137 protein-coding genes, 2 tRNA genes, 4 pseudogenes and 2 riboswitches (1 of these 145 only partly in view) are annotated in these 111,367 nt (G+C 42.3%); of the genes and pseudogenes, 9 read left to right on the forward strand and 134 right to left on the reverse strand.

Going from position 1 to position 111,367, the window contains the following annotated elements; genetic code table 11:
* Positions 1–7: 7 nt before the first annotated feature.
* From tseB to MHH79_RS11185, 13 genes are all read right to left on the reverse strand, one after another.
* Positions 8–493 carry a cell wall elongation/penicillin-binding protein regulator TseB gene (gene tseB, locus MHH79_RS11125; protein ID WP_340034394.1) on the reverse strand — a complete coding sequence of 162 codons (486 nt, stop codon included), beginning with the start codon at positions 491–493 and terminating at the stop codon, positions 8–10.
* Positions 494–501: 8 nt separating this feature from the next.
* A complete protein-coding gene (locus tag MHH79_RS11130; RefSeq protein ID WP_003225588.1) occupies positions 502–672 on the reverse strand; it encodes a YpmA family protein in 171 nt (56 codons plus the stop codon).
* 142 nt (positions 673–814) lie between these two features.
* Positions 815–3,610 (reverse strand): ATP-dependent DNA helicase DinG, encoded by a 2,796-nt coding sequence (gene dinG / locus MHH79_RS11135; protein WP_340034395.1) that lies wholly within the window; start codon positions 3,608–3,610, stop codon positions 815–817.
* A 125-nt stretch (positions 3,611–3,735) separates the two neighbouring features.
* A complete protein-coding gene (gene panD, locus MHH79_RS11140; protein ID WP_003225586.1) occupies positions 3,736–4,119 on the reverse strand; it encodes an aspartate 1-decarboxylase in 384 nt (127 codons plus the stop codon).
* 1 nt (position 4,120) lies between these two features.
* Positions 4,121–4,981: a pantoate--beta-alanine ligase gene (gene panC, locus MHH79_RS11145; protein WP_340034396.1), complete on the reverse strand. Its 861-nt coding sequence runs from the start codon at positions 4,979–4,981 to the stop codon at positions 4,121–4,123.
* A 1-nt stretch (position 4,982) separates the two neighbouring features.
* On the reverse strand, positions 4,983–5,816 hold the full coding sequence (gene panB / locus MHH79_RS11150) for a 3-methyl-2-oxobutanoate hydroxymethyltransferase (RefSeq protein WP_340034397.1): 834 nt from the start codon (positions 5,814–5,816) through the stop codon (positions 4,983–4,985).
* Between the two features lie 245 nt (positions 5,817–6,061).
* The gene (locus tag MHH79_RS11155) at positions 6,062–7,039 is read right to left on the reverse strand and encodes a bifunctional biotin--[acetyl-CoA-carboxylase] synthetase/biotin operon repressor (protein WP_003230650.1); all 978 of its coding nucleotides are present in this window, start codon (positions 7,037–7,039) and stop codon (positions 6,062–6,064) included.
* The gene (locus tag MHH79_RS11160; protein ID WP_268547984.1) at positions 7,024–8,217 is read right to left on the reverse strand and encodes a CCA tRNA nucleotidyltransferase; all 1,194 of its coding nucleotides are present in this window, start codon (positions 8,215–8,217) and stop codon (positions 7,024–7,026) included. Before MHH79_RS11160 ends, MHH79_RS11155 begins: the two co-directional genes overlap by 16 nt.
* A gap of 4 nt (positions 8,218–8,221) precedes the next feature.
* Positions 8,222–9,355: an N-acetyl-alpha-D-glucosaminyl L-malate synthase BshA gene (gene bshA, locus MHH79_RS11165; RefSeq protein WP_123373155.1), complete on the reverse strand. Its 1,134-nt coding sequence runs from the start codon at positions 9,353–9,355 to the stop codon at positions 8,222–8,224.
* Complete coding sequence (gene bshB1, locus MHH79_RS11170; RefSeq protein WP_123373154.1) at positions 9,352–10,062, reverse strand: bacillithiol biosynthesis deacetylase BshB1; 711 nt, start codon at positions 10,060–10,062, stop codon at positions 9,352–9,354. Before bshB1 ends, bshA begins: the two co-directional genes overlap by 4 nt.
* Complete coding sequence (gene mgsA / locus MHH79_RS11175) at positions 10,055–10,468, reverse strand: methylglyoxal synthase (protein ID WP_014477171.1); 414 nt, start codon at positions 10,466–10,468, stop codon at positions 10,055–10,057. The genes bshB1 and mgsA overlap by 8 nt, the downstream gene beginning before the upstream one ends.
* 15 nt (positions 10,469–10,483) lie before the next feature.
* Entirely contained in the window at positions 10,484–11,287 is an 804-nt protein-coding gene (dapB, locus tag MHH79_RS11180) for a 4-hydroxy-tetrahydrodipicolinate reductase (RefSeq protein WP_003230638.1), read from the reverse strand.
* 11 nt (positions 11,288–11,298) lie between these two features.
* On the reverse strand, positions 11,299–11,634 hold the full coding sequence (locus MHH79_RS11185; RefSeq protein ID WP_004398044.1) for a nucleotide pyrophosphohydrolase: 336 nt from the start codon (positions 11,632–11,634) through the stop codon (positions 11,299–11,301).
* A gap of 139 nt (positions 11,635–11,773) precedes the next feature.
* Between MHH79_RS11185 and MHH79_RS11190 the strand changes: the two genes are divergently transcribed.
* Positions 11,774–12,646 (forward strand): YitT family protein, encoded by an 873-nt coding sequence (locus tag MHH79_RS11190; protein ID WP_003230635.1) that lies wholly within the window; start codon positions 11,774–11,776, stop codon positions 12,644–12,646.
* Positions 12,647–12,687: 41 nt separating this feature from the next.
* Here MHH79_RS11190 and ypjB read toward each other — a convergent pair whose 3' ends face one another.
* From ypjB to MHH79_RS11370, 36 genes are all read right to left on the reverse strand, one after another.
* On the reverse strand, positions 12,688–13,482 hold the full coding sequence (gene ypjB / locus MHH79_RS11195) for a sporulation protein YpjB (protein WP_003230633.1): 795 nt from the start codon (positions 13,480–13,482) through the stop codon (positions 12,688–12,690).
* A gap of 68 nt (positions 13,483–13,550) precedes the next feature.
* Positions 13,551–14,144 (reverse strand): DUF1405 domain-containing protein, encoded by a 594-nt coding sequence (locus tag MHH79_RS11200; RefSeq protein ID WP_014480114.1) that lies wholly within the window; start codon positions 14,142–14,144, stop codon positions 13,551–13,553.
* Positions 14,145–14,254: 110 nt separating this feature from the next.
* Positions 14,255–15,022 carry a menaquinol-cytochrome c reductase cytochrome b/c subunit gene (locus MHH79_RS11205; RefSeq protein WP_004398051.1) on the reverse strand — a complete coding sequence of 256 codons (768 nt, stop codon included), beginning with the start codon at positions 15,020–15,022 and terminating at the stop codon, positions 14,255–14,257.
* A 34-nt stretch (positions 15,023–15,056) separates the two neighbouring features.
* Entirely contained in the window at positions 15,057–15,731 is a 675-nt protein-coding gene (gene qcrB, locus MHH79_RS11210; protein ID WP_003225560.1) for a menaquinol-cytochrome c reductase cytochrome b subunit, read from the reverse strand.
* A gap of 1 nt (position 15,732) precedes the next feature.
* Complete coding sequence (locus tag MHH79_RS11215) at positions 15,733–16,236, reverse strand: ubiquinol-cytochrome c reductase iron-sulfur subunit (RefSeq protein WP_003230627.1); 504 nt, start codon at positions 16,234–16,236, stop codon at positions 15,733–15,735.
* Positions 16,237–16,378: 142 nt separating this feature from the next.
* A complete protein-coding gene (locus MHH79_RS11220) occupies positions 16,379–16,825 on the reverse strand; it encodes a YpiF family protein (RefSeq protein ID WP_014480115.1) in 447 nt (148 codons plus the stop codon).
* Between the two features lie 54 nt (positions 16,826–16,879).
* Positions 16,880–17,419, reverse strand: coding sequence for a ReoY family proteolytic degradation factor (locus MHH79_RS11225; protein WP_014477176.1), 540 nt, complete (start codon positions 17,417–17,419; stop codon positions 16,880–16,882).
* 71 nt (positions 17,420–17,490) lie between these two features.
* Complete coding sequence (locus MHH79_RS11230; protein WP_021481536.1) at positions 17,491–18,762, reverse strand: tetratricopeptide repeat protein; 1,272 nt, start codon at positions 18,760–18,762, stop codon at positions 17,491–17,493.
* A 334-nt stretch (positions 18,763–19,096) separates the two neighbouring features.
* A complete protein-coding gene (gene aroA, locus MHH79_RS11235; RefSeq protein WP_031315588.1) occupies positions 19,097–20,383 on the reverse strand; it encodes a 3-phosphoshikimate 1-carboxyvinyltransferase in 1,287 nt (428 codons plus the stop codon).
* 10 nt (positions 20,384–20,393) lie between these two features.
* The gene (locus tag MHH79_RS11240; protein ID WP_014480118.1) at positions 20,394–21,509 is read right to left on the reverse strand and encodes a prephenate dehydrogenase; all 1,116 of its coding nucleotides are present in this window, start codon (positions 21,507–21,509) and stop codon (positions 20,394–20,396) included.
* Positions 21,510–21,557: 48 nt separating this feature from the next.
* A complete protein-coding gene (gene hisC / locus MHH79_RS11245; protein WP_021481538.1) occupies positions 21,558–22,640 on the reverse strand; it encodes a histidinol-phosphate transaminase in 1,083 nt (360 codons plus the stop codon).
* A gap of 10 nt (positions 22,641–22,650) precedes the next feature.
* Positions 22,651–23,454 (reverse strand): tryptophan synthase subunit alpha, encoded by an 804-nt coding sequence (gene trpA, locus MHH79_RS11250; protein WP_340034401.1) that lies wholly within the window; start codon positions 23,452–23,454, stop codon positions 22,651–22,653.
* Positions 23,447–24,649: a tryptophan synthase subunit beta gene (trpB, locus tag MHH79_RS11255; protein ID WP_015383968.1), complete on the reverse strand. Its 1,203-nt coding sequence runs from the start codon at positions 24,647–24,649 to the stop codon at positions 23,447–23,449. The genes trpA and trpB overlap by 8 nt, the downstream gene beginning before the upstream one ends.
* The gene (locus tag MHH79_RS11260) at positions 24,630–25,277 is read right to left on the reverse strand and encodes a phosphoribosylanthranilate isomerase (RefSeq protein ID WP_100506342.1); all 648 of its coding nucleotides are present in this window, start codon (positions 25,275–25,277) and stop codon (positions 24,630–24,632) included. The genes trpB and MHH79_RS11260 overlap by 20 nt, the downstream gene beginning before the upstream one ends.
* 4 nt (positions 25,278–25,281) lie before the next feature.
* A complete protein-coding gene (gene trpC, locus MHH79_RS11265) occupies positions 25,282–26,034 on the reverse strand; it encodes an indole-3-glycerol phosphate synthase TrpC (protein ID WP_100506341.1) in 753 nt (250 codons plus the stop codon).
* Positions 26,027–27,043: an anthranilate phosphoribosyltransferase gene (gene trpD / locus MHH79_RS11270; RefSeq protein ID WP_100506340.1), complete on the reverse strand. Its 1,017-nt coding sequence runs from the start codon at positions 27,041–27,043 to the stop codon at positions 26,027–26,029. Before trpD ends, trpC begins: the two co-directional genes overlap by 8 nt.
* On the reverse strand, positions 27,015–28,562 hold the full coding sequence (trpE, locus tag MHH79_RS11275) for an anthranilate synthase component I (RefSeq protein ID WP_181219677.1): 1,548 nt from the start codon (positions 28,560–28,562) through the stop codon (positions 27,015–27,017). The genes trpD and trpE overlap by 29 nt, the downstream gene beginning before the upstream one ends.
* Before the next feature lie 216 nt (positions 28,563–28,778).
* Positions 28,779–29,162 (reverse strand): chorismate mutase, encoded by a 384-nt coding sequence (gene aroH, locus MHH79_RS11280; protein WP_004398675.1) that lies wholly within the window; start codon positions 29,160–29,162, stop codon positions 28,779–28,781.
* Positions 29,159–30,247, reverse strand: coding sequence for a 3-dehydroquinate synthase (aroB, locus tag MHH79_RS11285; protein WP_047182809.1), 1,089 nt, complete (start codon positions 30,245–30,247; stop codon positions 29,159–29,161). Before aroB ends, aroH begins: the two co-directional genes overlap by 4 nt.
* On the reverse strand, positions 30,247–31,419 hold the full coding sequence (gene aroC / locus MHH79_RS11290) for a chorismate synthase (RefSeq protein WP_015483382.1): 1,173 nt from the start codon (positions 31,417–31,419) through the stop codon (positions 30,247–30,249). The genes aroB and aroC overlap by 1 nt, the downstream gene beginning before the upstream one ends.
* Positions 31,420–31,493: 74 nt before the next feature.
* Complete coding sequence (cheR, locus tag MHH79_RS11295) at positions 31,494–32,264, reverse strand: protein-glutamate O-methyltransferase CheR (RefSeq protein ID WP_014477188.1); 771 nt, start codon at positions 32,262–32,264, stop codon at positions 31,494–31,496.
* Between the two features lie 236 nt (positions 32,265–32,500).
* Complete coding sequence (gene ndk / locus MHH79_RS11300; RefSeq protein ID WP_010886554.1) at positions 32,501–32,950, reverse strand: nucleoside-diphosphate kinase; 450 nt, start codon at positions 32,948–32,950, stop codon at positions 32,501–32,503.
* Between the two features lie 115 nt (positions 32,951–33,065).
* Positions 33,066–34,028 (reverse strand): heptaprenyl diphosphate synthase component II, encoded by a 963-nt coding sequence (gene hepT, locus MHH79_RS11305; protein WP_003246013.1) that lies wholly within the window; start codon positions 34,026–34,028, stop codon positions 33,066–33,068.
* 25 nt (positions 34,029–34,053) lie between these two features.
* Positions 34,054–34,755, reverse strand: coding sequence for a demethylmenaquinone methyltransferase (menG, locus tag MHH79_RS11310; protein WP_003230580.1), 702 nt, complete (start codon positions 34,753–34,755; stop codon positions 34,054–34,056).
* 6 nt (positions 34,756–34,761) lie between these two features.
* Positions 34,762–35,517, reverse strand: a complete 756-nt coding sequence (hepS, locus tag MHH79_RS11315) for a heptaprenyl diphosphate synthase component 1 (RefSeq protein ID WP_015483384.1) — start codon at positions 35,515–35,517, stop codon at positions 34,762–34,764.
* Between the two features lie 163 nt (positions 35,518–35,680).
* Positions 35,681–35,908 (reverse strand): trp RNA-binding attenuation protein MtrB, encoded by a 228-nt coding sequence (gene mtrB / locus MHH79_RS11320; RefSeq protein ID WP_003230576.1) that lies wholly within the window; start codon positions 35,906–35,908, stop codon positions 35,681–35,683.
* 21 nt (positions 35,909–35,929) lie between these two features.
* Complete coding sequence (gene folE, locus MHH79_RS11325) at positions 35,930–36,502, reverse strand: GTP cyclohydrolase I FolE (protein ID WP_003225516.1); 573 nt, start codon at positions 36,500–36,502, stop codon at positions 35,930–35,932.
* A 187-nt stretch (positions 36,503–36,689) separates the two neighbouring features.
* Positions 36,690–36,968, reverse strand: a complete 279-nt coding sequence (gene hbs, locus MHH79_RS11330; RefSeq protein ID WP_003153447.1) for a non-specific DNA-binding protein Hbs — start codon at positions 36,966–36,968, stop codon at positions 36,690–36,692.
* A 373-nt stretch (positions 36,969–37,341) separates the two neighbouring features.
* Positions 37,342–38,820, reverse strand: a complete 1,479-nt coding sequence (gene spoIVA, locus MHH79_RS11335; RefSeq protein ID WP_014480131.1) for a stage IV sporulation protein A — start codon at positions 38,818–38,820, stop codon at positions 37,342–37,344.
* A gap of 182 nt (positions 38,821–39,002) precedes the next feature.
* Complete coding sequence (locus tag MHH79_RS11340) at positions 39,003–39,737, reverse strand: hypothetical protein (RefSeq protein WP_063335237.1); 735 nt, start codon at positions 39,735–39,737, stop codon at positions 39,003–39,005.
* A gap of 21 nt (positions 39,738–39,758) precedes the next feature.
* Positions 39,759–39,962, reverse strand: coding sequence for a DUF2768 domain-containing protein (locus MHH79_RS11345; RefSeq protein ID WP_004399143.1), 204 nt, complete (start codon positions 39,960–39,962; stop codon positions 39,759–39,761).
* A gap of 336 nt (positions 39,963–40,298) precedes the next feature.
* Positions 40,299–41,336: an NAD(P)H-dependent glycerol-3-phosphate dehydrogenase gene (locus MHH79_RS11350; RefSeq protein ID WP_047182812.1), complete on the reverse strand. Its 1,038-nt coding sequence runs from the start codon at positions 41,334–41,336 to the stop codon at positions 40,299–40,301.
* 17 nt (positions 41,337–41,353) lie between these two features.
* Positions 41,354–42,664, reverse strand: a complete 1,311-nt coding sequence (gene engA / locus MHH79_RS11355) for a ribosome-associated GTPase EngA (protein ID WP_014480134.1) — start codon at positions 42,662–42,664, stop codon at positions 41,354–41,356.
* Positions 42,665–42,817: 153 nt separating this feature from the next.
* Positions 42,818–43,012, reverse strand: a complete 195-nt coding sequence (locus tag MHH79_RS11360; protein ID WP_003230563.1) for a hypothetical protein — start codon at positions 43,010–43,012, stop codon at positions 42,818–42,820.
* Positions 43,009–43,902, reverse strand: a complete 894-nt coding sequence (locus tag MHH79_RS11365; RefSeq protein ID WP_003230562.1) for a YIEGIA family protein — start codon at positions 43,900–43,902, stop codon at positions 43,009–43,011. Before MHH79_RS11365 ends, MHH79_RS11360 begins: the two co-directional genes overlap by 4 nt.
* Positions 43,899–44,498: a hypothetical protein gene (locus MHH79_RS11370; protein WP_063335238.1), complete on the reverse strand. Its 600-nt coding sequence runs from the start codon at positions 44,496–44,498 to the stop codon at positions 43,899–43,901. The genes MHH79_RS11365 and MHH79_RS11370 overlap by 4 nt, the downstream gene beginning before the upstream one ends.
* 77 nt (positions 44,499–44,575) lie before the next feature.
* Here MHH79_RS11370 and MHH79_RS11375 point away from each other — a divergent pair, with 77 nt between their 5' ends.
* On the forward strand, positions 44,576–44,707 hold the full coding sequence (locus MHH79_RS11375; RefSeq protein ID WP_003225499.1) for a YpzI family protein: 132 nt from the start codon (positions 44,576–44,578) through the stop codon (positions 44,705–44,707).
* A 42-nt stretch (positions 44,708–44,749) separates the two neighbouring features.
* Here the strand turns inward: MHH79_RS11375 and fni are convergent, their stop codons facing one another.
* From fni to MHH79_RS11460, 17 genes are all read right to left on the reverse strand, one after another.
* Positions 44,750–45,799, reverse strand: a complete 1,050-nt coding sequence (fni, locus tag MHH79_RS11380; protein WP_340034411.1) for a type 2 isopentenyl-diphosphate Delta-isomerase — start codon at positions 45,797–45,799, stop codon at positions 44,750–44,752.
* Positions 45,800–45,811: 12 nt separating this feature from the next.
* Positions 45,812–46,960, reverse strand: coding sequence for a 30S ribosomal protein S1 (gene rpsA / locus MHH79_RS11385; RefSeq protein ID WP_014477197.1), 1,149 nt, complete (start codon positions 46,958–46,960; stop codon positions 45,812–45,814).
* 232 nt (positions 46,961–47,192) lie between these two features.
* Complete coding sequence (gene cmk / locus MHH79_RS11390) at positions 47,193–47,867, reverse strand: (d)CMP kinase (protein WP_015383984.1); 675 nt, start codon at positions 47,865–47,867, stop codon at positions 47,193–47,195.
* 78 nt (positions 47,868–47,945) lie between these two features.
* A complete protein-coding gene (locus tag MHH79_RS11395; RefSeq protein WP_003230553.1) occupies positions 47,946–48,122 on the reverse strand; it encodes a YpfB family protein in 177 nt (58 codons plus the stop codon).
* Between the two features lie 44 nt (positions 48,123–48,166).
* Complete coding sequence (dgrA, locus tag MHH79_RS11400) at positions 48,167–48,820, reverse strand: cyclic di-GMP receptor DgrA (RefSeq protein ID WP_063335239.1); 654 nt, start codon at positions 48,818–48,820, stop codon at positions 48,167–48,169.
* A gap of 93 nt (positions 48,821–48,913) precedes the next feature.
* On the reverse strand, positions 48,914–50,266 hold the full coding sequence (gene ypeB / locus MHH79_RS11405) for a germination protein YpeB (RefSeq protein ID WP_063335240.1): 1,353 nt from the start codon (positions 50,264–50,266) through the stop codon (positions 48,914–48,916).
* Between the two features lie 34 nt (positions 50,267–50,300).
* A complete protein-coding gene (sleB, locus tag MHH79_RS11410) occupies positions 50,301–51,218 on the reverse strand; it encodes a spore cortex-lytic enzyme (protein ID WP_015714181.1) in 918 nt (305 codons plus the stop codon).
* 152 nt (positions 51,219–51,370) lie between these two features.
* A complete protein-coding gene (gene prsW, locus MHH79_RS11415; RefSeq protein ID WP_014480144.1) occupies positions 51,371–52,027 on the reverse strand; it encodes a glutamic-type intramembrane protease PrsW in 657 nt (218 codons plus the stop codon).
* Positions 52,028–52,146: 119 nt separating this feature from the next.
* Positions 52,147–53,121, reverse strand: coding sequence for a YpdA family putative bacillithiol disulfide reductase (locus MHH79_RS11420; protein WP_100506338.1), 975 nt, complete (start codon positions 53,119–53,121; stop codon positions 52,147–52,149).
* Positions 53,122–53,230: 109 nt separating this feature from the next.
* Complete coding sequence (gene gudB, locus MHH79_RS11425; RefSeq protein ID WP_003230536.1) at positions 53,231–54,505, reverse strand: NAD-specific glutamate dehydrogenase; 1,275 nt, start codon at positions 54,503–54,505, stop codon at positions 53,231–53,233.
* 155 nt (positions 54,506–54,660) lie between these two features.
* Positions 54,661–55,245, reverse strand: a complete 585-nt coding sequence (locus MHH79_RS11430) for a genetic competence negative regulator (protein ID WP_003230533.1) — start codon at positions 55,243–55,245, stop codon at positions 54,661–54,663.
* Positions 55,246–55,403: 158 nt separating this feature from the next.
* Positions 55,404–56,183 (reverse strand): metallophosphoesterase, encoded by a 780-nt coding sequence (locus MHH79_RS11435; RefSeq protein WP_047182815.1) that lies wholly within the window; start codon positions 56,181–56,183, stop codon positions 55,404–55,406.
* Between the two features lie 85 nt (positions 56,184–56,268).
* On the reverse strand, positions 56,269–56,712 hold the full coding sequence (locus MHH79_RS11440; protein ID WP_003230531.1) for a YpbF family protein: 444 nt from the start codon (positions 56,710–56,712) through the stop codon (positions 56,269–56,271).
* A 62-nt stretch (positions 56,713–56,774) separates the two neighbouring features.
* The gene (locus tag MHH79_RS11445) at positions 56,775–57,512 is read right to left on the reverse strand and encodes a LysM peptidoglycan-binding domain-containing protein (RefSeq protein WP_100506337.1); all 738 of its coding nucleotides are present in this window, start codon (positions 57,510–57,512) and stop codon (positions 56,775–56,777) included.
* Positions 57,463–58,065 carry a CPBP family intramembrane glutamic endopeptidase gene (locus MHH79_RS11450; protein WP_015483389.1) on the reverse strand — a complete coding sequence of 201 codons (603 nt, stop codon included), beginning with the start codon at positions 58,063–58,065 and terminating at the stop codon, positions 57,463–57,465. The genes MHH79_RS11445 and MHH79_RS11450 overlap by 50 nt, the downstream gene beginning before the upstream one ends.
* Before the next feature lie 26 nt (positions 58,066–58,091).
* On the reverse strand, positions 58,092–59,582 hold the full coding sequence (locus MHH79_RS11455) for an ATP-dependent DNA helicase RecQ (RefSeq protein ID WP_309530256.1): 1,491 nt from the start codon (positions 59,580–59,582) through the stop codon (positions 58,092–58,094).
* Positions 59,575–60,633 carry a helix-turn-helix domain-containing protein gene (locus tag MHH79_RS11460; RefSeq protein WP_100506335.1) on the reverse strand — a complete coding sequence of 353 codons (1,059 nt, stop codon included), beginning with the start codon at positions 60,631–60,633 and terminating at the stop codon, positions 59,575–59,577. Before MHH79_RS11460 ends, MHH79_RS11455 begins: the two co-directional genes overlap by 8 nt.
* A 265-nt stretch (positions 60,634–60,898) precedes the next feature.
* Here MHH79_RS11460 and MHH79_RS11465 point away from each other — a divergent pair, with 265 nt between their 5' ends.
* Positions 60,899–61,147, forward strand: a complete 249-nt coding sequence (locus tag MHH79_RS11465) for a ferredoxin (protein ID WP_003225461.1) — start codon at positions 60,899–60,901, stop codon at positions 61,145–61,147.
* A 39-nt stretch (positions 61,148–61,186) separates the two neighbouring features.
* Here MHH79_RS11465 and fmnP read toward each other — a convergent pair whose 3' ends face one another.
* Positions 61,187–61,759, reverse strand: coding sequence for a riboflavin transporter FmnP (fmnP, locus tag MHH79_RS11470; protein ID WP_004399159.1), 573 nt, complete (start codon positions 61,757–61,759; stop codon positions 61,187–61,189).
* A gap of 153 nt (positions 61,760–61,912) precedes the next feature.
* A riboswitch (FMN riboswitch) is annotated at positions 61,913–62,047 on the reverse strand.
* 208 nt (positions 62,048–62,255) lie between these two features.
* On the opposite strand from fmnP, the gene serA reads away from it, so the two are divergent.
* The gene (gene serA, locus MHH79_RS11475) at positions 62,256–63,833 is read left to right on the forward strand and encodes a phosphoglycerate dehydrogenase (protein ID WP_133953222.1); all 1,578 of its coding nucleotides are present in this window, start codon (positions 62,256–62,258) and stop codon (positions 63,831–63,833) included.
* A gap of 42 nt (positions 63,834–63,875) precedes the next feature.
* Here serA and aroD read toward each other — a convergent pair whose 3' ends face one another.
* From aroD to scpA, 15 genes are all read right to left on the reverse strand, one after another.
* Positions 63,876–64,643, reverse strand: coding sequence for a type I 3-dehydroquinate dehydratase (gene aroD / locus MHH79_RS11480; RefSeq protein WP_063335245.1), 768 nt, complete (start codon positions 64,641–64,643; stop codon positions 63,876–63,878).
* 111 nt (positions 64,644–64,754) lie between these two features.
* Positions 64,755–65,861, reverse strand: coding sequence for an anti-sigma-X factor RsiX (rsiX, locus tag MHH79_RS11485; RefSeq protein WP_309530255.1), 1,107 nt, complete (start codon positions 65,859–65,861; stop codon positions 64,755–64,757).
* Positions 65,797–66,381, reverse strand: a complete 585-nt coding sequence (gene sigX / locus MHH79_RS11490) for an RNA polymerase sigma factor SigX (RefSeq protein WP_003230521.1) — start codon at positions 66,379–66,381, stop codon at positions 65,797–65,799. The genes rsiX and sigX overlap by 65 nt, the downstream gene beginning before the upstream one ends.
* Positions 66,382–66,584: 203 nt before the next feature.
* A complete protein-coding gene (gene resE / locus MHH79_RS11495; protein ID WP_063335247.1) occupies positions 66,585–68,354 on the reverse strand; it encodes a sensor histidine kinase ResE in 1,770 nt (589 codons plus the stop codon).
* Positions 68,351–69,073: a DNA-binding response regulator ResD gene (resD, locus tag MHH79_RS11500; protein ID WP_032726061.1), complete on the reverse strand. Its 723-nt coding sequence runs from the start codon at positions 69,071–69,073 to the stop codon at positions 68,351–68,353. The genes resE and resD overlap by 4 nt, the downstream gene beginning before the upstream one ends.
* Positions 69,074–69,153: 80 nt before the next feature.
* Positions 69,154–70,329 carry a cytochrome c biogenesis protein ResC gene (gene resC, locus MHH79_RS11505; RefSeq protein WP_047182822.1) on the reverse strand — a complete coding sequence of 392 codons (1,176 nt, stop codon included), beginning with the start codon at positions 70,327–70,329 and terminating at the stop codon, positions 69,154–69,156.
* A 19-nt stretch (positions 70,330–70,348) separates the two neighbouring features.
* Complete coding sequence (gene resB, locus MHH79_RS11510; RefSeq protein WP_063335248.1) at positions 70,349–71,977, reverse strand: cytochrome c biogenesis protein ResB; 1,629 nt, start codon at positions 71,975–71,977, stop codon at positions 70,349–70,351.
* Positions 71,974–72,513, reverse strand: a complete 540-nt coding sequence (gene resA, locus MHH79_RS11515; RefSeq protein ID WP_003230513.1) for a thiol-disulfide oxidoreductase ResA — start codon at positions 72,511–72,513, stop codon at positions 71,974–71,976. The genes resB and resA overlap by 4 nt, the downstream gene beginning before the upstream one ends.
* Positions 72,514–72,607: 94 nt before the next feature.
* Complete coding sequence (gene rluB / locus MHH79_RS11520) at positions 72,608–73,342, reverse strand: 23S rRNA pseudouridine(2605) synthase RluB (protein ID WP_004398815.1); 735 nt, start codon at positions 73,340–73,342, stop codon at positions 72,608–72,610.
* 91 nt (positions 73,343–73,433) lie between these two features.
* Positions 73,434–73,970 carry a spore maturation protein SpmB gene (spmB, locus tag MHH79_RS11525; protein WP_003223896.1) on the reverse strand — a complete coding sequence of 179 codons (537 nt, stop codon included), beginning with the start codon at positions 73,968–73,970 and terminating at the stop codon, positions 73,434–73,436.
* 4 nt (positions 73,971–73,974) lie between these two features.
* On the reverse strand, positions 73,975–74,565 hold the full coding sequence (gene spmA, locus MHH79_RS11530; RefSeq protein ID WP_004398980.1) for a spore maturation protein SpmA: 591 nt from the start codon (positions 74,563–74,565) through the stop codon (positions 73,975–73,977).
* Complete coding sequence (gene dacB / locus MHH79_RS11535) at positions 74,553–75,701, reverse strand: D-alanyl-D-alanine carboxypeptidase DacB (RefSeq protein WP_015384002.1); 1,149 nt, start codon at positions 75,699–75,701, stop codon at positions 74,553–74,555. The genes spmA and dacB overlap by 13 nt, the downstream gene beginning before the upstream one ends.
* Positions 75,702–75,822: 121 nt before the next feature.
* A complete protein-coding gene (locus MHH79_RS11540; RefSeq protein WP_014477219.1) occupies positions 75,823–76,362 on the reverse strand; it encodes a YpuI family protein in 540 nt (179 codons plus the stop codon).
* A 54-nt stretch (positions 76,363–76,416) separates the two neighbouring features.
* Positions 76,417–77,010, reverse strand: a complete 594-nt coding sequence (scpB, locus tag MHH79_RS11545; RefSeq protein ID WP_003223904.1) for an SMC-Scp complex subunit ScpB — start codon at positions 77,008–77,010, stop codon at positions 76,417–76,419.
* Complete coding sequence (gene scpA, locus MHH79_RS11550) at positions 77,000–77,755, reverse strand: segregation/condensation protein A (protein ID WP_003246108.1); 756 nt, start codon at positions 77,753–77,755, stop codon at positions 77,000–77,002. The genes scpB and scpA overlap by 11 nt, the downstream gene beginning before the upstream one ends.
* Before the next feature lie 280 nt (positions 77,756–78,035).
* Here scpA and MHH79_RS11555 point away from each other — a divergent pair, with 280 nt between their 5' ends.
* Entirely contained in the window at positions 78,036–78,560 is a 525-nt protein-coding gene (locus tag MHH79_RS11555) for a DUF309 domain-containing protein (protein WP_047182824.1), read from the forward strand.
* Between the two features lie 13 nt (positions 78,561–78,573).
* Here MHH79_RS11555 and ribT read toward each other — a convergent pair whose 3' ends face one another.
* From ribT to lepB, 7 genes are all read right to left on the reverse strand, one after another.
* The gene (gene ribT / locus MHH79_RS11560; protein ID WP_003223910.1) at positions 78,574–78,948 is read right to left on the reverse strand and encodes a GNAT family N-acetyltransferase RibT; all 375 of its coding nucleotides are present in this window, start codon (positions 78,946–78,948) and stop codon (positions 78,574–78,576) included.
* Positions 78,949–79,060: 112 nt separating this feature from the next.
* Positions 79,061–79,525 carry a 6,7-dimethyl-8-ribityllumazine synthase gene (gene ribH / locus MHH79_RS11565; RefSeq protein WP_003223915.1) on the reverse strand — a complete coding sequence of 155 codons (465 nt, stop codon included), beginning with the start codon at positions 79,523–79,525 and terminating at the stop codon, positions 79,061–79,063.
* 32 nt (positions 79,526–79,557) lie between these two features.
* Positions 79,558–80,754 carry a bifunctional 3,4-dihydroxy-2-butanone-4-phosphate synthase/GTP cyclohydrolase II gene (locus tag MHH79_RS11570; RefSeq protein ID WP_003230496.1) on the reverse strand — a complete coding sequence of 399 codons (1,197 nt, stop codon included), beginning with the start codon at positions 80,752–80,754 and terminating at the stop codon, positions 79,558–79,560.
* Positions 80,755–80,768: 14 nt separating this feature from the next.
* On the reverse strand, positions 80,769–81,416 hold the full coding sequence (gene ribE / locus MHH79_RS11575) for a riboflavin synthase subunit alpha (protein ID WP_015483397.1): 648 nt from the start codon (positions 81,414–81,416) through the stop codon (positions 80,769–80,771).
* Between the two features lie 10 nt (positions 81,417–81,426).
* On the reverse strand, positions 81,427–82,512 hold the full coding sequence (gene ribD / locus MHH79_RS11580) for a bifunctional diaminohydroxyphosphoribosylaminopyrimidine deaminase/5-amino-6-(5-phosphoribosylamino)uracil reductase RibD (RefSeq protein ID WP_015384006.1): 1,086 nt from the start codon (positions 82,510–82,512) through the stop codon (positions 81,427–81,429).
* Positions 82,513–82,641: 129 nt separating this feature from the next.
* Positions 82,642–82,786, reverse strand: a riboswitch (FMN riboswitch).
* A gap of 120 nt (positions 82,787–82,906) precedes the next feature.
* The gene (locus MHH79_RS11585; RefSeq protein ID WP_014477225.1) at positions 82,907–83,251 is read right to left on the reverse strand and encodes a hypothetical protein; all 345 of its coding nucleotides are present in this window, start codon (positions 83,249–83,251) and stop codon (positions 82,907–82,909) included.
* A 234-nt stretch (positions 83,252–83,485) separates the two neighbouring features.
* Complete coding sequence (lepB, locus tag MHH79_RS11590) at positions 83,486–84,040, reverse strand: signal peptidase I (RefSeq protein ID WP_063335249.1); 555 nt, start codon at positions 84,038–84,040, stop codon at positions 83,486–83,488.
* A gap of 250 nt (positions 84,041–84,290) precedes the next feature.
* On the opposite strand from lepB, the pseudogene MHH79_RS11595 reads away from it, so the two are divergent.
* Positions 84,291–84,531: pseudogene (locus MHH79_RS11595) on the forward strand (hypothetical protein).
* On the opposite strand, the gene MHH79_RS11600 reads toward MHH79_RS11595, so the two are convergent.
* The 4 genes and pseudogenes from MHH79_RS11600 to MHH79_RS11615 all read right to left on the reverse strand — a co-directional run bounded on the left by MHH79_RS11600 (position 84,474) and on the right by MHH79_RS11615 (position 85,529).
* Complete coding sequence (locus MHH79_RS11600; RefSeq protein ID WP_003230483.1) at positions 84,474–84,680, reverse strand: zinc ribbon domain-containing protein; 207 nt, start codon at positions 84,678–84,680, stop codon at positions 84,474–84,476. The pseudogene MHH79_RS11595 and the gene MHH79_RS11600 overlap by 58 nt on opposite strands.
* Before the next feature lie 119 nt (positions 84,681–84,799).
* Positions 84,800–84,940 (reverse strand): lipid A 1-phosphatase, encoded by a 141-nt coding sequence (locus tag MHH79_RS11605; protein WP_251217748.1) that lies wholly within the window; start codon positions 84,938–84,940, stop codon positions 84,800–84,802.
* A 5-nt stretch (positions 84,941–84,945) separates the two neighbouring features.
* Positions 84,946–85,335: a hypothetical protein gene (locus MHH79_RS11610; protein WP_063335251.1), complete on the reverse strand. Its 390-nt coding sequence runs from the start codon at positions 85,333–85,335 to the stop codon at positions 84,946–84,948.
* Positions 85,313–85,529 (reverse strand): annotated as a pseudogene (locus MHH79_RS11615) (hypothetical protein). Before MHH79_RS11615 ends, MHH79_RS11610 begins: the two are co-directional and overlap by 23 nt.
* 372 nt (positions 85,530–85,901) lie before the next feature.
* On the opposite strand from MHH79_RS11615, the gene MHH79_RS11620 reads away from it, so the two are divergent.
* Both MHH79_RS11620 and MHH79_RS11625 read left to right on the forward strand, forming a co-directional pair.
* The gene (locus MHH79_RS11620) at positions 85,902–86,048 is read left to right on the forward strand and encodes a DUF1259 domain-containing protein (protein WP_100506331.1); all 147 of its coding nucleotides are present in this window, start codon (positions 85,902–85,904) and stop codon (positions 86,046–86,048) included.
* A gap of 161 nt (positions 86,049–86,209) precedes the next feature.
* The gene (locus MHH79_RS11625) at positions 86,210–86,422 is read left to right on the forward strand and encodes a spore germination protein (RefSeq protein WP_003230479.1); all 213 of its coding nucleotides are present in this window, start codon (positions 86,210–86,212) and stop codon (positions 86,420–86,422) included.
* Positions 86,423–86,563: 141 nt separating this feature from the next.
* Here MHH79_RS11625 and MHH79_RS11630 read toward each other — a convergent pair.
* The 16 genes and pseudogenes from MHH79_RS11630 to MHH79_RS11705 all read right to left on the reverse strand — a co-directional run.
* A pseudogene (locus MHH79_RS11630) lies at positions 86,564–86,815 on the reverse strand (peptidyl-prolyl cis-trans isomerase); the annotation flags it as partial.
* Positions 86,816–87,343: 528 nt separating this feature from the next.
* A pseudogene (locus tag MHH79_RS11635) lies at positions 87,344–88,519 on the reverse strand (recombinase family protein); the annotation flags it as partial.
* A 136-nt stretch (positions 88,520–88,655) separates the two neighbouring features.
* On the reverse strand, positions 88,656–88,862 hold the full coding sequence (locus tag MHH79_RS11640; protein ID WP_224067154.1) for a hypothetical protein: 207 nt from the start codon (positions 88,860–88,862) through the stop codon (positions 88,656–88,658).
* 105 nt (positions 88,863–88,967) lie between these two features.
* Complete coding sequence (locus MHH79_RS11645) at positions 88,968–89,408, reverse strand: peptidylprolyl isomerase (RefSeq protein ID WP_069487289.1); 441 nt, start codon at positions 89,406–89,408, stop codon at positions 88,968–88,970.
* A 34-nt stretch (positions 89,409–89,442) separates the two neighbouring features.
* Positions 89,443–89,658 carry a DUF3961 domain-containing protein gene (locus tag MHH79_RS11650; protein WP_340034429.1) on the reverse strand — a complete coding sequence of 72 codons (216 nt, stop codon included), beginning with the start codon at positions 89,656–89,658 and terminating at the stop codon, positions 89,443–89,445.
* A gap of 244 nt (positions 89,659–89,902) precedes the next feature.
* Complete coding sequence (locus MHH79_RS11655; protein WP_340034431.1) at positions 89,903–90,349, reverse strand: hypothetical protein; 447 nt, start codon at positions 90,347–90,349, stop codon at positions 89,903–89,905.
* Positions 90,350–90,469: 120 nt separating this feature from the next.
* Positions 90,470–90,685, reverse strand: a complete 216-nt coding sequence (locus tag MHH79_RS11660) for a hypothetical protein (protein ID WP_340034433.1) — start codon at positions 90,683–90,685, stop codon at positions 90,470–90,472.
* Complete coding sequence (locus MHH79_RS11665) at positions 90,685–91,218, reverse strand: nucleoside 2-deoxyribosyltransferase (RefSeq protein WP_340034435.1); 534 nt, start codon at positions 91,216–91,218, stop codon at positions 90,685–90,687. Before MHH79_RS11665 ends, MHH79_RS11660 begins: the two co-directional genes overlap by 1 nt.
* A complete protein-coding gene (locus MHH79_RS11670) occupies positions 91,218–91,550 on the reverse strand; it encodes a hypothetical protein (protein WP_340034437.1) in 333 nt (110 codons plus the stop codon). Before MHH79_RS11670 ends, MHH79_RS11665 begins: the two co-directional genes overlap by 1 nt.
* Positions 91,551–91,672: 122 nt before the next feature.
* Positions 91,673–92,119 carry a PH domain-containing protein gene (locus MHH79_RS11675; RefSeq protein WP_340034439.1) on the reverse strand — a complete coding sequence of 149 codons (447 nt, stop codon included), beginning with the start codon at positions 92,117–92,119 and terminating at the stop codon, positions 91,673–91,675.
* Between the two features lie 71 nt (positions 92,120–92,190).
* Positions 92,191–92,496: a hypothetical protein gene (locus MHH79_RS11680; RefSeq protein WP_340034441.1), complete on the reverse strand. Its 306-nt coding sequence runs from the start codon at positions 92,494–92,496 to the stop codon at positions 92,191–92,193.
* Entirely contained in the window at positions 92,496–92,867 is a 372-nt protein-coding gene (locus MHH79_RS11685; protein ID WP_340034443.1) for a nucleotide excision repair endonuclease, read from the reverse strand. Before MHH79_RS11685 ends, MHH79_RS11680 begins: the two co-directional genes overlap by 1 nt.
* A gap of 76 nt (positions 92,868–92,943) precedes the next feature.
* A complete protein-coding gene (locus tag MHH79_RS11690; protein WP_340034445.1) occupies positions 92,944–93,594 on the reverse strand; it encodes a 3D domain-containing protein in 651 nt (216 codons plus the stop codon).
* Positions 93,595–93,653: 59 nt separating this feature from the next.
* Positions 93,654–94,052, reverse strand: a complete 399-nt coding sequence (locus MHH79_RS11695; RefSeq protein WP_340034446.1) for a hypothetical protein — start codon at positions 94,050–94,052, stop codon at positions 93,654–93,656.
* On the reverse strand, positions 94,049–94,396 hold the full coding sequence (locus MHH79_RS11700) for a hypothetical protein (RefSeq protein WP_153940066.1): 348 nt from the start codon (positions 94,394–94,396) through the stop codon (positions 94,049–94,051). The genes MHH79_RS11695 and MHH79_RS11700 overlap by 4 nt, the downstream gene beginning before the upstream one ends.
* A complete protein-coding gene (locus MHH79_RS11705; protein WP_340034449.1) occupies positions 94,386–94,958 on the reverse strand; it encodes a hypothetical protein in 573 nt (190 codons plus the stop codon). Before MHH79_RS11705 ends, MHH79_RS11700 begins: the two co-directional genes overlap by 11 nt.
* A 203-nt stretch (positions 94,959–95,161) precedes the next feature.
* Between MHH79_RS11705 and MHH79_RS11710 the strand changes: the two genes are divergently transcribed.
* Positions 95,162–95,584, forward strand: a complete 423-nt coding sequence (locus MHH79_RS11710; RefSeq protein WP_340034450.1) for a helix-turn-helix transcriptional regulator — start codon at positions 95,162–95,164, stop codon at positions 95,582–95,584.
* 178 nt (positions 95,585–95,762) lie between these two features.
* Here MHH79_RS11710 and MHH79_RS11715 read toward each other — a convergent pair whose 3' ends face one another.
* From MHH79_RS11715 to MHH79_RS11835, 25 genes are all read right to left on the reverse strand, one after another.
* A complete protein-coding gene (locus MHH79_RS11715; RefSeq protein ID WP_224067174.1) occupies positions 95,763–96,266 on the reverse strand; it encodes a hypothetical protein in 504 nt (167 codons plus the stop codon).
* A gap of 6 nt (positions 96,267–96,272) precedes the next feature.
* Positions 96,273–96,467 carry a hypothetical protein gene (locus MHH79_RS11720; protein WP_146876822.1) on the reverse strand — a complete coding sequence of 65 codons (195 nt, stop codon included), beginning with the start codon at positions 96,465–96,467 and terminating at the stop codon, positions 96,273–96,275.
* Positions 96,464–97,093 carry a hypothetical protein gene (locus MHH79_RS11725; protein WP_340034453.1) on the reverse strand — a complete coding sequence of 210 codons (630 nt, stop codon included), beginning with the start codon at positions 97,091–97,093 and terminating at the stop codon, positions 96,464–96,466. Before MHH79_RS11725 ends, MHH79_RS11720 begins: the two co-directional genes overlap by 4 nt.
* On the reverse strand, positions 97,093–97,530 hold the full coding sequence (locus MHH79_RS11730; RefSeq protein WP_340034454.1) for a hypothetical protein: 438 nt from the start codon (positions 97,528–97,530) through the stop codon (positions 97,093–97,095). Before MHH79_RS11730 ends, MHH79_RS11725 begins: the two co-directional genes overlap by 1 nt.
* 92 nt (positions 97,531–97,622) lie before the next feature.
* Entirely contained in the window at positions 97,623–97,916 is a 294-nt protein-coding gene (locus MHH79_RS11735) for a hypothetical protein (protein ID WP_340034456.1), read from the reverse strand.
* Positions 97,909–98,139, reverse strand: coding sequence for a hypothetical protein (locus MHH79_RS11740; RefSeq protein ID WP_004429614.1), 231 nt, complete (start codon positions 98,137–98,139; stop codon positions 97,909–97,911). Before MHH79_RS11740 ends, MHH79_RS11735 begins: the two co-directional genes overlap by 8 nt.
* Before the next feature lie 78 nt (positions 98,140–98,217).
* Positions 98,218–98,472: a hypothetical protein gene (locus tag MHH79_RS11745; protein WP_326219760.1), complete on the reverse strand. Its 255-nt coding sequence runs from the start codon at positions 98,470–98,472 to the stop codon at positions 98,218–98,220.
* A gap of 1 nt (position 98,473) precedes the next feature.
* Positions 98,474–100,837, reverse strand: coding sequence for a DNA polymerase (locus MHH79_RS11750; RefSeq protein WP_340034457.1), 2,364 nt, complete (start codon positions 100,835–100,837; stop codon positions 98,474–98,476).
* 59 nt (positions 100,838–100,896) lie between these two features.
* A complete protein-coding gene (locus tag MHH79_RS11755) occupies positions 100,897–101,112 on the reverse strand; it encodes a hypothetical protein (protein WP_146876828.1) in 216 nt (71 codons plus the stop codon).
* Positions 101,112–101,414 (reverse strand): PQ-loop repeat-containing protein, encoded by a 303-nt coding sequence (locus tag MHH79_RS11760; RefSeq protein ID WP_224067180.1) that lies wholly within the window; start codon positions 101,412–101,414, stop codon positions 101,112–101,114. Before MHH79_RS11760 ends, MHH79_RS11755 begins: the two co-directional genes overlap by 1 nt.
* Before the next feature lie 2 nt (positions 101,415–101,416).
* Positions 101,417–102,073, reverse strand: coding sequence for a deoxynucleoside kinase (locus tag MHH79_RS11765; protein ID WP_340034458.1), 657 nt, complete (start codon positions 102,071–102,073; stop codon positions 101,417–101,419).
* Positions 102,074–102,098: 25 nt separating this feature from the next.
* A complete protein-coding gene (locus tag MHH79_RS11770) occupies positions 102,099–102,368 on the reverse strand; it encodes a hypothetical protein (RefSeq protein WP_224067189.1) in 270 nt (89 codons plus the stop codon).
* Positions 102,368–102,943 carry a thymidine kinase gene (locus MHH79_RS11775; RefSeq protein ID WP_340034459.1) on the reverse strand — a complete coding sequence of 192 codons (576 nt, stop codon included), beginning with the start codon at positions 102,941–102,943 and terminating at the stop codon, positions 102,368–102,370. The genes MHH79_RS11770 and MHH79_RS11775 overlap by 1 nt, the downstream gene beginning before the upstream one ends.
* 80 nt (positions 102,944–103,023) lie before the next feature.
* Positions 103,024–103,929, reverse strand: a complete 906-nt coding sequence (locus tag MHH79_RS11780; RefSeq protein ID WP_340034460.1) for an RNA ligase family protein — start codon at positions 103,927–103,929, stop codon at positions 103,024–103,026.
* A 121-nt stretch (positions 103,930–104,050) separates the two neighbouring features.
* A complete protein-coding gene (locus tag MHH79_RS11785; protein WP_069487262.1) occupies positions 104,051–104,431 on the reverse strand; it encodes a hypothetical protein in 381 nt (126 codons plus the stop codon).
* A gap of 81 nt (positions 104,432–104,512) precedes the next feature.
* Complete coding sequence (locus tag MHH79_RS11790) at positions 104,513–105,016, reverse strand: crossover junction endodeoxyribonuclease RuvC (protein WP_340034461.1); 504 nt, start codon at positions 105,014–105,016, stop codon at positions 104,513–104,515.
* A complete protein-coding gene (locus tag MHH79_RS11795) occupies positions 105,013–105,918 on the reverse strand; it encodes a hypothetical protein (protein WP_224067194.1) in 906 nt (301 codons plus the stop codon). The genes MHH79_RS11790 and MHH79_RS11795 overlap by 4 nt, the downstream gene beginning before the upstream one ends.
* A 319-nt stretch (positions 105,919–106,237) precedes the next feature.
* Complete coding sequence (locus MHH79_RS11800) at positions 106,238–106,855, reverse strand: hypothetical protein (RefSeq protein ID WP_340034462.1); 618 nt, start codon at positions 106,853–106,855, stop codon at positions 106,238–106,240.
* Between the two features lie 55 nt (positions 106,856–106,910).
* Positions 106,911–107,609: a hypothetical protein gene (locus tag MHH79_RS11805; protein WP_340034464.1), complete on the reverse strand. Its 699-nt coding sequence runs from the start codon at positions 107,607–107,609 to the stop codon at positions 106,911–106,913.
* Between the two features lie 220 nt (positions 107,610–107,829).
* Positions 107,830–107,904, reverse strand: a tRNA-Trp gene (locus MHH79_RS11810).
* Position 107,905: 1 nt separating this feature from the next.
* Positions 107,906–107,981 (reverse strand) — tRNA-Arg (locus MHH79_RS11815).
* Between the two features lie 256 nt (positions 107,982–108,237).
* A complete protein-coding gene (locus tag MHH79_RS11820; protein WP_224067201.1) occupies positions 108,238–108,981 on the reverse strand; it encodes a sigma factor in 744 nt (247 codons plus the stop codon).
* 453 nt (positions 108,982–109,434) lie between these two features.
* Complete coding sequence (locus MHH79_RS11825) at positions 109,435–110,388, reverse strand: toprim domain-containing protein (protein ID WP_340034466.1); 954 nt, start codon at positions 110,386–110,388, stop codon at positions 109,435–109,437.
* The gene (locus tag MHH79_RS11830) at positions 110,388–110,585 is read right to left on the reverse strand and encodes a hypothetical protein (protein ID WP_340034468.1); all 198 of its coding nucleotides are present in this window, start codon (positions 110,583–110,585) and stop codon (positions 110,388–110,390) included. Before MHH79_RS11830 ends, MHH79_RS11825 begins: the two co-directional genes overlap by 1 nt.
* 85 nt (positions 110,586–110,670) lie before the next feature.
* Positions 110,671–111,367 carry the 3' portion of a DnaB-like helicase C-terminal domain-containing protein gene (locus MHH79_RS11835; RefSeq protein WP_146876838.1) on the reverse strand. It continues 569 nt past the right edge of the window, so 697 of the gene's 1,266 nt are visible here — the last part of the coding sequence; the start codon falls outside the window, past its right edge — the gene reads right to left on this strand; its stop codon occupies positions 110,671–110,673.

Consider the following 111,367-nt stretch of genomic DNA (forward strand, 5'->3'; position numbering starts at 1 on the left):
ATTCGTCTTAAGGCGTGATATTTTTGAGAATCTTTCCAGTTGTAAAGTCCACATAACTTAAACTGTATTGCCCTTCTTTGTCTAAGTACGTCACTTCCCAAAGCAGGACGTTTCCTTCTCTTGCCAGATGAACCTCTTTTTGCTTTGAAACCAGCCCTTCATCCTTTATGATTTTCGCCGCTTTGTCTTCAGAGATTCCCTCTTTCGCTTCTTTTGAGAGAATTTTTGCTTTTTTATTAGCAGGAACCCAGACATATAATGCAGTGCCTTTTTTATCCGTTCCCTTTACAACATAATATTTTTCTTTTCCGACAAATGTTTCGACTTGATCAACACGGGCGAGATCGGTTTCTTTTTTAGCTTCAGCAGCTGCTGCTTCGTGCCCCTCTTCCTTTTGTGCCATGGCTGATTTATAAATGCTTGCCGAGACAAGAAGTACTGCTAAAAAAATAATACCAAAAATGACGGTAAATATTAATGCTTTTTTTCTCATCTTCTCACCTACGTACGATAAATGGTAAAAACGGCTTGGTTTTTGTTTTCTTCATCCAGCGCAAGGCCGAACATCAGATTGTCTCTTTTCAGTGTACGATTCAATGTGTCCACAATTTTATACAGATCATCAGAATGCTCTACATTAATTGTTGAAAGAATTTCGATTTTACTTTCCATTTTTTCATCCTCCAGTTTGAACAAATATTGTTAGTCATACTCCATTTCAGGACACGCCATACTAGTATCACAGAGCGGGAAATCCGCTTTTAAATAAAACACCATCCTACTCCCACACCGCAAAAGCCGCTTTATGCGGCTTTTATTCTTTTTCCCCTGCAACATAAGCTTCAAGCTCGCTGTCAGTCATTTCGGATACTGAGGTTGTCGGCAAGGCATCAAGAAACAGCCGGCCGTAACCAGCGGTTTTAATCCGTCTGTCCAATATAATAATCGTTCCCTTGTCTCCCGCAGAACGCAGCAAGCGTCCGATTCCTTGCCTGAAGGTCAGCACAGCTTCCGGTAATGACACTGTTTGAAACGGATTCTTTCCTTTTTTGCGGGCAAACTCACATTTTGCAGCATGAAGCGGGTGATCAGGGGACCGGAATGGGAGCCTCACGATCATTACTGTTGTCAGTTCATCACCAGGGAAATCAACGCCTTCCCAAAAATGATTTGTTCCGAGCAGGATCGCCTGATTGGATGTTTTAAAAGTCTTCATCAGTTTGCCGGGACTTCCGCCTGTAATCCCTTGTGCCAAGAGCTGAATGCCGGAAGCACTCATGTTATGCTTGAGCTCCTGGTGAACCTTTTTCAGCATATCATGGGATGTAAACAGCACAAGAATTTTAGGCTGTTTTTCCTTTGCCATCAGTTCGATATAACGGGCTGTATCCTGTATAAATTCAGGTTGTCCTGTATCCTGAATTGATTTCATTTCCTTTGGAATCATCACCTGCATACGCTCATCGTAAGAAAAGGGTGATTCAATTCTCATTGTCCGCGGGAAAAAGTCACTCAGTCCCAGTCGTTCAATCATAAATTGAAAAGAACCTTCGACTGTAAGAGTTGCAGATGTCAGCACCACACTATTTTTGCGCGCGAAAAACTGATCAGCCAGAAGTTCACCAGGTTCAAGAGGCTGTGCGTAAATGGCCACTGCATTTTTCGCACCCTTTGCATCTATTTCAATCCAAACCGCTTCATCGTCATCAGACCCAAAGAAGAGCTTCTGCAACGTCTGACAGTAATGCTGCAAGCCTTTCATGCTTCTTTGGTATTCATCGGCTAAAAAGACGGTTTTGCTCTTCATGCCCTTCAAATGTTTTTCCATCAGGGATGACTGCGCCTCAAAAAGCTGCTGCAAATGTGTCAGCATGGAACAAAGCCTCTCCGCACCATCTGTTAAGATCGACCAGCTTTTATCCTGGCTTTCTTTGTTCACCTTAAACACTAGACGGTTTAAGTCTTCTTTAGGTTTTCTTCGTTTGACAAAAGAATGTACAGAGCTGAAGAAAGCATCACTTTCTGCTTGAACGTGCTGAAGCCACTCTTCCAATTCGAAAAATGAATCAACCGGCAGGCTGTTTCGCTGGAATAGCTGTCTCATCTTTTTTAGAAGTCCCTGCTCCTTCAGAGTGCCGATTCTGCTCAATTTCGTATGCAATTCTATGTACGTGGCTCTTTTCCCTAAATGTTCGCTTGCCGCACGTTCAAAATGGTGTGCTTCATCAATAATAAATGTGCCGCTTTCGGGAAGCCTTTTTTTCTGGCTGCCTTCATCGGTCAGCAAAAGAGAATGATTGGTGATCACCAAATCGGAACGCAAAGCAATCTGTTTGGCCCGCTCGTAAAAACCGATCACATGCTCACTGCGGCTTCTTTTATAGGAGTCATCGTCATAAGCCAATCTGTCCCACAGCAATTTTCCGCCTGAAGGCAAATTCAGTTCCGCTACATCTCCTGTATTTGTCTCTGTCAGCCAAACGAGAAGCTGTGCCTTTGTCAGTACGGCATCATAATTATCATCTTCTTCATGAAGCACCTGCTCAAATTTATACAGGCATAAATAATGCGATTGCCCTTTTAAAATCGCCGCTGTTACCGGAAATGGAAACAGATCTTGGACAATCGGCAAATCCTTTGTGAGAATCTGCTGCTGTAAAAGCGTCGAATACGTGCTGATAATGACTGGCTTTTTTGATTTCTTGGCAAAAAGCGCAGCCGGAATAAGATAGCCAATCGTTTTTCCGATTCCCGGAGGAGCTTCAATCAGCGCATGCTCACGATTGGCAAACGCATCAGCCACCTCTCTCATCATCATCATTTGGCCGTCTCTTTTTTCATACCCAGGCATTAACTCTGACAGCGCTTTTTCATTTCCCGCTTCCCAGCTTTCGATCTCAAATGAGAAGTTCTCGTCCTCATTTATACGAGCATCGATAGCTTCAGGTTCTCTGACAGAAAACGAAGAAAAGCGCGTATAGCCCGGTATCTCGGTATGTCTGTTTTCATTAATGAACATATCCAACAAATGCGTCAGATCACTGATGAAATGCTGCGAAAGCCTTCTTAACTGCTTTAAAGTCGGATAAGGAAGCTGCCGCAGCTTTTCAAGGATTTCCAAAAAAATAAGCCCTGTCACTTCAGCATCGCTGTCAGCCCGGTGCGGCTGATCATGCCGCAGCTGAAGCTCCTCACTTAATTCCGTCAGCTTATACCCTTCAAATCCCGGAAAAACAATGCGTGAGAGCTCGACAGTATCAAGCACTTCACAATCTGGGAGCTGAAAGCCCGCCTTATGCAGCTCATACTTGACAAATCCAAGGTCAAAATGGATATTGTGGGCGACAAAATAAGCGCCGTCAAGCAATTGGAATACTTCTTCAGCAACTGCTTCAAATGGCTGTTCATTTTCTACCATTTGATTAGAGATTCCAGTAAGCTGCTCAATAAAAGCAGGGATTGATTTATTTGGATTAATGTATTTTGAAAACCGCTCAGTAATTTGTCCATTTTCGATTACAACCGCTGCGATTTGTATGATTTTATCGCCTTTCTTCGGCGAATTCCCTGTTGTCTCTACATCTATAACAACGAACCGTTGCTTATTCATTAAAATGGACACCTCAATTCTTGCATACGACAAAAGTGTAACACGTTTTGTACGGAAATGGAGCGGCAAAACCGTTTTACTCTCAAAATCTTAAAAGAAAACCCCCGATAAAGGGGGCTTTTCTTCTACAAAATTGTACGGGCTGGTTCGTTTCCCAGCATTTGTTCAATTTTGTTTTGATCATTCAGAACAGCCACTTTCGGCTCGTGGCTTGCCGCTTCTTGATCAGACATCATTTTGTAGGAAATAATAATGACCTTATCTCCTTCCTGCACAAGGCGTGCGGCTGCACCGTTTAAGCATATGACGCCGCTTCCCCGTTTACCAGGAATAATATACGTTTCAAGACGTGCTCCATTATTATTATTCACAATTTGAACTTTTTCATTAGGAAGCATTCCCACAGCATCAATGAGATCTTCATCAATTGTAATGCTTCCCACATAGTTCAGGTTTGCTTCCGTAACAGTTGCCCTGTGAAGCTTGCCGCTCATCATTGTTCGATACATATTATATTCTCTCCATTTCTCGAATATCAATAATGATATTATCTATTAAACGCGCTTTTGAAAAAGCAACTGCAACAGCGAGAATCATCTTTCCAGCAATTTCATTCACAGGCTCGAGTTCCGGATAGGAATAAAGCTCCACATAGTCTATGGTTCCGCTTGTCGTTTCAATGATTTCTTTTGCAGCTTTTATCACCGCTTCAGGATCTCTTTCACCGTCTTGGATCAGCTCCGCACTTGTTTGAAGGGCCCGATACAGCTTAGGCGCTTCTTTTCTTTCCTCAGCTGTTAAGTATACATTGCGAGAGCTTTTGGCTAAGCCGTCTTCCTCTCTGACCGTATCGACAGGAACCAATTCAATATCCATGAAGAAGTCACTGATTAACCCATCAACAACAGCTACCTGCTGCGCATCTTTTAAACCGAAATAGGCACGAGTCGGCTTGACTAGATTGAAAAGCTTCGTCAGTACGATCGCGACCCCGTCAAAATGTCCTTCTCTTGAGCGCCCGCATAACACGTCTGTGCGTCTTTCTACATGAATCGTGACATTCTTTTCACCGGGATACATATCCTTAGCATCTGGCGTAAATAAAATATCAACTCCGGCGTTTTCTGCAAGAGCTGCATCCCGCTCAATATCGCGCGGATATGCTTCAAAATCTTCATTAGGGCCGAATTGTGCAGGATTCACAAAAATACTCATAATAACGGCGTCGTTTTCTTGTCTTGCTTTGTCTGCTAAGGTTAAATGCCCCTCATGCAGAAACCCCATCGTCGGAACAAATCCGATTGACTTGCCCTCTGAATGGTATTGTTTTATGGCTTCTTTCAGCTGTGAAATATCAGTAATCTGTCTCATCTTATTTTCCCCCGTACAAGCCGTCAAGCACTGTCTGGTTCATTTGAAAGGAATGCTTTTGTTCAGGGAAAGCACGATGTCTTACATCCTGAACATATCCGCTGATTGCTGTTTCGATGGTTTCATCAATGCGCGTATATTGCTTTACAAATTTAGGTGTTCTCTCAACACCGTGGCCGATAATATCATGATAAACGAGAACTTGTCCGTCTGCTTTCACACCAGCCCCGATTCCAATGACCGGTATGCTTAGCGTCTCGGCAATTTTGGCTGTGAGTTCTGCCGGCACACATTCCAGCACAAGCATCATAGCTCCTGCTTCTTCGCATTTTATACTGTCTTCTATTAATTTTTTGGCGCTTTGTTCGTCTTTGCCCTGTACTTTATAGCCGCCCAGTACGCCGACTGACTGCGGTGTCAAACCTAAGTGACTGACTACTGGAATGCCTCCAAGCGTCAATGCGCGAATGGATTCAAACACGCCTTCTCCGCCCTCAAGCTTCAGTGCGTCAGCTCCGCTTTCCTGAACGATAGCCGCTGCATTTTTCAGCGTATCTTCCTTAGACAGGTGATAAGACATAAACGGCATATCTGTCACAATAAAGGTATTCGGCGCACCCCTTTTAACGGCTTTTGTATGATGGATCATGTCCGCAACTGTCACACCGACAGTTGAATCAAGGCCGAGGACGACCATTCCAAGTGAATCACCGACTAAAATCATGTCAACTTCCGCTTGTTCAGCAAGTTTAGCTGCCGGATAATCATAAGCGGTCAGCATGACAATCGGTTCTTCAGACTCCTTCATTTTTAGAAAATCCAGTTTTGTTTTCATGTTTTCTCCTCCTCATGTTTAGAGGAGATGATCTGCCGTTTTCTTCTGCAAGCCAAAAAACCTTCCGTTACAACGAGAAGGATTCTTCACTTTCTAAAGTTCGGCGAGTTTCATCCCTCTGTCCCAGTCCTTTTTTGGATCAAGGCAGACTGCTGCAATGTCTATCTATTTTAATAATAGGTGCAGTTCGCAGGCGATACTGCCCAATGGAAGTATACCAAAATCAACGGGCTTGTACCAACACATTAGCCCAATTCGATATCGGCAGAATAGATTTTTTTAATGCCTTCGTTCGTTTCTAAAAGCAGAACGCCTTCATCATCTATACCTAACGCCTTACCGTAAAAGGTTCCGTTTAACGTTCTGGCTCTCATATTAGTGCCAATACCGAGCGCATAGCTTTCCCATAAAAGCTTAATCGGCGTAAATCCGTGCGTCATATAATCCCGGTACCGTTTCTCAAAGCATAGTAAAATATGCTGGATGACGCCGGCCCGATCAATTTTTTCCCCAGCAGCTTGGCTGAGGCTTGTCGCGATGTCCTTCAATTCATCTGGAAAATCATTAGGCTGCTGGTTAACGTTAATGCCGATCCCAATGATCACTGAACGTACGCGGTCTTCTTCAGCCTGCATTTCCGTTAGGATACCGACTGTTTTTTTTCCGTTAATCAAAATGTCATTTGGCCATTTAATATCCGTTTGGATGCCTGCTGCCTCTTCTATTCCCTGCACAACAGCTACTGCAGCAAGCAGAGTCAGCTGCGGTGTTTTTTGGAGCGGAATGTCAGGCCGCAAAATCAGGCTCATCCAAACGCCGTTTCCTTCTTGAGAATGCCATACCCTAGACATTCGGCCCCTTCCGGCTGTTTGTTTGTCAGCCACCACGAGGGTGCCTTCCGGTGCGTTATTATTCGCGAGCTCATGAGCCGTTTTTTGCGTGCTTGAAAGAACGTCATGGTAAATAAGATGCTGGCCCATCACTTCCGTTTTTAATCCAAAACGAATTTCGCTTTCACTGAGTTTTCCGGGCTTTTTGATGAGCCGATATCCTTTTCTTCTAACGGCTTCTACTTCATAACCCTCTTTCCGAAGCTCTTCAATATGCTTCCACACAGCAGTTCTTGAACAGCCGAGAGCATCACTGATTTTTTGGCCGGAAATAAATTCATTGCCGGCCTGAGAAAATAATTCAATAAGGTCTTTTCTTAATGTTGACCGCATGTCTTCAGCCACTCCTCTATGTGTTTCTTTTGATTGGAGAGCTTCCCTGTCACAACAGCCTGCTCGATCCGCTGTAATTCTTCCGACACCCATTTTCCGGCCGGCCGGTTTCGAAGCGCAAGCAAGTCCTTACCCGTGATATCAAGATCCTTAAGGCTTTTGATCGGCAGGTTTTGATAAGCGTACTGAATATCCTTCAGTTTCTTTTCATCCAGTTTTTCGTTTTGCCGAAGCTGCGATATTTTGGCCGCTGAGAGCAGTGCTTTTTCCCCAGCTCTGTACATTGTCATTACGTCAAGGCTCTGGCCAAACGTATCGGCAATGTGAATGGCTTCCTTGATCACTTTTCCCGGGAGCTTCCAGGCTTTCAGGAAAAGGGGCGCGTCTTTCAAGACTATGTCAAGGTTAATTAAAAGAGCAGCCCAAAGCTCCTCACGGGATGTTAAAGAGAAGAATGGAAACTCACTCGTTGAAATCAGGTTTTCTCGTTTATGATAAAAACCAGGAAGCTCTTCATACAATCTCGTTTGAATGAGTGTTTGAAGCGCCTGGCGAGAAGCTCTTCCCTGCAGCAATTTCTCGAACTCTATAGTTTTTCGTTCGACTGAAACATGAGAGAGGAGTGATTTTTCTTTCGCAATGGCTTCTTCTGTTTCCGGTGAAAGTCTAAAGCCAAGCTGGCTCATAAAGCGTACGGCTCTCAGCATACGAAGCGCATCCTCTTGAAATCTATCCTCAGGCTTTCCAACGGTTCGAATCACTTTCTGATCAATATCTTTCTTGCCGCCAAAATAATCAAGCACCTTCCCATCCGCTGTCATGGCCATCGCATTGATCGTTAAATCTCTGCGTTTTAGATCCTCTTCTAATGATGAGATAAATTGCACTTCTGACGGTCTTCTGAAATCAACATAATCAGATTCAGTCCGGAATGTCGTGACTTCATAGGTTTCATCCTCCCAGAGCACAATAATGGTCCCGTGCTCTTTGCCTACATCAACAGTCCGCTGAAACAGCCGTTCTACTTGATCAGGTGCCGCATCTGTCGCGATATCGACATCTCCGATCGTTCGTTTCATATAGCTGTCACGAACTGCGCCCCCGACAAAATAAGCCTGATGGCCTGCTTCGATTAAGATGCGGAGCACGGGAAGTGCTTTGATAAAAACTTTTTCCATGTGATCACTCCGGTTCTGCTAAATCGGCATAAATCTGTTCATACTGGCTGACAATTTTTTCGGAAGAAAATTCATTTTCAAGCATCTCTATTGCCGCCTTTGTAAAACGATTGCTTAGCTGTTCATCTTCTAAAATGCTCATCGCGCGGGCTGTTGCGGCCTCAACATCACCGACGTCCACCAAAAATCCGCTCACATTGTTTTTTATAACCTCAGGGATACCGCCAATATTTGTTCCAATACAAGGCACTCCGCAAGCCATCGCTTCAAGCAGGACAAGGCCAAAGCTTTCTTTTTCAGATAGCAGCAGCTTCAAATCGCTAATAGAATAAAGCTCTTCAACACGGTCTTGATTTCCAAGCATTAAGACTTGGTCTTCCAAGCCATATTTTCTGATAAGCTCGCAGGCTGTCGATTTCTCCGGACCGTCTCCGACTAAAAGCAGCTTCGCTTTCGTTTTGCCAGCGATATTGCGGAACACACGGATGACATCCTGCACGCGTTTAACTTTTCTGAAGTTGGACACATGGATGACGACTTTTTCATCTGGTAAAATTCCATGTTTCTCTTTAATTGCCGCTGTGTTTTTCTTCAGATACACGCGCTCGTCTATAAAGTTATAAATCGTTTCAATTTTTTTCTCCGGTTTAATTAAATCGTATGTTTCAGCCGCAAGCGCTGAGGAGACGGCCGTCACCCTGTCTGATGACTCAATAGCAAAACGGATCAGATCTTTTAGAGACGGATCATAACCTAACACCGTGATATCCGTGCCATGCAAAGTTGTAACAATGCCGATATTGCGTTTCAGCATTTGTTTTGCAAGATAGGCGCAAACGGCATGCGGGAGAGCATAGTGAGCATGGATAATGTCTAAATTCTCCCGTTCCGCCACCTCTGCGATTTTGCTTGCCAATGTCAAATCATACGGAGGATACTTAAAAACAGCATATTGATTAACCTCAACTTCATGAAAATGAATATTGGGATGATATGTATTCAGTCTAAACGGAATGCTTGATGTGATGAAATGGATTTCATGGCCCTTTTCAGCAAGCTGCTTCCCCAGTTCTGTCGCAATGATACCTGAGCCTCCAACGCTCGGATAGCATGTGATTCCTATTTTTAGTTTTCTCATTGTTCGCCCCCAAGCACATCATGATCAAGCATCAGCATCCGTTTGGAAAAGAAACCTTCGGCATACTCCACGCCCGCTTCTTTACCGTAAAGCTTTTCTCTCGCTTCAACGATCTCAATATACCCATTCGTCAGAGGAGTAGAAACTGAATCCTTTGACGGGATAAACTGGCTTTTGTAGGCGTTGAGGCTTTGTTTCTTTGCCTCTATTGTATCCGAGATATCAATAACAAAATCCGGCTGATGAAAACCATTTATCATATAATAGTAAACCTTGCTGACTTTATGCGCCGGAAGGCTTTTTTCGTCTTTATATTTATGGATTCCGGCGGAAAAGATCGCTTCTTCCACGAGTGCAGCCGCATTGCCGTGATCCGGATGGCGATCCTTTTTATACGGCATAAAAACCGCTTTTGGGCGGCAGGTTCTGATGATAGTAACAATCGACCGAATTGCCTGATCACTCATTATTAGGCCGCGGTCTGGAAGCGTTAGCTGAATTCTTTTATCTGCGCCTAATATGCGGGCTGCTTCAGCTGCTTCTTCTTTACGCAAACTGACCGTACCGTTAGAAGAGAGTTCCGCTTCTGTCAAATCGCATATCATTACTTTTTTTCCCTGTTTGACAAACTTCGCTATTGTGCCGCCCATTCCGATCTCGACATCATCACTGTGGGCGCCAAAAGCAAGAACGTCAGCATTATACATTCGGCTCTTCTCCCCGAAGAAGGTCACGGAATTCGAAAACACCTTCATCAAGTGTGCGGACAAGAATTTCCGCAGTACCCATATTTGTGGCGAGCGGAATGGAATATACATCACATAACCGGATTAATGCCGAGACATCCGGTTCATGCGGCTGCGCGGTCAGCGGGTCGCGCAAAAAAATGACAAGATCGAGTGCATTGGCAGCGATCAGTGCACCGATTTGCTGGTCTCCCCCTAAAGGGCCGGATTGAAAACGTTCAATTTGAAGACCTGTCGCCTCTTGAATCTTCAACCCTGTGGTTCCGGTTGCGTATAAATCATGATTCTTTAAAATATCCCGATAGGCAGTCGTAAATTGAACCATATCCTGTTTTTTCTTGTCATGCGCGATCAAAGCAATTTTCATTGTTTATCCCCCCGTCTAATCAATGATATTTTCTAAACCGTACACAAGCTGATCAATCTTCATGACTTGTTCGACTGACAGTTTAACGCCTGACATGAAAGAAGCACGGTTATAAGAATCATGGCGTATCTGAAGCGTTTGGCCATCCATGCCGAACATGACCTCCTGATGCGCGATCAGTCCCGGAAGACGGACGCTGTGCAAGCGAATGCCGTTTTGCTCCGCTCCTCTTGCTCCTGGGAGAATTTCTTTTTCATCCGGATGTCCTTGCTGCTTTTCTTTACGGACTTCTGAAATCATTTCCGCTGTTTTAAGCGCAGTTCCGCTTGGTGCGTCAAGCTTCTGGTCATGATGAAGCTCAATAATCTCAACATCCTCAAAATAGTTGGCAGCCATTTTTGAAAATTTCATCATCAGTATCGCACCGAGCGCAAAATTTGGCGCGATGATGGCTCCGATCCCTTTTTCTTCTGTTAAAGATGTGAGCTCTTTTAAATCAGCTTCTGAGAAACCGGTTGTTCCGACAACTGGACGGACTCCGTGCTCTAATGCAATTTTTGTATGTACTTTTCCGATTTCGGGCGTTGTTAAATCAATCAAGACATCCGGTTGTGTTTCTGTAAAGCAGGCATGGATATCTGTATAAATGAAAGCATCTGACTCAACAGGCATCACATCAGATAATTTTTGCTGATCGTATGTATGGTCTATGGCCCCGACAAGGTCAAAATGAGGTGTTCGTTCTGCCAATTTAACAGCTTCCTGCCCCATTCTTCCACGCGGTCCCGCAATGACTACTTTAATTGTTTCGTTTGACATCTCGATCTCCTCTACTTTCCTTCTTCTTTTCTGGTCCAGCGATCTTTATCTCTTGTATTAAATTTATGCATGACTCGGTCGTGGGCTTCCTCTAAAGAGATATCAAGGGAGTTGGCTAAACAAACCAATACAAATAGCACATCGCCCATTTCCTCTTCCATGCTTTTATCATCTTCAGTCGCTTTTTTTGGTTTTTCTCCATAACGGTGATTCACTTCTCTGGCAAGCTCGCCCAGTTCTTCAGTCAGCCTCGCCATCATGGCCAGCGGGCTAAAATATCCTTCTTTAAATTGGCCGATGTAACGGTCTACTTCAGCCTGTATGTCTTTCATTGTTTTATCACTCACTGAACGAAACCTCCTATCATCCTCTTACATGTTAGCTAATTCAGATACGTTTGACAAATGTTTAAGCACGTTTGCTGTTTTCTTTTTCATCCACTATAATATAAACGCTATCTAATGGAAGGAAAAGGGGTTTTGTGTGATGCTTGGAGAAATTAGATTAAAAAACATATTTTTTATTTTAATCGGAGCGGCAATTTTTTCATTTGGCTTGGTTCATTTCAATATGCAGAACAATCTGGCTGAGGGCGGTTTTACAGGTATTACACTTTTGCTTTATGCCCTTTTCCACATCAGCCCCTCTATCTCGAACCTGGTGTTGAACATTCCGATTTTTTTTATTGGCTGGCGTTTGCTCGGCAGGACAATGTTTGTTTATACCCTTGTCGGCACTGTAGCCTTGTCTTTGTTCCTCAGCATCTTTCAGCGATATGAAATCCATATGCCCCTTCAGCACGACTTAGCGCTCGCCGCTTTATTTGCCGGCGTATTCATCGGAGCCGGACTGGGTATTATTTTCAAGTTCGGCGGTACGACAGGCGGTGTTGATATCATCGCACGTTTAGTGAATAAGTATTTTGGGATCCCGATGGGCAGAACGATGTTTGCTTTCGATGCCTGCGTCATCATTTTGTCTTTGCTTACTTATCTCTCCTATAAAGAAGCGATGTATACGCTGGTAGCTGTATTTGTAGCGGCAAGATTAATCGATTTTATTCAGGAAGGCGGATACGCTGCTAAAGGCGCTACGATCATCTCTTCGAAAAACGACCTGATTCAGAAAAAGATTCTTGAAGAAATGGAACGGGGTGTCACCATTTTGAAAGGACAAGGTTCCTACACAAAAGAGGATATAGATGTACTTTATTGTGTGGTGCCGAAAAACGAATTGGTGATGCTGAAAAGCGTGATTAACTCCATTGATCCCCATGCCTTTGTAGCGGTAAGCGATGTTCACGATGTGCTCGGAGAAGGATTTACGCTTGATGAAAATAAAAATCCGCTTCCGCGCTGACATGTAATAGAAAAAAGGCGGCTGACCGCCGCCCCTCATCCTTATTTAGGGTAGTCCCTTTTTTTCAGCTTGTTTTTTTCCGCCTTGTACTTTCTGTAACCGACATAGGTAAGAGCAGTAATGATGATACTGCCGGTTGTAATGATCACCCAGAGTAAAGACGGATCGGCATCATCCTCCTCCACCCTGTCAAACACATTTTTCAGGTCATGCTGAAGAAGGGAAAGCCGTTCAAGCTTCGTGCTCTCTGTCATTTGCTGAAATTCCTCTTGCTCAATAACATCTATATGTTTTCCGACTGTTTCAAGCTGATCCTCTGATACATCGATTGTAAGACTGGGGTAAATCAAGTCATATAAACTGATAAATTCATTCCATTTTTCATGAAAGCTTGTGCTTCCATTCTTTTGGACATCTCGCTTCAGTTCAGTAAAAGCTTCCATAATCGGTTTTTCCAGTGAGCCCCAAAGCGGGTCAGACCGATTGTCAACCGCATCCATCAGCATTCTGAACTGCGCGGCTGCTCTGAGTTTTTGTGTGTCTGATGTATCAGCTTGCTTTAAACTCCGAACCATATCATTATAGCCCAGTGTGATTTGACGAATTTGGGCTCCCGTTAGCATGGGGTCTTGCTGTTTTTTCTCAGCGGATTTTAATGTTTTTTCAAAATACTCCAAGACTTGAAGCGCCTCTTCATATTTCGCCTGTCGGGTCATTTGAAAGACTGTATCGGATAAATCATTCAATTCCTCGAGGCTTCCCCGCTCTGCAGCCTTGGCATTTCCATTATAAAAAATAAGTGCAATCAACAAACAGATCGTCAGCTTTCGTTTCATGCAGGTCCCTCCCACTCTCTCTCCTTACAGAATATGAAGAAAGGGACAAGGATAGACCAACATTGTCTTTACATCAGCTCAAGCTTCGTTTGCTTTTTTGAGACCACAAGAAAGTAAGCAAGCGCGATTGAGAAGATGCTTAGCCAAAATGTTCCGTATCCTATTTCAGTCATATAATCAGAAAGCATTGAATACCGCGGCATCATATCAAACAAGTAGTCAATGACATCGTTATGCAGTGTCCAGACTGCAGCAATTGCAAGATGCCAAAATGAAAAACGAAAATACGGACTGTATAATACGCCTTGAACAGCCATTGCAAAATGCGAAGCAATTAGCATGTAGCCCTCCCACGGCAAGTCACCAGTTACTGCAAGCACAAGAAAATTCATAGCCACCGCCCATAGGCCATACTTTACGAGGGTAACTAGCGCAAGCGCCTCAAAGAGCGGAGCATTCCGTTTCATGAGAAAGGCAAGCAGCACAAACAGAAAGAAAAACGTTGCTGTCGGACTGTCCGGAACAAAAATCAGGAAACGGGCCGGTGTCTCCAAAAGCTGCGGCAAGTACCAATAGTAGCCGTAAACCGTTCCCAGAAAATTAATGGCTAAGACAAGAATAAGCATCGGCCGCTGCCCTAATACATATTGAAACCATTTCACATCAAATCAACTCTCAGTCTGTAAAAATAATATGTCCATATAAAAAAGCTGACGCCGGGTCAGCTTTTGATAATAAAAGTATATCCTTCCATTTGACAATTCACAATACGTTATTTTGCGGTTGTTTCAGAAATAAATTTTGCAAGTTCTTCGAGCTGCTTATCATTTCCTTTGAACACACCCGCCGGCATTTTGCCTTTCCCTTCTACAGCGATTTTTTTGATTTCTTCCGGTTTCAGCCCGCTGTCAACCAATGAAGGCCCGGCCGCTCCTCCCTGAAGGTTATCCCCATGGCAAGAAATACAGCCCTGTTCCTTAAAGACCTTATATCCTTCTGCATTGGTGTCAATGTCGGCTTCTTTTGTGATTTTCCCCTGTTCTTCTGCCTTGGCCCAGTCATGAGTAGCAACTGACTGCCACGTCAAAAATACAGCAGCGGAAATGGCCAGAAGCATCATACCGACAGCGACCGGACGCTTCCACGGCCTTCTTTCTGTCCCTCTGTCTAGGAATGGAGCCAAAAGCAGGGCCCCAAAAGCGAGACCTGGCATAATCATGGCGCCGACCACTGTAAAGCTTCCGGCGGCGTATTCATACTTCAACAGCTGGTATAAGAAAAGAAAATACCAATCCGGCAGCGGAATATAACCAGTATCAGTCGGGTCCGCCATCCGCTCCAAAGGCGGCTGATGCACAATCGTCAAAACGAGAAAACCGATGAGAAAGACAGCTCCAACCATCCATTCCTTTAACAAGAAATTTGGCCAGAAAGCCTCTGTTTTACCGGGATACTCCGAATAATCCTTCGGTATATTCGGCTTTTTTTCAGCCGGTATCCTTGAGTCGCCTACAAATTTCATCCCTTTGCCCCGGTGCATGTCATCCCCTCCCTTTTATTCGCAGATCAAGAGTTTAAAGCGGTCCTGAAATCCCCTGCTTCCGGATCATAATAAAATGTGCAGCCATCAGCCCGAACAATGCGGCAGGAAGAAAAAATACATGGATCGCAAAAAACCTAGTCAGCGTTTGGGCGCCTACAATATCCGGATGCCCTGCAAGGAGCGTTTTAACTTGCGTTCCGATCAAAGGCGTGGCTTCGGCGATCTGCAGCCCGACTTTTGTTGCAAACAGAGCCTTCATATCCCAAGGAAGCAAGTAGCCTGTAAAGCCAAGACCGAGCATAACAAAGAAGATCAGCACACCGACAATCCAGTTCAGCTCGCGCGGTTTTTTATACGCGCCTTGGAAAAAGACCCTCAGCGTATGTAAAAACATCATCACAATGACCAGGCTCGCACCCCAGTGGTGCATCCCCCTGACAATCTGGCCGAATGCCACTTCATTTTGCAAATAATATACCGATTCCCAGGCATTTTTGATATCAGGCACATAATACATCGTTAAAAACATTCCAGATAATACTTGGATAACGGTTACAAAAAACGTCAGTCCCCCAAAGCAATACACAAACGCAGAGAAATGATGGGCGGGATTCACATGTTCCGGTACTTCGTGATCGGCAATATCCCTCCACATCGGTGTAATATCAAGCCGCTCGTCTACCCAGTCATAAATTTTGTTCAGCATGTCACCCTTCCCCCTTAGGCTTTGCTTTTCCAAGATACAGGAAGCCGTCTTTTACTTCTTGCTCATAATGATCAAGAGGCGCAAGCGGCGGCGTGCCAGGGACATTGGTGCCGTCCTTTTCATAGAGTCCGTAATGGCATGGACAAAAGAATTTATTCGGGTTTTTAGGATCACTATTCCAGTTCACCGTACACCCTAAATGTTTACAAATTGGCGAAAGTGCTACAATTTCATCCCCGTTTTTGAAGACCCAGGCTGATCTTGACTCTTCTGACTCATACCAGGCATCGACTTGATTAATTTTAAAATCAAAGCGCTGCGGCTCTTTTGTCAACTCATCAACGCTGACAACCTGAACCATATCCTGCTTCCCTGTCGATTTTAATACCGGGTCGAGTGCGAAGCGAACCATAGGCATGAGCATACTAGCCGCCATAAAACCTCCTACGCCTGTGAGCGTGTAATTCAAAAATTGACGTCTGGATATATCATGTTTTCCGCCCATCTCTTCTCCCCCCTCTAGGTCACCCCTGCAAACTGACTAAAATAGAAAATATTGCAATAACTCTAGACACCCTCATAATATATGAATCTCTCAGCAAGGTCAATATAGCCAAAATATTGTTCATAAGGAAATGTAAGTGTTTTTATGAAGTGCTCCATAACTGTAACAAAACGTTCAAAATTTCAGCAGTGCGTTCATCCAATATTTTTCTTTTTAAAGAGTCATTTAAATGCTCTAATGGAACAGACGGTGTAACAATCATTTTGCCTAACGCATCCTCAGCTCTCCAACTTTCGTCAGATGTGAGCAGGACAACATGCGGAAATTCCGTTATCAGCTCTTCCCGCAAATCCTTAAGCCCTTGAACGGTTATTTCATTTCTATCAACATATGTATAAGGCGGAAGTAAATATACCCGTCCCTTTAACTGCCTTTCAAGTTCTTCTGAGAGAAGCTGCGTAAACTCGCCTTTCTCCGCCGCCATTTTAAAATGGTTATTAACCCTTATGTTAATTAATGGTATGACAGCGGTATCAATGTAATCCTTAGCTTGTAAATAGTCCTTGGCATCAGTGATTCTCCACCTCATCGTTCTCCCCCTTTACGGCAACAAGCCTTGCAATTCACTGCAAGGCTGGTCATATTATGTGAGCTGATTTAATTGGCGCGATAATTGTTCAAATGCCTCTTTATCATGACGATCTAACGCCTCGTCAATGTCTTTTAATAATTTTTCTCTTTGGAATGTGGAAATAGCGTGCTCTAAAATCTGTTCCGCCAATCCCTGATCTTTTTTATTCTCAAAAAGATCTTTCGGAATATGCGGGTTGGACTCCAGCACCGCCGCATATTCAGGTGAGCTGTAAGCCGAACGGAAATTAAGCTGGATAAACAAATCCTGCTGTTTATTTAATCTAATATCATGAAAAGATTTTTCCGCGTCGGTAGTCATGACATTCTCTTTATAGAACCGGAACGGAACTTCTTCAACACAATGTGTTGACATTATAATGCCTCTCGGGCAAAATTCAGCCTGCTCCACAAAATGAACCTTCTCCATGAGAGAATCATGGCTCATTAAGTAGTTCAAGATCCAAACGCACTCTCGGCGCTTTAACTGATAATGGTTTAAAAACCAACGGATAAAATCTTTTTTCTCATTGACAGAAACAGGGGTCTGCATGTAATTCCCTCCTCTATCGTTCGTATAATCTATATACTTATATGTTCCACATGAATGGTTAATATTCCTGCTTATCTAGAAAATTCATCCTCGATTCGCAAAATCGTTTCTTCAAGCTCTTCATTGGCTCCGTCCATTTCAAGAACCTTTTTCAAAAGCGGCAGCGCTTCTTTTTGAAGGCCTTCTTCTAATAGGAAGCTTGCGTATTCATATAAGAAATCTCTATCCTCCCGGTAATGAAGATAGGCAGCCTCAAAGGATTGTTTTGCTTCCTCGTATTGCTCTAATTCAGTATATGCGCTTGCAAGATACCAATTATATTTCGGATCTTCTTCACCGTAGCTTCGAACCTCTTGAATAAGATCAATGATCTGATCATAATCCTCTTCTTTGTGATACACGGCAAGAAGTGTATGAAGCGCCTCGACAAAGCCCGGATCAAGCGCAAGCGCCTCCTGAAGCAGCTTTTTCCCCTCTTCTGACTTCCCGATTTTTAAGGCCATTTTGGCGGCATAAAGGAAAAGTTCTTTGTTATATTCATCATATCTGATCCCCTCTTTTGCCGTTTTTAATGCCTCTTCATACATCCCTTCAGCTTCATAGCTTTTCGAGAGCGGCATATAAAGTGAAGTATAAGATGGATCAAGCTCCTTTAAATCAGACAGCTGCTTAATAGCTGTTTTCACAAGCCCCGCCTGTAAGGCTGTAAAACCATAGCCGAAAATCGTATTAGGATCAGGATTCTCATCGACAGCTTTCTCATACCATGGAATGGCATCCTCAAATTCACCTGAGGCACTTAACGATTCTGCCAGTCTTTGATGGACATTAACGCCTCCGATCTCACTCTGCTCCTCAGCCGTTGTTTTAAAATATTGAACCGCTTTTGCATAGGCTCCCTGAGCAAAGTAAAGTTCTCCCAGTGCAAAATCAATAACAGGTTCATTGTCCAGAATGGACTTTGCCTGTAAAAGCTTTTGTTCACTGACTTCGAATAACCCCTGCATCTGATAAAGATCCGCCATAAGCAGCAAACTTTCCGGATATGATGGATCTGTTTCCGGAATAGTCTCCAGCACAGCGAGGGCTTTTTCTTCTTCGTCAATATCTATTAAAAGTTCAGCGTAGAAATTCGTCAGTTCTGTTTCATTTGGATATAAATCATGTAGATCACTAATCAGTGAAATTGCTTTTTCTACATCGCCCCACTCGTAATAAAGCTGGGCTGCAATGGCTTTATCTTCATCATGCAGCTGTTTTTCAGCCTTCGAGAGCGTGTTGAGGCCTTTTTCTGTTTCACCTGCTTCAACTAATTTTATGGCTTCTTGAATCAATGTATTCAAATCGGACCGGTCCTTTCTTTTCCTATACAACATCAACCATACAAAAAAGCTTTATTTGTTCGGGTTAATCTTATCATAATTCAGACGAATGCCCCCGGCAAATAAGATGCTTCTGTACGGAAGGGAATTATTGAGTCTTATTAGTTTACCAAAAGATCTTGAGATAGAAAATGAAAAAAGGAAGATCGCCCTCTGTACAGTAAAGCAGCTCTTTGACCTGCCGGCTTGTAAGTAAAGCACATCCCCCCTTTTTGTTTTTCTATCCCCTCTATAAGACAAGCTATGTTTTTTCGCCTCGAATTATGATCTGCATAAAAAATCCTGAAGTAAAACTTCAGGATTTTTTCGAAAGCTTATTTAAATGCTCGAAGAAGGTTGGATAAGAAACGTGAATGGCATCCGTGTGCTCGATTTCAATCGGCTCCTCCGTTATACAGGAAGCAATACCAAGCATCATTCCGATTCGATGATCTCCGTGGCTGGACACTGCAGCGCCGCCTTTCAACGTTTGTTTGCCATAAACCTTCATTCCATCTGCTGTCGGTTCAATTTCAGCACCCAGCTTGCGAAGCTCAGAAACAACAGTATCAATACGGTTTGTTTCTTTCACTTTTAGCTCTGCCGCGTCCTTAATAACGGTAGTTCCTTCCGCCTGAGTCGCAAGAAGCGCGATGATAGGGATCTCATCAATTAAACGCGGAATGATATCTCCTCCGATTTCAACTGCTTTTAGAGATGACGTTTCTATAATCAAATCTCCATAAGGCTCTGCACCGCTATCAGCAGATGGTTTGATTTCAAGTTTTGCCCCCATGTTTTGAAGGACGTCAATAATACCTGTCCGAGTCGGATTTAAACCTACGTTTTTCAATACAATTCTGCTGTTTGGAACCATCGCGCCAGCAGCAAGGAAAAACGCGGCTGAAGAAATGTCTCCAGGAACAAAAATATCAGCAGCTGTCAGTTTCTGGCCACCAGCAATGGAAACACTCGTTTGATCTTCAGAAAGCTTAACGCCAAAAGCAGAAAGCATCCGCTCAGTGTGGTCCCGAGATTTATGGGGCTCTGTGACAGTTGTTGTGCCCTCAGCCTGTAATCCGGCCAGCAAAACAGCAGATTTAATTTGCGCGCTTGCAACAGGTGATACATAATCAATTCCTTTTAATGAAGCGCCGCTCACTGACAGCGGTGTAAACTCTCCGCCGGCTCTGCCGTCGATTTTAGCCCCCATTTTTTTCAAAGGCTCAGTCACACGCTTCATTGGGCGCTTCGCAATGCTCTCATCTCCGGCTACCGCGCTGTAAAAAGGACGGCCCGCCAATATTCCGAGCATCAGGCGAATCGTTGTACCTGAATTTCCGACATCTAAAAGGCTTTCTGGCTCTTTCAGGGCATCGATTCCTTTTCCGTGAATCACGACATCGCTGCTGCTTTGCTCAATGTGAACACCCATTTTTCTAAAGCAATCGATCGTGCTCAGACAATCTGCTCCCGGCAGAAAGTTTTTAACTGTTGTTGTGCCTGCCGCTAGCGCGCCAAACATAACAGAGCGGTGAGAAATGGATTTATCACCGGGAATATGTATTTCTCCATGTAAGGTCTGCACCTTTTCTCGTTTCATTTTTTCCACCTCAATCAGCATAAAAAGTTTCATATTCCGCCCGGGCTTCAATGCATTGTTCTGCCCTTTTGCGGTCGTCATCAGACTGAAAACTGATCCTTAAAATCCCGTTAATATCCTCTCGTGTTTCGATAATGCGGATATTCGTGATACTGATGCGCTCCGCAGCTAAGATCGCTGTTATCTCGGATATTACACCCGGATGATCGGGTACATCCACATATAAATCATAAAATGCAGGTATCGCTCCCTTCTGCCGAAGCGGCAGCCCGTCGCGATAATCCTTGGCTGTTTTAAAATAACGAAATAGATTTTCCGCATCTTCTTGTTCTACATATGTACGGATCTTGTCAATTTCACGAATCCACTCATCAAAACGGTCTAAGATTTTATCTTTATTATGTAATAAAATATCCCGCCACATTGCCGGGCTGCTTGATGCAATCCTTGTAATATCTCTGAACCCGCCGGCAGCAAAACGCTTAACAAGCGGATACAGGTTTTCCGAATGATGGGTTTGGTGAACAAGACTGGCTGCTACAATATGCGGAAAATGACTGATTACACTTGTAACGCCATCATGCTCCTCCGGCGACATTTCCACAAAATGGGCATTCGTCCCCTTCAGCAGGTTTTTTAACTGTTCCACAGCTTGTTTGTCCGTTTTCTGGCCTGGCGTTAAAATATAAAATGCATTTTCAAACAGGAACTCCTTCGCAGCGGCCACTCCTGATTTATGTGAACCCGCCATCGGATGTCCTCCGACAAATTGATAGCGGCTAGGCAGCACTTGATCAGCGTAATCAACCACTTTTTGCTTTGTGCTTCCTACATCCGTAATCAAAAGCTCATGTTCAATTCCTGAATGAGCCAGCTCTTCAAGCATAACCAGTGTTTGTTCAACAGGTGTCGCAATGATTACTGTAGCTGCCTCTTTCGCACCGCTAATAAACGAATCAGCACGATCGTCTATCACACCTAATTTTAATGCCGCTACCGCCTGTTCATCAGAGATGTCGATTCCGATAATCCGTTTGCCGGGATGATTTTTTTTGATGGCTAGGGCAATCGAACCGCCTATCAATCCGAGACCGGCGAGCAATATTGTATCTTTCATTTGATTCATACGTCATCACCTGGTTTATAGACTAAAGAGGTGATATTTGATCACCTCTTATAAAATTTCAGCTAAAATGGCAAGTATTTCTTCATTTTGCTCTTTTGTTCCGATCGTAATCCGGAGTGATGTCGGGAAACCTAATGCATTTCCTGACCGGACGATATAGCCTTTTTCCAGCAGAGCCTGAAACAGTTCATCAGCAGGGCGTTTAAAGTCAATTAACACAAAATTTGTCTGTGAAGGGTAGCACTTTAAACCATGAGTTTTCACAAAATCATAATACTGCTGAAGGCCTGCATTATTTTGCTCAACACAGGAAGCAATAAACGCTTGATCATCAAGTGCGGCAATCGCCGCAGCCTGGCCCAGACGGCTCGTATTAAACGGCTCTCTCGCCGGCTCAATCTGGCGAATCAGGTTCTCGTCAGCAATTCCGTATCCGACTCTGAGCGCTGCCAGACCGTATGCCTTTGAAAATGTGCGCAAAATCATCAAATTGGAAAACTTGCTTAAGAGCGGCACGGTTTCCGGGTAATCCTCTGCTGTTACATATTCATAATATGCTTCGTCAAGAACAACAAGGACACGTGAAGGAACGCGCTCCAGAAATGCGAGTAATTCTCCTTCAGATGTATAAGTGCCAGTCGGATTATTCGGGCTGCATATCCAAACGACTTGTGTCTGTTCGTCGATGGCTTCTAACATGGCGTCTAAATCATGTGAGCCGTCGGGACGAAGTGCAATTTCACGTACTTCAGCACCTTCAATAACCGCATTATGTTTATATTGCGGAAAAGTCGGGGCAGCAGTGATCGTATTGGTTTTATTGTTTAGAAATGCCCGGCAGATGATCTGAATGATTTCATCAGAACCGTTGCCGAAAATAAGTGATGTTTCGCTGACATCGAGGTGCTTACTGAGCCTTGTCCGCAAAGCGGCGCTATACCCGTCCGGGTAAAGGGCTAGCTGTTGAATCTCATGATGAAGCGCCTCTTTTGCAGCCTCTGAACAGCCGTAAGGATTCTCGTTTGAAGCAAGCTTCACAACTTTGTCCAAGCCATATTCTGATTTCACTGCTTCAATCGGCTTTCCAGGCTGATAAGGCTTCAGCTGTTTTAAATGTTCTTTGATACGCAAATCAGTCACCTCATTTTAAACTGTACAAGCCGCCAAACGCCATTGCATAATCCTCAAACTCCTGCAGCGCCTGATTTCTCGTTTCAGCGCTGATGAGCCGGTCCTTTAATTCTTCTATTTTTCTGACGAGCGCACTTCCCACTACGACACCGTCACTAATTTCATTCATCTTTATGACCTGTTCACGGTTTGATATACCGAACCCTACAGCAACCGGAACAGTGCTGAGATTCTTCACTGTCCGAATGAACGGGTACACGGATGAATTGAACTCATTGCGGACACCGGTCACACCCAGAGAAGACACACAGTAGACGAAGCCCTCAGCTTGTTCAATAATGGTTTTCAAACGGCTTTCGCTTGTCGGCGCAACCAAAGAAATATACTTCACCTCATGGCTTTTACATTCCTCTTGAAGGCTGTTGCTTTCTTCTAGTGGCAGATCCGGAACAAGCAGACCGTCAATATGATTTTCCCGCAGTAAAGCGAAAAAGTATTCTTTGTTCAATTGTAACACAGGATTATAATACGTAAAGAGGATAATCGGAATATTCACTCCGTTTTTTTTCATTTCTCCGCCTAATTCGATTGCCTTTACGATATTCATTCCTTGATCAAGTGCCCGCTTTGAAGCCCTCTGGATCACCGGACCGTCTGCAAGCGGGTCAGAGTATGCAACACCAAGCTCCAATGCAGTGGCGCCTGCTTTTTGGAGTGACTTCGCCAGTTCAATCGAAACCTCAGGAACTGGATCGCCCGCCGTAATAAACGGGATAAACAATTTTTCTGATGGTTGAAGATCCAATTTAAACATGGGCTTTCACCTCTTCTTCCAATACCTTCATTAATGTGTTGACATCCTTGTCTCCCCGTCCTGATAAACAGACGAGAATGAGTTGACCGCGATCCATTCCTTTGGCGAGTTTGAATGCTTTCGCTAACGCATGGGCAGATTCGATTGCCGGCAAAATCCCCTCTTTTTCTGACAAAAGCTTTAATGCATCCACCGCTTCTTCATCAGTGATACTGTCATAAGTGACACGGCCGCTTTTATGCAAGTATGCGTGCTCCGGACCGATTCCAGGATAGTCGAGACCGGCTGAAATAGAGTAGGGCTCAATAATTTGCCCGAACTCATCCTGAATGAGATAAGTCAATGAACCGTGAATAACCCCTACGGTTCCTTTCGAAATAGTGGCGGCATGAAGAGGCGTATCAATTCCTTTTCCTGCTGCTTCAGCGCCGATCAGTTCAACATCTTCATTTAAAAATGCCTGAAACATACCCATCGCATTGCTTCCTCCGCCTACACATGCCACTACTTTATCAGGCAGAGTGCCTTCAATACGTTTCAACTGATCCTTCGCTTCCTCTCCGATCATTTTTTGAAATTCACGGACCACTTGCGGATAAGGATGCGGGCCGACAACTGATCCAATCATATAAAAGTGATCCTCACAATGCTGAACCCAGTACCGGATCGCCTCATTTGTGGCATCCTTCAATGTTCCGTTTCCGCTTGTTACAGGCACTACCTCCGCTCCAAGAAGCTTCATGCGGAAAACGTTCAGAGACTGGCGGGCAACATCCTCTTCACCCATAAACACAGTACAGGAAAAGCCGAATTTGGCTGCAACTGTTGCAGCGGCAACGCCATGCTGGCCGGCACCGGTTTCAGCAATGATTTTCGTTTTGCCCATTTTTTTAGCAAGCAGCGCTTGACCTAGCGCATTATTGATTTTATGAGAACCTGTATGGTTTAAATCTTCTCGTTTCAAATAGATTTTCGCGCCGCCTAAGTATTCAGTGACTCGATCAGCGTATGTTAATGCAGTCGGCCGTCCGGAATAGTCCTTTAACAGCTTATAATACTCTTCACGAAAAGCGGGATCATCCTTGATTTGTTTAAATGCTGTTTCTATTTCATCTAACGGCTGCATGAGTGTTTCCGGAACAAACTTTCCGCCAAAATCACCGTATCTGCCTATTTCATTCGGATATGGATACATATCGGTTCATCCTTTCTTCTAAAAGCCTCATCAGATTCTGATCTTTTTGTCCGTTTTTTTCAATTCCGCTGGCAAGGTCAATTCCTTCTGGCTGCCATTTCAATAGGCCTGTGATGCTATCCGGATTCACGCCGCCAGCGATAAAGCAGCGTTTACCAATAGCCGCCTGCTGATATTCCGGCACACATTCCCAAGAAAATGCAACACCAGTTCCGCCTCTAGACCCTTTTACAGATGAATCAATCACAAAGCCGTCAACATTATCTTTAAAGCGGGCTATTTCTTGAGTTGTGTTATCCTGATGGTGAAGCGCCTTCCATATTTCACATCCTGTCAGCTTGCGAAGCGCATCAGCATCCGCCGGTTTTTCATCACCGTGAAGCTGAATGACGTCGAGTTTCAGACTCTTGGCAATACGTGACATCATCTCTATTGAATCATTAACAAAAACACCTGCAACCTGTTTTTCGACACGAACTTGGTTCAGCCATTTTTTCACATCTTGCGGAGATACTTTTCGTTTGCTTTCAGCAAAAATAAATCCTATGTAATCAGCCTGTGATTCCGCCGCAAGCTGCAAATCCTTTAGTGACCGAATACCGCAATATTTTAATGCCGGTTTCTTCACAACCTCACTCCCCAAACAAAGCATGGATTGCTTTACGCTGAGAAGTTTGTCTCATCAATGATTCACCGATAAGTACAGCTCTTGCCCCATGTTCATTGACAAATGTTAAATGTTCTAAAGAACCGATTCCGCTTTCGCTGACAAGCAAGGATTCTTTCGGAACGAGAGATGCGATTTGTTCTGTCTGCTTTACAGATGTTTCAAACGTTTTTAGGTTTCGATTATTTACGCCGAGAATGTCGGGTGTGAACTCTTTCAATATTTGTTCTAGCGTTGATGCGTCATGAACCTCCACTAACACGTCCATCCCCTTTTCACCTGCTTCAAGATATAATTCATGAAGGTGTAAGGGATCAAGCACCTCGCCGATTAACAATATGGCATCCGCTCCGACTCTTCTTGATTCCTCTACTTGAAGAGAATCAATAATAAAATCTTTTCTAAGTACAGGGATCGAAACAGCACGCTTCACGTCTGATAAATAGCTGTTTTCCCCTTGAAAAAACGGGGTGTCTGTTAAAACAGAAATCGCATCTGCCTTCGCATCCTCATAGTCTTTTGCAATCTGCACAGGCACAAAATCCTCTTTAATAAGCCCCTTTGACGGCGATGCTTTCTTCACTTCGGCAATCAACCCGATAAACCGATTCGGGCTTGCCAGCGCCTCCTTAAATGAACGTTTCTCGAAAGGCTGCTCTACCGGCAGAACCAGTGTTTTCACTTCTTCTTTCTTTTGTTTGATGATTTTTTCAAGCATAGATCTCTTCCTCTTTCTGCTTTAGTCGTTCAAGCTGCGCGGCAGCGCCTCCGCTTGTAATCGTCTCTAACGCCAGCTCCGTTCCTTCCTTCAGTGAGGCGGTAATTCCCGCCGTGTAAATCGCAGCACCCGCATTAAAGGCCGTAATAGATAAAGCGGAACTGCTGCTTTTATTTTTAAAAATATTCTGAATGAGATAGGCGCTCTCTTTCGGTGACTGCACCTGTAAATCTTCAAGTCTGCCATTTGTGAAACCGAAATCTTCGGGTGAAACGGTATATTCCCGGCGCTCTCCGTCCTTTAATTCAATCACGTCGGTCGGTGCTGTAATTGAAAGCTCATCTAAACCGTCACGGCTTGATACAAACATGACGTGCTTCGGCTGAAACGTCTCCAGTGCGCTTGCCATCAGTCCAGCTTTTTCAACAGAATAGACCCCAATCACCTGACGCTTCGCCTGTAAAGGATTGCTGAGCGGTCCAAGCAGATTAAATACCGTTCTGAAACCTAGCTCTTTTCTAGTACCTGCTACATGTTTCATAGACGAATAGTAAAGCGGCGCAAAAAGAAATCCCATATTGTTTGTTTCAATGCTGCTTTTGACCTTTTCGGGAGTGGTTTGAATAGAAACCTCTAGCTCCTCTAAAACATCAGCGCTTCCGCTTTTAGAAGAGACAGAGCGATTGCCATGCTTAGCGATTTTCGCGCCAGCTGCCGAGGCAACAATTGCCGAGGCCGTTGAGATATTAAAAGTGGAAATACCGTCTCCCCCTGTTCCGCATGTATCAACAATATCAGGAAGTCCATCGACTGTAAGAGCGTGTGCCCGCATTGCCTTCACAAAACCTGTAAGCTCTTCTGGCGTCTCTCCCCGATGAGCAAGAATAGACAATATACCACCCATTTCAGAAGGAGTCATTTCCGCTGCCATCATCATATTCATCAGCGTTTCAGCCTCACCGGCAGTAAGGGTTTTTCCGTCAACGCACAATTGTAGAAATCTGTTCATCAGCTTTATCCTCCTTGCTATGAAACATGTCTTCTGCAATATGAATCGTTTTCAGCAGCGCACCGGCTTTATTACAGCTTTCTTCGTATTCGGCTTCCGGAACAGAATCAGCAACAATGCCAGCACCTGCCTGTATCGATGCAACACCGTTCTTTACACTCATCGTGCGAATCGTTATACAAGAGTCGATATTCCCGTCAAACCCAATGTAGGCAATACACCCTCCGTATGTCTCTCTCGGTGTTGGCTCGAGCTCTTGCAAAAGCTGCATGGCACGGATTTTGGGTGCGCCTGTTAAGGTCCCCGCCGGGAAAGCAGACATCAGTGCATCGACAGGATGAACCCCTTTTTTCAATCGGCCTGTAACCACCGAGATAATGTGCATGACATGTGAAAAGGAAACAATTTTTGTGAACTCCGGCACAGAAACAGAACCATACTCTGCTACTCTGCCGATATCGTTTCGGGCAAGATCAACGAGCATGTAATGCTCCGCTTTTTCTTTTTCATCCTTCATGAGCTCAACCTTCAGTCTCTCATCTTCAGCTTTGTCTGCACCGCGTTTTCTCGTACCGGCAATCGGGTGGATTTCTAAGTGCCCGTCTTGAACGTGTATTAACCGTTCCGGAGAGCTGCCGACTATTTCTCTGTCTTGCAGTTTCATATAATACATATACGGAGAAGGATTGATGATCCTAAGCACTCGGTATAACTCAAAAGCATCTGCTTTTATCGGAACCTCAAATTTTTGTGACAAAACGCCCTGAAAGATATCGCCTGCTTTTATATAGCTTTTGATTTTTTCTACATCAGCCATAAAAGCCGATTTTTCATAATTAGAAGATACCGTCTCAAAGCTGGGCGTCTTGTATGAATCAGCAGAGAGAAACAGCTCTTTTATGTTTTTTTGGTCCATCATTTTTTCAATGAGATTTTGAAGCTCTAGATGATTTTGATGGAAAACATCCATTTTTTCGTTTTCTGTTTCCTCTCCAGTGAGTCTTGCATATTGGATAAAGTGGACGTTTTTGGTTTCATGATCATACGCAATTAATGTCCGGCAAACAAACAGCATACACTTTTCCATGTCTGTTTCTTTTGTATGCGAAGGAACAGAAGGCTCAATCAGCGGGATCATATCATAGCTTAAGTACCCGACAGCTCCGCCGACAAAAGGAATGCCAAGCTGAGGTGTTTTGATTTTGTATGTGGTATTCATCCAGTTCAGCACTTCTTTTAGTTCATTTCCTGTGTAAAGAGATTTGCTGTCCTGATCAGCGGCCGAAAAACGGCCCTGCTCTTCTTTAATTGTGAGAAATGGATGCAGGCCGATAAACGAATATCTGGACCAAGTGGATGTATCGTCCTTGCTTTCAAGAAGATACGTAATCTCCCTGTCAAGCTTCTCTATCATTTGAATGGGTGTCAGTGTATCGACTGTGAAGGTCTCCACAATCGGTATCGTGTGGTGGGACAAGCTGTCCTCTAAAAATGCGGAAATGTTTGATTGGAAATTCATTGCTCTCACTCCTTATGGCAAGGAGAATGAGAAGATGGCATGAGAGGATAAAATACTATATAACAAATAAACCCAAAAGAAAGACTTCTTTTGGGTAGAATAAACATACATGTCTCAGCTCAACTAAACTCATTCTCTGCTACCCTATTCTCTAACTCAACTCATTCTAATCGCTTTATACACACTCTTGTGTATTTCTAAGCTATTCTTATCGTATTACAATTCAGTATTTTTTGTCAATGATAAATCGGGCCTCAATACGACAGCTTTTTCTAAATATACATGTCTGATCTGATCCTGAGGGACATCTGTCTGGACCGTCATCATGACTCTTATGCACTTTTTCAGACCGCCTGTTACGTCCATTTCCTGCATACATGTTACCGGTACATACTGCCATCCTGAAAGCTCGCGAACAGCTTTTGCCGGGAAAACAGCATGCAAGTCAGGTGTAGCCGAAAGAAGCATTTGAACAACATCTTCCGGTTTTGTATGATTTTCTTCTATGATTTTCTCTAACAGCTGTTTTGTTTTTTGTAAAATTTCTTCTTCAGTATCCCGTTCAACTGTAGTTGCTCCGCGAATTCCGCGAATCATCATGATGTCTCCTCCAATCGCCATTTGTTCAGCCAGCACTCAAGTTCATTTCTGGAAAAGGTATGATCAGCAACTTTCCCTAATTCGTTGAGCACAATAAACTGAATCTTCCCGCCACGGGTTTTCTTATCATTCATCATACGGTCCAAGAGAACCGAAGTTTCCGTCTCTTTTCTGATTTGACTTGGATAACCCAGGCTTTTTAGCCAGCTGACCAAACGTTTTCTGTCCATTTCACAGCCTACAGTCTTTTCGCTTATATATAAAGCAAACTGCATTCCGAGGGCTACGGCATCACCGTGAGTGATCTGCCCGTATCCATATTCCGCCTCAACGGCATGACCGAGCGTATGCCCGAAGTTTAAGTAAGCTCTTATCCCCTCTTCTTTTTCATCCTGCTGAACGACAGACGCTTTAATTGAAATGCCTTTAAAAATCATGTCTTTCAGCTGATCATTGGTGATATCACGCAGTGAGTGGATATTCAGCAGCTCCTCCAGAAACGCTCTGTCATAGATAAAAGCGTGTTTGATCACTTCTGCCATTCCGGACCGAAGCTCTTTTTCAGGCAGAGAACGCAGGAAATCTGTATCATAGAGCACGGCTTTCGGCTGATAAAACGCACCGATTAGATTTTTTCCAAGCGGATGGTTCACGGCTACTTTTCCTCCGACTGCGCTGTCATGCGCCAAGAGCGTCGTAGGCATTTGAATGAAATCAATGCCCCGCATAAAAGTGGCAGCCACAAAACCGGCAAGATCCCCTACAACACCGCCACCGAATGCGATGATGCATGAGGAGCGATCCATATGAAATCGAATCGCTTCACTCTGCAGCTTCGTGTACATATCCATTGATTTCGCCTGCTCTCCGCTCGGCACCGTCACTTTTTTCACAGGCCATTTTTCTTCGAGCAGGTGAAGCATTTCATCACCGTACAGGCGATCCACTTCTTCATCGGTAACAAGCATAATGCGTGTTAATGGCCTGTCTAGCGAGGTTAATAGTTCGCAAGCCTTTTTTCTGATACCTTGTCCGATAAAAACAGGATATGACGAGGAAGCAGTTTGAACATGCAGTGTCTTCATTAAAATTCCCTCGACAGTTTTCTCATATTCTCCACATTTTCTTTAATGCGGTCAATTTGATCTAATCCGAATTGTTCAACGACTGCGTTCGCAATTTCCCAAGCGACAGCCGCTTCAGCGACTACACTTGCCGCAGGAACAGCACAGCTGTCTGAACGTTCAATGCTGGCGGAAAATGGTTCTTTCGTTTCAATATCGACACTTTTCAGCGGTTTATACAAAGTCGGAATCGGCTTCATGACTCCGCGGACAACGATTGGCATCCCTGTCGTCATGCCGCCTTCCAGTCCGCCAAGTCTGTTAGTAGCACGGGTGTATCCTTTTTCCTCGTCCCAAATGATCTCGTCATGGACTTCGCTTCCATTTCGCCCTGCCGCCTCAAATCCGATGCCGAATTCCACACCTTTAAATGCGTTAATTGACAGAACAGCGGCAGCAAGCTTGCTATCCAGCTTGCGGTCATAATGGACATAGCTGCCCACGCCTACCGGCATTCCCTCGACAATGACTTCTACTATTCCGCCGATGGAATCTCCGTTTGCCTTTGCTTCATCAATGGCAGCCATCATTTTTTTGCCTGCCTCTTCATCGTAGCATCTGACAGGAGACTCTTCCGTTACGCGCTGCAGGTCTTCAATTGACGTATATTCTGTTTTTTCAGCTTTAACAGCGCCAATTTGCAACACGTGGCCCGCCACCTTAATGCCAAGCTCAGAAAGAATCTTTTTAGCTACAGCCCCTGCCGCCACTCTGACAGTTGTTTCCCTTGCTGAAGAACGCTCAAGCACATTTCTCATATCACGATGATTATATTTAATTGCACCGTTTAAGTCAGCGTGCCCAGGTCTCGGTCTGGAAATCTGGCGCTTCATTTCCTTTTCTTCATCTTCTGTAATCGGAGCGGCGCCCATGATTTTTGTCCAATGCTTCCAATCGTTATTTTCAACTACGAGAGCAATTGGTGAACCGAGTGTACGTGCATGGCGCACCCCGCTCATAATTTTGGCCTGGTCTTTTTCGATCTGCATGCGGCGGCCGCGGCCGTGTCCTTTTTGGCGTCTGGCAAGCTCAAAATTGATATCTTCCTCCGTTATGTAAAGCCCGGCAGGTACACCCTCAATAATGGTTGTCAGTTGGGGGCCGTGTGATTCTCCGGCTGTTAAATATCTCATGACTTCTTCTCCCTTCATCGCATTAACGCTTTTAAGTAAGACTACTATAACATATTTTTCAGCAAAAAGTCAGTCTATCTTTTTTGATAAAAGAATGTATCGGCTGGTACTAGGCCAAATTTCTCGGGGTTGAAGATTTGCTCGGTGCTGCCGACAAAAAGAACTCCATTCTTCTTCAAGCTATGTGCCATTTTTAAATACAGCTCTTCCTTCGCGCTTTCTGTAAAATAAATAAATACATTGCGGCACACGATTAAGTCAAAGTCTTGTTCATAACGATCCGCCAGCAAATTGTGCTTTTTGAATGTAATATTCTTTTTGATTTCCGGTTTCACTTCATAACTTCTATTTGCGTTTTGCGTAAAATAACGATCTTTCACAGAGAGCGGCACTTCCTGTAAAGACCGCTCCTGATAAACACCTTTTTTCGCTTTTTCCAATGCTTTTTCATCAATATCCGTCGCCAAAATCTGATAGCCCGGAAGACCTTTTTGCTGGTCCAAAAGCATGGCAAGTGTGTATGGCTCCTCCCCCGTTGAGCAGGCGGCACTCCAAATCTTTAAAGGCCTAGAGGTTTTGATTAACGGCAGAATTGCAGTCTCAAGAACTTCCCATCTTTTATAATTACGATAAAATTCTGAAACATTGATCGTCATTCTGTCCAACGTTTCATTTAAGAGAGCTTGATCCTTTTCCAATGCCGCCGCAAAGTCCTTAAAGCTTTGGAACCCCTTTTTCTCATAAAGTGACGTTAGCCTTCTCTTCATTTGTGCTTCTTTATATAGTGTTAAATCGACTCCGGTTAATTGTTTCCATTTCGTTGTAAATACGCTGTATGTATCCATCTCTACTCTCCCAGTCTCGCTGTCTTTTTGTCCTAGTATAGCTTGTTTTATCAGGAAATTGTATTGTTTCAATAAAAAAATCAGCTTTTCAGCTGATTTTAGATCGTTGGGAAAGGCAGAGGTCTGATGCACACTGCCATTCAACCCTTTATTCACTTTAATGTAAACCTTTACAAAACAGATCAAAAACCGGCGGCATTATATGATGCCGGCTCTGTTACTTATTTTCACAATGATTAATAGATCCAGCCTGCCATAAGCTGTTGATATGATACTAATTCTTCATTCTTAAAGAAAATGTTAATCTCGCGTTCTGCACTTTCGAGAGAATCAGAGCCGTGGATGATGTTTTTTCCGACAAACATGCCATAATCCCCACGAATCGTACCAGGTAAAGCTTCTTTAGGGTTTGTTTTCCCGATCAGCTGTCTCGTCACTTCAATGACATTTTCGCCTTCCCACACCATTGCGAATACAGGTCCTGAAGTAATAAACTCAACGAGCTCTCCGAAGAAAGGCTTTCCTTGATGTTCGGCGTAGTGTTTCTCAGCCATTTGTTCAGTCACTCTCATTAACTTGGCGCCAGCTAATTGTAAGCCCTTACGTTCGAATCTAGATAAAATGTCCCCAATGAGCTGACGTTGGACACCGTCTGGTTTCACCATGATAAAAGTCTTTTCCATCATATTCTCCACCCCATCATTATGTATGTATAGGCTTTCACACTGCACACCGAAATCGTAACATCTTTCTGATAATTAATCAATCCGGGGCGGAGAAATTTCTTAATATCTACAAAAATTAAAATTTTCTTTTACCGATATATTTTGCGATGGCTGCAAGAGACGAGCGTGCGCGCCCTCGAGGAAGCGTGTTTAATTTCTGAAAAGCTTTCTGCAGATACATTTCGCTTACTGCCATAGATGCTTCAATTGCATCTGTTTTTTTGATTTCTTCAATGATTGGTTCAAGCTGTTCCTGCGTTGTCTCACTGTTAATCAATTTAAGCTGGTTTTTTAATGCAGGATTTTTCAGGGCATACAGCACTGGCAATGTGACGTTTCCTTGAAGCAAATCTCCTCCAACGGGTTTACCCAGCTCTTCTTCAGTTGAAGTAAAATCAAGAATATCATCAATAATCTGATAAGACATGCCGACGTAATACCCAAACCAGTACAATGCCTTATGAATCTTCTCATCAGCTCCAGACGCAATGGCACCGAGCTGGCAGCTGACCGCGATCAAGAGAGCCGTTTTTCTTTTGATACGCCGAAGATACGTTCTGAGATTTTGTTCCATGTTGTATTTGTCTTTGATCTGCTCAATTTCCCCTAGACAAACTTCAACGATCGTCTGTGACAAAATCCTATGGGCTTTCGGTTCGTTAATTCTCGTCATCATTTCAAGAGATCCCGCAAGCATATAATCGCCTGTGTACATCGCAATACGATTGTCCCACTTTGCTTTGATTGTCGGTTTTCCTCGGCGAAGCTCCGCATCATCAATGACATCATCATGAACCAAAGATGCCATGTGAATCATTTCCAGAGTGACGGCGACATATTTAATCTTATTAATATCGTAATCGCCAAACATGCCGGAAAGCAGTACGAAAACAGGCCGAATACGTTTCCCTCCGGCCTGCAGCAAGTGAAGACCTGCCTCGCTTAAAAGCGGGTAATCGGAACGTACGGTTTGTTCAAGTTCTCTCTCGATTACATCAATATCGTCATTTAAAAAAGAGTAGGCCATTTTAAATTTCATATCATTCACCCAAACATCTGTGTTTTCATTTCCATCCGATATGCGTGGCAGCGACTCCGCCAGTAAACGAATGATATTTAACATTTTTCAGGCCCGCCTCTTCAAACAGGCCTGCCAGTTCCTTCATTCCAGGAAAGTCTCTGGCTGATTCTTGAAGCCAAGAATATTCTTTATAGCTCTTCGCAAACAGTTTCCCGAAAAACGGCATAATGTACTTAAAGTACATAAAGTAAGCCTGTCTGAATCCGAACATTTCCGGCTGGGACGTTTCCAGACATACCACCTGCCCGCCCGGCTTCACTACACGTCTCATCTCTTTCAGTACAGTCAAGTAATCAGGGACATTGCGGAGTCCGAAGCCAATGGTGACATAATCAAATGTATCATCATCAAAAGGAAGCTCCATCGCATTTCCATGCAGCAGTTCAATTTGGCTGAATCCGCCGTCTTTTACTTTCTGCTCGCCGACACTCAGCATATTTTCACTGAAATCCAAGCCCTTGATCTCGCCGCTTTTGCCGGCCGCTTTTGCAAGAGCGATCGTCCAGTCAGCCGTTCCGCAGCAGACATCAAGTGCTTTTGCGCCTTCTTTTACATTCATGATGCGCATCGTTTTGTCGCGCCATTTTTTATGCTGCTGAAAACTGATGACAGAGTTCATTTGGTCATAGTTTTTATATATTTTTTCAAATACTCCGTGTACGCGCTGTTCTTTTGAGTCCTGCATAATGGTTTACCCTTCTTCCACTTTCTGATGATAGGTTTGATCTTGGCTGATTGTCTTCAGACGGTTTATTAAAATGTTCTGAATAGGTGAATTTAGAGGCAGAAGTGACTCAATGCTGTTTTTCGCTTTTTTAAAACAATCTTCTAATATCTCTTCTTTTGTTTTTCCCAGCTGTATAAAACTGCCGATCACATCCAGAAATGCATCATTTCCGTTCATAAGCCGCTTAAATACAAAAAAATCACTCGACAGCTTTTTCCAGCGCGGGAGGTTGAAGTGTTCCGCCACACGATGGAATAAAGCTGATTCAACGATGCCGACACTTTCGAAAAAATCGTTTTCGTCCTTGAAAGAACGGTCATATAGACGAATTTTATGTTCGTTGATTTCTTTAATGGCTGTAGCAAGCGTCCGAATCATGTAGATATCCTTCATTTCAGATAGTAAAGAGTAGTACAGCCCGCTGAAATAATCGCCCGCGAGAACAGTCAATTGGCGGTTTTTGTTTTCGTCTCGTTTTATGACTCTAGCTGTCGTCACTTCATCATGGGTATCAAGGGCGCTTTGTACAAGCATCGCTGTTACAATATAATTTTCTCTGTCGTTGTTTTTTATGGCAGCTTCTTCAAATAAAGCATGAAAAAGAAGAAGCTTATCCTCATCAATTTTCGGCGCAGAAATATGCTTCGCTAAATAAGGATGAGACAGCTTTTGTTTTAATTTCGTGTTCAGATTGGCTAAAGTTCCGTAGATGTCTTGCAAAAATATCACCCTTGTCCCCAAATTCACATTTATTTCTTAATCTATGTATGAGTTTTATCTTTTCATTCGCTTACGCAGGTATCATTATAGCATAAAAAAAAGAAATTGGCTGTATCCTCCCGCTGTTTGCGAGCATTTGCTTTTAACAGCGGGGACAGCCAGCTTATTTTTTTTCGCTTTTCATTTCTCCGTACGCGGTTTGAATCAGTGCCTCTCCTCTGACTTTAATGGCAGAAGTATGCTCTGTAAACTGAGCGATGATCACTTCTCCCTTGTCGAGTTTTTCGGAATGGTGAAACTTTGTGTCTGTTCCTCTTGTCAGGCCGATCACATTCACTCCGTCCTCAACGGCTTTAATGACGACAAAATCACTTGAATGCTTTTGATTCATTTATAGCACCCTCTATCTTTATTAGTCCTGGCGTTTAATATGTTCCAATACTTCTGCACGGGCAGCGGCATCATCTTTAAAAACGCCTCTGACTGCTGAAGTCACAGTTTTCGCACCCGGTTTTCTTACACCGCGCATCGTCATACACATATGTTCCGCTTCAACCACTACCATTACGCCATGCGGATCAAGCGTTTCTACGATGCTTTCTGCAATTGTAGAAGTGATGCGTTCCTGAAGCTGCGGGCGCTTTGCAACGGCTTCAACGGCACGTGCCAGTTTGCTGAGTCCTGTGACCTTTCCGCCTCGCGGGATATATGCAACATGTGCTTTTCCATAAAAGGGAACAAGGTGATGCTCACACATAGAATGAAACGCGATATCTTTTACAAGAACAAGCTCCTCATGGTTTTCACCGAAGATAGTCTGGAAATGTTCTTTTGGATCTTCATTCAAGCCGGAGAATACTTCGGCATACATCTTTGCGACTCTTTTCGGAGTATCAAGAAGCCCTTCTCTATTCGGGTCTTCTCCGATCGCTTCTAAAATTTGACGAACAGCTTGTTCGATTTGCTCTTTATTAACTTCTTTCATGTTCTATGTCCTCCACCAATGAATACATTTAATTTCGATTCTAGCACATATGCCCCGCTAAAAGCAAAGTGAATGCCCTGTCAGGAAGCCCATGCTCTTGAAATATGAAAAGCCCCTTAGAAAGGGGCTTTTCTGTGAAGAAATAAAGTGTATGTAAGCTAGATGCATACACGATCTATATTCACAATTATTTTCCGGCAACTGCGTCTTTAAGCGCTTTACCTGGTTTGAAAGCAGGTACTTTGCTTGCTGGAATTTCGATTTCTTCACCTGTTTGAGGATTGCGTCCTTTACGTGCAGAACGTTCACGCACCTCGAAGTTACCAAAACCGATCAGTTGGATTTTATCACCGTTTTTAAGTGCATCTAAGATCGTATCAAAAACAGAGTCAACTGCTTTTGTAGCGTCTTTTTTAGACAATTCGCTTGCTTCTGCAACCGCATTGATAAGTTCTGTTTTGTTCATGCCTTTCACCTCCTCCCAAAAGGATACATTCAGTTCGTTTATTATCATTTCTTCACAGTTCAGTCTGATTCTAAACCTGTCTCAGAAAAAAATGAGAGCAGGCAAGAGAAAGACAATTAAACGGCTTTTTAAGAAAAACTGCACTCTGAGGAATGTTTGTCCAACAAAGTGAAGAATTTCTGTATGTAGAGTAACACATATAAAAAGCCATATCAAGCATTTTAAAGCGTCAATCCCTTGCTCGTCAAGGATTTAAGATGATTTACCGAACAAATATTCCTTTTTTTCCTTTTTTCATCCTATTCCTTGATCCTTTTCCATTATTAAGAGCAAAGAAAAAAGACCTCCTATTCTATAAAGAGGTCTACCGGTATTACAGGATGATGGCGATTAAGCCGCCAGAGCCTTCGTTTATGATTCTTTCTAATGTTTCTTTTAATTTATACCGTGCGTTTTCAGGCATTAATGACAGCTTTGCCTGAATCCCTTCTCTCACAATTGAGCTCAACGACCTTCCGAAAATATCGGAATTCCAGATGGAGAGCGGATCATCCTCAAAGTCCTGCATTAAATAGCGTACAAGCTCTTCACTTTGTTTTTCCGTTCCGATAATCGGGGCGAATTCGCTTTCGACATCGACTTTGATCATATGGATCGACGGAGCGACAGCTTTCAGCCTCACACCGAATCGCGAGCCCTGCCTTATAATTTCCGGCTCATCGAGACTCATATCAGCTAAAGCAGGCGCTGCAATGCCGTATCCCGTCTGTTTGACCATTTTTAAGGCATCAGACACTTGATCATATTCTGTTTTCGCATGGGCGAAGTCTTGCATGAGCTCAAGCAGATGGTCTCTTCCTCTGATTTCGACGCCCACAACTTCTTTTAGAATTTGATCATATAGATGATCCGGCGCGTACAAATCAATTTCTGCCACCCCTTGGCCCAACTCAATTCCGGCTAATCCGGCACTTTCAATGAATTCAAACTCGCTGAATTGGCCGACAACCCTGTCTACGTCCCGGAGCCGTTTAATATCCTTAACCGTTTCCTTCACGGACTCCTGATAGCTTTCACGCAGCCAATGGTTTTCTTTCAGCACCATTACCCAGCTTGGGAGATTGACATTCACTTCTAGCACCGGAAACTCGTAGAGGGCCTCTCTGAGCACATTCAGCACATCTGATTCCCGCATGCTCTCTACACTCATTGCCAATACCGGGATATCATATTTTTCGCTTAAATCCTGGCGCATGGCTTCCGTTTCCGGGTGATACGGCCTGACTGAGTTGATGACCATAATAAAAGGTTTGCCAACCTCTTTCAGCTCTTCAATGACTCTTTCTTCAGCCTCTATATAGTCACTTCTGGCGATATCTCCAATGGTGCCGTCTGTCGTAATGACAACTCCGATGGTCGAGTGTTCTTGAATGACTTTTCGTGTGCCGATTTCAGCAGCCTCATGAAATGGGATCGGTTCTTCGTACCAAGGCGTATTGATCATCCGCGGCCCGTTTTCATCTTCATATCCTTTAGCGCCGGGCACTGTGTAACCTACACAATCTACTAATCTTATATTCACATCGAGTCCGTCTGACACATGAACAGACATCGCCTGATTCGGAACAAATTTAGGCTCTGTAGTCATAATGGTTTTGCCGGCTGCGCTCTGCGGCAGTTCATCCTGCGCTCGGGCCCGGTCTGCTTCGTTACTGATATTCGGGAGCACCACAAGCTCCATAAATTTTTTAATGAACGTGGATTTTCCTGTACGGACAGCACCTACGACTCCTAAGTATATATCGCCTCCTGTTCGTTCAGCGATATCCTTGAAAATATCGACCTTTTCCAAGTGATCCCCTCCCGGACTTCCTATCCTTTTCAATTTTATTAAGCTCTTTCAATCAAACACAGGACACTATATGTGTATGACGTTGTCCTATTTGAATATGACATCTTTAGAAAATTTCTCATCCTCAATCTATTAAAGTATAAAAAAACCTTTCCCCCTATTTGTATGCAAGAGAGAAAGGTTCATTCCTTTTTCATATCATTTTCTAAAAAAACAGGTTCCTGTTTGTCATTTACCGTATATGTTACAGAAAACGCGGGGACAAAGGGGGTTTCCTGCCAAATCATATCCTGGATTTCAGTCCCGGGTTTAAACGTTTTCTTGCTTTTTTTGAGGCAAGAAGCCAGCTCAGTCCGGTAATCGGCATATATTTCTCCGTCTCCGTCAATCATAAGCGGCAAGGAATTCCCTGAGATTGGGCTTGTCACTGTAAGAGAGCTTCCATCCCCAAGCTTCTTCTCATCGAGTGTAAATAAATCACGAGATAGCACATCCTTGTAAGGCGGATATTGATGCTCCTGACGATACATTTGGATGCGCAATTTCACATCGCGAATCTTTTCTGCCATCTTTAGATCAATTAATTTAACAGTCGGATCGTTCTCTACGTCAACAAGCACGTATTGATAGTCTCCCCCGCTTTCAAATGCCGTACTTGGAGGTTCAGCTATGTATCTTGGCGCTAACCGGTTAAAGTCTATCGGATATTTTTGATATAGCGGTGTCGACATATCTTTGGTTTGAATGGGAAGCAGCCCTCCATTTGCCTTTTGAAATTCATCAACAGCAGATTGAACCTGCTTTAGCTGGTCTTGATAAGGAATGGCATGCACACTGCTTTTCCGTTCATTTGGATATAAACATCCGGATAAAAACACGACTGCCGCAAAAATGATTGCGCACTTCAGTTTACCCATACAGCACTTCCTTTTACAGCTTTATTCATTGACAGGGCCGCTAAAAACCACGACAAACACAATAATTCCAGATATGAGCATACACATGTATGCGAATGATGAAATCGCAATCTTCAAAAAACGGTTTTGGCACTTAAAGCGGCTTAAATAGATGGAAGCTACAGCCAGAAACATCAGACCCATGGACCCTAGAGCAAACCACATTTTCATCAATGCCAGATTCAATGACGTGCGCCTCCCCGATATGTATGATGTAAGCGTTATATTATATTTTAATATACAGCGCCGGAAAAGATCAACCAGATTTTCCATCCTTTGATAGAACAAAAAAACTGAAGCAAAGAGGGGGACCTTCACTTCAGTCAACTTGACTATATTCACCTGCACGTTTAAGAAACACTCTCTTGGACTTCGATGCTATAGTATGCGACATGGCATACAGATGCATCCTCTATTGCCTAAATCGGCAAAATGTTTCAGGAGATCCCAAGACTTGGGTGTTCTTCTGTTTTTCGGGCTTTCGTTCAATTAAGATATGCGTTTACCATACGATTGACACTTTTACTTCACTTGATTTTCAAACGTATTTACCAAATCCTCCATCTCGTGGGTTTTCCCTCTCGCCATTAAGGATTCAACAGCGGTTTCCACTTTTTGTCCGTTGAATAGGACCTGATGGAGAGCTTCTGTAATCGGCATTTTAACATCATATTTCTTCGAAAGCTGGTAAGCCGCTTTCGTCGTGCGGACGCCTTCGACTACCATTCCCATCTCTTCAAGAACATCTTCAAGCTTGTACCCTTTTCCGAGCAAATTGCCCGCACGCCAGTTTCTGGAATGAACACTTGTGCACGTCACAATCAGATCGCCTACTCCTGTCAATCCAGAGAACGTCAAGGGATTTCCGCCCATTTTTGTTCCGAGTCTTGCGATTTCGGCAAGTCCGCGTGTAATCAAAGCAGCTTTTGCATTGTCGCCGTACCCTAAACCATCTGTAATTCCTGCAGCAAGGGCAATAATATTCTTTAAAGCCCCTCCGATTTCAACTCCGATAATGTCAGGATTTGTGTACACCCGAAAATTGTGATTAATAAATAGATCCTGCACCTCTTCTGCTGCCCTCATGCTCTTTGAAGATGCAGTAACAGTTGTGGGGTGCCGCAGCCCTACTTCTTCCGCATGACTCGGACCGGAAAGGACAACGATATCTTTTCTGACATCACTCGGGAGCTCAATTTCCATAATTTCAGAAATGCGCAGAAGTGAATCCGGCTCGATACCCTTACTGACATGAACAAAGACTGTCTTTTTAGTTATAAAAGGGACAGCCTGTCTCAGCACTTCCCGAATTGCTTTTGTTGGAACAGCAACGATAATGAAATCCGCGTCTGAAACAGCTGTCTTCATATCCGTTGTTGCCTCAATAGATTCTGGAAGCTTGACGTTCGGCAAATAATCTTTATTTTCATGCTGATCATTGATTTGATGGATCAGATCTGCACGGTGCCCCCACATGGTTACATCGTGATGATTATCAGCTAACACTAAAGCCAGTGCTGTTCCCCAGCTCCCCGCTCCGAGCATTGTGACTTTTTTCATATTTGCTTCACACCTTTTTATTTTCTAGCTCTTGCAAATATTTTGATTGGTGTCCCCTCAAAACCGAACGCGTCTCTGATTCGGTTTTCTAAAAACCGTTCGTATGAAAAATGCATCAATTCCGGATCGTTTACAAACACAACGAAGCTTGGCGGCTTTACCGACACTTGAGTCGCATAGTAAATCTTCAAACGAGAACCGTTATGAGTCGGTGTCGGATTCATTGCCACAGCGTCCATGATGACATCATTTAAGACGTTTGTTTGAACTCGAAGTGAATGATTTTCACTTGCTTTGATAATCGCAGGCATCAGCGTATGGATCCGTTTTTTCGTTAAGGCAGACATAAATAGGATTGGTGCATAATCCAGAAATTGAAAATGATCGCGAATATTTTCTTCAAATTCTTTCATCGTGCTCTCATCTTTGTCAACAGCATCCCATTTGTTTACGACGATGACGACGGCCTTGCCCGCTTCGTGTGCATAACCGGCGATACGCTTGTCCTGTTCAATAATGCCTTCTTCGCCATCCAGCACAACCGCTACGACTTCTGAGCGGTCAATCGCTTTCAGCGCCCGCAGTACACTATACTTCTCAGTCGTTTCATAGACTTTCCCTTTTTTTCGCATACCTGCAGTATCGACAATAACAAACTCCTGCTGGTTGTAAGTAAATGACGTATCAACAGCATCTCTTGTCGTTCCAGCCACGTTGCTGACAATAACCCGTTCTTCGCCGAGCATTGCGTTCACAAGTGAGGACTTTCCGACATTCGGACGTCCGATCAGACAGAATTGAACAACTTCCTCATTGTATTTCGTTTCTGGAATGTTTTTAAAATGCTCTGCAACGGCATCCAGTAAATCACCCAGTCCGAGTCCGTGTGTTCCCGAAATTGGATACGGCTCGCCAAAGCCTAGCGAATAAAAATCATAAATATTCGCTCTCATTTCTGTGTTATCCAGTTTATTAACCGCTAAAACAACAGGCTTTTTTGTGCGGTACAAAATTTTCGCTACTTCTTCATCAGCAGCTGTCACGCCTTCACGGCCGTTCACCATAAAAATAATCACGTCCGCTTCATCCATGGCGATTTCAGCCTGCTGGCGAATCTGCGCTAAGAACGGCTCATCACCGATATCAATACCGCCCGTATCAATCAAATTAAAATCATAATTCAGCCATTCAGCCGAGCTGTATATCCGATCCCTTGTCACGCCAGGGGTATCTTCTACTATTGAAATTCTTTCTCCCGCAATCCGGTTAAAGATTGTGGATTTTCCTACATTTGGTCTCCCGACAATGGCTACGACAGGTTTACCCATAGTACCCTTCCTTTCAATCCAGCCGCTTTCATTTTTACATAAATTTCCAACCGGTTATTAAAATCATTTCATTCACTTTTATGAAAAGAAACCCTTCAGAGGAAGGGCTTAACTCATTTATTATATCAGTTTTTACTAGGATCACAACTATTCTTAAAAATGTTTCACGATCAAATACACGTCATCTCCGATTCTGTGAGCTATTCCATCAAGGATCGCCTCAAGATTTTTAGCGAAAAGCTCCATCTCCTTTTGGTCATTGCAAAAAAAGACAGGTGCTCCCCCTGCAACCCGGTTTCGATTTGTCGTGATTACAGACAAAATCACTTTCGTAAGAGATTCACTCATCCTATCACCTTATCCTGATTCTTGATAAATTCAGTCGGCATTCTAATCGCATTTTCCAGGGTTGGAACATTGCTAATAATTTGAACAGCCGTTTCGGGATGGTGAATTTGTGGGAGAACAAATACTGCCACTCTCCCGTCATTTAAATCCCGTTTTGCAATTGGTGTCAAAGATGGCTCTCCTGAATCCCGATAAACCCCGAGCACATTGGAAACATCAAATAAAATGGCCTGACGCTGCCCTAAATTTGCTATCGTCGCTGCTGAATTAAAGTTTTTTGGCGTTAAAATAAAGCCCATGCCATGCTTTAAAATCAGTTCCTGTTTCTCTGGAAGCCCGATATTCATCATATAAATATTATCAACAAACAGTCCCGGACCGTCAAAGCGCGGCTTTATGTACTCGATGTCTACAATATCCTTCAACACACTGCCCGACATAAATTTCATGGCCAGTAAAAAACAAACGACAGCCGCTATGACAGCAGCCCAGATGGATAAAAACACATACGCAGAGGTTGTCAAAAGCGCTGTAAAGATCACAATATAATTTCTGCTTTCAAACGCAATGGCAATCCCCTCAATATATGTGCTTCCCCTTGAGACAAGTTCATACGAATCCATTTGCGTCAATGTGTTCCGCTCCATGTTTCGGACATCTCTAAATTGCGTCGCTGCCAATGTTAAAAATGTGATGGCCGTAAATTCCTCCTGCAAAAGCGCCGGCATAATAATTGCACCTAAACCAGCCGCTATCAACCCCAGCGCGATGTGAATCACTTTCCCATGAACATAGGTCGGATACTGGCGGTAATCCGTTTTCAGCATATAAAGCCTTGTCGCAATTCCGGCAATGACCCCAGCAATAATCGGATAGATGTAATCACTCATGACATTTTGGTAGCTCCTTTGTTTGATCTTTTGCTTTTCTGACCAATCTGGCTTGCGAGGTGTTCGTATTTAGATATGCCAAACAGCAATATCATCCCCGCAGAACACGGATTCAGCCATTGAAAGCCGCCGACAGCCATAGCCCCGGCCAACTTCTGGATCACAAATGAATACACCAGTTCGCCTTGGCACATCCCTAGGACAAATAAGACAAGCTGCTTCTCAAAATTCCTTTCAACAGAAGCTGTTAAAAGCACTATTAATATAACAGCAGCCCACTCAGGTTTTATGATGAACCAAACAGGGTCATATAATGCAAAAAGATAAACAAACGCATACGCGGCAACAAGCGTCAGATAGACCATGATGTAACGAAAACGATACATTCCCAAATACCCGGCATAGACACATCCGCAAACGAAAAACATCATATATGCAGCATTCAGGGAAAAATATAAAACGATGTCATGTATGCTTAGAATAATATTAGTTAAAATAAAGACAGAGACGGCAATTCGTCTTTTCGTCTTTTCAAAAATAAATGTTGTCAAAACCCAAAGAAACCACATTGACCAATAGTAATAAAATTGTTCCATTTTACTTCCTCCATATTCCCAGTATGGAGTTCAAGCGCATTTTTTAAACAATCTATCTCACATTAAGGAGTATGATCATGGGAAAAGACAGACAAGAGAAAAAACTCAAAGCTTCAGGCAGAGTCGAATCAGACCGCGACCAGTCCATTCACTATGACGGAGCGACAAGCCTTGAACAAAACGGAAGATTCAAAAAGCGAAAATCATAATACAAAAAGCCCAAACCACATATGGTTTTGGGCTTTTATCATTTATCGCACACTATAGCTTGATGTATTGACCCCTCTCTCTGTGAGCCAATGATGGGTTTCACCTTTGATCACAAGGGGCGCCTTTTGTAAATCGACAATCGTTCTGGCACCCAGCACGGTCATAATCATCTTTAATTCCTCAAGGATCAGCTGAATCTCCTCAAGCAGTCCTTCCTCACCACTGTCAGTCAGCGCTTTTAAAAAATGCCCTGCCATTCCGGTGCAAGAGGCCCCAAGCGCAATTGCCTTTGCCACGTCAAGTGCATCTTGCAGACCGCCAGAGGCGATCATGGTGCTTGCAGGAAACTCAGAGCGGATTTCCGCCAAACTTGCAGCTGTCGAAATGCCCCACGAGTTAAAAAAGGAGATTTGCCGCTGTCTTCGGAGATTTTCGATTTTCGAGAAATTTGTTCCCCCGTAACCGCCAATGTCAACAGCTGCAGCACCAGCTTCATACAGCTTTCCTGCTGATTCTTTGCTCATACCGAATCCGACTTCTTTCACAATGACTGGTACACTGACGCGGCTGCAAATTTGTTCAATACGTTCCAGTGCGCCGCTAAAGCTTCTGTCTCCTTCAGGCATCACAATTTCCTGAATCACATTGAGGTGGATCTGCAGTGCGTTTGCTCCAATCATCTCAACGGCTTCCTTTGCCTGAGCAGCCGTTGCCTCGCTCCCCAGGTTGGCAAAAATCAGCCCGTTTGGGTTTTCCTTTCGAACAATTTCATAGGAAAGACGCTCTGATGGATCTTTTAATGCTGACATTTGCGATCCCACAGCAAGGGGAATTCCAGCCTGAGAAGCCGCTCGCGCAAGCGATTTATTAATCTCATATGTAAGTTTTCCGCCGCCGCCAGTCATTGCATTGATAAAAATCGGCGAACTGCTTGAAAGTTCGCCGATTTTTGTGGAAATATCTACTTGTTCTAATGCAAGATCGGGCAGACTGACGTGAACAAACGTAATATCATCAAGACCTGTTTCCCGCTTCTGGCCGGTGGACAAGGCATGATTGATGTGTTGTCTTTTTCGTTCTGCTCGAGTCACGTTTATCACCAATTATTTTAGTTTATTCAGCTTATCTCCGATCAGATCTCCAAGCTGGAAGCCAGTGCTTGTTTCTTCCTTCGCTTGATATTGACGGTAATCTTCCTGATCAGCTTTAGGCGTTTCTTCAAGTTCACGCATGCTTAATGAAATGCGCTCCTCATTTTCATTCACATCAAGAACCTTCACTTTTACAGTCTGTCCTTCTTCAAGGACTTCATGCGGCGTGCCGATGTGTTTATTGGAAATTTGAGAAATATGAACGAGACCTTCAACACCTGGAAGGATTTCAACAAAGGCACCGAAGCTTACAAGACGCTGTACAGTTCCTTCAAGCACATCGCCAGGCTTCACTTTTTCGCCGATTTGGCTCCAAGGTCCAGGCAGTGTATCTTTGATTGATAAAGAAATACGTTCATTGTCACGGTCAACCGATAACACTTTCACTTTTACTTCTTGTCCCTCTTCAACAACGTCAGACGGCTTCTCTACATGAGAGTGGGAAAGCTGTGAAATGTGTACAAGTCCGTCGATGCCTCCAATATCAACAAACGCGCCAAAGTCAGTCAGGCGCTGTACTTTGCCATCAAGTACACTTCCAACTTCAAGAGACTGAAGAAGTTCTTGTTTTTTATTCGCTTGTTCACTTTCAACAACAGCACGGTGTGAAAGGATCACGCGGTTTTTATCACGGTCAAGCTCTACAACGAGCAGTGACAGTGTTTTTCCTTTATAGTCAGTGAAGTCTTCAACGAAATGTGCTTCAACAAGTGATGCCGGAATAAAACCGCGAACGCCGATATCAACGACAAGGCCGCCTTTCACGACATCTTTCACTTCAGCTTCAAACACTTCTTTTGTTTCAAATTTTTTCTCAAGGTCTTCCCAAGCGCGGTCTGCATCAACAGCACGTTTAGATAAAATCAAAGCATCGTCTTCCACTTTTGTTACTTTCAGGTCAAGCTCGTCGTCTACTTTAACAACATCCGATGCTTTCTCTACATGAAGACTTGATAATTCACTGATTGGAATAATACCGGATTGTTTGACATTGATAATTTCTACATCTACATGTTTGTCTTCTACCTTTGTCACAATCCCTTTAACTACATCTCCAACCTCTGGCACTTGAACATCAATTTGATTCATTTCCTCTGTCATTTGAATAACCTCCTTGGTCCAAACCTACACAGCTTAATTAAAACGGTTTGAAAGCTGAACATATAACATGCCCGCTTTTAGCCGAATATGTATTAAAGAATCATCCAAAAAAGTTTTTTGAATGATCAATAAAAAGTTTTATTAGTATTAACTTCTAATAAAAGGACAGGTTTGTCAAGCAATAACATTCTATCTTCGTTGAAAAATTCAAAAAAAGTGGCATTTGTCATCCTCAGCGTGACTTTTGCTCCACAGCCTCAAGGATTTTATCAGCTACCTCTTGAATGGAAAGCGATGTCGTGTCGATTTCAAGAGCGTCTTCTGCTTTACGCAGCGGAGATACTTCGCGCTCTGAATCAAGCTTGTCTCTTCTTGCAATTTCCTCAATTAATGTTTCGTAGTTGACATCAAAGCCTTTTTTCACATTTTCTTCATAACGGCGTTTCGCTCTCTCTTCAACAGATGCCAAAAGAAAGATCTTTACTTCTGCATTTGGCAGCACATGCGTCCCGATGTCACGACCATCCATGACGACGCCGCCTTTTTCCCCAAGCTGCTGCTGGCGTTTCACCATTTCTTCTCTGACACTTCTATGCTTGGCCGCAATTGAAACTTGGTTGCTGACTTCATCTGTTCTGATCGCCTCAGTTACATCGGTGCCGTTTACAAGCACTTTTTGTCCATCTTTTGTTGTAATCAGCTCAATGTCTGTCCGCTTTAGCAGCTCAGCCAGTTTTTCTTCATTTGTCAGCTCAACGTTTTCCTGTAAAGCCGCGTACGTTATCGCCCGATACATTGCTCCTGTATCAATATATATGTACGATTTTTTCTCAGCCACAATTTTGGCAACGGTGCTTTTCCCCGCAGCTGCCGGGCCGTCGATTGCAATCGATAATTTCTTTTCCATAATTCCTCTCCTTGCCCTTTTCTCCTCTATGGATTGTATCACGAACTTTATGAAAAAGGGTGAAAAATTGATGAATAATTAATGTTTGAAGGTTTCAATCCTATTGTTTTCCTCCATTTTATCCACCCCTTCATATTGAATCACTTTTGAAACGTATGGTTCAATATGCTGATAGTGAAAAAGAAATTGGACACCAAGTAAAATGATGGCCTGAATGAACAATAATTTGATCAGCAGCCGTTCAAATGTTTTCATTGGAGCACCTCCATTACAAATAGTATGGAAGTGTTTGCCGATGTTTATTCCATTCGGGCCTTTCTTCTCTTATTTAACTGGCGCCGGATGCAGTATTGAAGCAAAGCCTGCTGGTCACCTGCTGCAATTTCTGAATACTCTAAAGTCATTTTGCGTTTTCCTGACTTGGGGTCATCAAAAATTCGTCTGACAACTGCTTCTGTTTCTATTTGACGTGTGTGCTCCTCTTCAGGAAGACGGATGATCAGGCGCAATGATTCCCCCGATTGAAAAGAAAGCCCATTAGCTAAAACCACGGCGATGCCGCCTGCACTGATGTTATAGGATAGTGTGCGGAACTCTTCTTCATTTCCCGGCTGAATTTGCACATCTAATACCGCATCAGTTCTTACATATTGGCGGCGCTGGATTCTTTTCATTTTTTCACGGGGAGGCACTTCAAGACAGATCATTTGAAGTTTGTCCTTCACTTTACCTTTTATACGACTTGTAAAGCGATAAGGAACTTCGTCTTTTCCCACAAACTCTACCGTTACTTCCATATCGTTATGTAAAATCACAGTTCGCCCTGTAACTACATCAACAGGATACGCGATCAAAAGTTCATTGTTTTCGATGCTGACCGCCTTGCTTTTTGCCTTTTTCAATTCATTTTCTTCTATATATTCTAAAAGTACATTTTCTCCAATCTCTATCATTGACTTCACTCTTTCGCATTCAATATACTCACGTTTTTATTAAAGCACGTAATGAAAAAAAGGAAAAGACATTTAGTCCTTTCCTCCTATTTTTTATAGGTCTTTGTATATAGGTTCTGCATTTTTTAGTTTTTCAACCTTTTCTTCCGATCCATCTTTGGCATTGATATACATTCTGAATGTGTCATTTTCAATTGTTCCAAGCATTTCATAGCATAGCACTTCTTGACCTAGTTCATTTGTAATCAAAGCGAGCCTTGTTTCTCTCACTTGTACATTTTTATTTAATTTAGACTTTGCCTCTGCTTCAGTAATTTCAGGCTTAGGTATGGTTCTTTTTCTGTGGGATGTGAGGAAGTCTCTTGCTGAAAAGCCGACAACCTCACCGTCATCCAAGGCCACTTTCATACGAATTGCCTCCGGGTACATCCGGACTTTATTTTCAACAGGAACATATGAAAATACACCGATTTTATCATATTGGGCACTTTCATCAATTTCCAAATCATCTGTTTCAAATCCGTTTTTCTTTAAAAATGCGAGCGCTCGGTTCGATCCGTCATTCAAACTGATTTTCTGATCTTTCACTTCTCTGTTTTGGATCAAATATACCGGATGTCCGCCCTTCTTCGTAATATCCATATAAATCACTGCTTTATGGTCTGGGTCTTTCATGCTGATGCTATATACATCGCGATTTGTTTTTTTTCCGCTCTTTACCACTTTAATTGAATAATTGTCATCTGGGGCAAAGCGCTCAGCAATTTGTTTTGCTTCCTGTTCGGAAATTTGTTTTCCCTTCAGATGGCTGAAGCCTTTCTCTTCTTTTTTCGTGCTGGTGAAACTCGGACCAAGATCAGTGCCAGTGGAGAATGCGCCAACATTTTTTTCGACTGTTTTAAAGCTGTTGATAATCGTATTATCACTTTGTTTTTCGTCAGAAGCCAGGGCCATTTCGACATCCATCCAGCGAAGGTTTTTGCTCATGACAAGGTGCTGAACATGGCGCAATTCATTTTGTATATCTTCGGACTGCTGATATAGCTTATTTAGTGATGTATACTCGTTTTTATCAAGCGGCTTTTGGTCCAAATCTCTGACTGACGTTTTATAGCTGAAATCGCCGATCTTTGATAATAGCTCTTCAGTTTTATTAAACGGCATTAATGTAAGCGGCAGCTGACTGACGCTGTTATGAGCTTCTGATGTAATCCTCCACACATCGATCAATGCAGGCGACAGTGATTTTTGGCTGTTCATGGCAAGTGTTGTTCCGATTTTATCATGAAGCTGATCCACCTGATAGGTAAGCTCATGAAACGCCCGCTGATAGTTATTTTCAGCATGAAGAAGAACTGCGTCTTTTTCCTGGTGTTCTTTGTATCCCCAGTAGCCTGTACCGACTATTGCAATACCAAGCACGGCGATTAAAATTCCTCTGATCATTTATCACACCTCTTTTTATGCTTTCTCATATCTGCTACTCACAGAAAATGTGTTTACCGATTCTTTTAATCTGCGGACGCCCCCAAATCCACGGACTTGTAGCCGTATCCGGATTAAAGTAGTAAAGTGCTTCCTCTGATGGGTCCCAGCCATTTATGGCATCCAGCACTGCTTCTCGTGCCGTTTCATTCGGTTGCATGTAAATTTGCCCATCGGCTACTGCTGTGAAGGCAAGCGGCTCAAAAATAACCCCCGCTACTGAATTTGGAAATAACGGGCTGTTCAAACGGTTTAAAATGACTGCTGCAATAGCAACCTGCCCCTCGTACGGCTCGCCCCGGGCTTCGCCATAAACCGCTTGAGCAAGCAGCCTGATATCGTTGTTGGAAAATCCACCAGGCATGTTCGCTGCTACCGCATCCTGTTTTCTTGCTTTTGCTGGTGTATTGTTTTGCTGTTTATTCGCATTCGCTTTAGGCTGCTGCGTTGTTTTTTCAGCAGGCTGTTTCTGCCGTGCTTCTGCTTGTTGTCTTGCCTTTTGTGTTGCTGCTTTTGACGGTTTCGTCTGATACTTCAGCGGAATTTTTCCGTAATGCGTGAATGTATTCCCTTTATTGAGCTGTTCCATGACATATTCACGATAGTATTTTGATTTACATATTAAGGTTTGCTTTGTTTTAGCTCCTACAAGGCCGTCAACCTCTTTTAACCCGAATTGATCCTGAAAATTTCGAACTGCCCAGTACGTCCCCCATCCATAAACCCCGTCAATTTTTCCGTTATAATATCCGTTGTATTGAAGACGCGCCTGAAGTTCGACCACATCATCCCCTGTTGCCCCTCTTTGAATGACCTGATTCGAAAAGGCAGAGATCGTTTCAGTATTAATAAACGTCGTTATTGTAAAGGAAAAAAGGATGAGACATGCCATAATCGATCCTTTGGACTTCATCTTTTCAAGCCTCCTACTGCAAATTTTTAAGTGTAATCGTATTTTCTGTAACGAGGTTATTTTTATACACTCTTTCCTTGTTATCCCTCAGAACATAAAATCTCTTTTGTAAAAACTGCACACAAAAAAGCCGCACGGTTGCTGTGCGGCTTCTATACTTGCATCATATTAACGGAACGGGCTTTTTTCGCTTTACGCAAACCAAACCACCATAAAAATACCATAAATGGAAGCATATAATAAATCCAATTGCTAAGCGCTGTTAGGATAAAATCATATGATCCATGCAAAAGGGATGGGACAACTAAAGAAAGAGTAAGCCACTTTACACGCGCCTTATCAGCTGAAAAACGGGCTTTTCCAAGGTAAAATCCCATTATAACGCCAATCAAGGCATGGCATGAAACAGGCAGCAGCGCCCTGACAAACGCATGCTCCACGCCGTGGCCAATTAAGTAAAGAATATTTTCGAGGGTTGCAAAACCGAGTGATACACTTGTACCGTACACAATCCCGTCATAATGCTCATCAAAGTGGGCGTGCGGGTAAACACTGATCATCAGTATAAACCATTTTAATGATTCCTCCAAAAACCCCGAAGATAAAAAAGAAACGAAAAAACTTCCGCCTCCTACATTCTCTTTTTCAAGTACATACTGGATAAACATTATGGGAAATACAAGAACAACCCCGAGAAAAAACGACCGAAGCACCATATGTACAGGTTCATTATCATACTGATCTTTTAAATAAAAATAACTTAATAACGCGATGCCGGGGGCAATTCCTGCAGAGATGATTGCAAACATCAGGCAACCTCTTTCCTTTATATTCCTACGTCTATCCTACCATGTTGTTTAAAATTTTACATCTGTCTGCACTTAAAAAAACAAAAAGAGCATACGAATGCATCATATGCTCCCCATTTTTAATGGTTTTCTCTTTTGGCGATTTCCGCTGCGATATGCCCCCCGTGAAACCTGCCGTTTTCAATAAATATTTCATTGGCATTATTTCCCGCAGCAATAACCCCGGCAATAAAGACACCTTCAACGTTCGTTTCCATCGTTTCTTCGTTGAAAAATGGACGCCCTGTTTCTTTATCAATTTCAACACCAATTTTTTCAAGAAATTGATGATCGGGATGATAGCCTGTCATGGCAAATACAAAATCATTTTTAATGGTAATGAGTTCTTTCTCTCCGGAGCGAAACACAACTTCATCCTCGGTGATTTTTTCGACACAAGCGCCAAATTCCATACGGATTGTACCGTTTCTGACGAGGGCTTCAAATTCCGGCAGAATCCACGGCTTAATGCTTGGAGAATACTCATTGCCCCTATATAAAACTGTCACACGCGCCCCAGATTTCACGAGTTCAAGGGCAGCGTCCACGCTTGAATTTTTCCCGCCGATGACAACAACATCTTTATCAAAATACGGGTGGCCTTCTTTAAAATAATGAAATACTTTCGGCAAATCCTCACCGGGTATATTCATATAGTTTGGATGATCATAATAGCCTGTGGCGATGATACAATATGGCGTCGTGTAGGTCTCTTTTGACGTCTCAATAACAAATGTATCATTTTCCGTTTTCGTCACTTTATGCACCATTTCAAATGCGTTAACTCGGATGTTTTTCCGTTTGACGACTTCCCGGTAATACGATAAAGCCTGAATTCTGACAGGCTTCCTGTTTTCCGTAATAAATGCCACATCTCCGATTTCGAGCTTTTCACTTGAGCTGAAAAAGGTTTGATGCGTCGGATAATTGTAAATACTGTTAACGACATTGCCTTTTTCGATGACGAGGGCATCAATGCCAATTTGTTTTAGGTGAATGGCAGCAGATAGTCCGCAAGGCCCTCCGCCTATAATAATTGCTTTTTCTTGAATCATTTCCGTCAACTCCTGCGATTGGCATTTCACTTCATATTTTTCTATTTCCGAATAAAAAAATCTCCTATTTTATCATAGGAGATTTTTTATTTTTATGCAAATCATCAACTTATATCCAGCCTCTAAAACGCGAAGCTTCAGCCATTTTGCGAACGCCGACCATATATGCAGCGAGCCTCATGTCAATTCTTCGGTTGTTAGCCATTTCATAAATATTGTTAAATGATTTGACCATCATTTTTTCTAATTTTTCTTCTACCTCTTCTTCACTCCAGTAGAAGCCTTGGTTATTCTGAACCCATTCAAAATAAGAAACTGTTACGCCACCGGCACTTGCCAGCACGTCTGGTACAAGCAGAATGTCCCGGTCTGAAAGAATTTTTGTTCCTTCAAGCGTTGTTGGTCCGTTCGCTGCTTCAACGACAATTTTAGCCCGGATATTATGGGCATTTTCTTCTGTAATTTGATTTTCAATCGCAGCAGGAACGAGAATATCACAATCCAGCTCCAGCAGCTCTTGGTTGGTAATGGTATCGTTGAAAAGCTTTGTTACGGTACCGAAGCTGTCGCGTCGGTCGAGTAAATAATCGATATCAAGGCCTTCCGGATCATAAAGTCCGCCATACGCATCTGAGATGCCGACAACTTTTGCCCCCGCATCATGCATAAATTTTGCCAAATAGCTTCCCGCGTTTCCGAAGCCTTGGACAACGACACGCGCACCTTTAATATCGATGCCTCTCTTCTTAGCCGCTTCTTTAATACAGATGGTAACACCTTTTGCTGTCGCAGATTCTCTCCCGTGAGATCCGCCAAGCACAAGCGGTTTGCCTGTAATAAATCCAGGCGAATTAAATTCATCAATTCTTGAATACTCATCCATCATCCAAGCCATGATTTGTGAGTTTGTAAATACATCCGGTGCCGGCACGTCTTTTGTCGGGCCGACAATTTGGCTGATCGCTCTGACATACCCTCTGCTCAGACGCTCCAGCTCTCTAAACGACATATCCCTTGGATCACAAACAATTCCGCCTTTACCACCGCCATATGGAAGATCAATTATGCCGCATTTTAAACTCATCCAAATTGAAAGCGCCTTCACCTCTTTTTCTGTTACGTTCGGGTGAAAACGTATCCCGCCTTTCGTTGGACCGACAGAGTCATTGTGCTGCGCACGATATCCTGTGAAAATCTTTACTGAACCGTCGTCCATACGAACAGGTATTTTTACCGTTAATAATCTCATCGGCTCTTTTAACAATTCGTATACCTCTTCGGGATATCCCAATTTTTCCAGAGCCTTATGTATTACGGTTTGGGTTGATTTTAATACATCAAGTTTGTCCTCTTCTGTATGACCGGTGTTTCGATCGGCTGCCATTTGAGTTAACCTCCTAGAATCTTCTGTTTCTCACATGCTCCCTTTCAGAGAATAGTATACACCTTCATATGATCTGTGCATAGAATAAACGTTATGTTTTTCCATGTTTTTTAACGAAAAAAAACTGCTGAAATCAGCAGTTTTCCGTTGCATTCTTATGAAAAATGAGTTTGTATCGTCTCTACGGCATTACCGTCCATAATGAGCTTACCATACTCTTGCAGGCGATAAATCGTTAAAGTTGTCGGATTGCCGTATTCAGCCAGAACCGCCACAACCCCTTCAGCCGTATGTGACCCTAGATCTTCAAGGCTTAAAAAGTACTGCCCGTCATAGTGGTAGACAGTTCCCCCTGTGATACCGATTCGCTGTAAGCTTTCTGAAAGCTGAATGATATCTTCAAAGGAATGGAATTGATATATGATGTCCGCGCTTTCATCAAGCTTGACTTGCATTTCGATGTAATCATCATCATACTCATCGTCTTCTGAATCGGCGTCTTGGTTCTTTGTTACAATCACGACCATCCCTTGTGCTTGGAGAGAATACACTTCCACTGCAATCGGTCCATTCGCTTCAAAGCCGAGCTCTGTATTTGCTTCATTCATCATATCTTTAAATAACTGGTGGACTTTAAATGAGTCCTTCCAGAGGTCTTCTTTTGTCAATCCCCGGTCTGTCAAATCATCGAGGGTTAAAAAGATTTTGATCTTATTATAATTCAGACGCTCAAGCCGCATAACGTTCCCTCCTGCCTCTACTTGCACACAAATCATATAACACATTATATGAGATGATGAGTCATAGGTTCTTAATTGTTATCAGTTTACACTGAGTTCACTAGTAAGACAAGCACAATGCAGTTTTTATTGCCATATGGATTTTTGCTTTTTAGAAGTTATTCTGGCCCGCAAAGAGTCACAATGTGTGTTTCAGGCTCAGCACCTAAACGAAGAGGCACTTTTGTCGTGCCGTAGCCGTTGCTGATCAGATATGCCGCGTTTTTAACAATACCTGTTTTCCCCAGTTCATAAGGGCCAAATTTTCCAAACCTGATCTGGCCTCCATGGGTATGTCCGCTGAATATCACATCAATACCGTCATCTTCATTGATTTGTTCATGAATCTCCGGATTATGGCAAACCAGAATATTCAGCTGGTTTTCATCAAGTTCTTTGATGGCTTCCTCATAATGATCCATCTCCATCCTGATATCATCCACCCCCGCAATCGCAATCGTATGTCCATTGTATGAAAACGGGACTGACTCATTTCTCAGAGTGATGACGCCGTGCGCTTTAAATATGGAATACAGCTTATGCTGCCTGACTTCATAATCATTATTCCCCCACACAAACACGATAGGGACCCCGAAATGTACGAGCCTTTTGATGTTTTCCTCGATTCTCGCACTGGGCACCCCGCCCTCAGCTAAATCACCGCCGATTATAACCAAGTGGGGGGCATGGCTTCGCGCTTTTTCTAAAAGGTCTTGATCGATGAGACGTTTGTGAATGTCTGAAATAAAAAAGATTGTCAGAGGCGGCTTGCCCTTCATCTTTGATAAAGGAAACGTATGTGTCTTCAAATGATTGCCTTTTGCTGTTGCATACATTTTTGCCGTCATTGCCGCTGCCGCAACAGTTAGAACACCGGCAATTTTCACTGATAGCTTCATAAAAACTCTCCATTCTTTTTAGAACTTATCAATAAGACGGACAATAAAAAAAAGACGTTTCTATCGTTTGAGAAAACGCCCCATTTTATTTACTTTCAAAATATAGATTAATGTCATATTTGTGCTTCATCATGTGAAAAACAGACTCTCTCGCCTTCCATTTATCAGGCTGCGGCCAGAGATCAGTGCTTTTCTGAATAATTTCACATCTCAGTTTATGGAAATCAGTCTCGGATTTTTCTTCCTTTTTCTTGAAATAATATGAAGTGCAGTAGGCAAAAGCGGTTGCCAGCATCCAAAATAAATAAAAGGTATGGCTAAGTATTTCTTGAAGTATAAGCTGAGGCTCCGGGCTTTTGATCATGATCATAACACATAATAAGCCTAGGCAGATAAGTGAAGCCCATCGCCATCTGCGGCATTGTGCTGCATAATTTTCGAATTTTTGTTTTCGTTTTACCAGCGCTTGGAGCATCTGTTTGGTCGGCGCGTCTGTAAACTGATCCAGCTGATTCCATAAGGATTCCATACGCTTCACACCTTGTCCATTTTCATTGCTACAATATATGAACGTAAAATAAAAATAATACCCTATTCATCCATTAAGGGGATGTCCAAAACTTGTCCGGTGTAAACATCATTTCCATTCAGATGATTATACGCTCGAATTTTTTCTTCTCCTGTCCGGCTTTTATAATACTTCATGGAAATGCGGTATAGCGTTTCTTTCTTTTGGACGGTGTGCTTGACAACGCGATTCGGCACATTTTGAACTGGCTCAGCCGGCTGCTGTTGCTGTTCTTGCTGTTGTACTGTTGATTGGGAAGAGGAAGCAGCCGCGGCGGTTGCTTCCTCCTTATTTGCCGAGTCTTCTTTTTTCGCTACAGCAGTCTGTTTCTTATCAGCAGCTGTTTTTGCCGGCTCTTTTGGCTTGGAATCTTCTGGCTCTTTTTTTGACTCCTTCTGCAGTGCGGTTTCTTTAGTGTCTGCGGTATCGTTTTTATCCTCTGATTTCGGGACAACCTCATATTTGCTTTGGCTGCTGTCAATAAAGACATCTTCATAATCGTCATGATTATCCGGGTGGCTCTTTAGATAAAATAAGGTGACTAAAACGATAACCGGCACAAATACAAATATTACTGCGAGCACTGTGAATAATGGCGTTTTTGTTTTGCCTTGCTTTTTTTTCTGTTCTCTTTGATTTTTTACAGATTGTCTTGTCGGAAGGCTTTCTCCATCATCGACATAATCGTCCGCCAATGCGGCGTTTTGATCTTCATAAAGATTCTGGGCCTTTCTTCTCTCTACTCTCGACATGTTCGTCATGTTTATCCCTCCTCACATGTTCAAAACGAATCTGACAGGCAAACACGGCATCAATGATAAAATGCGCCGTCATCGGAACAAATAAGTTGCCGGTCCATTCATACATCAGACCGAGCAAAAAGCTGATTGCTGTCACCATAATAAATAACAGCCATTTTGACAAATACCGAAAGTGCAGAGCGGCAAATATAAGGCTGGCCGCCCATAAACCGATATGAGTCTGCAGCACTCCTCTGAATAACATTTCTTCCGCGAAAGCAATCAGAAGCGTTAAAAATATAATATGAGGGATTGACCTCTTACTGAATATTTTTTTATTGATTCCGCCGTCATCATATAAATGAGACGGAAACCATTTCATTACTGCCATATCGGCTAAAATAACAATAACAGCTATAGAAACACCATACCAGATGATTCGCATATCGCGAATGTCCCAGAGCTTTAATACGTCCCGTACATCCTCAAAAAAGAACAGTCCTGCTGCAGCAGCGGCAAAGATGATGAGTAGCTGCGTCAAATATAACTGCTTCAGCATATCACGGTCAGACATATGCTGAATATAATCTTTTTGCTGTTTCAGTTCAGCTCACCTACAGTCTGCAGGCTGAATATCCGGTGCAATTCCGAACTCCAGCTGTCTAATGGCGCCATTTTACTCCGTTCCCCTTTTTGTTCATACAAGGATAAATCAAAACCGCAATGTGAACAGCACGGGTGGTTTCCGTCATCAGGCTCGTATGATTCATCAAAGTAGGTTAACAGTGCCTGCCTTAAACAGCCGTCACGCTGAAGCAAAAATGATACACGGTGCATTTTTTCCAGCTTCAGCTCCATGCGATATGAAATTTCTTTCTTCATCAGTTCAACTGATGTTTTTCCCTGCATAAAGAGATGAATCATCATACGGGCCTGTGTCTCTCCGACGCCATACTGAAGTAATACGTCACGCAGCCTTCTCTCATCCCGCTCCTCCGTCTTCTCTAGCACACGGATCACGTCGGCGATTTCTTCAGCTGTGACACTCTCCATCTGGATAATCTGTTCCTGCAATTCAAAATCCCCTGGCGCCCGCAGCAAAATGCTGACACTCGGCTTTCCATCGCGGCCCGCTCTACCGATTTCCTGCATAAAAGCTTCTGCCGTCTGCGGGAGGTGAAAATGAATCACATATCTGATATCGGGTTTATCGACACCCATTCCAAACGCATTCGTACAACATATCACATCAAGCTGGTTATGAATAAACTGCTGCTGAATTAAAATCCTGTCCCCTGACTCCAAACCGCCATGGTAAAAGTCGGCTCTGCTGCTCGTTTTGCTTTTAATTTCACCCGCTAATTCCTCAGCCCATTTCCGCGTCGGACAATAAACAATTCCCGGGCCTTGCAGGTTTTCAACCAGCTGAATGACCCTATCTATTTTTTCGGCAGTGTCCGCCGCATTTTCAACCCTCAGTGCGATGTTTGGGCGGTTGACTGAGTTGAGATGGCGTACAGCATGCTGCAGATCCAGCAGGTTCATGACATCTTGCAGCGTTTCCTTTGTAGCCGTGGCGGTCAATGCCAGAACGGGCGGGTGTCCAAGTTTTTTTCTCAGCTGTCCGAGCTTTGAATAATCAGGCCTGAAGTCGTGTCCCCATTCAGAAATACAATGCGCTTCGTCAATAACAAATAGGCTGATCGGGACGCTTTTCAATTTTTCCAATACATATGGAGACTGTAAAGCTTCAGGAGACAAGTACAAAAATTTATATCGATGAATATGTTCTAAAACAAATTGTCTTTCCTGCCTGTTAAGCATGCTGTTCAAAGCTGCAGCACGCTTTTCCCCCCGGGCTTTGAGCTGCTGCACCTGATCCTCCATTAAAGAAAGCAGTGGAGAAACGATTAATACCATGCCGTCAAGCATATAACCAGGCAGCTGGTAGCAAAGCGATTTCCCTCCCCCAGTCGGGAGCATTGCAATGGTATCCTTCCCGCTGAGTATGCTTTCAATAATGTCCTGCTGCCCTTTTTTAAAGGAAGTAAAACCAAAAAACTGATATAACGTTTGCTGTAACTTAGTCATATTGCTGCACCTGCTTTGTCAATGCCAGTCTGATTTGAAAGTAGCTGAACCGCTGTTCCAGCCCGTCGCGAATTTGTTTGATTTTATTCGTCCGCATCCGTTTGGCAAACTTTGCGATTCGGAGCTGGTCTTCTGCTGATACATAATCATTAATCATAAACGTAGGCTCATGGAGAGAAATCTCGACAATGTGGTCTTCAATCGTCGCTGTTTTCAGCTTTCTGATTTCAGCAATTCGCTGTATCGGAAACCCTTGTTTGACCATCTGCCATGTTTTCCTCGTCGACTCTGTCAGGGCATTATCTAAATGCACATCAGAAAGGAGATCCTTTAACAAAGCATCTTCACACTCCGGAAGAGAATGAATAAAATAATGTACCGAAGCCCAAAACATGATATAGACATACCATTCATCTTCTTTCAGCGTATCAGCAAGCTGCCTGCTCGTATAACCGATCCGATGGTGCGAGGTTAAGGAGTAGACAAAAATTTGCGCTGCTTTGTTTTCAATCTTTTTTAAATGCGCCTCAAGCATGGCAAAAAGGCTTTTTGCCATCTCTATATGATCCGTATGCCGGGACAGGTATTTCTTTACCCAGTGAAGTGTCTTATGATCCTTAGTGACAGGGATATACTGCCTGCTCCCTTGCTGTTTATGGGATAGGACCTGCACAAGCAGCGAAAGCCTTTTCCAAAGCACACCGGCAGCCTGCTGATAATGAGCGCCGTGACAATGAACGGGCCAAGGCCGCTCGCTAAGGGCATGCCTTAAAACTGCTGCGCCGCTGGCTGTCACTTTGTATGTATCAGTTTCAGACATTGGCGAGAGATATGAATGCTTTTCAAGCTTGTCAAGCGACTCAGAAACATCGCTTCTCGAACATTGCGCCGCCATTCCAAAGTATTTTGCAGTCTGAAATAAGCCGGCATCTTGAATGGTTTGTGACGATCTCTTGCCTTTGAATAGGTGAAAAACAGCGCTTCCCGACCGTTCCCCGTTTATTTTGCAAAGGCAATCGAGAACCATAATATCGAAGTAATTTAATGACAACCTATCCACCTACATTCTTCCTGACAAAAATCGTTGATTTGCTCTTTTTATTTTAACAGATTTCAAACAGAAATCGACGTTTAAAGTCATCATTAAGGGGGATGTTATGTAGATAACCCCTTATGTGATAAGCATTCTCAATCATTTTTCTGTTGAAATGTGGCAGCAACATCATTACAATAAGTAAGAGGAATAGGTGTTAAATTGATTAAATATAAAGATTGATCCATTTGTTCCACCAAGAACAATCTGGGAGGTTTTATTCATGGCAAAGTACACAATCGTAGACAAAGATACATGTATTGCATGCGGCGCTTGCGGAGCTGCTGCACCAGACATTTACGATTACGATGATGAAGGCATCGCGTTCGTAACGCTTGATGAAAACAAAGGTGTTGTCGAAGTTCCTGAGGTACTGGAAGAAGATATGATTGACGCATTTGAAGGATGCCCTACTGATTCCATCAAAGTGGCGGATGAGCCATTTGAAGGCGACCCGCTTAAATTTGAATAGAAGTAACTAAAAAAAGCTCCCGAACGGGAGCTTTTTTATTTAATGGATATGTGCACTTCGCTGCTGCTCAATCCATGGCTTAAGCTTGATAAAAATTAGTGAGAATACAACCGTAATTACAATACCTTTTATCATGTTAAACGGCAGGATACCTGCGACGACTGCTGTTTTTAGCGCGCTGTCGGATAATGCCGGTGAATGTAAAAACCACGTGTATGCCGGAAGTATCAGAACATAATTTAAAATACTCATTAAAATGGTCATCGCTGCAGTTCCCAAAAGCAGGCTAACAGCCAAGCCCTTTGCTGAGTTGAGTTTTTTAAATAAGAAAGCAGTCGGCAATATAAAGAGTGTTCCTGCAATAAAATTCGCAACTTGCCCTACAGGAACTCCGGCCATGCTTCCCTGAATGATATACTGAAGAACATTTTTTATCGCTTCTACGGCAATACCCGCCAAAGGTCCGTAAATCAGAATGGCAATAATAGCGGGAACGTCGCTAAAATCGATTTTCAAATAATCCGGAAGACCCGGAAACGGGAAATTTAACAGCATCAAAACAAATGCAATGCTGCTCAGCATGCTGACCACAACTAATTTTTTTACTTTCACTTCATTCTCTCCTTTTCGATCACATCTTACTCGAAAACGGAAAGGTTCTTTTCCAGCCAATAAAAAAACCGCTTCATATATAAAAGCGGGGTTTCGAAAATTAGGCTAGGCAAAGAAACGTTTGAAAAATTCAATTTCAAAACGCTTATGAACCTCCATCTTCTCCCATCCAGACTGTACTGTCGGCTCCGGAATCTCACCGAATCCTGCTGTAAAGACAGCTCGCGGGCTTAGAGCCATTGGCTCATCACCGCCGGTAGGGAATTTCACCCTGCCCCGAAGATTGATCATATGAAATTTAATTACATTATAAACGATAACTGGTTGGCTGTATAGAGAATTGCTTCAAATTATATATATTACCTGCAAGCTGTCAGATCATTGATTTATTAGGCTTTACTTTTATCCTTTACTGCGTCAATACACGTTGACACTCTTTTGAGAATATGTTAAATTATCAGATATTTAGTTTGTCAATTTAGGAGGAAATCTAACGATGTTTCGAGTATTGGTCTCAGACAAAATGAGCAACGACGGTTTACAGCCACTTATTGAATCAGACTTTATTGAAATCGTTCAAAAAAACGTAGCAGATGCAGAAGATGAATTACATACTTTTGATGCTCTTTTGGTGCGAAGTGCGACAAAAGTAACAGAAGACCTTTTCAACAAAATGACTTCTTTAAAAATTGTCGGAAGGGCCGGTGTCGGTGTCGATAATATCGATATTGATGAGGCTACGAAACACGGGGTAATCGTGATCAATGCTCCGAACGGCAACACCATTTCGACAGCTGAGCATACATTTGCAATGATCTCTTCTTTAATGAGACACATTCCGCAGGCTAATATCTCAGTGAAATCCAGAGAGTGGAACCGCACAGCTTACGTCGGTTCAGAGCTTTATGGAAAAACGCTTGGTATTGTAGGATTAGGCCGAATCGGAAGTGAAATTGCACAGCGTGCGAGAGCATTCGGTATGACTGTGCACGTTTTTGATCCGTTCTTAACGGAAGAAAGAGCGAAAAAAATCGGCGTAAACAGCCGTACATTTGAAGAAGTGCTTGAAAGTGCGGATATCATTACCGTTCACACGCCTTTAACAAAAGAAACAAAAGGCTTATTGAATAAAGAAACGATTGCAAAAACGAAAAAAGGCGTTCGCTTAATTAACTGTGCGCGAGGCGGAATTATCGATGAAGCAGCACTTCTCGAAGCTTTGGAAAACGGGCATGTTGCGGGAGCAGCGCTTGACGTTTTCGAAATTGAACCGCCAGTTGACAACAAACTTGTTGATCATCCATTAGTCATTGCCACTCCTCACTTGGGAGCATCAACGAAAGAAGCACAGCTCAATGTCGCCGCCCAAGTGTCAGAAGAAGTTCTGCAGTTCGCAAAAGGCCTGCCTGTCATGTCAGCTATCAACCTGCCTGCCATGACAAAAGATGAATTTGCTAAAATTAAGCCTTACCATCAAATTGCAGGAAAAATTGGCAGCCTTGTATCACAGTGCATGAAAGAACCAGTACAGGATGTTGCCATTCAATATGAAGGCACAATTGCTAAACTTGAAACATCGTTCATTACAAAAGCCCTTCTGTCAGGCTTTTTAAAACCGCGCGTTGACTCTACTGTTAACGAGGTCAATGCCGGGGGTGTCGCAAAAGAACGCGGCATCAGCTTCAGTGAAAAAATTTCCTCTTCTGAATCTGGATACGATAACTGCATCAGCGTAAAAGTGACAGGAGACCGCAGCACCTTTACTGTAACGGCTACGTATATTCCTCATTTCGGAGAACGAATTGTCGAGATCAATGGATTTAATATTGATTTTTATCCGACAGGTCACTTGGTGTATATCCAGCATCAAGATACAACAGGTGTCATCGGCCGAGTAGGACGTATTCTCGGAGATAATGATATTAACATTGCAACCATGCAGGTTGGCCGTAAGGAAAAAGGCGGAGAAGCCATCATGATGCTTTCCTTTGACAGACATCTGGAAGATAAAATTGTGAAAGAACTAACAAATGTCCCTGATATTGTGTCTGTGAAGCTCATTGATCTGCCATAATCAAAAAAACTCAAGCTATATAGCTTGAGTTTTTTTATTGTTCTATCCCCGTGTGTTTTTATGCAAAATATCTAAGACACTCCTTAGCTCAGAAACAGGTATTTGACCTGGTGCGGACGCCTCTTCTCCAGCTCCAAAAGTACAAGCCGATCCAAAAACCTCACCGCTCAGCCTGCTGATGAGCCCTGTTGCAGCCATTGACATTGTAATAATAGGGCGGTCTGCATATTTTGTTTTCATTGTATACGTCGCATCAAGCAGTGTTAGGAGATCTCCAGTATCATTCGGCATGACAGCCATTTTGGGAATATGCGCTCCTAAATCCTGCATTTTCCGAAGTCTTGAAAGAATCTCATCTTTCGAAGGCGTTTTTTCAAAGTCGTGATTTGACATCACCACATAGATGTTGTTTTCTTCCGCCATCGATACTAACGCTTTTACATTTGCATCACCTGAAAATAATTCGATGTCTATCAGATCGATGTCTTTTGTTTGGATTGCCGATTCCAGCAAAGCAAGATAGGAGCTTTCGTCCATCTCCATGCTCCCGCCCTCTTTGTGGGTTCTGAATGTAAATAGAAATAGCTTGTCTTCTAAAGAATTACGAAGCTTAGAAATGAGCTTTGTGACCGCTTCTCTGTCATTCGCTTTTTCAAATACGTCGACTCTCCATTCAACAATGTCCGGATTCAGTAATTTTACTGCCTCTGCTTCATTCAAAATTTGTTTTTCCGTCTTTCCCATCAGCGGAACGATGATTTTCGGCATTCCTTCCCCGATGGAAACTCCTTTAATTGTTAACACGTTCACTCATCTCAAATCCTTTCAATCGTTACCTTGTTTTATTATACACGTACAACTTTTTTTTGAAAATTTCTATTATATGAATAGCAACTAAAAAAGAGCCTCAAAGGGCCCATTTTAGTTTAAGAAAATCGGATTTGGAGCAGCCGGTACCGGAATTGCATCTGATACGTCATATTTGCCGATTTTTTTCGTTCTGGTTTCCGTAAAGGTCACTTCTGTGAAGCCAAACTCTTTTGCCGTTAAAAGTAGTCCCTCAATCATTAAAATACCGGCAATAGAATCATCAACTTCTGAGTCCTTTGAAAAGCGGATATATAAGTGTTTCTGTTTCTTCGTTACAGATTGGACAGCACCCGCTTGAATAAGAGGTGTCGTATCTTCTTGGCTGCTCGATTCCATTTCCTTAATCGCTTCTTTTACTGTATCAAAAGAATTATTTGACGGAACGAGAAAGTCTTGTCCTTGTTTATTTTGGTACAAGTAGTAGGATCGTTTTGACTGTTTGGGAATCGAAATTTCCGTAAAAGTGCCATATGAGCCAATCCGAACCCCAGTCTCATTTTGATCCGATAAAAATTTGACTTTTTCATAAGGACTCCATTTTAAGGATTCTTTAAGCAATTTTTTTAACAGTGTATCATCTTTTACAGAAAATGCCGTAGCTGGCTGATGGACTCGTATACTTAATTCCTTCTGCTTTGGTTTTTCTTTTATTTCTACTTCATCTATGAAGGATGGAATTGTAATGGCATGATCCAAGATATCCAATTCACCACTTACAGTCAGCATGTCCTGGATCGTTTGGTATGCATTTGTTTTTTGAATGCTGACGGGTATGATTGCGGATGTATCGGCATCAGCAACTGCTACAGTGATGTAATTGTCTTGTTCCTTTTCAGGTACAACAAACGATGTATGATCCAGGGATAATGCAGCTTTTGGGCTGTCTTCTGTCTCAGTTTTCGTTACTGCGTTCTCTTGGGACGCTTCTTTTTGTTGAGGCTGTGCCTGATCAAAGAAATGAGGAGAAATAATGAAGGCGATATAAACCGCAATTGCAGCGGCACACGCGGGGCCAATCCACCTGACAGCGGGCTTATTTTTACGCTTTGCCATCGTCAGCCGCTTGTAAATATCCTGAGGCGAACGATGGTCTTTAACTGCCGGAAGTTGACTTAACAACTCCTTTATCTGTTCTTCGTTCCATTCTGACTTCATCATCCATTAGCTCCTCCCTCAAAAGCTCCATATGTTTCCGAAGTACTTTGAGCCCTCTGTGTTGGGTCGTTTTTACTTTGCTTTCCGAGAAGCGCAGAGCCTTGGCTGTTTCCTGTATTGAATATCCCTGAATAAACCGCAAGATAATCACAGCTCTTTGATCGATTGTACATTGATCAAGCGCAGCATAAATTTCCCGGACATTTTCATGTTGAACCGCAAGTTCGTCCGGCAGCAATTGCTGATCCCTGACATCCTGTGTATCCCAGTCAAATGTACCGAGTATACGCTGTCTGATTGTTTGCTGTTTACGGAACCAGTCTATCGCAACATGGCGTGCGATAGACAAAAGCCATGTTTTTTCACTGCTTCTTCCTTCAAACGTATGATAAGAATTTAATACCCGGATATAAACCTCTTGAAGAAGGTCTTCTGTCTGGTTTTTATCCTTTACCATATAAAATAAAAATTGGTACAAATCTTGATGATATGTATCATATAATAATTGAAAGGTTTCTTCCATTTGAAACCCCTCCGTTCACTTTTTTGTCGTATGAATAGCTTGAAAAGTTACATTACAACTATATTACGAGTAACTGGAATTTGGAAGGGAATTTATATTAACATATCCTTAAATTTTATTAATGTTAGCTATTAAAAAAACACCCGCTCAGTCAGCGGGTGTTTCTTATGGAACAAGATTCTTCGGCAAATTCAGACTCGATTTTACCGTTTTGTCGGAATATAAAAAGTAAATGTTGTTCCTTTATCTATTCGGCTGTGCACAGTAATTGATCCGTTGTGGGCTTCCACGATATTTTTAACGATAGCCAGCCCTAACCCGGTTCCTGCTCTGCCCCTTGTCCGCGCTTTATCTGCCTTATAAAACCGCTCAAAGATAAATGGCAGATCTTCTTCCGGTATGCCGGACCCGGAGTCTTTGATATCAATTTTCAATCCATCCTTTACAGAATGGACTGAAATGGAGACACTGCCGCCGGCTGAAGTATGTCGCAGCGCGTTATCAATCAAATTGGTAAATACCTGCTCCATCTTGTCTTCATCAAACAGAAATTCCTCTTCTGTGAGAGAAATGTCATGATGTAAAGCAATATTTTTTTCTTTCGCAACACCCGAAAACTTCCGAATGATCTTTTCTAAAAACTCATTCACATTGATTTTTTCATAATGTAAGCCTGTATGGCCTGATTCCATTCGGGCTAAATCAAGTAAATCATTAACTAAACGGCCCATTCGGAGCGATTCGTCATAAATGATTTGGGCAATTTCTTTCCGGTCTTCTTCAGAGCTTGCAATGTCATCGACAATTGCTTCACTGTATCCCTGAAGCATGGAGATCGGTGTTCTCAGCTCATGACTGACATTTGCGATAAAGTCCTCCCGCAGCTTATCAAGGCGGCGTTCTTCTGTCATGTCACGCAGTACGGCAACCGCTCCTCTGACGTGCGATTCCGCATAAAGCGGCGACATCAAAAGCACCCATGATCTGCCTTGAAGCGTCATCTCAATCATTTGTTCTTTTTCAGTGCTGACAGCGTTTTGAAACAGCTCTTTTGCTTCAGGCGGAAGGTTGTCGCCTTCTTTAATATTCATGTTCTGTTCATAATACCAAGCCTGAAGAAAACGTTCAGCCGGCGGGTTGGTCACAAGAATCGTACCGTCAATATTAATGGTAATAACCCCGTCAGCCATACTGCTCAAAATGTTAGAAAGCTGCTCTTTTTCTTGATTGAGCGCATTGATATGAAAGTTAAGCTGCCGGCCCATTTGATTAAAGGCGGTCGCCAGTTCACCGATTTCATCCTGAGTTAAAATCGGGATTTTTGTATCGAACTTGCCCTTCGCCAAATCCTGCGCGCCTTCTCTCATTTTTCGGAGAGGGTATGTGACCCTGCTTGATAAAAAGAATGCGAAAAATGTGGTCAGCACAATCGCAATTCCAGCGGCAAGAAAAATATAGCGGGTCGTATGTTTTGTTGTATCTTTAACGGCAAGCAAAGACTGGGATAAAAAGACCATGCCTTTCTTTCCGTCTTTTTCATACGGGACACCTACAATCAGGCGTTCATTATCCGTGTCTGTATCGCTCAGTCCCGTCCGTTTGCTTACTTTTTTATGATCTTGGAGAGCTTTATTTAAGTCTTTGTCATGCTGTATTTGCTCAACCGTAATAGACGACAGGCGATTTTTATCATTCGGAGAATACCAGTGGTTCTTCTCATCCTGGATGATGGCAATGCTTGTTAAGTTATCAGCGAGCTCCCAAGTGATTGACCTTGCCAGTGCCTGGTCCTCGTGATTTTCTAGGATGACAGCAACTTTATTCGCAAGCTGTGTTAAATCATTCTCGGCTTCTTCCACATGGTAGTTTTCAATAAACTCCAGCAAAAGAACCGTTAAAATGAACAATACGATCAAGACGAGTGAAAGGATCGTAAACCACAGCTTGCCTACTACGCTTTTCCAAAATTTCATTCAGCGCCGACCTCAAATTTATAACCTACACCCCATACGGTGACAATTTTTTTCGCAGCTTCCGGAGATACCTTGTTCAGCTTCTCTCTCAAGCGTTTGACGTGAGTGTCCACTGTCCGTAAATCACCAAAAAACTCATATTGCCACACTTCTTTCAGAAGCTTTTCCCGATCATACACCTTGTCAGGCGTTTTCGCTAAGAAATATAGAAGCTCATACTCTTTTGGCGTCAGGCTCACTTCTGTTCCATCAGCTGTTACGCGGTGAGCATCATGGTCTATGGACAGATGTGAAAACACGAGCACATTTTTCGTCGGTGTATTGGCATTGAAATAAGAGGTTTGGGATGCTCTTCTCAAAAGGGCCTTTACACGCAGCACGACTTCTCTCGGGCTGAACGGCTTAACAATATAATCATCTGTTCCCGCTTCAAACCCCTGCACCCGGTTTGCTTCTTCTCCTTTTGCGGTCAGCATGATAATGGGTGTCGCTTTTTTTTCGCGAATTTGCCGGCACACTTCAATTCCATCAGTCCCCGGCATCATCAGATCAAGCAAAATTAAGTCATAATTGGCTTCTAGCCCTTTGGTAATGGCTTCATCACCATTTTCAGCTTCATCTATAGCATAATTTTCACGTTCAAGATACATTCTTAAAAGGCGGCGAATTCTGGCTTCGTCATCAACTACTAATATTTTTGTTTCGTTCGTTTGGTCCATGTTTTCCCCCTGCTTTCCTTCTGTTACTTTCATTTTATCAAATCGTGAGAAAGTTTGAGAACTGTGTCGCTTTCAAAGGACTATGCATAAGAATGAAGTCCGGCAAGCACAAGATTTACGAATATTAAATTAAACATAATAATAGCAAAACCGATTACGGCCAGCCATGCTGACTTCTCACCGTGCCAGCCTCTTGACAGTCTTAAATGCAAGTAAGCGGCATAGAACAAAAATGTGATCAGCGCCCATACTTCCTTAGGGTCCCAGCCCCAAAATCTGGTCCACGCCAGCTGAGCCCAAATCATTGCAAAGATCAGCGCGCCGAGTGTAAAGATCGGAAATCCGATTGATACGGCCCTGTACCCAACCTCATCCACCAGATCAAGATTGACGTTTTTCACCAGCGGATGTAATAGAGCGCTGATTCTTTTTCTGATGATCAGACGGAGAGCCCCATACAACACAAGACCTGCTCCAAATGACCAAATGACAGTGTTCACTTTTCTGCCTGAGAAAAGCGCGGGAAGATCAACAAGCGGTTCCATTCTTCCTTCGGTCAAAAGCTCTCCCTGATGCGGACCGACAAGCGCGGGCATTTCGTACACCATCACGCTTTTTTCTTTACTTTTGTCCACCCAGTTAAACTCCGCTTCATAGCCTGCAAGACGAAATGCTGATGTGATTGCAATAAAGGCGACGGTTGTGACCAGGATAAACATAATCGCTTCAAGCCAGAAGGTCTTTTTGCTTGGCTTTGTCTGGTCTACATGCTTCAAAAGAAAGATGACACCAGCGACAAAGCTGATGGCAAGTATAGCTTGCCCAAGCGCGGCCGTTGTTACATGAATATACAGCCAGTTGCTTTGGAGCGAAGGAATTAAAGGCGAGATATCTGTCGGAAACATGCTGGCGTAGGCAATCAGCAATAAAGCAATTGACAGCGTAAACAGGCCTAATGAAGGCAATCTATAGAGAAAATAAAGAATGATAAACGCCAAAACAAGCATCATACCAAAAGCGGTGGTGAATTCAAACATATTGCTGACCGGCGCATGGCCGCTGGCAGCCCACCTTGTGATGAAATATCCAAGGTGGCAGAAAAAACCGACAATAGAAAGGGTGATTCCAATGGTGGCCCATCTGTTTGGCCTGCCCTTTTTATCTTTATTCCCGCGTATGGCCCCGCCGAAAATCGGGACAGCGATTAAATACACAAGAAAGGCCGCATAAAGAAAATTTCCGCTCAGCTCTGCCATGACATCACTCCCTTTTCGCCTATTTCTGTGTTTTGATTAATTCTTTTTGGTCCGCCGGTTCAGTCAGTCCGGAATCAGCCAATATAAATGCTAAATCCTTCTTCAGGCCAAACCAGTTTTTATTGGTATGCCCCGCTACCATAACTGCGCCGTCCTGTGAGTGCAGCCAAATTCTTCGATGCTGCCAGTACATACCTTGAATGACACCGATCATAAAAATGGCTCCGCCGACAGCAAGCACCCAGAGTGTCAGATCCTTTCTGACTGTAAGTCCAGTAATGTTTTTCGTTTCGACATGGTCAAATTTCAGCTTGTATTTATTATTGCCTGATCCTTCGATGGTTTCTTGGATGGCGACAAAGCTCTTTTCGCCTTTCGGTTTGTCCGGCGTTATGATATTAAAGACAAAAGCCGGATTGTTAGGGATCTTTGTTTTTGTGCTCGGCTCTCCGTCCTGATTAAAATAGAAGTCTGGCAGGTAGCTGGCGATTTCCACCTTGTAACCGTTGCCAAGATCATAGACCGAATCTGGATCCAGAAGGTTGATCTTCAGGCTCCCAAAGGATTTTTTTGTTTTTTTATCAATCAGCTGGAACACCATTTGGTCAAGCTGATTCTCTTTGTAATCCACTTGGTAAACGGAAAAAGAATCAAAACGCAGCGGCTGATTGACACGGATGTCTTCTTCTGTTACTTTTTTCAGCTTCGGCTTCTCGCCATAAACAATTTTTCCTTCTCTCTTGTAGAGTACGGCATCGGTTTGAAAGTTCTTTGCCACTCTACCGTCCCCGACTCTGTCAATGGCATCTGCAAATACCTTTTTTTCCGTTTTGCTGTTATAGGTCTCTACGCTGAATTGATTGTTTTTCAAATAATATTTTCCGTCTGTACCTGGAATTGCTGCGGTTTCGCCTTCTCTGACCCAAAGCGTCTCATCGACGTACATGCCAGGCACAAATCTCAGCATCGCACCAATCAGAAAGATGATCAATCCAATATGGTTGACATACGGGCCCCAGCGGGAAAAGCGTCCTTTTTCAGCAAGAATGCTGCCCTCTTTTTCTCTGATTCTATAATGTTTTTTCTTTAATAGAGCAACTATCTTTTCTTTCGATTCCCCGTTCAGTACAGTAACCGTTTCACTGAACAAGCGCTGCCTTCTTAAAAAAGCCGGGCTCCTTCTGACGCCTTGGTTTTTTAACGCTCTGTACAACGGAATGACCCGATCAAGGCTGCAAATCACGAGTGAAATGCCGATCGAGGCAATGAGCAGCAAATACCACCAAGAACCATATAAATGATGAAACCCGAGCAAATAATAAAGCTGGCCGAACGTGCCGTACTGCTCCTTGTAATAAGTATCAGCCTGTGCGCCCGGAGGCAGATAGGCTTCCTGGGGAAAAATGGTGCCGAACGCTGATGCGGCAAGGGTTATGAAGATAAGCCATATTCCCACCTTAACCGAGGAAAAGAAATTCCAAATTTTGTCGATGATCGTTTTGTTATAGGTTTGTGAACGTCTTGCGCTTCCGTCATATCTCATATCAGCGAGCGGAGGTTGAGTTTCCTGAAGAGCTCTTCCGCACGATTCGCATAAAACGGTTCCAACCGGGTTTATATGTCCGCATTCACATTTGACTTGCTTCATCCCGAAGTCTCTCCGGGTTTTATGAGATTCATATAATCGTGTATCATGCTTTCTGTCATAGTGCCGGTCACCACCTTGACAACTTTTCCTTCCGGATTGATCAAAAAGGTTGTCGGAAGCGGAGATACGTCATAGGCATCAAGCACTTGGCGATCTGTATCCAGAACAACCGGGAAATTGACTCCGTAGGATTTCATAAAATTATGTACTGCTATCTTTGACTCCCCAACATTTACAGCGACAATTTCAACACCTTGGCTTTTAAAATGCTTATATTGGTTTGCCATATAAGGAAACTCTTTTTTGCACGGTTCACACCATGTACCCCAGAAATTCAAAAAAACACCTTTCCCTTTTAAGTCACTGAGCTCGATACGTTTCCCATTCGTATCCTCAAGGACAAAATTCGGTGCGTCGGACCCTTCGGATATACTCTCTTTGCCGGCAAATACAGCGTTGTAAATGGTATAGCCGAGTGCGCAGATTAAAACGAGAAGGATGCCGGTCCGAATGAATAAACGCCTTTTTTTCTTCATTGTCCACTGCCCCCTTCCCCCTATTGCAGATCCATTCAATTATATCATTGCACGTTCATTTCACATTTCTTACTTTTTGAAGGTTATGTGAAATTTAGAAAGCGTTTTTACCGTGATCCGCCAGTGCTCTGAGCCTTTTTACTTCGTGAGGCGTAAGCTCTCTGGCATCGCCCGTGTGCAGGCCTCGCAGGTTTAAAAACGCGTATTCCTCACGCTTCAGCTTGATTACCTCATGTCCGATCGCTTCAAACATGCGGCGCACCTGTCTGTTGCGTCCCTCATGGATCGTTAGCTGAATAATGCTTGTCTGCTTTTTCTTATCCAAAGACAGCAGCTTCGCTTTAGCAGGCGCTGTTTTGCCTTCTTCCAGCCTAATTCCGCGCTCCAGCTTTCTGAGCAGCTCTTTAGGCGGGATTCCTTTCACCTTCGCCACGTATGTTTTGTCTATTTCATACTTAGGGTGCATCAGCTTATTGGCGAATTCGCCATCATTGGTTAAAAGCAATAGACCGCTCGTATCATAGTCCAGACGCCCAATCGGATATATGCGCTGCGGAATATTTTTAAAAAAGTCCGTCACCACTTTGCGTCCTTTATCATCTTGCGCTGCGGAAATAACGCCTCTTGGTTTATATAAGAGAAAGTAAACCGGCTCTTCGCGTTCAACCTTTAACCCGTTTACCTCAATCTGATCAGAACCGGTGACCTTAACACCTAGCTCTGTTACTACTTTGCCATTCACCTTTACTTTTCCTTCTTTAATCAGCTCTTCTGCCTTTCTGCGCGACGCAACTCCGGCATGAGCAATCACTTTTTGCAGTCTTTCCATGTCTTTCACCTCAAGTATTATCTTACTTTTTTCAACCTTAACAAACAAGCTTTTTCAAATTCCTATGCCTAATCTAAAAAAAACGCCGTTTTCAGGCGCTCCCAAATAATAACGTAACGATGATGATAGATGCAACTACGCCGATTAAATCTGCAAGAAGTCCCACCTTTAATGCATCACCCATTTTTTTAATGCCGACTGCTCCAAAATACACAGTCAGTACGTAAAGCGTTGTATCTGTAGATCCCTGCATGACGGAAGCCAGCCTGCCGATAAAGGAATCGGGCCCGTATACTGCAATTAAATCGGTCGTCATTCCGAGTGCGGCCGTACCGGAGATCGGGCGGATCAGAGCAAGCGGCACTACTTCAGCAGGGATGCCGATAGCGGAGAAAACCGGTTTTAAAAGATCCATTATAAAATCAAGCGCGCCTGATGATCTGAAAACAGTTATAGCGACAAGCATTCCGACTAAATAAGGGATAATGGAAAAGGCGATTTCTATCCCCTCTTTTCCGCCTTCGACAAACGATTCATATGTCGGAACCTTTTTGATCGTTCCATAAAGAAGAATTCCGGCAATAATGATTGGAATCATGGCTAAAGACAGCCAGTTGATGATTTCCATCCGCTCACCTTCCCTTCTTTTTGCGGCGGTAATAAAAATACCGATCAATGATAATGGCACCGATTCCGGAAATAAGCGTTGCCAAAATGCTTGGCCCGACGATATCTGTCGGCGTTTTGGAGGAATAAGCCATTCGGACAGCGATCACCGTTGTCGGGATGAGTGTGATGCAGGACGTATTAACAGCTAAAAAAGTAATCATCGACCGGCTTGCTTCCGATCGGTTTCCGTTCAGCTTTTTCATTTGTTCCATTGCTTTAATGCCAAGCGGAGTTGCTGCATTTCCGAGGCCGAAGAAATTCGCCATAAGATTAGATAAAATATAGCCCATCGCCGGGTGATCAGGCGGTATATCAGGAAACAGTTTAGATATAAAAGGTCTGCACATCCGGCTGAAAATATCCAAAAGCCCTGACTGCTCGGCGATTTTCATTAGGCCAAGCCAGAAAACAAGCACGCTCATCAATCCAAATGAGATCGTAATCGCTTCTTTCGCACCCTTAAACACGGCTTCATTTACATCTTGCAGAGTTCCGTTGCACATCGCAAAAACGAGTCCGATCACGGTTAAACTGACCCAAATTATATTGACCATTTTGCTCCGCCTGCCGCATTCAGAAAGATTGATTTAAACGTTTCAAAAAATTGTTTCTTCGGTTTTTGATGACGCTCATTTTCATAATAGATCGGCACTTTTGCGATGGTTGCATCGTTGAACATGATCTCCATGTGCCCTACGATGTCAGGGATTTTCGAGGCATCTTTTTCCCATGCTTTTTTCGGCTTGAGCAGTGTGGTATTAATTTTCACATCTTCTTTTTCCTCTTCGGTCAGCAAATAGGTGATATCACGTTTGATAAAAGCCTTCGATTCATAAAATGTGCCTTTCAGCTTTGGAATATCCCCTTTTTTTGCAACTAAATAGGTTTGATAATGCTCAAACACATAGTTAAACATCTTCATATGGTCATCCCAATCATTAGGGTCATTAATGGTGACGGCTATCAGGTCAATGCCGTCCTTTGAAGCCGTAGAGACCAGTGTCCGTTTTGCAAGTTTTGTATAGCCTGTTTTTCCTCCTGTGCTGTACGGATAAAGCATGGTCAGCAGTTTATTTTTGTTTTTCCATACGCTTTCCATTGTTTCCGCTTTGTATATTTTTGTGCCTGAAATCTTTTGATAGTCTTTCAGCTTCATAGCATATTTTGTTAAAATGGCCATGTCATAGGCTGTTGAATAATGATTTTCATGGTCGTCCAATCCGTGCGGGTTTTGAAAACGGGTGTTTTTCATACCAAGCTGCTCGGCTTTTTGATTCATCATATAAACAAACCCATCGAGGCTCCCACCGACATGCTCAGCAATCGCGACAGCGGCATCGTTTCCTGATCTTAGCATCAGGCCATACACAAGATCTTTTAGCTTCACTTTTTGACCTTCTGTTAAATAAATGGCGGAGCCTTCTGTTCTGACAGCATTTGCCGAAACCGTCACCGTTTGATCCATTTTGCCGGATTCGATGGCGAGGACGGCGGTCATAATTTTTGTGATGCTCGCGATCCGCCTTTTTTGATGCTCATCCTTGGCATATAACACTCTGCCTGACGCACCGTCAATAATGATCGCGCTCTTTGCACTGACATCTATAGCAGCATGTGCTGTATTCACATTTACGGTTGCAATAAGAAAAGAAATCATGATCACGAATACTGCTTTTTTGAAAATGCGCATGTTTGCTCACGTCCTTGTGGTGGTTTGTACAAGTTTATGCGCATGTCCATCAGTTATGAATAACAATTATATTTCTGGAAGCAAACATAAAAAACTCTCCCTGAAAAAGGGAGAGTAAACGTTATCTGATTGGCGCCATGCTTGATCCGGACGCTTCGTAATGAGCCAGCTCTTCCCTCATCTTCAGAAAGGCCGCGCTCAACGGCAATAATAATTGCTCAAGCGACGCAGGAACAGCATGATAAAACTCAATTGCGCTGACCCCTGTATAAGACGCCCGGCTATTTTCACACCACGTGTCTTTTTTCGGCATAAAGAACTCTTCAATGCATTGGTGATACACATTATAAAGTGTTTTTTCCGCTCTGGCTTCCTGAAAAGGCTCCTGCATCAGGAGACGGCGGCACGCTTCTGCGCCTCCTTCACAAAATACTGCCATTCTTCTCAGAGTGCTCAGCACATCACAGCAGTATCCTTTTTCAATAGGCAATTCAGCCTGTAAGGACTCAAGCGTCGTTTGATTTAGGTAATCGTTCACGGTATTGACAACCATTGATAAGAATTCGCCTGTTTTTTGAGTCTGCGCTCGCACAATCGAATGTCCCATTTCGTTTGGTATCTTCCCCTCATGTCTTTGTCTCTCACATTTTGCTTCTTTCATGATAGCTTCTTCCTTATATCTTATGATGATGAAAAAGCGCGATTCATTAAACTTCTATTTTATATCTTCGAAGGTTTGGTTAAAGTTTTCAAAAAATAAATCTGCTTCTTCTTGAAGAACGTCTTCTTCCGCATTTTCAGGCAGCGGCGGAAGCTCGTCCAGCGTTTTCAGACCGAATTGTTCAAGAAAAGTCGGCGTAGTACCGTATAAAATGGCCCGCCCCGGACCATCGGCACGCCCTACTTCACACAATAGCGCCTTCGCGACAAGACTGTGTAAAATCCGCTCTGATTTTACTCCTCTGATTTCTTCAATTTCTGCTCTCGTAATTGGCTGTTTGTATGAAACAATGGCCAGTACTTCTAAAGATGCTTGAGAAAGGCCCTTTGACGGCACTTCAATCAGTTTTTTCAAGTAAGGCGCAAAGTCTTTTTTGGTAGAGAGCATGTACGTATCTGCATACTCAATAAGTTCAATCCCTCGTGTATCTCCGCGGTATTCGTCCGCCACATCCGCCATGATCGTGTTCAGTTCAGGCTCTTCGATTTCAAGCACTGTTAACAGCTGCTTTTTTGTAAGCCCTTCATCGCCTGCCGCATAAAGAAGGGCTTCCACAATAGCTTTCCAATTCACGATATCAAGCCCCATGAATGGATTCACTCCCCGTAATGTAAATATCTGAAAAATTGTGCTCCTGTTCAATGAGGACCAGCTGATTTTTCATCAGCTCGAGAACAGCTAGAAAGGTCACTACTAAATGTTCTTTTTGCTCATATGGAAACAGATCCATAAAGTTGATTCTCGTTCCTCTAGATTTCAAGCTGTGCACGATTTCGTTCATTCTGGCTTCGATTGGTATGTCCTGTCTTGTAATTGTTGTTTCCATCGGCCTGTTAATTTTTTTGCGTTTCAGCACTTTTTGAAAAGCTCCGATCATATCATAGACCGTGACAGAGAGCTTTTGCTCAGACTGTTTTACTTCTTTTGCATATTCACTCAAATCACTCGGCGGTTTCGTGAACGATTTTTGTCTTTCTTCTTCCCGTTCTTTTAAATCCTTCGCCGCATCTTTATATTTTCGATACTCAATCAGCTTTTCAATCAGTTCCTCCCGCGGATCTTCTTCTTCAAGTAATTCATCTTCAAAAAGCTCCTCCTCTTGCTTCGGGAGCAGCATTCTGCTTTTAATGCTGAGCAGCGTGGCAGCCATAACCAAATACTCGCTGGCAATATCGAGCTCAAGCACACGCATCGTATGTACATATAATAAATATTGTTCAGTGATCTTCGCCACAGGTATATCATATATGTCAATTTCAAGACGATTGATTAAATGAAGCAGCAGGTCCAATGGGCCCTCAAACGTATCAATTTTCACTTGATATTCTTCCATCTTCTCACCATTTTCAAGTATCACTCTCATTGCCGGAAAAACTGGCTACCCTATAGTATAAGCCACCAAAAAGCTCTCGTCCAATACTATTTCATTTCCTGTTTTGAACAAGTTGGTACAGAATATTCAAAACACGAGAGGTGTTTGCTCGGAGCGCAGAAGCGGGAGAAAAAGCCTTAGCTTCTGGTTTTCCTTTCTAAGAAGCAATAGAGGCCGAGCGTTCTTTTTTCCTTTTATCCCTTCTATGGTACACTAAAAGCACATTAAAGGAGGAAACACCTTGTATCCGAAAGCTTATATAGATTATCTCGTTGAGTTTCACGCGACACGGGATTATTTTGAATGCCATGAAATATTAGAAGAATTTTGGAAGGAAGATCCGCCAAAGAAACGAAAACGCTATTGGGTGGGCTTTATTCAGCTTGCAGTTGCTTTATATCATCACAGAAGACAGAATACAGCTGGGGCAAAAAGACTGATGGCGAACAGCATCCGGATTCTTCAAGCAGAACACCGGGCAGTCGAAGACTTAGGGCTCGATCATGGCCGTTTGCTCGAACTTATGCAATCGGTTTACGAACAAATCGAAACGGGCTCTGCCTATAAAAGCATTATGCTGCCAATCAAAGATGAAAAACTGGAGGAAGCATGCAGGATCGAATGCAGGAAAAAAAAGTATACATGGGGGCAGCCCAGTGCACTCAGCAACATATTTCTTATCGACAAACACCGTTTACGGGATCGGACTGACGTCATCCGTGAACGTGAAAAAGAAATAGAACGCAGAAAAAAAAGCAGAGACTGATCACAGCCTCTGCTTAATTATTGTATGAAATGTCTTGATCCTGCTGACCTTGACAACGTTCGAAAAAGCTCTGCGTTAATTCATTTGGAACCAGTACTTGCGTTTTGAATAAATGCTTTAAAGCATCCATCATCTGTTTTCCGATTCCTTGATGGCGATGAGAAGGATTCACACTGATATGCCGGATCTCAACCTCAGAATCCTTTTTTTCGACTCCGATTGCTCCGACGATATCCTCGTCCTCTTTCCAAAGAAAGAGCTGGCGGTCTGTATCCGTTTCGTAGTCCTTAATTGTCTGCTGAAGCTGCTTAAGGTCTTTTTCATTCGGCATAAACGAAAGAAGCCCCATCGCAATCTTTTCAAACGATTTTTTATAACGAATTAACATAAAAACCCCTCTATATCCAAAATGTCCAGTCTGCTATTAACGGATACGAATAGGTGATCCGTTTTCTCACATTATATCATTTTCGCCATATTTTTAAACTGTTTTCAGCAAATTATTCAAATGAGCGATTTAAATTTGCCATTTCAATGGCAGAAACAGCACAATCTACACCTTTGTTGCCCGCTTTTGTGCCGGCACGCTCGATAGCCTGTTCGATGTTTTCAGTTGTTACAATTCCAAAGATGACAGGTACACCAGTAGTGTTTGCTGCTTGCGCGATGCCTTTTGCAGCTTCATTGCAGACATAATCGTAATGTGTCGTCGCGCCTCTGATGACAGTGCCCAATGTGATAATAGCATCATATTTTTTTGTTTCCGCCATTTTTTTCGCAGCAAACGGTATTTCAAATGCGCCTGGAACCCAAGCCACATCAATATCATTTGTGTCTACGCCATGTCTGAGCAGCGCATCTTCTGCTCCGCTCAGCAGCTTGCTCGTAATAAAATCATTAAATCTTCCTACTACGATTCCGATTTTAAGACCTGTACCAACTAAATTTCCTTGTATGATATTCATATGATTCCCATCCTTTTTTGTGATATTTGTGATTAGAAATGAAGTAAATGACCTAGCTTGTTCATTTTGGTTTGCAAATATTTTTTATTGTGTTCTTTCGCCTCCATTTGAAGTGGCACTCTTTCTGAAATACTGAGTCCGTAGCCTTCAAGGCCTGCGATTTTTCGCGGATTATTCGTCAAAAGCTTCATATTCCGGACACCGAGGTCGCGTAAAATTTGTGCTCCGATGCCATAGTTGCGAAGATCCGGCAAGAATCCAAGCGCCTCATTGGCTTCCACGGTGTCATAACCTTGTTCCTGAAGCTTATAAGCTTTTAATTTATTGATTAAACCGATGCCTCGTCCTTCTTGGCGCAAGTAAAGGAGAACTCCACGGCCTTCTGCGGCAATTTGGTTCAGCGCGGCGTGCAGCTGCGGTCCGCAGTCACAGCGATGAGACCCAAACACGTCACCTGTGAGACATTCTGAATGCACCCGGACCAATACCGGTTCTTCTCCGAACGGCACCTCTCCCATCACAAATGCGACATGCTCTTTTCCATCTACCTCATTTGTGTATCCATAAACCTTAAATGTCCCAAAATCAGTAGGCAGCGTAATGTCAACTTCACGCTCGACAAGTGTTGTCAGATTGTAACGGTATTGAATCAAATCCTTAATGGTGATCATTTTTAATTGATGCTTTTTCGCAATTTCAATGAGCTCAGGCACTCTCGCCATCGTTCCGTCTTCATTCATAATTTCACAAATGACGCCGGCTCCTGGAGATCCGCAGGCTTCAGCAAGATCAACAGCAGCTTCTGTATGGCCCGCTCTTTTCAGGACACCTCCTTTTTTCGCAATCAGCGGAAAAATGTGCCCCGGACGCTGAAAATCAGATGGCACGGATTTGCTGTCCAGTAATGCTTGAACGGTAAAAGATCTTTCTTGAGCGCTGATACCTGTTTTCGTTTCACGATGGTCTATGCTTACGGTAAATGCAGTGTGGTGAGAATCTGTATTATGCTCAACCATAGGGTGAAGATCAAGCCTGTCTGCGATTTCCTCACTGAGCGGCGTGCAGATCAGTCCTCTCCCATGTGTCGCCATAAAGTTAATGACTTCCGGCGTTGCATGCTCGGCAAGAGCCACAAAGTCTCCTTCATTTTCTCTGTCTTCATCATCTACAACGATGATGACTTCGCCTTTTTTTAAAGCGTCCAGTGCTTCTTCTATCGGATGAAACATGCAAATCTTCCTCTCTAAAAGCCGTTTTCGCTTAAGAAGGCTTTTGTTATGGTTTGTTGGGTCTTATTTTCATTGGCTTTATGCAAAAATCGATACATATATTTTCCGATCATATCGCATTCGATATTCACTTTAGAGCCGATCGTTTTTTCGGAAAAAATTGTTTCGCTGATGGTGTGCGGGATTAAAGAAATCGTCACAGTATCATCTGTCAGGCCGAATATGGTTAAGCTCACGCCATCCACAGTAATTGATCCCTTTAAAACCAATGTTTTTGTTAATGACGGGTCCATTTTTAAATCATAGTAAACTGCGTTGCTTTTCTCTTCAATTCGTGTGATTTCCGCAGTTCCGTCGACATGGCCTGAGACGAAATGACCTCCGAAACGGCCGTTTGCCGCCATCGCTCTTTCCAGATTTACTTTGCTTCCTTTTGTTAAATCATTCAGAGACGTAGCTTTGACTGTTTCAGGCATAACATCCACTGTGAATTGATTTTTTGTAAAATCAGTGACAGTTAGACAAATGCCGTTCACTGCAATGCTGTCGCCAAGATGAACATCCTCTAAAATCTTTGAGCATTTAATTGTTAAGGCCATTGAATGCCCTGCTTTTTTCATGGATTCGATTGTGCCTGTTTCTTCGATAATTCCTGTAAACATGGTCACCATCCTATTCCTTTGTCGGTTTTGCCGTCAGTTTGATATCACGGCCGATTTGGGTTATATCAGTGAATTGTAATAAGGGGACATCTTTCATTGATTGAAAACCTTCACCGGAGATTAAGCTGGGAGCATGCGTTCCTCCGATTAGTTTAGGGGCAAAATAGAAGATGATTTCTTGAAAACAGCCTTCTTTGACAAAGCTTCCGTGAACAGCTGAACCGCCTTCCACATACACCGACATGATGCCTTCTTCCGCTAGGATCTTCAAAACATCGGGAATTTGAATGCGCTCGGTTTCAAGTGTAAATATGTTCACTCCGAAAGCTGAAAGCCGTTTTTTCTTTTCCTCGTCTGCGCGTGCCGTCGTAAAAATCCATGTCGGCGCTATTTGATCGCAAATCACTTTAGCGTCCTCAGGAATCGAGAGTACGGTATCAAGTATGACCCGAACCGGCTGTTTTGTTACATTCGGCAGTCTGCAGGTTAAGCTCGGATTGTCGGCTTTCACTGTGCCAACTCCGACTAAAATGCATTGGTGTGTTTTCCTGTATTGCTGAGCATCCTGTCTTGCAGCCTCTGACGTGATCCATTTGCTGTCACCCGTGCTGGTAGCTATCTTGCCGTCAAGGCTGGCAGCCGCTTTTAGCGTGACGTACGGAAGGCCGGTCCTCATAAAGTGCAGAAATTTTTCATTCAGCCTCTCCGCCTGGTCTGCCAGGATGCCTTCCCTTACCTCAATGCCGGCTTCTTTCATCATGCTGATCCCTCTTCCAGCCACAAGCGGATTAGGATCTCTCATCGCCACGAACACTCTTTTGATGCCAGAGTTGATAATCAATTCTGCACATGGCGGTGTTTTTCCGTAATGGCTGCACGGTTCGAGTGTAACGTAAATGTCGGCACCCTCTGCATGTGCTCCAGCCATATGGATGGCATGAACTTCTGCATGAGCTTCACCATATTTTAAATGGGCGCCCATTCCGACAATTTGTCCGTCCTTTACGACAACAGCACCGACGAGCGGATTGGATTCGGTCTGTCCTTCGCCCTGCTTCGCAAGATCTAATGCCAGCTTCATATAATACTCTTCCATTTGGTTCCCTCCCCTCTTTTGTTATTTACCGTCAAAAAAGCCCCGAATTCATAAAAAATTCGGGGCTTTAGGTATTTTACGCAATAGGAAATAACACTATGCATTTTTGAACCATTTGCATAGCGGTTCATCATCCTTCTCCCATCCAGACTTTCACTGTCGGCTTCAGCTTAAACTGAATCCACCGCGTGCTTATGCACACGGGTCACGGGCTCTAAAGCAAATGTGCTTTACTACCGCCGGTCGGGATTTCCACCCTGCCCCGAAGGATACAATCTTTATTCATTTGTCCTTATTGGCTATTATAGCGATCCTTTTTAAAGTACGCAATGAAATAAACTTACAATTTGAGAAAAACAAAACATCACCCTTCGATCCGAAAGGTGATGTTTTGTTAATCATTCACTTTTGCAACCTTGATTAATCCGTCGATCCGCTTTGATTTGCTGAAGTATGCCTTAATCTTGTCACCTTCTTTTATATCAGATAAATCCTGATTTAATTTTTTTCCGTTGAAGATGATTTTCGTTCCGTTTTCTGCTACTCCATGATACTCTGAGCCGTCAATTCTCGTCACTTTATATTCCTGGATGGTGTATTCCTCTTCTTCCGAGGACAAGGTTTGTCCAATTGCTGTCGGAACATCCTTCAGCTCAACATCATTTATGTACATATAACCGCCTGCAAGTAAAAGCAAAAGCACTAACAGAATGGTAATCTTGGTTTTTATTCTTCCCATTTCTAAACCTCCAGCCAATATGAATCTATTCATTCATATGAGTTATTCCTTTTTTTCATGAATAAAAAACCGTAAATTCTCGTAAATTATTAATATAACGATGCATAACGGGAATATGTTTCACATTTCTGCAAAAATTTCTTTTCTATAGATATACGAATTTATGTTCTGTTTTTAGGGGATGACCGTAAAAAAGATATAAAAAAAGCAGCCCCAATGGGAAACTGCTTGATCCTAATTTGTTTTGCGCATTTCGTTAAACGGGTAGAAAACAAACTTTGACGTACCCGCAATTTGTTTTTTCGTGAAGAGGCCAAGTCCGTTACGGCTGTCCATGGAATTCCGACGGTTGTCACCCATCACAAAATACTTGTTATCAGGCACTTTAACCGGGCCGAAATCATCGGTCAAATGGTCAAAACCGTCCTGTTTCGCTCTCTTTTTATTAGCCGCCAAATAAGGCTCGTCCACCTTTTTCCCGTTGATATAGAGCTGGTCATTTTTCATCTCAACCGTATCGCCGGGAAGGCCGATAATACGTTTGACATAGTGAACATCATCTCCGTTTAACACGACGATGTCTCCTCTATCAAACTCGCCGATGTATTTGACTGTCATATTAACAAAGACCCTTTCACGATCGTGAAGTGTAGGTTCCATGGATTCACCGTCAACGACATATGGCGCAAAAATAAAGTTGCGGATGAGCAAAGCAAGAACGACAGCAATCACAATTGCTTTTGCCCATTCTAATATTGATTTTTTCTTCGAAACATTTTCTGATTTCAACTGATTTCCTCCAATAAACAACGGTCTTCAATTTATGTTATCACGAATCGAAAAAAAATCCCATTAGGACCATTGAAGTGATTTTACAAACTGTTAATCTTCATCTTCTACCCACATCATGCCTATTTTTTTCTTGTCGATCATAACTAGGCCTGCAAATATTGAAGGAAATGAATCGCATAATTCAGAAGCGATGGACTCAGAAGAAAGAGAGTTCTCATATGCTAAATCTTTAGATCGTATATAAGGCATGAGGTTACGAACAGTTTGTTCATTTATCTCCCAGTCCATGATATCCATGGCACTTGACAAAACAATTCACATCAAGAAGGTTACTGGAATGTTTGCGGCAATCCTATTTCACAGGTGATAACCGCACTCCGTTTTTTGCTTTCATAATATGTTTAAAATCATTCAAGCTCGAAAACATGGATCAGCCTCCAAAAAATAAATCCAATATATTCCCGGCAGTTGAAGACTCTTTATTATAAAACTCTGAATATCCGCAGTTCTTACAGTAAACCACTAGAAATCGGTTATGCTGCACGTCAAACAGCTTTGATAATCCCGTGCCGGTTGTGGCTATTTCTTTTTGTCCGGCTTCAGTACTGCCGCATTTTATACAGCCTTTGTTGTCCATATCGCGATCTCCTTTTCATTACATCACGTTTGTTTGATTTATTTTACTACAAAATACCAATCCCAATGAACCATACTACTTTAAAGTTTGCTTAATTTTGATCACCCGTTCTTTACATTCTAATTGGGTTCGTTTCTCAGCTTGGTAAATCTTCTGGAGAAACGGAAAAGCTCCATGACCAAAACATTTAAACCCAGCCAAACACCGCCGAAGGCGTAACCCGCAGCAACATCACTCGGATACTGCTCATTAACGTACACACGGCTCAGCCCGATGAGGAATAAAACGATAATAAACAAAAAAACGCAACAGTTTGCAGACGCACCTTATGAGAATGACGAACAAAAAGATAAGCACAAAAACCAAAAATGACAAATGCCGTTAACGTCTGTTCGCTCGGGAATGGATATAATACATGACTTTCCAAAGGAGCGTGAACAGGATGAAGGGAATGAAAGAGCCGCCTGATTCCCTCTTCATAAAGCTCTCCACCAATGATTAGGAAAAATAAGAAAGAGAGTTCGATTTTCCGGTCTTGCCCTTTGAATACTGTCCAAAGAAGAGTTAGAACAATAACGGCTAACAGAACACCTCTCGACGCAAAAGCTTTCTGAATTGCAGCTGGGCCCAGTCTATACCGGATCCGATACGACATGCTCACTCCCGCACAGCTTCCCAATCCGGCCGCTAACATGCTTAGCACCCAGTTTAACTTTTCTTGAAACACGAGAACACCGGCATAGCCCATCAGAAACTCTCCAGATTCTGGTAAATCTAGAAGCTCTAACATTAAGACAATAAAAAGACGGCATATCCATGCTGTTCAAATAACCCCGTCAAAACTTGCACGTGTTTCTCCTTAAACTTTTTTGTTCTTTTATCATTCCCAATCCACTTTTTGTATAATCAGCACAATTTTATCTTCAGTCGTCCGACAACATTGTCTATGGCGGGATCTTCTCTTCCTATACTCGTCACTCATACATTCTTTTTTGACATAGGAGGAGCAACAGCATGAAATGGGAGGAAATAAAAGATACGCAGGGAGTTTGCCAAAATTTTGGGCAGTTCGTTCTGCCACCGAGTCAGGTGTTTGTTTGCCTACCTCATTCCTTGGCCATTCCCCATTTTTCCCGTTTGAGGTTCGCAATGATAAAGTATTTGACTTAGTTTCGTACATGAAGAGGTAAATTCTTTGCTCACCGAACTAGGATACAGCGCATGACGATTACTGCATTGCATAACCACTGGTTATTTAGTGAGCCGTGTGCAATGTATATGCACTTTGAGTCAGCACAGTATGATCCTATTACATTCGCCAGAAAAGCAGCTGCCGCATTCAGAGTAGTTAAAAGAATAGACAGATAGCTAGTCTTCCGGAAGCTTTAAAGGAGGCGCTTTTTTCGAGCATTTTTATAAATCAATGAAAACAGGCATCTCCTAAATATTTTTGCCATTAAGTTTACGCTAATCAACTCTAGCACTAATACATATAAAAAATAGAATGATATGAAAGGAGACTTGATAGTATGATTGATTATCCTATTAATATAAACAACGTTTCCGGGAACAGTGTAATTAACGTAGGCGGCGCTTTTATGATCAGGCCTTTAACTTTGTCCAAATCTGTGTTTGGCTCCGGAGGTTTAAACACAGGAATTGTCTTTGAAAATAACTTTGTAAGCAAGGCTAAAATGATTAATCATCAATTTACTGATCAAAACGTCACCAAAACTTTTTAATGTATTTATTTGGGGATTGAGAAATCTCCTTCCTTAAAAACCCGGTTTACCAACCGCCATCAGCATTCGGCGGTTTTTTATTGAACATTTTTGGCCAATAAAAAAAGCTTCCTCTTTAAGAGGAAGCCTTTTGCCTGCCGATTAGCCTTCTACGCGAACTTCTTTCATGACATCGCCGTTAGACATGTTTTTCGCGAATTCTAATCCGCTTGTTACTTTACCGAATACAGTGTGAACACCGTTCAAATGAGGCTGTGGCTCATGAACGATGAAAAATTGGCTGCCGCCAGTGTCTTTTCCGGCATGTGCCATAGAAAGTGCGCCCGCCTCATGTGTATGCGGGTTTCCTTCTGTTTCACATTTGATTGTGTATCCCGGACCGCCAGTACCAGTGGGTAGTGGGTCATTAACCCGCCCCTGATTCACAGGATTATAAGCACCCTCAAGAGCTTTCTCAACAGTAATGTTAAACCTGATTACAATGGATTCCTTGCTGATTACAACCTCATCCACTACTTTAGACAACATGGTCTTTCTGCGCTCTAGGCTAATGCAGTTTTTATAAGTCTCTACCCAGTTATCTAACTGATGCTTTAACTTTTCAAGGTCAGTGCTTTTAACCTCTGCCTCTTGTATTTCCTTATTAAGCACATCAATCTTACCAAGCAGCTCAATTTTTTTGCTTCCATACTCCTCCATCTTTTTAGAAACAAAATCTAAACTCATTGAGGATTTACCTGACATGACATCATCAAAAAGGCTCTCTACATTAATAAGAGCTTTGCTGACCTCAGCATACTGCCCCTCTAACTCTTTTAGCTGTATCTTTCTTGAGTCAAGCTCCTCAAAGTCAAAGGAGTCTTTTTCTGCATCAAAAGCATCTAAGTTAATTGTGCTGATGGTAGACAGTACTTTATCCTCAACTTGCTGATCTATTGTGACTGCTCCAAAAGCTCTCTGATTGTGTCCAGCAGGATTATTCTTAGCATTGTGGCAAGTATATTTGTATGTCCTGTACTGATTTACTGTGCCATCCTTTCTCTTATTTTTCTTTACTGAAAAGTCTGCTTTAAGCTTTTTGCCACAATAACCACAAACAGCCATACCTGATAATAACAACTTTGAGGAAGTAGGTACTCTGTTTTTCTGAACAGTAATGACCTCAGTATTCTTGCTTTCTACTACTGAATCCTCACCTGATTTATTTCTTTTATCCATGATCTCCTGTACTTCTTTAAACTGCTCCTTACTTATAACAACTAACTCAGGGTTAAAGGGCTGTAATAACCATCCATCTCTTTTTACTTCTTTTCTAGTGCCTCCTCTATTCCCCACCTCTTTAGAAGTGTTGTACCTTTTATACCCCATATAAATAGGATTTCTTAACATCCTTGTAATAGTGTTGTGTCTCCACTGTTTGCCCCTTTTTTCAACCTTCATTTTATTAAGCTCCTGAGCAATCAGTGCGCTACCTAATGACTTTTCAGTCACCATATCAAAGATCATCTTTACAATCTTAGCCTCATCAGGATTAACAACCAATTTCTTTATTGTCTTATCTTTCTTACTGTTTCTTTTCTTCCCAGTATCCTCAAGCATGTAGCCATAGGGAATAGTGCCTCCAAGGTAAGCCCCTTCTTCATTTAACTGTCTCATAGCATCACTTACCCTCATTGAGGTCTTTTTACTTTCACCCTCAGACTGCCAATACCTTATAAAATTCATTAAGGAGTCTGTATGATTTTGGTTCTTAATCTCGCCTTCTTTAACAGTCCATACCTGTACACCTAGCTCATATAATGAAGCAACATATAGGCTGTACTCCATCTGCCTGCCTAGTCTGTCAGAGTGGTAGAGTAGCAGTATGTCAAACTCTCCCTCTAGTGCCCCCTGTTTTATGACTTTCAATGTATTTCTATCCTCTATAGCTGTTTTATATCCTGAAATTTTTTCTGTTAGTTCTTTTGTTATTTCCCAACCATTTTTCTCAGCAAAGGCATGACATTGGGATTTTTGCAAAGGAATATCATCTCCCTCTGCTCCTTGTCTGTCTGTAGATACCCTGTAAGATGCCCATACTCTTAGTTTAGCTGCCAAAATACTTCCCCCTAAATTATTATTTATGCCTATATCTGTTATCTAAAGGAAAGTATACTATACACTATACTGTAATTCAACTTTTCAACTATATAATATATTGTAAGACACTTTTGAGACAAAACAAAAAGGAGCATTATACCTCTGCTCCTGTTAAGTGATTTCTTATGATGGTCTTTCTAAGCTGAGAAGAAAAGGACTCTATAGCTGCCTGTGACTGCTTAGCATCTTTAGTAAACTCCAAGACAGTAACCCTGCCATTCTCCTTCTCTAAAGAGGTTAATCTGTGATAATCCCCCACATCCTCATATTTATAGGGTTTGCCTCTGTACAGTATGTCCATAAAAGCTCATCTCCCTGAGATATTCTTAATTCTTAGTTAGAGGAGCATTTATTAACTGTGACAGTAACAAAAAAAGAGAGAGCAGTTAAGCCCTCTCCTTAAAGATTATTCAGCATCAAATACTTTTACTTCTTTCATTGTGTCACCATTCTGCATGTTTCTTGCAGTTTCTAAACCTGATGTAACTTTACCAAAAACAGTATGCACACCATTTAGATGAGGTTGTGGCTCATGTACAATAAAGAACTGGCTTGAGCCTGTATCTTTTCCTGCATGTGCCATAGATAGGCTGCCTGCTTCATGAGTGTGAGGGTTTCCTTCTGTCTCACACTTGATTGTTTTTCCACTTCCACCCATACCTGTGCCTGTAGGGTCGCCACCTTGGCTTACAAAGCCTGGAATAACTCTGTGGAAAGTAACTCCATCATAAAAACCTGAGTTAGCAAGGTTCTCAAAGTTAGCTACTGTGTTAGGAGCTTCATTAGGGAACAGATCAAACTCAATTTTTTCCCCATTCTCCATTAATATGTATCCTTTTTTAGCCATGATTATCAATCTCCTTTCAGATAAACAAGCCTCATTATAGCACATTTAGCACCATAATAAACATTAACACTCCCAAACAAAATCCATGTGTGCCATAAAACCATACTTTGTCAGATACAGTCACAAGCCCAAAGTAATCAGATACCTTCTCCAAAACTGATCTATTGCTCAACCTTTCAAGCTCCTGCTGCTGTGCTAGAATCTCCTGATACCTAGTGTCTGTGTATACTCCTGAGTTAGTTCTAATCATTACAGCCACTCCCCCATTGCCACTATAATGCCTGAAAGGATAAGGCTGAAAATTATGGTATCCCAGTTCTCTCTAATGAATCCAAACATGACAAAACTCCCTTATTTAAAATGTAATACACTATACTGTAACCATACTCACAAAAAACAACAGAGCAATCCTGCTCCTTAATTACATTATCATATAATACACTATACTGTAAAGTAATTTTCGAAATAAAAAGAGAGCCATAGCAGCTCCCCTACTAGAGGGCTGATACCTCTGCACCCTCATAAATATATGGCATTTCTTTAAAGTCATACTTTTTAAGATCATCAATACTTTTCAATGTGGCAGTTATGCTGTCAACAGCAAACAAACCCAGTTTTAAAGGTTTAGGCACAATTAAAATTATTGGCTTTCCCCAAGCCCAAGCATAACCAATAATCCAACCTAAGGAAACTGATGGCTCATCTGCAAGCAATACTAATCTGTCTACTCTTTGAATGCCATTTCTACAGTATTCCAAGTACTCACTTACCCAGTCATGTTCTTGTACTGTGTTTTTAAAATAAGGAGTCATTTCTTTTCTAAGTGTTATTAATTCTATACTGTGTGGATTTTTCAACAGCATATTTTCAGCTTGCTCAAGCCTTGTCCTTCCTTGGGCAGTGTGCATATCTCCTATAATAGCTACTTTACAGTTACTCATATTCAAACCTCCTAACTGCATTTATATAGGACATATATACCCCTACCATAACTGACAAAACATGAAACTGTATTACAGTATTTTGAAACTCTTTTGAGACATAAAAAAAGCCCTGATTTCTCAGGACTTAATAGTTAGGGATACCCCTTTTACATTTAATTCAATTTTTTCAGAAGTTTGACCATATTCATATACACTTTGCCAATCAGTTACTGCATACTCCCCAGTTAGCAGTGCTACAGCAAGCTCTTTAGCTATGAGGTCTGATACCCCTACTACCTTCTGAGTCTTTACCACTTTTTCCACTTCTTCTAGTTTAATAAGTCTAGGCTTCATCAAAATACCTCCCCATAAAACTTGATCTCTTTAGGATTAGAAAAGTCATACTCTGCAACCTCATCAGTGCTGACAAAGTAAGCTTTACAGCTCTCACTGAGCATCAGGTTTACAGGTACTCCCTGCTTTTCTTGCAGTAAGAACACTGGCTTACCTTTTGCATAGCTGTAGCCCATTTCCCATGCTGTGCCTGCATCTGTTTTATCCTCAAAGTAGTCATGTACCACTACTACAATATCTGCCCAGTCAATGTGGTCAACATCATTCTTAAAGACTGCCTGCCTCCACTCAAAAGAACCAAACTCAAGCTCCTCAATCTGATTCCTCATAGGAGAGAATACCTCAGCTACATGAGGGTTAGCTGTCAAAGCTTGCTCAAGCCTTTTAACTTCCTCAATCTGCTCATCTGAGAAGAATGGAGAGGCAAGGTAAACCCTCAGCCCTTTGCTGTTTTTAGTTGTGATCTTTCCTGTGTTACCTTCTACATCAGGCCTGCTGTCTCTGAGGTTTTCAACTGTCACAGTAACTGTCATTAGATCAACTCCCCCAATCCTACAGCACCTGAGGAAATTAACCCTACAGCTAAGTAAATAACCTCATCCCCCAGTCTGTCTACTTCCAAAGAAAGAGCCAAAGTAAGTAAAGGGTTGTCTCTCTTTTTCACTTCATCTGCCTGAGCCATTAACTTAGATACATGCTTTTTCAGCAACTCCTGATAAGTCTGTCCTACAGCTACTTTTACAAAAGGTACAGTAACCTGAGAAAGCTCCCCAGTGGCTTTTACAACTGCGATAATGTTATTGAAGCTTGCAGCAACCTCAGTCACTAGCTCCTGCTCAGTAAGATGCGTGTAAGTGTTTGTCATATTAAATGACCTCCTATTTGTTTTATCAGCCTTACACCTCTTAATTAGATGGAGCTTTTAAAGTGTGACACTCAGGAAAATTGCATAAAAAAAGAGAGAGCATTTTTGCTCCCTCACATGTATTACATAGTTAATTCATCTAATAACTTTTTACCTTGTTGCCAAACCTTTTTATCAATAGAGGTAACTCTTAGCTTATGTCCTCCTCTACTCATTGCTGTGATTTCACCAAACAGCATACCTTTCTGAGCAGAGTAAGAATCAAAGTTACTCCAAGTCAATGACTCTATCTTAGTGTTAAACAGAAGTTTACCAATAAAAATAAGTCTCTTGTTTGAAATTGCCATGATGCCTGTAGTGCCTGCATCTTTCTTAGTGCCTACTATATTAATACCCTGTACATTACCTACAAAAGCGCCTAGAAAATACTCACCATTTAGCTGCTCATTCGCTAATGCTTTAAAGCATCCTTTTACCATAGAGGTAGTGTTCTTTGGTAGGCTTGCTTTCAGCTCCTCAGCAGTTTGATATTTCTGCATAGTCTCTAGTCTAGCCTCTAGCTGTTCCATGTATATTGTAACTTCCTTTACTTTAAAATACTTGCAGTAACAGTATACTGGAATATAGGAAAATGTCAATCTCAGCTAATGAAGGCTAGTTCTTCCTCTGTTACATAAGCTTTACCAAGGGAAGTCTCTACCTCATAGGAAACCCTAGCAGCACCCACCTGTATGAGGGTTATAGTGCCAACTTTCCCACCAAACTTGTAATCTGTAAGGTATGCCACTGTCTCAACATCAGGAGACTCAAGCTCCTTAGCTGTTCTGATTCTCACCCTGTTACCTACCTCATATATAGGCTCAATAGCTTTATTTACCTTCTCAATAACTTGCTTAGCCTGTTTTACAGTTTCTTCTGCTACATCAAAAATGCTGAGCTGCACCATTAAACCTTTTGCCTCCCTGTCTTGTCTACATTAAATCTAGGACTCATAACCTTGATTAAGTAGCTCTCATAAATCTCCTGATAAATCTTTCTATCCTCATAAAACACAGAGACATACACTGCATCTCTTTCAATGTACTGGCATAGGTCTTTGTTTCCTTTAGGAGTACCAAAATGCTCCATAACCCTTTTGCCTACATTCACAGAAATGCCAATGTACAAAGGCTCTAGGTATTTATTGTAGAAGGTATATACCCCTCCCCTACTTTCAAACCTAGCCCCCTCCTTTATTTCATTAGAGGATAAAACAGTATCAGATACAGGAATTACTAAAGCCTCCTCAGCAATCAGCTCATCTAAAGTAATCAACACTATACCAACTCCTCACCCAATACATTAGACAGACAGGGCAAAACTGTGACATAAAAAAAAAGGCAGAGCCTCAGCTCTACCATCCTTTTCTGACATATGAAATACTTCCCTGCTGTACACCAAAGCCCATAGCCTCATTAGTATCAGTTACCATCAGATCAATTCTGTTAGACCTAGACATGATAGCTCCCCCTGTGTCCAAAGCTATTCCTTTAAAACTTTGTCCATTTACACTTACAGACAAGATGCTCCCATAGGGAATGACACTAGGGTTAACAGCAAGAATCCTGTACCCCTGATAGTAAATGCTGTCTGTAACATCCTTGCCTGTAGCTGTAACTATCTTGCCATTGTACCTGTGTGACTGTGCCTCACTAGGCTCATGGCTGTAGGCAGTAAACTCAAAGTTTTGAGACTGATTAGATACTGGCTTTGATTCTTTCTTTGGTTCAGCTTTTGTGACCTGCTTAGTCTCCTTCTTGGGAATGTCCTTAACCTCAGTTTTGACAGTCTCTTTAGTGTCTCTGTCTACATAAACTACTCTTTCCTTATACACTACCTTTTCCTTTACCTCAGTCTTTATAATAGGTGTGATACCATGCTCTGTCAGGTATTCTTCCCTTGCTACACTAGGGATAGGAGGGATCTCATTAACCTTGATACACTCCCCCTGATCTGCATTAAAAGGCATCAGCAAAGGTAAAATACTTGCTATAGCTACTAACATAAAACCATCCTTTGTAAAAAGAAAGGAGAGCCACTTTAATGACTCCCCTTCTGTATTTTTTAGTACTCAGCTTTCTTAACTGTAGTCCTAGATAAGCTGTCCAATTGCTTATTAACCTTGTTATTGAGAAAGTCTAAGGTTTCATCCTTCATGAGCATTTGTTTCCTGTGTCTCCTTTTGACTTGAACATCAGAAAGGATAGGAAACTCCTCATTACTTACTTTATCTACATCCTTGTTTTTCAAGTCTGTAATCAAAATGTAATCTGCTAAGAACCTCAGTGCATCTGCTTTAGGCATCTTACCTGTTAGAGTGTAATGCTCCTCAAGCAGATCATTTACTTTCTGATTCCTTTTAGCAACAGAGGGAGCATCCTCTAGCTTAGTGTTAGCTAACTCCTCTGCTCTGTCAGTAAACTGCAACATGTAGGCTGATACTGGGATAGTGAGAGCCATCATGCTACCTCACCTCCCTTATCCATAGCTTTCCACTCATCAAGTACCTTCTGTATCTTGACTTTGAGCAATCCTAAGTTAAACTTAACAGCCTGAGGAGTTACCCCCAACATCTTACCTGTCTCAACTAAGTTGTAGCCCTGCCTCCACACAAGGTCTACAGTCATCTTTTGTATCTCAGTAGGTTGTGCTAACTCTAAAGCCTTCTCTGAGTCAATGATGAGGTGAATAATGTCTAAGTCTCCTTGCTCTGCATAAGAGTAGGACAGCTCTCTATTTTTCAATGTTCTTTCAATCTCTGCTAATGTGTAATGATCTTGAGTAGCCCTCTCTAATTTACTGCTCATTAGTGACAACCCCCTCAAGAACCTCTTTAACTCTTTCCTCAAGCTCATCAAGGGTATAAGAGTTATCAATGCAAACATCATAAGGACACTGCTGAATAGCTAACTCTGTCTCATGGTAGAAGTCCTCAAGGTTAAAGGTATCTCCCTTAGCCTTTGCCCTAGCTACCCTTACATCAAAGTCAGCAGTAACTTTCACAACTGTAAAGCCTTCTTTCATAGCTCTGATAGCCTCATTAGGCTGTCTTACATCAGTAATGATAATGTTAGACTGAGACCTCACTGCTTTATCAAAAATATTGGAATTAAAAAGAGTGTCAATCCATATGTCAGGATTAAGCACTCTAAATGATTGACCTATCTGCTGTAGATGCTTTCTAGGCTTGCCCTCTTTGTAAGCTTCAGGAAAATACTTTCTGATAACCTTGTGAATACCATCAGCAAAGGCTAGGAAGTAGGTAGCTGCATTGGCTTTAATGTGCTTTTCCATAAGCTCAGCTACTGTATCCTTTCCTGCCCTGATCTCTCCCAAAAGGGCTATTTTAATTGGTTTTTGTATTAGCATACATGCAACCCCTATCTCTCTATTTAGTGGACTTTCTAACCTATCTCACTTCTTAATTAGAGAAAGGGTTTGCATCTGTGACACAGATCATGTAAGATGGTAACAGTTACAGGATAATGTAACATGGATAAACTGGAATTAACTGAGACATAAATAAACATAATATATGACAGTATAGATACAAAGTGGAGGCATTGGTTGTTATGAAAAAGATGAAGGTTAGCACCATATTAGAGGGTTCACATAGTCTAATGAATGATGTAGTCATAGGTACTGCAAAGATTTTAGAGGATGCTGAGATTGTTCTAAAAATTGATGACTTGCTGAAAGAAAGAGGGATAACTCAGCAAGACCTAGCAATGATGACAGGTATGAGGATTGGTACTGTATCTCAGATTGTTAATGGTAAAGGTATCAGTTTCAATAAGGTGCAGCTACTGGCTATCATGGTAGCCCTACAGGTGACTAATCTTAGTGACTTGATAGAATTTAGATTACCTCAGGATATTAAAGAAAAGTATGAGCAGAACAGTAGGGAATGGGTAGAAACTAGAGAGATGCCTATTGAGTTAAAGGAATTGTACAGAGATAACATGGTTAAGGCTACAGTGAATAAGTTAAAGTAAGTTAAGTTAACTTATCTTCACTTAAATGACTTTCCCTTAAACAAAAGTATTGCAATAAAAAAAGGAGCAGGCATATGACCTGACTCCTTTTTCTTTTACTTTTCTTTACCCTTTATATTCACTACCATGTCACAGATTATCATTGTACACAGGATGACAGTTAAGCATACACACACCATCATTGGACATCCTTTCTAGGTACAAGCTTGATCTCTTGAATTAGGTTGCCCTGCTGATACACCCTAACTACCTTGTACTCCTCATTAATAACAGAGTACACTTTCCTCTCCATGTCATCATAGGTCTCAGACTTCTCAAGCTCTAGGATGATGTCATCATAGGCTGACTCAATCTCCTCAAACTCATGCTCCTGACCTTGAGCCTTAGCCACTGTGTACTGGTCAAACATTGATTCCTCTTGATTGTTTACCTGAGTTTCCTTGTCCATGTCAACAATCCACTGGAAAGGCTCTGTCATGCCATGATGATCTACAGTCAGTAGCTGTGGCTCATCCATGCCCTCTACATTAACCTTTACTAGCAGATCAGCCTCATGTAGGCTGTAGCCATTAATTTTGACTCCCTGCTCTTTTTCAATTCTTTCTATAGTTGAGGCAGCAATCTCATCCAGTTTGCTTACCATTAGCTTAGTGTCAATATCACCTATAAAAGTTACTTTCATCTATCATTACTCCCCTACTGTAATTTTGTATATATCTAAGTCTGAAAACAAACAAGTCTCATCACAGTACAAATAGCCATCATGTGCATAAACTTCCTGACCTGCTACAATGTCCTCAAAACAATCCCTGCACTGCCCAATAACCTCAGGCTCTTTATTATCAGGCTCAGCAAACCTAGCCATAGTGTCTAATCTGCTCACCAATGAAGCCCCCTTTTCTTCTTAGCTTTCTTCTTGAAGCCTTTAAAGAAAAGTACTCCTGCTGTAGCTAGAATGGCTAGGAATAGCACTGTACTAAAGATTCCCCATCCACTGACAGAGTTATTAGCCTGTGTTTGCCCTGATACTACTTTTCCATCCTCAATTACTACAGTCTCATTGTCATCATCCATCATGTCAGCCATAAACATGAAAGGTATCCAGTCCATAGCAGAGCTGCTGTTATGATGATAGTGATTTACAGTGCTTGAAGTATGAGAACTATGTGAGCTGTGAGTAGGAGTGGAAGTCTTATTCTCAGCCTTTTTAGTTGTGGACTTTTTAGACTCTGTAGCCTTCTTCTTTGTCTCAGCCTTAGCTTTTGCCTTCTCAGCCTTTGACTTGCTTAGCTTGATGGACTTGCTAGGCTTAGAAGTTTTGCTGCTGCTCTTACTGCTACTACTGGATGACTTACTACTACTGCTCTTACTGCTTGAGCCAAACCATCCTCCTGAGCTTTTGCTTGAGCTACTACTTTTATAAGAACTGCCTGAGCTACTGCTCTTAAAAGAGCCACTGCTTGACTTAGGAGTACTGCTAAAAGATGATCTTGAGGAGGATATAGGCATTAAATAACCTCCTTCATATAAAACTGTGTTCCAGCTAAATCAGAAAAATCATCAATGTCTACATCCTCAAAGCTAGTAAACCTGCTCATAGAAACATAGTTACCACATCTCTTTTTATACACTGTTAATCCTTTACCAAGCAGTTGGACAGTCTTTGTAAAATCAATAGGAGTGTAGATAACATTTTCAACCTTTTTCCATGTAGCTTCTCCCATGCACCCAAAGATTGTCACAATGTTACTAGCATCAGTAGGATTCTCAGTAACCTCAGGCTTTACAAGGGTTTTATACTTACCTCTGTAGTCCTGAGTTTCATGCACCTTAACCTGTGTACCAATGTAAGGAGTAAGGGCACACTCAGTGATCTCAAAGACTTCACCATCCTTACCATCTTTCATGATTTCCCACAGCTTTAACTTTTTACCAATATACTTCATACAATCAGCCTCCATAGCTTTAATAATTGCTTACACCTCTTAATTAGATGGAGGCATAAAAGTGTGACAGCACAAAAAAAAGAGCAGAGAATTTAATCCCTGCCCCTTTTGTGGTACTCAAGTAGTTTGTATCCTGTGTTTTGTATCTCAGGAAGGCTGTAAGGTAAGTCATAGCCTGAGCTACCATCAAACTTAGTAAACTCAGTATAGTAGACAGCCTTCTTAGACTCCTCAGGGTATTTTTCTTGTAGCTGTACAAGCTCCTTACTCCACAGATCAAAAGTGTAATCTGCTATGATGTTTTCATTTAACTGATAATACAGGAAGGAGTGGACAAGTATCTGCCTTCTCCTCCTGCCAATCATCTCAAGGATGTCCTTATCCAATCTGCTCAACCTCAAAGTTAGCCAAGTTATTTCTTAGTTGGTTAGCAGTATTCATATGCTTGATCTGCTCATCCTGATAAATGTCAATGCTAGGAGCAGAATGATACCACCCATTTATGGAGTATGAAAGCTCAAATTCATCCCCTACCTTTAAATCCTTGAAAAATACTGCTGATGTCTTTTTCTTGATTCCTGTTACTTTCACTTTAGCTGTTAAGTGCAAAGGTATCCCCCCTATATCTGTTTACACTCCTTAATTAGAAAAGCATGTGCTGTCTGTGACAAAAAAAAGAGCAGAGGCTTAAAAGTCCTCTACTCCCCCTGTCCATAAAATTGTAGGCTTTTCATAGTACCTGACACATTTAATGAGGTATGTGCCTTTTGGAAATATAGCCTCTACCTCAATGTCATGCACCTTAATGATGCACCTTTCTTTAATCCTCTCAACCTCTTTAGACAGCTCCTCTTTATTCTTAACTCTTACTTTTCTCCTCAAGTGACAAACCTTGTTGTATTCATGTGGATTCTTAGGTACACCTACATCTAGCAAGCCCATATTAAGCTGCCTCCTCAAAAGGTTTTCTGCCACAGCCTTTTTCTACCCATTCAGCAAAAGGAATGCCTTCTCCCCATCTAACCATTACCTCTGTATCAACTTTCAAAGGCACATCAAGCTTAACTACACCTTTCATGATGTTTTCTATCTCAATGATTTCCTCAGGGGTAACAGTCTCAGGGATAAGGAATAACAGCTCATCATGAATAGTAGCCATCATTCTCCACTCTGCTCCTTTTCTTTCTAAGTGAGCATTGACCTCAATCATTGCCTTTTTAAGCATCAAAGCAGCACTACCTTGGATGATGGCATTTACAGACATCCTAGCTACCCTTTGATAATCTTTGTTGACTTCCCAGTACTGTTTTTTAAGGTTTCTAGGTAGTGGCTCTTGCCATATGTTCCCTGGTTCTCTGCCTAAGATATTTACAACCTTTGCATGTAAAGCATGGTACTGTTTGGCAATGACTGTGTGCCCTATAAACCTTCTCTTTCTGCCTTGCATTGTCTCTACATAACCTGTCTCATCAGCATGTGCTACCTGTTTAGCCATCCATGCAGTCATATCAGGGTATGAGCTGTAGAAGTCATCCATAAACTTCTGAGCCTCAGGTACACTGATACCCAGTGACTCTGCAAGACTAGGAACTGTGATGCCATACATTACAGCTAAGAGTCCTACTTTCATCATTTTCCTTGGGTGCTTAGGCAGGCCTGCTTTCTTATATGTCTCTCCATCAGCCTCAAGACAAGCCTCATAAGGCAGCTTAAATATCTTGGAAGCTAGGGAAGCATACAGATCAATGTTATTCAAGTATGGGTACTGTAACCCTGCATCTCCTGACATATGTGCTAATGTCCTTGGCTCAATCTGAGAGTAGTCAATACCAAAGATCAGATAACCTTTAGGAGCTACTATCAGCTTTCTAGCCTTTGGAGGCAGGTTCTGTAGGTTAGGGTCTTTACTTGCAAACCTTGATGTAACAGTTGCTGATTGGTTAAAGCTTGAATGCAGTTTACCTGTATTCTTGTTTACCTTCTCAGGCAGTGGCTCTACATAAGTAGACAGCAATTTGTTAAGGTCTCTGTATTCTAAAATCAGCTTTAGATCAGGCTCATGCTTAACAAGCTTTTGAAGTGTCTTAGCATCAGCTTTCCTTTTACCTGAGATGTCAGGCAGTTTCAACTCATCATACAGCAGCGCAGATAACTGGGCAGGAGAGTTAAGGTTAATACCCCCAAACCTCTTTATTATTTTCTTCGCAAGATCAAATACCTCAGCCTGTAGCTCTGCTTTGTACATCTCAGCAAAAGAAAAATCAATCTCAAAGCCTGTCTCCTCCATTGCCAATACAGCAGGAGTAAGAGGTTGCTCATAGTTAAAGTACACATCATACAGCTTAGGCTGTTTCTCCATCATGCTTAACTGCCACTTGTACAGCTTTAGACATAAATGAGTATCCTTACAAGCATAGTAAGTACACAGCTCCATGTTTTCATTTGAATAGAATGCCTCAGGCTTATTAGAGAACAGCTCCCCAAAGCTAAGAGATTTGTCCTCAAAGCCAAAGAATCTGCCATACTTTGTAGCAATAGCTTTGAGACCTTTCTCATCATTCTCATTCAGTACAGAGTGAGCAATCATGGTATCAAAGTAAATGTTATGCCTGATTGTGATGCCATCCTTTAAAAGCATATGGCTATCAAATTTACTGTTATGCAGTACAAGCTTTGTGCCTTTTCTTTCTAGGTGAGGCTTGAGCTTCTTCATAACATAGCCCCTAGTTAGCTGCTCATGATCTGAGGTATGTCCATAAGGGATATAAAAGTTTTCCTCTACATCACCAAACTCAAAAGTAAGGGAAAGCCCTACTGTTCTATCCCACCACTCAACTCCTGTAGTCTCTGTATCTAAGGCAACCTCAGCACCTAAAGCATAAGAATCCTCAAATAACCTGAGTACCCAGTCCATGCCTGCATGAGTATTAACAGTATGATAATTCTCAGGCATATTAGCTAAGTAACCCTTGATAATCTCAGCTTTCCTAGCCTCAGCTAATTGCTTGTATAAATTCAGTGCATGGGCTTTTGAGAACTTTTTGAGACTTTCAACACCCATACCTAACTGACCTGCCTCAATAGCAGTCTTTACATCAAGCAGCCTATCTTTGTCCTTAGGAGTAATCTTAGTCTGAAAGATACCATTCTTGTGCTTACCTGTAGTAGAAGGGTATCCAGTTAACCAAACTTCTTCCCATGTAGGCTCATAGTTTTTCAGCTCTTTCTTTTTCTGTGCCTCTGACACTCTAGCTAAGGCATCACCTTTAGTGTCTGTTTCAAAAGACACCCCTTTAAAAAATTCCATAGAAAAAACCTCCCCAACTTTTCAATCCTTAGTTAGAGAGGTCTGTTAAAAGTGTGACACTATTCAGCTTTTCTGCTTGGCAATAGCTTCCTTAGCAATACTGTTACTACTATCCATAATGCAATACATATCAGGTAAGAGAAATGGATTCCAAAAGCCCCTAGAGCAATCATTAGCAGGAAAGGCATCAGCAAAAAGTTGACACCTATACCCACTGCTACAAGCAAACCAACCAAAATGATTGCTAGGCAGCCCATAGTTGTAAAGTCTTTCATTACTTAGATGTCCTCTTGTACTTATTGTAGAAGTAGAACACTAGGAAACACTCAGTACCTGATAGGATAGTAGAGATAGTGTTAGTGATAAAGAAAGCACCTGCTGTATGCATTACAAAGAACATGTACACTGCATAAATTTCCATGAATACAATACCTACAAAGATACCACCAAGATACAGCCTGCTAAAGTCATGTACTGATTTTGTTTTGATAATCTTGAAAATCTGAGGTAGGTATCCTACTGCTAAGATAAAGCCCCCAATAAGTTGAAGTAAGTTGAAAAATGCTAATGCTGTCATATTTATTTAATCCCCATTCCATTTAATTTTTGTTTGACTTCCTGTACTACTTGTTCTGCATCCTCAGGGTTATTGACTACATCAAGCTTGTCCATATCTACAATCAGCACCTGTGATGCCTTGTAGTGATTAAACAGCCAATCATCATAGCCCTCCCAAAGGGTTCTATAGTAATCAATAAGGCTAGTATCCTGCTCAAAATCCCTGCCCCTGAGTCCAATCCTGTACAGGACAGTCTCAAAAGAGGCTTTTAAGTAGACCATCAGATCAGGAGCCTTCTTAGGCAGCTCATCCAGCTCCTCCATCATGTTATTAAGCAGGTTTTCATACACTTGAAACTCAAGCTCTGAGATTCTGCCTAAGTCCTTATTAACTTTGGCAAAGTACCAATCCTCATAGATTGATCTATCAAGCACATTCTTGTTATTGCCTAGAGCTTCCTTGATACTCTTAAACCTTGTATCTAAGAAATGAAGCTGTAACAAGAAGGGATACCTTTTAGCCTGTATCTCCTCATCTGATGCTGTATAAAACAGTGGCAGAATAGGGTTATCATCTACAGACTCATAAAACACCTCACTGTCTAGGGCTTCACCTAGAATCTTGGAAACTGAGCTTTTGCCCAGTCCAATCATCCCACCTACTACAATCACTGACATTTCCTCCCTCTCCCCTGCAAGGGTATTACTTACCCTCAGTAAACTGCTTTAGATTGGCTAGTAAGTCCTGATTCTTTTTAAACTCAGCACCTTTAGCCTCTTTAGACTTCTCAGTCTTTTCAATATCCTGCTCAAGCTTGCTAATCTGTGACTTAATGCTAAGCACTTTAGCACTGTCAGCCTTGATGCCTTCTTGTAGTACAGACTGTGCTTTTTCTACCTCATTGACAGCCTGACTAAATACACCTACAGCTTTTGATACATGTTTTTGAGACTGGGCAATAACTTTACTCATTACTTGTCACCTCCTTTAGAGGAAGCAACAGAGGTCAGATAGCACTCATGGCACACTGGCTTATAAATATCCTCACTCCCTAGCTCAATCCTGTCATCTGAGCCTGAGGTCTTAATAGTTACAGTAGCCCCCTGCTTTGCACAGTCAGCACAGACAGCAGTTAGCACCTTCACCTCATCTGCAATCTCCATAAGTTTAGTTGTGGTCTCAAAAGGCTTGAGCTTATAATCAGAGTTAAGACCTGCCACATAGACTGTCTTGCCATCTCCCACTAGGTCTGAGACCATTTCTACTAAATCATCAGTAAAGAACTGAACCTCATCAAACAGGACAACATCAGCACCAATAATTGTGAAAAAGTCAATCATATCCATCTGTGTATCATGGTCAATGACCATAGCTCTCACTGCTTCACCATCATGAGTAACAATTTCATTTTCAGAGTATCTGCTGTCTAAAGTAGGCTTGATGAAAAGGACTGTCTTACCTTCCTCAGATTCCTTTTTACCTGCCTCTACTAGAGCAGTTGACTTACCTGCAAACATGCTACCTGTGAATACTGTTAGTTTTGACATTTAATGTCCTCCTTTGTCTTTTCACCTCTATAATTAGATGGGCTAACAGGAAGTGTGACAGCATAAAAAAAAGAGAGCTTTTAAGCCCTCTCCTTTAAAATATCTTTAATAATCTGAGGCACTACCTTGCCTGCTGATTTACTCAAAGCCTTGTCAGAGTATTCCTCAGGTAGTGAGTCTCTTTCTTCCTTCAATACATCAGCAATTACAGCAGGTGTGACAGCCTTTAAGATTTTACCCATGTCCTCAATAGCTACATCATGCTCAAGCACTCCCTCATCTAGCATCTTGAGAAAAATCTTTTCTACCCTTGCAGGAGTAACTGTGTTTCTGATAAACATACCCTCCACACCAATCTCAGCAGGATTCCTAGGAGGCTTTTGATTTTTAACCTCTCTGAAAGCATCTGTTACCATTTTGACAAAGACCTGCTTACCTTCATGGTTAAAGTGGTCATAGTTCTTGACTACAATACCCTCACCTGTTTCAATGTCTCCTAACTTCCCTCCAAGAGCTGTCTTACCAACAAGGCTCTCAAGATGCTCATATCCTTTGTACTCACCCTCATAAAAGACAGGAACAAGGGTTAGACCTATGTAGTTAGCTTCTGCTCTAGCCACAGAAAAAGGGAGGTATCTGTCCAACTTCTTGCTGTATACATCAAAGAGAAAGAACTGCTTCTCATGTCCTTCATACCTAACTTTATGAGGATTGCCTGTCCATTCACCAAAGTAGATAAGGTCAGGGACAAGAATTGCAGGGTCAATATTCTCTTGTACCCACTGTAGAAAGCCATTTAGGGTATTTCCTTCTCCTAGCTCAGTGTTTCTACTGTATGCTTTCAGCTCACCATTTTCATCAAGGGTAAAGGAAGCATTAGCACTGTCAATCTTCTCAGTGACTACAATGTTATCCCCTTCTTTAAAGACACCCACTGTAAGTCTGTGCCCCATTCTAATTACACTTGTATACTTTTTCTGCTCCATCAAATCACTCTCCATTGTTTGTCTTTTCATTCCTTAGTTAGAAAAACCTTGACAAACTGTGACTCTTAGGTATGGGGCATAGAAAAAAAGAGACAGAGCTTTTAGCCCTGCCTTCTTTTGCTTATTCATCTTTAAGAGTAAACTTAATGCCTGCATTCTTTAAGTCTAATATACCTCTCCTTACCCCATGGTTATATGAGGCAGTGTCTAGCATTGGGTTTTTAGGCTCAATTTCTGCATTCCAAGCACTTTCCATAATGTCCTCTACAATCTCCTCAGCAGTTTTCTTAACCTCATAACCAACAGTTAGAGCTAAGATAAAATCTGCATCACTGAGAGTGTTAGCCTCTACTCTGTTCTGGGTAAAACCCATCCCATTAATCTTGTAATTGATGACTGTGGAGATGTCTCTAAACACATTGCTGTATTTATCTCCTAACTCATTTTTAATGGAATCCATTGCCTTTGCTTGCTTTGTTGTTAGCTGTACTTTTTGTGTCATTTATATGACCTCCTGTAATTGTTTTCACTTCTTAATTAGAGGCATACCTGTTAAGTGTGACAGGCAAAAAAAAGAGAGGAGCTAATCAATAAGCCCCTCTTGTTTACAGTATGCAATTAGTACAGCTACAGCATCAGACTCATCATTGTTCTTAAACTTAACTGTAGTATCACCCATTATGTCTCTAAACTGTTTCAAAACTGAATTAGCTACCTCATCCTTAGAGGCTTTCCCATTCCCAGTAAGCTGCTTCTTAATGGATGGAGGAGTGATCTCAGAAAAGTCATCATGGTTTGCAATATGAGTCATAAGCTCAAACACTCCATTAACTTTGTAAATCTGCTGTGTAGCTACAATCCTAGCATTGGAGAAACTTCTCTCCTTTACTACTTTGTCAATCTCATATTTTTTGTACAGCTCTCTGATCTCCTTAGCTATGTAATTCAGTCTAAAGCCTGTACTTCTTTTAGCAAACCTCTTAGTACCTATAGAGCCAACCTCTATAAGCTTTAGAGACCTGCCCTTGACCTCTCCTACAGCATAGCCTGTATTAGACAAGGAAAGGTCAAAAGCAATGATTATCATACCTCTGTAGCCTCTAGGAGGTACTTGTAACCTGAGAAGAAAGATAGCTCCTTATCAGCAGGCTCAATACCATCCTCTACATGCTTAGTGACAGTAGCAAACTTGTCTAGGATTTCCTCTGCCATCTCATCTGTGATATAAAGGTGAAATGTTCTGATGTCTGGCTTTGCCTCAGCACCCTTGCTCCACTGATCTTTAGCTACACCCTCATACATTACAATGTAATCCCTGATACCAAACAGTAGATAATAAGAGATACATTGCTTGATATGGCTGTCAATGACTTCCCTCATCTTGTAGTAGCCTACCTGTCCAATACTATTAGACTTAGTTTTAAACTCAAAGCCTACCCTTGTACCATCTTTGTAGACTAGAATGCCATCCATCTTACCATTAAGGATAAAGCTCACACCTTCATGCTCAAGCTCTTTCCACTGTAAGATATTGTCCTCCCATGCAGGTAAGCCCTCCTCAGTCCTCTCAACAGTGAATGAAGGGTTAGGCAGCACCTTCTCCATGTACAGCAGGTCTCTCTGAGTAGCACCATGAATGGCTGTACTATTCCTTGTCCACCTTTGATGGTAAGGGTATCTCTCCTCTTTCTCCTCAACCTTCTTACCTTTTAGATACAGGTCATAGATGGTCTTACTTGCTCCTGATGGATTAAACTTTACTTTGTCCTTAGGATAAGTAGGCTCAGCATCAATCATCTCAATTTCTTTGAGTCTCTGCTGTACCAGCAGCATCTCAATCTCTTTATCTTCCTTTACCCTGTTAAGGCTGTGGAATTGGTTAAAGTCATCCAACAGACTCCTAGCCATTTTCTCCCCTTTTGTAGCAGTATCAATACCCAAGACCTCAGCCCTGAGCTTGTCTGCTCCCTTTCTGTTAATGACAGACATTGTAAACTCCCCCTTATTAGTAGTCATCTCTTTAATTAGAAAATTGTTGACAAACTGTGACATATGTGTTAATGACCTGTAGCCATAAAAAAAAGAGAGCTATTTTTTAGCTCCCTTGCTTTTGCCCCAGTTAAAAGTGAAGGCAGACAGTATAATGTCCAGCAGGACACCTATCAGCTCAACCCACATCAGACATACAGCTCCTTTTTAAGCTTCTGCTTGTCCTTCTTCCTGTCATACTTCTTCTTACTGTCTTTTACCTTAGTCACTGGCTTGATCTGCCATACAGCCCTACTGTTTGCTTTCTGTCCAATATAACTCATGAGATATAATCATCCTTTACAATGCAGTAGTCACTGTGAAACTTCCTGTATACAAAATCCCACCTTTTACCCTCTAAAATGTAATAAACCATCCTCTCAGATACTCCCTTTTCTACAGCAATCTCTGATACTGGCTTTTTAACAAAGTGATAAAGATGATGGATGTTATAGACATCTCCCTCTGATAAGGTCTTTGCAGTCACTGTGCTGATCTTTGCTGCCTCATCTTCTTCCACATAGTAGACAGCACTCTCATACAGCTCTACTAGGAACTCATGGCACTCAATGACATCCTCAAGCTCTGCTAAGCTGTCAACAGTGTACTGCTTATGCTCCATGTCAATAGTGACCCTTTTGCCATTTGCAATGTAGGGCAGTGCTTCAACAAATGTTAATTTCTTTTTCTGTGCTGTCAGCAAGGTGAAAGTATCCTTGACTGCCTCCTCTGTGATAGACACAGTTGCTGAAATGTAGTTATTTACTGTGAGCCACCTTAAAGAATCTCCATCATAGATCATCTTATCTCCTGTGCTGTTCTGACAGAATACTGCCCCCTTAGGTAAAAGCATTCTTTCCATTCTCTCTACAATCTGACTTAGAGTGTATTGTCTCATTTACTCAGCCTCCCCAATACAGAAAAAAGGAGGAGCCTAAGCTCCCCTCAGTTTCTTAGATATTGTCTAAAATGCTCTCCTCAGTATCCTCAATCTTTTCAGATGAAGTGTCAGGCTCTTTTTGTCCTGCTTCTTCCTCATCTAACTGGATGTGAGGTAAGTGAGTTGCTACATCAAAGCCTGCTTCACTCAACAGCTTAGCTAAGAACTTATCATCCTTAGGCTGTAGAATGTCATCAAAGAACTCAGGCTCAACAGTGACACCATTAAACTTGTCAAAATTGACTTTATCCTCAGGCTTCATCTTCAAGATAGGATTTAGACCATAGCTTGTAGATGTGTCAGCACCTGTCCTCTTGAGGTTAAAAGCAATCTCCTCAATGTTCTCTGCATACTCCTCAATTCCTGAGATGAGAGTCTTTGCCTGATTCTTAGAAACATCAATAGCTACTAGCTCACCTGTTTCAATAGAACCAAAGACAAAAGCATACCTTTGTTTCTTGTAGAGACTATTAAACTTCTCTCCACCCTTTGCATGTGCCACAAGCAATGGAGAGCTTTCTGCTACTGGCTGATTATAAATACCAAGGTTATAATCACCTGCTGCATTGTACTCTACATAATCCTTGACACCCAGTACCCTAACTTTATGAGCCTGATTGTCTTTAAGCCTTAGATAGATTTTTTTAGTATCTACCTTCCCCTTATTGGCATTTTCTTTTGCCTGATCTCCTCTAGCTGTAATTACTGACATACCCTTTTCCCCCTGTTAGCCCTATGAGCTATTATATTTTGTGAGTGGGTATCCATAATTAAGCTAGGAAGGTACAGGACTTGAACCTGTAATAAACCTTCCATGATACAAAAAAAGCTTTAAATCCTGAGAGCTGAGCCATCTCAGGCACTCTAACTTGTTACCTCAGTGCATGACAGCTCTCTACTTGTACAGGCTGTAAGTAAAGCTTTTTGTCTTTTGGCACAGGGCACAGGACTTGAACCTGCTCTCCCAGTTTTGGAGACTGGTGTGCTACCAATTACACTAACCCTATATGGCATCCTAGACAGGACTCGAACCTGTGACCCTCTGCTTAGGAGGCAGATGCTCTATCCACTGAGCTACTAGGATAAAAAATTGATAGTTTTCTGTATTAGGCATTCTCTACTATATGTAATACTGTAATACAAAAAATAAAGTAACTAAAAAAGAATTACACAAAAAACTGTAATCCACTATTGCTAATACTTGCCACACTGTGCTAGACTATTCCATGTGAGAACATGTAAAAGTTTATACACTTTTTTCTTAGCTAAGTAATTAAGTAAGTAGGAGGCTGAGGAGCTTACTGCTCCCCCTCTCTCACTTCTATAATTAGACTGTCACCTTAAAACTGTGACAGACTGATTTCAAAGTTTCTCTCAGATGCAAAAGCTTCAAATCTAGCAAATGCTCTGCTTTTCTTTTTTCTAGCAGTGGCAGGAGCTACACCTAGAGTATCTGTTAGAGCCTTAGTGATTTTTCTTTTGATGTCTCCTGACTCATGTGATGCTGTTAAGATCACAGAGAAAGTAGTCTCAATGATGGTCTTATCATCCTCTGAGGCATCCTGAGAAAAGTCAGTAATAAGCTCTTTAGCAAGTGAAAATACATCAGGAGTATCATTGCTCTCTACATTCTCTACAGCAGTGTTAAAGACTTCCTCTGTATCTGTAGCATACTGATGCTCTACAGCAGAAAGGAAAGAATCTGTTCCACTATTTATAGAGGCATCCAGTGACAAAGCTTGTCTGTTAAATTGCTGAGACTTTCTTTGATTAGCTTTGATGATATTGTCTTGTATTTTCCATTCAACACATCTTTTAAGGTGAGCTGTAAAGTAGCTTCCTTTTTCTACATCATAACTATCAATAGATGAGTAGACAGCAAGGTAAGCCTCTTGTACAAAGTCATCCTCAGGAACATTCAAGCCTCTTGAGTTGTTATAGAATTTGTATGCTAGATGCTCTGCCAAGTCTTTAACTGCTGACATGAGCTTATTAAATACTGCCTCATCTCTTGTAGCTTTGTACTCCATTGCTAATGCGTTAATCTCAGGGTTAGTAAGTTGAGTGTTTTCTAATGATTTCATAAATAATGACCTCTTTCAGTTTTTTGTAGTTACTTGAGAGCAGTTACAGTATTCTGTAATCAAAAAGGACATAAAAAAATAAACCTCCTAGAAACCCAGTTTCTTAGCAAGACAGTATACTGTAAGCAAAAAGACAATAAGAAACTAGACCTCTGTTAAAAGGAGGCTTTCTGCATAAAAGTAAACTGTATTCTATTTTCATAGATTACCCTATCTCATAACTGTGTCAGACATTGACACTATACTGTAATCACCTAAGTACTTAGTTATAATACACTATACTGTAATTGCCTGTCCATACTTAATTTCAGAACAACTGTTCTTTTTTCTGTTTAAAAATGTATAGCAATAGACCTCAGAACCTACAGCCCCAAGGGATATACCAATCTCTCACACTTTTTTAGGTCTTTCAAAATGGTTAAATAGACCTATCAATTAACAAAAAAAGGAGGCTTACAGAAAGGAAGGAGATAACCTCTCTACCTTCTCTGTAGCCTCTTTTAGTCTGTTTGGTGCTATATCATTTACATCTTTCAAACCATAAGGGATGGGCATTAAACTGAGGTCTAACTTGCCCATTAACCTTTTCTCCAAGTCCTTTCTAAACCTGTAGCCTGCATTATCATTATCAGTGGCTATAACAAGCTCCTCTATAGGTGAGTTAAGGAGTAGCTTCTCCTGCTGTTTTGACATACTAGCTGAGCCAAATGCTATGGCAGGTATCCCATGACTCCACAGGTACAATGCATCTGTCTCTGACTCTACAGCAAAGACTCTCTTGAGCTTGAGCTTGAAAATGAAGTGTAATCCAAAGATGTGCTGCTTGATCTTTTGACCATCCTCCAAGTACCAAAACCTTTTATCTCTGATTGACCTAAATTTCAGGTTAATGATCTCTCCATATTTATCAAACCAACAGAAAACAATAGCCTGCTTATCTCTGTCATAACCTATCTTAAATGCCCTCTGTACCTTCTCTGTAATGCCCCTGTTAGTGAGGTAAGGGTTTCTATACATGAAAGGCTCTAACTCCTCTTTAGAGACAGTCCTGTAAGGTGCATCTATCTCAGGCAGCCATATGTCTAGCTTGAAACTATCCATGTCAGAGTAGATTGTCCTGTACTTCTCAAGCAAGTAATCTCTAGCCTCATCATAAGTGACTCCCATAAGGAAAGAGAGCAACTTGATAAAGTTACCCTTTCTCCAATCCTCATCATAAGCACCTGAATCAATCCATGTGCCATCCTCCATATTAACTGCGAAAGAAGGAGTATTTTCTTCCCTGAAAGGAGAGCAGGCCTGTAGCTTGTTACCCCTTACTTTATACTTAGGGAAGGCATCAAGGTAAGGCTCAAGCTCCTCAGCTATATCAACCTCTAACTCCTGCTCATGAATCATTACAGCCATTAAGACTGCACCTCCCCCAAGATGACAACATCATCAAACTTAACCACTGTTACAAGGTTAGGCTCTTGATCTTTTCTGACAGCAAGGAAAGGCACAGCAACCTGTGAGCCATCCTGCACTACTGATGCTAAACTGCTGTCATCCTTAACCAAAACCCTTCTCCCTACTAAACTGCTATTGTAAACCTGATATGACATGTGTATTCCCCTTCCTAAATTCCTCTTTATCTGTAAGCCAATTTCATGATTGACAGTATACTGTAACTCTGTAGGCATAACTAAATTAGATATAGTCAATGGCTGTAGCCTCCTTGATATACCCATGGTTAAAGTCACAATGTAGAGTTAGCTCCTTATTGACATTAGGAGTCCTTGTCTTGCTCAGCAATATCTTACCTACCCCATCCCTTTGGTCATAACTAAGGATAGTGGAAGCATCTTGAATAACTGCAATAGTCTCAGAGTACTGATGTAACTCAGGAGGCTTAACCATTCTAGCCCCAGTCTCATCATCCTCTTTGTTATCCTTCTCAGCACTTGTAGGAGTCTGATGGATTACAAGACCTGCTACCTGATGTCTACCAAACACCTGTCTAAGCTGTCTGCTTGTAGTACTCATGCTGTCTCTGTTACTACCTCTGCCTTTATGAGTCATGAGGTTAAATCCATCAATGATTACCATGCCAATATCAGGGTTAGCCTGTAGATCAGCCTCAATAACATCAATAGACAGCCCCTCAGGCAGATGCTCCATAGTCTTAATGATGTAAGGAGTCTCATTAGTGTCTTTAAAGTTATCAAGATATGATCTGTAAGCTTGCTCATCATCTAGCTGCCCTAACTTCAAGTGGACATTATTAAAGTGCCCAATTAGAGTGTCATTCCTTTGTGTCTGCTGTACATTGGACAGCTCAGGAGAGTAATGCAGCACCCCAAACTTATTGAGCCAAGCTGTCACACCAATATGAGAGCCTATCCAT

It is taken from the genome of Bacillus sp. FSL K6-0993 (genome assembly GCF_037977205.1).
Lineage (GTDB): Bacteria > Bacillota > Bacilli > Bacillales > Bacillaceae > Bacillus > Bacillus subtilis.

Excerpts from the sequence above, each read along its gene's own strand:
- MHH79_RS11445 (WP_100506337.1), bottom strand. The coding sequence starts at position 57,512 with ATGACGAACATGTCGAGAGTAGAGAGAAGAAAGGCCCAGAATCTTTAT.
- trpE (WP_181219677.1), bottom strand. The coding sequence starts at position 28,562 with ATGAATTTCCAATCAAACATTTCCGCATTTTTAGAGGACAGCTTGTCC.
- MHH79_RS11340 (WP_063335237.1), bottom strand. The coding sequence starts at position 39,737 with ATGGGTAAACTGAAGTGCGCAATCATTTTTGCGGCAGTCGTGTTTTTA.
- MHH79_RS11435 (WP_047182815.1), bottom strand. The coding sequence starts at position 56,183 with ATGAAGCTATCAGTGAAAATTGCCGGTGTTCTAACTGTTGCGGCAGCG.
- MHH79_RS11430 (WP_003230533.1), bottom strand. The coding sequence starts at position 55,245 with ATGCGGCTTGAGCGTCTGAATTATAATAAGATCAAAATCTTTTTAACC.
- MHH79_RS11650 (WP_340034429.1), bottom strand. The coding sequence starts at position 89,658 with ATGATTAGAACTAACTCAGGAGTATACACAGACACTAGGTATCAGGAG.
- resD (WP_032726061.1), bottom strand. The coding sequence starts at position 69,073 with ATGGACCAAACGAACGAAACAAAAATATTAGTAGTTGATGACGAAGCC.
- MHH79_RS11420 (WP_100506338.1), bottom strand. The coding sequence starts at position 53,121 with ATGATTCAAGAAAAAGCAATTATTATAGGCGGAGGGCCTTGCGGACTA.
- dgrA (WP_063335239.1), bottom strand. The coding sequence starts at position 48,820 with ATGATAGAGATTGGAGAAAATGTACTTTTAGAATATATAGAAGAAAAT.
- sigX (WP_003230521.1), bottom strand. The coding sequence starts at position 66,381 with ATGGAAGAAACCTTTCAATTATTATATGATACATATCATCAAGATTTG.
- aroB (WP_047182809.1), bottom strand. The coding sequence starts at position 30,247 with ATGAAGACACTGCATGTTCAAACTGCTTCCTCGTCATATCCTGTTTTT.
- MHH79_RS11130 (WP_003225588.1), bottom strand. The coding sequence starts at position 672 with ATGGAAAGTAAAATCGAAATTCTTTCAACAATTAATGTAGAGCATTCT.
- MHH79_RS11365 (WP_003230562.1), bottom strand. The coding sequence starts at position 43,902 with ATGAGTGATTACATCTATCCGATTATTGCTGGGGTCATTGCCGGAATT.
- MHH79_RS11570 (WP_003230496.1), bottom strand. The coding sequence starts at position 80,754 with ATGTTTCATCCGATAGAAGAAGCACTGGACGCTTTAAAAAAAGGCGAA.
- qcrB (WP_003225560.1), bottom strand. The coding sequence starts at position 15,731 with ATGCTGAACAAAATTTATGACTGGGTAGACGAGCGGCTTGATATTACA.
- MHH79_RS11625 (WP_003230479.1), top strand. The coding sequence starts at position 86,210 with ATGATTGATTATCCTATTAATATAAACAACGTTTCCGGGAACAGTGTA.
- spmA (WP_004398980.1), bottom strand. The coding sequence starts at position 74,565 with ATGGTCAATATAATTTGGGTCAGTTTAACCGTGATCGGACTCGTTTTT.
- MHH79_RS11750 (WP_340034457.1), bottom strand. The coding sequence starts at position 100,837 with ATGGAATTTTTTAAAGGGGTGTCTTTTGAAACAGACACTAAAGGTGAT.
- MHH79_RS11540 (WP_014477219.1), bottom strand. The coding sequence starts at position 76,362 with ATGAAAGAAGCAAAATGTGAGAGACAAAGACATGAGGGGAAGATACCA.
- panB (WP_340034397.1), bottom strand. The coding sequence starts at position 5,816 with ATGAAAACAAAACTGGATTTTCTAAAAATGAAGGAGTCTGAAGAACCG.
- MHH79_RS11375 (WP_003225499.1), top strand. The coding sequence starts at position 44,576 with ATGGGAAAAGACAGACAAGAGAAAAAACTCAAAGCTTCAGGCAGAGTC.
- dinG (WP_340034395.1), bottom strand. The coding sequence starts at position 3,610 with ATGAATAAGCAACGGTTCGTTGTTATAGATGTAGAGACAACAGGGAAT.
- serA (WP_133953222.1), top strand. The coding sequence starts at position 62,256 with ATGTTTCGAGTATTGGTCTCAGACAAAATGAGCAACGACGGTTTACAG.
- MHH79_RS11240 (WP_014480118.1), bottom strand. The coding sequence starts at position 21,509 with ATGAATCAAATGAAAGATACAATATTGCTCGCCGGTCTCGGATTGATA.
- bshB1 (WP_123373154.1), bottom strand. The coding sequence starts at position 10,062 with ATGTATAATGCTGACGTTCTTGCTTTTGGCGCCCACAGTGATGATGTC.
- MHH79_RS11715 (WP_224067174.1), bottom strand. The coding sequence starts at position 96,266 with ATGAAAGTAACTTTTATAGGTGATATTGACACTAAGCTAATGGTAAGC.
- MHH79_RS11225 (WP_014477176.1), bottom strand. The coding sequence starts at position 17,419 with ATGCAGACCCCTGTTTCTGTCAATGAGAAAAAAGATTTTATCCGTTGG.
- MHH79_RS11640 (WP_224067154.1), bottom strand. The coding sequence starts at position 88,862 with ATGGACATACTGTACAGAGGCAAACCCTATAAATATGAGGATGTGGGG.
- MHH79_RS11705 (WP_340034449.1), bottom strand. The coding sequence starts at position 94,958 with ATGCTAATACAAAAACCAATTAAAATAGCCCTTTTGGGAGAGATCAGG.
- MHH79_RS11215 (WP_003230627.1), bottom strand. The coding sequence starts at position 16,236 with ATGGGCGGAAAACATGATATATCCAGACGTCAATTTTTGAATTACACG.
- MHH79_RS11780 (WP_340034460.1), bottom strand. The coding sequence starts at position 103,929 with ATGGAGCAGAAAAAGTATACAAGTGTAATTAGAATGGGGCACAGACTT.
- mgsA (WP_014477171.1), bottom strand. The coding sequence starts at position 10,468 with ATGAAAATTGCTTTGATCGCGCATGACAAGAAAAAACAGGATATGGTT.
- MHH79_RS11675 (WP_340034439.1), bottom strand. The coding sequence starts at position 92,119 with ATGGAACAGCTAGAGGCTAGACTAGAGACTATGCAGAAATATCAAACT.
- MHH79_RS11730 (WP_340034454.1), bottom strand. The coding sequence starts at position 97,530 with ATGAAGTATATTGGTAAAAAGTTAAAGCTGTGGGAAATCATGAAAGAT.
- MHH79_RS11745 (WP_326219760.1), bottom strand. The coding sequence starts at position 98,472 with ATGGGCTTGCTAGATGTAGGTGTACCTAAGAATCCACATGAATACAAC.
- trpC (WP_100506341.1), bottom strand. The coding sequence starts at position 26,034 with ATGCTTGAAAAAATCATCAAACAAAAGAAAGAAGAAGTGAAAACACTG.
- aroC (WP_015483382.1), bottom strand. The coding sequence starts at position 31,419 with ATGAGATATTTAACAGCCGGAGAATCACACGGCCCCCAACTGACAACC.
- MHH79_RS11785 (WP_069487262.1), bottom strand. The coding sequence starts at position 104,431 with ATGACACAAAAAGTACAGCTAACAACAAAGCAAGCAAAGGCAATGGAT.
- ribT (WP_003223910.1), bottom strand. The coding sequence starts at position 78,948 with ATGTTAATTCGTTATAAAAAATCGTTTGAAAAGATTGCGATGGGGCTT.
- MHH79_RS11710 (WP_340034450.1), top strand. The coding sequence starts at position 95,162 with ATGAAAAAGATGAAGGTTAGCACCATATTAGAGGGTTCACATAGTCTA.
- MHH79_RS11755 (WP_146876828.1), bottom strand. The coding sequence starts at position 101,112 with ATGAAAGACTTTACAACTATGGGCTGCCTAGCAATCATTTTGGTTGGT.
- cmk (WP_015383984.1), bottom strand. The coding sequence starts at position 47,867 with ATGGAAAAGAAATTATCGATTGCAATCGACGGCCCGGCAGCTGCGGGG.
- resC (WP_047182822.1), bottom strand. The coding sequence starts at position 70,329 with ATGGCAGAGCTGAGCGGAAATTTTCTTTATGCGGCCTTTCTTGTGTAT.
- MHH79_RS11450 (WP_015483389.1), bottom strand. The coding sequence starts at position 58,065 with ATGTCTGACCGTGATATGCTGAAGCAGTTATATTTGACGCAGCTACTC.
- MHH79_RS11465 (WP_003225461.1), top strand. The coding sequence starts at position 60,899 with ATGGCAAAGTACACAATCGTAGACAAAGATACATGTATTGCATGCGGC.
- MHH79_RS11190 (WP_003230635.1), top strand. The coding sequence starts at position 11,774 with ATGCTTGGAGAAATTAGATTAAAAAACATATTTTTTATTTTAATCGGA.
- MHH79_RS11160 (WP_268547984.1), bottom strand. The coding sequence starts at position 8,217 with ATGGAAAAAGTTTTTATCAAAGCACTTCCCGTGCTCCGCATCTTAATC.
- folE (WP_003225516.1), bottom strand. The coding sequence starts at position 36,502 with ATGAAAGAAGTTAATAAAGAGCAAATCGAACAAGCTGTTCGTCAAATT.
- hepT (WP_003246013.1), bottom strand. The coding sequence starts at position 34,028 with ATGAAATTTAAAATGGCCTACTCTTTTTTAAATGACGATATTGATGTA.
- ribH (WP_003223915.1), bottom strand. The coding sequence starts at position 79,525 with ATGAATATCATACAAGGAAATTTAGTTGGTACAGGTCTTAAAATCGGA.
- resA (WP_003230513.1), bottom strand. The coding sequence starts at position 72,513 with ATGAAGAAAAAAAGGCGTTTATTCATTCGGACCGGCATCCTTCTCGTT.
- MHH79_RS11655 (WP_340034431.1), bottom strand. The coding sequence starts at position 90,349 with ATGAGTAACTGTAAAGTAGCTATTATAGGAGATATGCACACTGCCCAA.
- gudB (WP_003230536.1), bottom strand. The coding sequence starts at position 54,505 with ATGGCAGCCGATCGAAACACCGGTCATACAGAAGAGGACAAACTTGAT.
- rluB (WP_004398815.1), bottom strand. The coding sequence starts at position 73,342 with ATGGAAAGACTGCAAAAAGTGATTGCTCATGCCGGAGTTGCGTCGCGC.
- MHH79_RS11455 (WP_309530256.1), bottom strand. The coding sequence starts at position 59,582 with ATGACTAAGTTACAGCAAACGTTATATCAGTTTTTTGGTTTTACTTCC.
- panC (WP_340034396.1), bottom strand. The coding sequence starts at position 4,981 with ATGAGACAGATTACTGATATTTCACAGCTGAAAGAAGCCATAAAACAA.
- bshA (WP_123373155.1), bottom strand. The coding sequence starts at position 9,355 with ATGAGAAAACTAAAAATAGGAATCACATGCTATCCGAGCGTTGGAGGC.
- dacB (WP_015384002.1), bottom strand. The coding sequence starts at position 75,701 with ATGCGCATTTTCAAAAAAGCAGTATTCGTGATCATGATTTCTTTTCTT.
- MHH79_RS11395 (WP_003230553.1), bottom strand. The coding sequence starts at position 48,122 with ATGAAAACATTTGAACGGCTGCTGATCAAATTATTGTTCATTCAGGCC.
- MHH79_RS11440 (WP_003230531.1), bottom strand. The coding sequence starts at position 56,712 with ATGGAATCCTTATGGAATCAGCTGGATCAGTTTACAGACGCGCCGACC.
- MHH79_RS11795 (WP_224067194.1), bottom strand. The coding sequence starts at position 105,918 with ATGTCTGTCATTAACAGAAAGGGAGCAGACAAGCTCAGGGCTGAGGTC.
- MHH79_RS11825 (WP_340034466.1), bottom strand. The coding sequence starts at position 110,388 with ATGGCTGTAATGATTCATGAGCAGGAGTTAGAGGTTGATATAGCTGAG.
- MHH79_RS11350 (WP_047182812.1), bottom strand. The coding sequence starts at position 41,336 with ATGAAAAAAGTCACAATGCTCGGAGCGGGGAGCTGGGGAACAGCACTG.
- dapB (WP_003230638.1), bottom strand. The coding sequence starts at position 11,287 with ATGTCAAACGAAACAATTAAAGTAGTCATTGCGGGACCGCGTGGAAGA.
- MHH79_RS11695 (WP_340034446.1), bottom strand. The coding sequence starts at position 94,052 with ATGATGGCTCTCACTATCCCAGTATCAGCCTACATGTTGCAGTTTACT.
- scpA (WP_003246108.1), bottom strand. The coding sequence starts at position 77,755 with ATGGAAGAATATCAAGTGAAAATTGATACGTTTGAGGGCCCATTGGAC.
- MHH79_RS11155 (WP_003230650.1), bottom strand. The coding sequence starts at position 7,039 with ATGCGGTCAACATTAAGAAAAGACCTTATTGAATTATTTTCTCAGGCC.
- MHH79_RS11620 (WP_100506331.1), top strand. The coding sequence starts at position 85,902 with ATGACGATTACTGCATTGCATAACCACTGGTTATTTAGTGAGCCGTGT.
- tseB (WP_340034394.1), bottom strand. The coding sequence starts at position 493 with ATGAGAAAAAAAGCATTAATATTTACCGTCATTTTTGGTATTATTTTT.
- MHH79_RS11700 (WP_153940066.1), bottom strand. The coding sequence starts at position 94,396 with ATGAGCAGTAAATTAGAGAGGGCTACTCAAGATCATTACACATTAGCA.
- sleB (WP_015714181.1), bottom strand. The coding sequence starts at position 51,218 with ATGAAGTCCAAAGGATCGATTATGGCATGTCTCATCCTTTTTTCCTTT.
- ribD (WP_015384006.1), bottom strand. The coding sequence starts at position 82,512 with ATGGAAGAGTATTATATGAAGCTGGCATTAGATCTTGCGAAGCAGGGC.
- MHH79_RS11645 (WP_069487289.1), bottom strand. The coding sequence starts at position 89,408 with ATGGCTAAAAAAGGATACATATTAATGGAGAATGGGGAAAAAATTGAG.
- aroA (WP_031315588.1), bottom strand. The coding sequence starts at position 20,383 with ATGAAACGAGAAAAGGTGCAGACCTTACATGGAGAAATACATATTCCC.
- mtrB (WP_003230576.1), bottom strand. The coding sequence starts at position 35,908 with ATGAATCAAAAGCATTCAAGTGATTTTGTCGTCATTAAAGCCGTTGAG.
- MHH79_RS11800 (WP_340034462.1), bottom strand. The coding sequence starts at position 106,855 with ATGAGACAATACACTCTAAGTCAGATTGTAGAGAGAATGGAAAGAATG.
- trpA (WP_340034401.1), bottom strand. The coding sequence starts at position 23,454 with ATGTTTAAATTGGATCTTCAACCATCAGAAAAATTGTTTATCCCGTTT.
- MHH79_RS11360 (WP_003230563.1), bottom strand. The coding sequence starts at position 43,012 with ATGAGTGAATCTCTTACGAAAGTGATTTTGTCTGTAATCACGACAAAT.
- hbs (WP_003153447.1), bottom strand. The coding sequence starts at position 36,968 with ATGAACAAAACAGAACTTATCAATGCGGTTGCAGAAGCAAGCGAATTG.
- panD (WP_003225586.1), bottom strand. The coding sequence starts at position 4,119 with ATGTATCGAACAATGATGAGCGGCAAGCTTCACAGGGCAACTGTTACG.
- engA (WP_014480134.1), bottom strand. The coding sequence starts at position 42,664 with ATGGGTAAACCTGTCGTAGCCATTGTCGGGAGACCAAATGTAGGAAAA.
- MHH79_RS11820 (WP_224067201.1), bottom strand. The coding sequence starts at position 108,981 with ATGAAATCATTAGAAAACACTCAACTTACTAACCCTGAGATTAACGCA.
- ribE (WP_015483397.1), bottom strand. The coding sequence starts at position 81,416 with ATGTTTACAGGAATTATCGAAGAAACAGGCACAATCGAATCCATGAAA.
- trpB (WP_015383968.1), bottom strand. The coding sequence starts at position 24,649 with ATGTATCCATATCCGAATGAAATAGGCAGATACGGTGATTTTGGCGGA.
- MHH79_RS11205 (WP_004398051.1), bottom strand. The coding sequence starts at position 15,022 with ATGCACCGGGGCAAAGGGATGAAATTTGTAGGCGACTCAAGGATACCG.
- spmB (WP_003223896.1), bottom strand. The coding sequence starts at position 73,970 with ATGGAAATCATCAACTGGCTGTCTTTAGCCATGATTCCAATCATTATT.
- resB (WP_063335248.1), bottom strand. The coding sequence starts at position 71,977 with ATGAAGCAAGTCAAATGTGAATGCGGACATATAAACCCGGTTGGAACC.
- MHH79_RS11600 (WP_003230483.1), bottom strand. The coding sequence starts at position 84,680 with ATGGACAACAAAGGCTGTATAAAATGCGGCAGTACTGAAGCCGGACAA.
- rsiX (WP_309530255.1), bottom strand. The coding sequence starts at position 65,861 with ATGATGAAGTCAGAATGGAACGAAGAACAGATAAAGGAGTTGTTAAGT.
- menG (WP_003230580.1), bottom strand. The coding sequence starts at position 34,755 with ATGCAGGACTCAAAAGAACAGCGCGTACACGGAGTATTTGAAAAAATA.
- scpB (WP_003223904.1), bottom strand. The coding sequence starts at position 77,010 with ATGGGGCTTGATATCGTGAATTGGAAAGCTATTGTGGAAGCCCTTCTT.
- rpsA (WP_014477197.1), bottom strand. The coding sequence starts at position 46,960 with ATGACAGAGGAAATGAATCAAATTGATGTTCAAGTGCCAGAGGTTGGA.
- resE (WP_063335247.1), bottom strand. The coding sequence starts at position 68,354 with ATGAAATTTTGGAAAAGCGTAGTAGGCAAGCTGTGGTTTACGATCCTT.
- prsW (WP_014480144.1), bottom strand. The coding sequence starts at position 52,027 with ATGTTTGCAATCATCTCTGCAGGAATTGCCCCCGGCATCGCGTTATTA.
- ndk (WP_010886554.1), bottom strand. The coding sequence starts at position 32,950 with ATGATGGAAAAGACTTTTATCATGGTGAAACCAGACGGTGTCCAACGT.
- MHH79_RS11680 (WP_340034441.1), bottom strand. The coding sequence starts at position 92,496 with ATGGTGCAGCTCAGCATTTTTGATGTAGCAGAAGAAACTGTAAAACAG.
- ypeB (WP_063335240.1), bottom strand. The coding sequence starts at position 50,266 with ATGATCAGAGGAATTTTAATCGCCGTGCTTGGTATTGCAATAGTCGGT.
- MHH79_RS11760 (WP_224067180.1), bottom strand. The coding sequence starts at position 101,414 with ATGACAGCATTAGCATTTTTCAACTTACTTCAACTTATTGGGGGCTTT.
- MHH79_RS11585 (WP_014477225.1), bottom strand. The coding sequence starts at position 83,251 with ATGGGAAGAATAAAAACCAAGATTACCATTCTGTTAGTGCTTTTGCTT.
- MHH79_RS11610 (WP_063335251.1), bottom strand. The coding sequence starts at position 85,335 with ATGTCGTATCGGATCCGGTATAGACTGGGCCCAGCTGCAATTCAGAAA.
- MHH79_RS11805 (WP_340034464.1), bottom strand. The coding sequence starts at position 107,609 with ATGTCAGTAATTACAGCTAGAGGAGATCAGGCAAAAGAAAATGCCAAT.
- MHH79_RS11665 (WP_340034435.1), bottom strand. The coding sequence starts at position 91,218 with ATGACAGTTACTGTGACAGTTGAAAACCTCAGAGACAGCAGGCCTGAT.
- trpD (WP_100506340.1), bottom strand. The coding sequence starts at position 27,043 with ATGAACAGATTTCTACAATTGTGCGTTGACGGAAAAACCCTTACTGCC.
- MHH79_RS11790 (WP_340034461.1), bottom strand. The coding sequence starts at position 105,016 with ATGATAATCATTGCTTTTGACCTTTCCTTGTCTAATACAGGCTATGCT.
- MHH79_RS11370 (WP_063335238.1), bottom strand. The coding sequence starts at position 44,498 with ATGGAACAATTTTATTACTATTGGTCAATGTGGTTTCTTTGGGTTTTG.
- MHH79_RS11830 (WP_340034468.1), bottom strand. The coding sequence starts at position 110,585 with ATGTCATATCAGGTTTACAATAGCAGTTTAGTAGGGAGAAGGGTTTTG.
- MHH79_RS11690 (WP_340034445.1), bottom strand. The coding sequence starts at position 93,594 with ATGTTAGTAGCTATAGCAAGTATTTTACCTTTGCTGATGCCTTTTAAT.
- cheR (WP_014477188.1), bottom strand. The coding sequence starts at position 32,264 with ATGGATACATACAGCGTATTTACAACGAAATGGAAACAATTAACCGGA.
- MHH79_RS11670 (WP_340034437.1), bottom strand. The coding sequence starts at position 91,550 with ATGACAAACACTTACACGCATCTTACTGAGCAGGAGCTAGTGACTGAG.
- MHH79_RS11660 (WP_340034433.1), bottom strand. The coding sequence starts at position 90,685 with ATGAAGCCTAGACTTATTAAACTAGAAGAAGTGGAAAAAGTGGTAAAG.
- MHH79_RS11725 (WP_340034453.1), bottom strand. The coding sequence starts at position 97,093 with ATGCCTATATCCTCCTCAAGATCATCTTTTAGCAGTACTCCTAAGTCA.
- MHH79_RS11765 (WP_340034458.1), bottom strand. The coding sequence starts at position 102,073 with ATGTCAGTGATTGTAGTAGGTGGGATGATTGGACTGGGCAAAAGCTCA.
- MHH79_RS11770 (WP_224067189.1), bottom strand. The coding sequence starts at position 102,368 with ATGAGTAAAGTTATTGCCCAGTCTCAAAAACATGTATCAAAAGCTGTA.
- ypjB (WP_003230633.1), bottom strand. The coding sequence starts at position 13,482 with ATGAAACGAAAGCTGACGATCTGTTTGTTGATTGCACTTATTTTTTAT.
- MHH79_RS11220 (WP_014480115.1), bottom strand. The coding sequence starts at position 16,825 with ATGAGGTGGAGAATCACTGATGCCAAGGACTATTTACAAGCTAAGGAT.
- MHH79_RS11775 (WP_340034459.1), bottom strand. The coding sequence starts at position 102,943 with ATGTCAAAACTAACAGTATTCACAGGTAGCATGTTTGCAGGTAAGTCA.
- aroH (WP_004398675.1), bottom strand. The coding sequence starts at position 29,162 with ATGATGATTCGCGGAATTCGCGGAGCAACTACAGTTGAACGGGATACT.